The sequence below is a fragment of the Echinicola shivajiensis genome, from assembly GCF_018642165.1.
GTDB classification, from domain to species: domain Bacteria; phylum Bacteroidota; class Bacteroidia; order Cytophagales; family Cyclobacteriaceae; genus Echinicola; species Echinicola shivajiensis.
The window spans coordinates 230,685-346,027 of the sequence record NZ_JAHHZM010000003.1 but is presented as its reverse complement, the minus strand read 5'-3'; the positions used below and the strand labels follow the sequence as shown (position 1 = coordinate 346,027).

The 115,343-nt window shown below is 39.6% G+C and carries 66 protein-coding genes (2 of these 66 cut by a window edge); 16 read left to right on the top strand and 50 right to left on the bottom strand.

Going from position 1 to position 115,343, the window contains the following annotated elements; all coding sequences use genetic code 11:
* The 3 genes from KMW37_RS08055 to proC form a co-directional block, all read right to left on the bottom strand.
* Nucleotides 1-791: the 5' portion of a glutamate-5-semialdehyde dehydrogenase gene (locus tag KMW37_RS08055; protein WP_215224103.1), read on the bottom strand. Its footprint begins 409 nt before the window's first position; only the first 791 of its 1,200 coding nucleotides appear in the window; it begins with the start codon at nt 789-791; its stop codon lies off the left edge, out of view.
* A gap of 83 nt (nt 792-874) precedes the next feature.
* Nucleotides 875-1,654: a glutamate 5-kinase gene (proB, locus tag KMW37_RS08050; RefSeq protein WP_246581396.1), complete on the bottom strand. Its 780-nt coding sequence runs from the start codon at nt 1,652-1,654 to the stop codon at nt 875-877.
* A 1-nt stretch (nt 1,655) separates the two neighbouring features.
* Nucleotides 1,656-2,471: a pyrroline-5-carboxylate reductase gene (gene proC / locus KMW37_RS08045; RefSeq protein ID WP_215224101.1), complete on the bottom strand. Its 816-nt coding sequence runs from the start codon at nt 2,469-2,471 to the stop codon at nt 1,656-1,658.
* Between the two features lie 546 nt (nt 2,472-3,017).
* On the opposite strand from proC, the gene KMW37_RS08040 reads away from it, so the two are divergent.
* The 5 genes from KMW37_RS08040 (at nt 3,018) to KMW37_RS08020 (ending at nt 14,203) form a co-directional block, all read left to right on the top strand.
* The gene (locus KMW37_RS08040) at nt 3,018-5,351 is read left to right on the top strand and encodes a patatin-like phospholipase family protein (protein WP_215224100.1); all 2,334 of its coding nucleotides are present in this window, start codon (nt 3,018-3,020) and stop codon (nt 5,349-5,351) included.
* 256 nt (nt 5,352-5,607) lie between these two features.
* Nucleotides 5,608-8,382, top strand: a complete 2,775-nt coding sequence (locus KMW37_RS08035) for an alpha-L-rhamnosidase (protein ID WP_215224099.1) — start codon at nt 5,608-5,610, stop codon at nt 8,380-8,382.
* 45 nt (nt 8,383-8,427) lie between these two features.
* The gene (locus KMW37_RS08030) at nt 8,428-9,399 is read left to right on the top strand and encodes a tetratricopeptide repeat protein (RefSeq protein ID WP_215224098.1); all 972 of its coding nucleotides are present in this window, start codon (nt 8,428-8,430) and stop codon (nt 9,397-9,399) included.
* A 739-nt stretch (nt 9,400-10,138) separates the two neighbouring features.
* Complete coding sequence (locus tag KMW37_RS08025; protein WP_246581395.1) at nt 10,139-11,689, top strand: arylsulfatase; 1,551 nt, start codon at nt 10,139-10,141, stop codon at nt 11,687-11,689.
* Between the two features lie 990 nt (nt 11,690-12,679).
* Nucleotides 12,680-14,203, top strand: coding sequence for a LamG domain-containing protein (locus KMW37_RS08020; protein WP_215224097.1), 1,524 nt, complete (start codon nt 12,680-12,682; stop codon nt 14,201-14,203).
* A gap of 547 nt (nt 14,204-14,750) precedes the next feature.
* On the opposite strand, the gene KMW37_RS08015 is transcribed toward KMW37_RS08020, so the two are convergent.
* From KMW37_RS08015 to KMW37_RS07970, 10 genes are all read right to left on the bottom strand, one after another.
* Complete coding sequence (locus tag KMW37_RS08015) at nt 14,751-16,271, bottom strand: pyruvate kinase (protein WP_215224096.1); 1,521 nt, start codon at nt 16,269-16,271, stop codon at nt 14,751-14,753.
* Nucleotides 16,272-18,108: 1,837 nt separating this feature from the next.
* Nucleotides 18,109-18,684, bottom strand: coding sequence for a toxin-antitoxin system YwqK family antitoxin (locus KMW37_RS08010; RefSeq protein WP_215224095.1), 576 nt, complete (start codon nt 18,682-18,684; stop codon nt 18,109-18,111).
* Between the two features lie 222 nt (nt 18,685-18,906).
* The gene (locus tag KMW37_RS08005) at nt 18,907-19,602 is read right to left on the bottom strand and encodes a hypothetical protein (RefSeq protein ID WP_215224094.1); all 696 of its coding nucleotides are present in this window, start codon (nt 19,600-19,602) and stop codon (nt 18,907-18,909) included.
* Nucleotides 19,603-19,797: 195 nt separating this feature from the next.
* A complete protein-coding gene (locus KMW37_RS08000; RefSeq protein WP_215224093.1) occupies nt 19,798-20,598 on the bottom strand; it encodes a hypothetical protein in 801 nt (266 codons plus the stop codon).
* A 13-nt stretch (nt 20,599-20,611) separates the two neighbouring features.
* Entirely contained in the window at nt 20,612-20,854 is a 243-nt protein-coding gene (locus KMW37_RS07995; RefSeq protein WP_215224092.1) for a hypothetical protein, read from the bottom strand.
* Nucleotides 20,855-21,043: 189 nt separating this feature from the next.
* On the bottom strand, nt 21,044-21,649 hold the full coding sequence (locus KMW37_RS07990) for a hypothetical protein (protein WP_215224091.1): 606 nt from the start codon (nt 21,647-21,649) through the stop codon (nt 21,044-21,046).
* A 214-nt stretch (nt 21,650-21,863) separates the two neighbouring features.
* On the bottom strand, nt 21,864-23,489 hold the full coding sequence (locus tag KMW37_RS07985; protein WP_215224090.1) for a sulfatase family protein: 1,626 nt from the start codon (nt 23,487-23,489) through the stop codon (nt 21,864-21,866).
* 1,729 nt (nt 23,490-25,218) lie between these two features.
* Nucleotides 25,219-26,895 carry a sodium/sugar symporter gene (locus KMW37_RS07980; RefSeq protein WP_215224089.1) on the bottom strand — a complete coding sequence of 559 codons (1,677 nt, stop codon included), beginning with the start codon at nt 26,893-26,895 and terminating at the stop codon, nt 25,219-25,221.
* Between the two features lie 237 nt (nt 26,896-27,132).
* Nucleotides 27,133-28,863: an amidohydrolase gene (locus KMW37_RS07975; RefSeq protein ID WP_215224088.1), complete on the bottom strand. Its 1,731-nt coding sequence runs from the start codon at nt 28,861-28,863 to the stop codon at nt 27,133-27,135.
* A gap of 183 nt (nt 28,864-29,046) precedes the next feature.
* Nucleotides 29,047-30,693 carry an FAD-dependent oxidoreductase gene (locus tag KMW37_RS07970; RefSeq protein ID WP_215224087.1) on the bottom strand — a complete coding sequence of 549 codons (1,647 nt, stop codon included), beginning with the start codon at nt 30,691-30,693 and terminating at the stop codon, nt 29,047-29,049.
* Nucleotides 30,694-31,133: 440 nt separating this feature from the next.
* Between KMW37_RS07970 and KMW37_RS07965 the strand changes: the two genes are divergently transcribed.
* The gene (locus tag KMW37_RS07965; protein ID WP_246581394.1) at nt 31,134-32,300 is read left to right on the top strand and encodes a TIGR03364 family FAD-dependent oxidoreductase; all 1,167 of its coding nucleotides are present in this window, start codon (nt 31,134-31,136) and stop codon (nt 32,298-32,300) included.
* Between the two features lie 2 nt (nt 32,301-32,302).
* Nucleotides 32,303-32,989 carry a phosphonatase-like hydrolase gene (locus KMW37_RS07960; RefSeq protein ID WP_215224086.1) on the top strand — a complete coding sequence of 229 codons (687 nt, stop codon included), beginning with the start codon at nt 32,303-32,305 and terminating at the stop codon, nt 32,987-32,989.
* Nucleotides 32,990-33,139: 150 nt separating this feature from the next.
* Here the strand turns inward: KMW37_RS07960 and KMW37_RS07955 are convergent, their stop codons facing one another.
* The 4 genes from KMW37_RS07955 to KMW37_RS07940 all read right to left on the bottom strand — a co-directional run bounded on the left by KMW37_RS07955 (nt 33,140) and on the right by KMW37_RS07940 (nt 38,169).
* Nucleotides 33,140-34,189: an alpha-L-fucosidase gene (locus KMW37_RS07955; protein ID WP_215224085.1), complete on the bottom strand. Its 1,050-nt coding sequence runs from the start codon at nt 34,187-34,189 to the stop codon at nt 33,140-33,142.
* 29 nt (nt 34,190-34,218) lie between these two features.
* Nucleotides 34,219-35,286 carry a glycoside hydrolase family protein gene (locus KMW37_RS07950; RefSeq protein ID WP_246581393.1) on the bottom strand — a complete coding sequence of 356 codons (1,068 nt, stop codon included), beginning with the start codon at nt 35,284-35,286 and terminating at the stop codon, nt 34,219-34,221.
* A 62-nt stretch (nt 35,287-35,348) separates the two neighbouring features.
* A complete protein-coding gene (locus KMW37_RS07945; protein WP_215224084.1) occupies nt 35,349-36,755 on the bottom strand; it encodes a sialate O-acetylesterase in 1,407 nt (468 codons plus the stop codon).
* Between the two features lie 160 nt (nt 36,756-36,915).
* A complete protein-coding gene (locus KMW37_RS07940) occupies nt 36,916-38,169 on the bottom strand; it encodes a DUF5690 family protein (protein ID WP_215224083.1) in 1,254 nt (417 codons plus the stop codon).
* 505 nt (nt 38,170-38,674) lie between these two features.
* Here KMW37_RS07940 and KMW37_RS07935 point away from each other — a divergent pair.
* The gene (locus KMW37_RS07935) at nt 38,675-39,595 is read left to right on the top strand and encodes an alkaline phosphatase family protein (RefSeq protein WP_215224082.1); all 921 of its coding nucleotides are present in this window, start codon (nt 38,675-38,677) and stop codon (nt 39,593-39,595) included.
* Between the two features lie 13 nt (nt 39,596-39,608).
* Complete coding sequence (locus KMW37_RS07930; RefSeq protein ID WP_215224081.1) at nt 39,609-40,592, top strand: metallophosphoesterase family protein; 984 nt, start codon at nt 39,609-39,611, stop codon at nt 40,590-40,592.
* A 77-nt stretch (nt 40,593-40,669) separates the two neighbouring features.
* Here the strand turns inward: KMW37_RS07930 and KMW37_RS07925 are convergent, their stop codons facing one another.
* Nucleotides 40,670-41,953 carry a DUF5690 family protein gene (locus KMW37_RS07925; protein WP_215224080.1) on the bottom strand — a complete coding sequence of 428 codons (1,284 nt, stop codon included), beginning with the start codon at nt 41,951-41,953 and terminating at the stop codon, nt 40,670-40,672.
* Nucleotides 41,954-42,188: 235 nt separating this feature from the next.
* Here KMW37_RS07925 and KMW37_RS07920 point away from each other — a divergent pair, with 235 nt between their 5' ends.
* Both KMW37_RS07920 and KMW37_RS07915 read left to right on the top strand, forming a co-directional pair.
* Nucleotides 42,189-42,773 (top strand): helix-turn-helix domain-containing protein, encoded by a 585-nt coding sequence (locus KMW37_RS07920; protein ID WP_215224079.1) that lies wholly within the window; start codon nt 42,189-42,191, stop codon nt 42,771-42,773.
* Nucleotides 42,774-42,783: 10 nt separating this feature from the next.
* A complete protein-coding gene (locus KMW37_RS07915; protein ID WP_215224078.1) occupies nt 42,784-43,857 on the top strand; it encodes a zinc-binding dehydrogenase in 1,074 nt (357 codons plus the stop codon).
* 28 nt (nt 43,858-43,885) lie between these two features.
* On the opposite strand, the gene KMW37_RS07910 is transcribed toward KMW37_RS07915, so the two are convergent.
* On the bottom strand, nt 43,886-45,862 hold the full coding sequence (locus KMW37_RS07910; RefSeq protein WP_215224077.1) for an SGNH/GDSL hydrolase family protein: 1,977 nt from the start codon (nt 45,860-45,862) through the stop codon (nt 43,886-43,888).
* A gap of 608 nt (nt 45,863-46,470) precedes the next feature.
* Between KMW37_RS07910 and KMW37_RS07905 the strand changes: the two genes are divergently transcribed.
* Nucleotides 46,471-49,107: a glycoside hydrolase family 2 protein gene (locus KMW37_RS07905; protein ID WP_215224076.1), complete on the top strand. Its 2,637-nt coding sequence runs from the start codon at nt 46,471-46,473 to the stop codon at nt 49,105-49,107.
* A 267-nt stretch (nt 49,108-49,374) separates the two neighbouring features.
* Here the strand turns inward: KMW37_RS07905 and KMW37_RS07900 are convergent, their stop codons facing one another.
* The 19 genes from KMW37_RS07900 to KMW37_RS07815 form a co-directional block, all read right to left on the bottom strand.
* The gene (locus KMW37_RS07900; RefSeq protein ID WP_215224075.1) at nt 49,375-50,661 is read right to left on the bottom strand and encodes an alpha/beta fold hydrolase; all 1,287 of its coding nucleotides are present in this window, start codon (nt 50,659-50,661) and stop codon (nt 49,375-49,377) included.
* 196 nt (nt 50,662-50,857) lie between these two features.
* Entirely contained in the window at nt 50,858-52,906 is a 2,049-nt protein-coding gene (locus KMW37_RS07895) for an alpha-galactosidase (protein ID WP_215224074.1), read from the bottom strand.
* Between the two features lie 66 nt (nt 52,907-52,972).
* The gene (locus KMW37_RS07890; protein ID WP_215224073.1) at nt 52,973-55,837 is read right to left on the bottom strand and encodes a hypothetical protein; all 2,865 of its coding nucleotides are present in this window, start codon (nt 55,835-55,837) and stop codon (nt 52,973-52,975) included.
* Between the two features lie 20 nt (nt 55,838-55,857).
* Nucleotides 55,858-58,281 (bottom strand): hypothetical protein, encoded by a 2,424-nt coding sequence (locus KMW37_RS07885; RefSeq protein ID WP_215224072.1) that lies wholly within the window; start codon nt 58,279-58,281, stop codon nt 55,858-55,860.
* An 87-nt stretch (nt 58,282-58,368) separates the two neighbouring features.
* Nucleotides 58,369-60,135, bottom strand: a complete 1,767-nt coding sequence (locus KMW37_RS07880) for a RagB/SusD family nutrient uptake outer membrane protein (RefSeq protein WP_215224071.1) — start codon at nt 60,133-60,135, stop codon at nt 58,369-58,371.
* Between the two features lie 19 nt (nt 60,136-60,154).
* Entirely contained in the window at nt 60,155-63,634 is a 3,480-nt protein-coding gene (locus KMW37_RS07875; RefSeq protein ID WP_215224070.1) for a SusC/RagA family TonB-linked outer membrane protein, read from the bottom strand.
* Between the two features lie 115 nt (nt 63,635-63,749).
* Entirely contained in the window at nt 63,750-64,784 is a 1,035-nt protein-coding gene (locus KMW37_RS07870; RefSeq protein ID WP_215224069.1) for a FecR family protein, read from the bottom strand.
* A gap of 443 nt (nt 64,785-65,227) precedes the next feature.
* A complete protein-coding gene (locus KMW37_RS07865) occupies nt 65,228-65,845 on the bottom strand; it encodes an RNA polymerase sigma factor (RefSeq protein ID WP_215224068.1) in 618 nt (205 codons plus the stop codon).
* Nucleotides 65,846-66,377: 532 nt separating this feature from the next.
* Nucleotides 66,378-67,910, bottom strand: a complete 1,533-nt coding sequence (locus KMW37_RS07860; protein ID WP_215224067.1) for a RagB/SusD family nutrient uptake outer membrane protein — start codon at nt 67,908-67,910, stop codon at nt 66,378-66,380.
* A gap of 11 nt (nt 67,911-67,921) precedes the next feature.
* Complete coding sequence (locus KMW37_RS07855; RefSeq protein WP_215224066.1) at nt 67,922-71,284, bottom strand: SusC/RagA family TonB-linked outer membrane protein; 3,363 nt, start codon at nt 71,282-71,284, stop codon at nt 67,922-67,924.
* Nucleotides 71,285-71,444: 160 nt separating this feature from the next.
* On the bottom strand, nt 71,445-72,482 hold the full coding sequence (locus KMW37_RS07850; protein ID WP_215224065.1) for a FecR family protein: 1,038 nt from the start codon (nt 72,480-72,482) through the stop codon (nt 71,445-71,447).
* 421 nt (nt 72,483-72,903) lie between these two features.
* A complete protein-coding gene (locus KMW37_RS07845) occupies nt 72,904-73,515 on the bottom strand; it encodes an RNA polymerase sigma factor (protein ID WP_215224064.1) in 612 nt (203 codons plus the stop codon).
* 363 nt (nt 73,516-73,878) lie between these two features.
* Nucleotides 73,879-76,119 (bottom strand): alpha-L-fucosidase, encoded by a 2,241-nt coding sequence (locus tag KMW37_RS07840; RefSeq protein WP_215224063.1) that lies wholly within the window; start codon nt 76,117-76,119, stop codon nt 73,879-73,881.
* Nucleotides 76,120-76,800: 681 nt separating this feature from the next.
* A complete protein-coding gene (locus KMW37_RS07835; RefSeq protein ID WP_215224062.1) occupies nt 76,801-77,661 on the bottom strand; it encodes a glycoside hydrolase family 16 protein in 861 nt (286 codons plus the stop codon).
* A gap of 120 nt (nt 77,662-77,781) precedes the next feature.
* Entirely contained in the window at nt 77,782-79,761 is a 1,980-nt protein-coding gene (locus KMW37_RS07830) for a RagB/SusD family nutrient uptake outer membrane protein (protein WP_215224061.1), read from the bottom strand.
* Nucleotides 79,762-79,774: 13 nt separating this feature from the next.
* Nucleotides 79,775-80,152, bottom strand: a complete 378-nt coding sequence (locus tag KMW37_RS22410) for a hypothetical protein (protein ID WP_246581392.1) — start codon at nt 80,150-80,152, stop codon at nt 79,775-79,777.
* Nucleotides 80,153-80,191: 39 nt separating this feature from the next.
* On the bottom strand, nt 80,192-83,269 hold the full coding sequence (locus tag KMW37_RS07825) for a TonB-dependent receptor (RefSeq protein WP_246581391.1): 3,078 nt from the start codon (nt 83,267-83,269) through the stop codon (nt 80,192-80,194).
* Between the two features lie 129 nt (nt 83,270-83,398).
* Entirely contained in the window at nt 83,399-84,427 is a 1,029-nt protein-coding gene (locus KMW37_RS07820; RefSeq protein WP_215224060.1) for a FecR family protein, read from the bottom strand.
* Between the two features lie 134 nt (nt 84,428-84,561).
* Entirely contained in the window at nt 84,562-85,161 is a 600-nt protein-coding gene (locus tag KMW37_RS07815; RefSeq protein ID WP_215224059.1) for an RNA polymerase sigma factor, read from the bottom strand.
* A gap of 974 nt (nt 85,162-86,135) precedes the next feature.
* On the opposite strand from KMW37_RS07815, the gene KMW37_RS07810 reads away from it, so the two are divergent.
* From KMW37_RS07810 to KMW37_RS07800, 3 genes are read left to right on the top strand one after another with little or no spacing between them, the layout of a single operon-like run.
* Nucleotides 86,136-89,375 carry a glycoside hydrolase family 2 TIM barrel-domain containing protein gene (locus tag KMW37_RS07810; protein ID WP_215224058.1) on the top strand — a complete coding sequence of 1,080 codons (3,240 nt, stop codon included), beginning with the start codon at nt 86,136-86,138 and terminating at the stop codon, nt 89,373-89,375.
* A gap of 18 nt (nt 89,376-89,393) precedes the next feature.
* The gene (locus tag KMW37_RS07805; protein WP_215224057.1) at nt 89,394-90,923 is read left to right on the top strand and encodes a sulfatase family protein; all 1,530 of its coding nucleotides are present in this window, start codon (nt 89,394-89,396) and stop codon (nt 90,921-90,923) included.
* A gap of 27 nt (nt 90,924-90,950) precedes the next feature.
* Nucleotides 90,951-91,829 carry an AraC family transcriptional regulator gene (locus KMW37_RS07800; protein WP_215224056.1) on the top strand — a complete coding sequence of 293 codons (879 nt, stop codon included), beginning with the start codon at nt 90,951-90,953 and terminating at the stop codon, nt 91,827-91,829.
* A 9-nt stretch (nt 91,830-91,838) separates the two neighbouring features.
* On the opposite strand, the gene tamL is transcribed toward KMW37_RS07800, so the two are convergent.
* The 8 genes from tamL to KMW37_RS07760 form a co-directional block, all read right to left on the bottom strand.
* A complete protein-coding gene (gene tamL, locus KMW37_RS07795) occupies nt 91,839-94,103 on the bottom strand; it encodes a translocation and assembly module lipoprotein TamL (RefSeq protein WP_215224055.1) in 2,265 nt (754 codons plus the stop codon).
* Nucleotides 94,100-98,407 carry a translocation/assembly module TamB domain-containing protein gene (locus KMW37_RS07790; protein WP_215224054.1) on the bottom strand — a complete coding sequence of 1,436 codons (4,308 nt, stop codon included), beginning with the start codon at nt 98,405-98,407 and terminating at the stop codon, nt 94,100-94,102. The genes tamL and KMW37_RS07790 overlap by 4 nt, the downstream gene beginning before the upstream one ends.
* A gap of 104 nt (nt 98,408-98,511) precedes the next feature.
* Nucleotides 98,512-99,378, bottom strand: coding sequence for a hypothetical protein (locus tag KMW37_RS07785; protein ID WP_215224053.1), 867 nt, complete (start codon nt 99,376-99,378; stop codon nt 98,512-98,514).
* A gap of 97 nt (nt 99,379-99,475) precedes the next feature.
* Complete coding sequence (locus tag KMW37_RS07780) at nt 99,476-100,474, bottom strand: substrate-binding periplasmic protein (RefSeq protein WP_215224052.1); 999 nt, start codon at nt 100,472-100,474, stop codon at nt 99,476-99,478.
* A gap of 22 nt (nt 100,475-100,496) precedes the next feature.
* The gene (locus KMW37_RS07775) at nt 100,497-100,997 is read right to left on the bottom strand and encodes a hypothetical protein (protein ID WP_215224051.1); all 501 of its coding nucleotides are present in this window, start codon (nt 100,995-100,997) and stop codon (nt 100,497-100,499) included.
* A gap of 442 nt (nt 100,998-101,439) precedes the next feature.
* Nucleotides 101,440-103,059, bottom strand: coding sequence for a sulfatase family protein (locus KMW37_RS07770; protein ID WP_215224050.1), 1,620 nt, complete (start codon nt 103,057-103,059; stop codon nt 101,440-101,442).
* Between the two features lie 393 nt (nt 103,060-103,452).
* Nucleotides 103,453-104,367: an endonuclease/exonuclease/phosphatase family protein gene (locus tag KMW37_RS07765; RefSeq protein ID WP_215224049.1), complete on the bottom strand. Its 915-nt coding sequence runs from the start codon at nt 104,365-104,367 to the stop codon at nt 103,453-103,455.
* Nucleotides 104,368-104,383: 16 nt separating this feature from the next.
* Nucleotides 104,384-105,319 carry an alkaline phosphatase family protein gene (locus KMW37_RS07760; protein ID WP_215224048.1) on the bottom strand — a complete coding sequence of 312 codons (936 nt, stop codon included), beginning with the start codon at nt 105,317-105,319 and terminating at the stop codon, nt 104,384-104,386.
* A 621-nt stretch (nt 105,320-105,940) separates the two neighbouring features.
* Between KMW37_RS07760 and KMW37_RS07755 the strand changes: the two genes are divergently transcribed.
* Nucleotides 105,941-107,485, top strand: a complete 1,545-nt coding sequence (locus KMW37_RS07755) for a cellulase family glycosylhydrolase (protein WP_246581408.1) — start codon at nt 105,941-105,943, stop codon at nt 107,483-107,485.
* A gap of 130 nt (nt 107,486-107,615) precedes the next feature.
* On the opposite strand, the gene KMW37_RS07750 is transcribed toward KMW37_RS07755, so the two are convergent.
* The 4 genes from KMW37_RS07750 to KMW37_RS07735 all read right to left on the bottom strand — a co-directional run.
* Nucleotides 107,616-109,889 (bottom strand): glycoside hydrolase family 20 protein, encoded by a 2,274-nt coding sequence (locus tag KMW37_RS07750; RefSeq protein WP_215224046.1) that lies wholly within the window; start codon nt 109,887-109,889, stop codon nt 107,616-107,618.
* Nucleotides 109,890-110,075: 186 nt separating this feature from the next.
* Nucleotides 110,076-110,966: a metallophosphoesterase family protein gene (locus KMW37_RS07745; RefSeq protein WP_215224045.1), complete on the bottom strand. Its 891-nt coding sequence runs from the start codon at nt 110,964-110,966 to the stop codon at nt 110,076-110,078.
* Nucleotides 110,967-110,977: 11 nt separating this feature from the next.
* Nucleotides 110,978-112,771, bottom strand: coding sequence for a RagB/SusD family nutrient uptake outer membrane protein (locus KMW37_RS07740; RefSeq protein ID WP_215224044.1), 1,794 nt, complete (start codon nt 112,769-112,771; stop codon nt 110,978-110,980).
* A 13-nt stretch (nt 112,772-112,784) separates the two neighbouring features.
* Nucleotides 112,785-115,343, bottom strand: the 3' portion of a protein-coding gene (locus KMW37_RS07735; RefSeq protein ID WP_215224043.1) for a TonB-dependent receptor. 921 nt of this gene lie beyond the right edge of the window; only the last 2,559 of its 3,480 coding nucleotides appear in the window; its start codon lies beyond the right edge, outside the window; its stop codon occupies nt 112,785-112,787.

The following is a 115,343-nucleotide window of genomic DNA, read 5'->3' as shown; positions in this document are numbered from 1 at the left end:
TCTGCTAATGACTTCCCTAGGTCCTTAAGCTTGGACTCAAAATCAGGCAGCTTCTCGTCCACCAAAATTTTATCCAAGGCATTACAACCGGAAATTTTATTGGTTTTGGCATTGATGATCACTTTTTTGGCCTGCTCCCAGTCCGCATCATCAGCGACATAGGCAAAGTTATTTCCCCTACCACTCACCAAAACGGCACATTGAGCATGCTCTTTTACAAAGGCAATCAATCGTTCACCTCCTCGAGGAACAATCAAATCCAGCTTTTCAGATGGATTCCTTAGGAATTCCTGCGTCTGCTCCCTATTCAAGGTAAACAGCTCAATCCAACTTTTTTCCAGCCCATTTTCCTCTAAGGCTTCATGCCAGCATTCCACCAATGCCATGTTGGAATGAACGGCCTCTTTACCACCTTTAAGCAAAATTTTACTGTTGGCTTTAAAGGCCAGCACAGCTGCTTCAATGGTCACATCTGGACGGGATTCATAAATGATCATGATAGTACCAAATGGAGCGGTTTGATTGACTATTTCCAAGCCATTATCCAATTTCCTTTTGGAAATCACCTTTCCTACAGGATCTTCCTGCTCCATCACTTCTTTGACCGCCTGAATCATACCATCTACTTTGGCATCATTCACTACGAGCCGATCAAAAAGGGCCTGATCATCTCTTTGAAAAGCATCCAGATCCGCCTTATTGGCAGCAATTATTTTCTCGCGGTTTTTGTCAATGATCTTGATCATGGACGCCAACACACTATTCTTTTTTTCTGCGCTTAATATCTTCATTTTTTTATTCTTTTCTTAGTTCAAGGATTCCAATTTTAGCATTTCACCTCCAAAGCACCATTCTTTGGAAATGAGTAAATTTGTTAATCATCTGAAACCTTGGTACCCACTTCCTTGCCATCTACAATATCAATTATCATATTTTCGGTATTACCGTTGGCAATATAAGTAGGTATGTTTTTTCGGGCAGCCGCTTTCGCCACATTTAGTTTGGACTTCATTCCTCCTCTTCCTTCTGCCTCTCCTTTGGTTGATTCCTGAATGAAATGTTCTACTTTTTCATCCGTACCAACATGGGCAATTCTATGCGTATCATCATCATCTGGATGACCATTATAAAGCCCATCAGTGTCTGTAAGCAGGATTAACATGTCTGCATGTATAAGTTCCGCTACAAGACTGGCCAATTCATCATTATCCGTAAATGTGGACATGGATAGGGATACTGCATCATCCTCATTGGCAATAGGTATAATACCTTCAGAAAGCAATCCTTCATAGCAGTTAATCATATTTTCTCTATGCTTGCCCGGATCAAAATCTCTCTTCGTAGCCAAAACCTGAGCACATCTCATGCCGTAGTCTTGGAAAATATTATAGTAATGGCGCATCATCCTGGGTTGCCCCACGGCTGAAAACACCTGTCTTCGGATGATTTTGTCGGTGATGTCCACCTTGTTTCCCAAGACTTCCTTTCCTGCGATCACAGAACCTGAAGAAACGAGCACGGACATGATTCCTCTCTCATACAAAGTAGCAATCTGATCCACCAATTTCTTTAGGACCGTATTGACAATACGGTTATCCTTATTGGTCATCACATTGGTACCTACTTTAATTACTATTCTTTTTGGTTCTTCCATCTTAGGCATTTTTATATTCCTCACCCAATTCTACCGCACGGTTAAACGCAGCATAGGCAGCTTCCTTGATTAATTCTTTAACATTATTATCTTCCATCGAATCCAATGCAGCACGAGTAGTCCCGCCCTTGGATGCAACCCTATCCATCCAGGATTCAGGATCCATATCTGATGAAGCAAATAATTCAACAGCACCGGCAAATGTTTGTTCTACCAATACACGAGAATCATATTTTGAAAAGCCCATTTTCCATGCTGCTTCCAACATAGACTGCATAAAATAGAAGATATAAGCAGGACCACTACCAGAAATACCTGTAGAAGCATCTATATCTGCCTCTGTATCCAAGTGTACAGATCTACCGGTCGTATCCAAAAGGTTTTCGATAGTGGACAGTTCCAAACGGGAAACTTCGTCAGAAGCAGTAAAGGAAGTTAGTCCCATTCCAACCTGAGCAGGTAAATTAGGCATGGCGCGAACCACTTTTTTTCTACCAAGGCCTTCTTGGATAGCCTCAATAGAAACACCAGCCATCAAGGAAATGAAAATCTGTCCTTCAGCAGTAAAGGACTTCATGTCTTCCATCAAGGCTGCCGCATGATAAGGTTTAACAGCAATAAAAATCACATCCGCCAGAGGAACGCAATCTCCAAGCTTTTCAAAAACCGCAAAGTGGCTGCGCTTTCTTAACTCTTCCGTTTTTTCTTTGGCACTGTCAAGGATCATTAGATCCCTATCTTTTAAAAATTTTGATTTGGCAATAGCCTCGGCGTAAGTCAATCCCATATTGCCTCCACCGATTACAAGAACTTTCATAATTTTATTAGAAAGGTTATTTAAATTTTGTACAGGGACTATCCCTGTCAATCTTTACAAGCACCTATGCCACAATCATCGTGCGGGGATGCCACTTTTCATAAAAACTTTATTTTATCAATTTTTTTCTTTCGGAATCAAGCCGTTTGGCACAGTTATTATCACCAATATAGACTATTTTAACAGTTTATCGTCTCAATAAACAATAATTTGGTGTTTTTTACCTGTAAAAAAACATACTGAAAATTAGTCAGTCTTTTTTCCCCACTGAAAAATAGTCACTTTCGTAATAGGACATTTTGTCATAAAATAAAAAACACAGGAAAATTTTCTGAAACCTAAACCTATTTATATTATATGAAATTTTATTTTGTTTATCAGCCATACAAAACACATTCCTTAAAATTAAAGAAGATAAAATTGTATTAAAAACATATTTAACCCGAAGTTTCATATATTCATAATCAAAACCATATTATTTAACAGCGTCAATCCATCAGCGCTATAAAAATTTAGTATTCGCCATAACATTGATCTATGGATCAAATGAAAAATCGTTTTTTAATTCTTTGCTTTATCCTTATCAACCTGACGGGGAAATATGTTCTTGCCCAAGATAAACCCCAAGAAAGCTCTCCCAAAATCGGATTGGTGCTTAGTGGCGGTGGGGCAAAGGGAATAGCACATGTAGGGGTCTTAAAAGCCATGGAAAAAGCTGGCATTCGCCCCGATTATATAACAGGCACGAGTATGGGTGCGGTTATTGGCGGGCTGTATGCCATTGGGTACAATGCCGATGAGCTGGAAACCATCATCAACGCTGTAGACTGGAACTTGGTTATCTCCAATAGGGTAAGCTTTGACAATATTTCCTTCGAGGAAAAAGAATATTATAACCGTTATTTGCTGGAACTCCCCATAGAAGACAAGAAAATCACGGTTCCTTCTGGCATGATTGAAGGACAAATGCTATCTGAAACCCTTCACTTCTACACCTGGCCAGCCAATCAATATGAAAATTTCGATGAATTCCCCATTCCCTTTCGCTGCATTGCTACCGACCTGAGAAATGGACAAGGCATAGTATTCAAATCGGGTTACCTCGCAGATGCCATAAGAAGTAGCATAGCTATTCCTACAGCTTTTACCCCATTTGACTTGGACAGCACTATAGTGGTAGATGGTGGGGTAGTCAATAATTTCCCTGTCGACGAAGTCAAAAAAATGGGTGCGGATATAGTTATTGGGGTAAATGTCGGAGATGAAGATTTTATCTCTCCAGAAAAGTTGGGCTCCTTTTCCAGCATCCTTATGCAGATAGCCATGTCCACTTCCAACAGCAAACTACAGGAAAACATAAAAGAATGCGATGTGTATATCAAACCAGACCTAAAAGGAAACAGCACTGCCAGCTTTTCAAATTATATGGAAATAATGGAACTGGGAAAAATAGCTGGAGAGGAAAATTTCCAAAAGCTGAAACAGTTGGCTGACAGCCTAAATATAAATCGCAGCACGCCTGGCATTGGCCTAAAAGTTAAACCAATTATTATCTCGGACATTCATGTAGAGGGAAACAGACTTTTCTCTGACCAATTGATCATTTCCAAACTGAACATCGATCCCTTTGACACTGTCTCCAGACCACAGTTAAGAGAAGGTATTCGAAGGGTTTTCGGTATGAATGGCTTTAAAAAGGTAGACTATAGATTGGAGGCCATAAACGAGGACCATTTTAAGCTGTTGATCAAAACCCAAGAAAAAACAGAAGCCGTAATTTCCAGTGCATTCCATTATGACAACCTGTTTTCCGCGGGCTTCCTGCTTAACCTTACGGTAAGGGATTTATTCGGCAGTCAAACTAGAACGGTAGGAATTGCTGACATCTCTGAAAACCCAAAATTCCGTCTAGACCATTACAAATACCTTGGAAAGAACAAAAGGTACGCCCTCAATATCCGATATGATTACTTACTCCAACAGATTCCAGAATATGAAGATGGAAAAAGCACTGATATAAACATTAATAGAAACACCCGTCTCTATGCCAATTTGCTTTCTACCCATTCCCTAAAGAACAGTATTGCCTTTGGGATGTTTTATGAAAAAACTCGGTCAAAATCCAAATTCAATATCACTGCTCCTTCTGATGTAAGGTCCGGTAATTTTTCATATTATGGCGTCAGATTTCTGTACAATAAAAACTCACTTAATAATAGAAACTACCCTACCACAGGAACAGAAACTGTATTGGAAACCAAATTCAATTTATTCAACCATTATAAAATAAAGCTCGAAAGTGGAGTCGACACCTTGACGATTGAATCAGATGGAGAAATAGTCGAAATTCCAAAATCACTTTTAGATCAAGTGATTGATGGACTAACCCCCTCCAGTCATCTTAGGCTATATTTTAGCCATACCAGGTATTCCCCCCTAAGCACAAAGCTTCAGCTTATCACCAGTTTTGCCACGGGAATAACTGTATCCAATGAAGCTGAGCAAAAATCATTTAATGAGTTCAAAGTGGGAGGATTTCAAAAAGTAGAATTCAATGACACCCGTGCCTGGGGATATAATTATGCGGAAGTGAACAGCCCTAACTTTATCACCTTAGGTGTATCACCTCAGTACACTCCGGTAAAAAACCTATATATAAGGGCCGGTGCTTCTCTCATTGGGATACATGAATACCTGCCTCTGAATGAAGTTAAAATCAACAATGTCTTTCACGAAGAATTCCTCTTTGGCTATGGTCTAGATGCCTCTTTAAATTCATTTTTAGGACCTATTACCGTTGGGCTAAGCAGCAATGCCAATGACAACAAACTACGGGTATTCTTTTCACTAGGCTATTCCTTTAATTATTCAGACAGGTAAAGCCATTATCGATTTAATAGTTTAGTATAATTTGGCAAAACCACCTTAGAAGGGCAACAATAAACAGATTAAAAAAACACGATTCAGTCTTATTTAAAATCCGAAATGTTTCCCCCACAGTACAGGACAGTATTCAGGTTTTCAGATAATAATTTCAAGATTGATCATAAAAACACCCAAATTGAAAGCATTGAATATTAGGCTTTTTCCAAAAGGGTATAGTGTCAAATTAAAAAACCAAAATAACCAACACAATATGAACACCGCTTTTCTCCGGGTATTGCTAGGAACCTTCCTATTTCTTTTTGTATTTCAGGCATTTGCTCAAAAGATCAAAATAGAAAAATTGCTTGTCGAAAACAGGGTCTCTCCCATTGGGATAGACAATCCAAAGCCCAAGTTCACCTGGATAATTTCCAGCTCCTCCAAGGATATTTCTCAAAGCAGCTACGAGGTTCAGGTCAGTGCTTCGGAAAAGAACTTCAAAGCCAATATCATTTGGGAAAGTGGGCTAATCGACTCAGAACAGTCTGTAAAAGTCCCTTATGAAGGCCCTGAGCTTTCCTCCTCCAAATCTTATTATTACCGTGTAAAGGTAGGAACCAATCAGGGCAAATCGGCCTGGTCAGAAATTACCTCCTGGAAAATGGGCCTACTGAAGGAATCTGACTGGAAAGCAGAATGGATCATCCCAGGCTACGAGGAGCCTGAGGGATTAAAACCAAGCCCCCTCTTCAGAAAAGAAATTCAGGTAGACAAAAAGATTGCCTCTGCCACAGCCTATATCACAGCTCATGGTTTATATGAGGCACATATCAATGGTCAGCGTATTGGTGATGCCTACTTCACCCCTGGCTGGACCAGCTATAACAAAAGACTGCAGTACCAAACTTATGACATTACTGACCAACTTAAGATAGGCACCAATGCAATCGGCGCCATGCTAGGTTCAGGTTGGTACAGAGGCACCTTGGCCTGGGGCGACAATAAGAATATTTACGGGAGTGATATTGCTCTATTGATGCAAATTGAGGTTCAGTACACTGATGGAAGCAGCCAGACTTTCGGCACGGACGGGAGCTGGAAGTCCGGCACAGGAGCCATTCAAAGCAGCAGTATTTATGATGGGGAAAGCATTGATGCCAACAAAACCCAAAAAGGATGGAACAATATAGGATTTGATGACCAAGCTTGGCCCAATGCAAAAACAGCCGACTACGGATATACTAACCTGATCGCCACTTATAACGAACCAATCCGAAAGCAGGAAATCATTGAGCCTATCAAGTTAATCACTACACCCAAAGGAGAAAAGGTTTTGGATTTTGGGCAAAACTTGGTAGGCTTTGTAGAAGTTGATATAGAAGGGAAAAAAGGCCAAAAAATCACCTTGCAACATGCTGAGGTACTGGATAAGGAAGGAAACTTTTACACCACCAACCTCAGGGCTGCAGATCAGGAAAACAACTATATTCTCAGTGGAGAAGGCCAAGAGCATTTTGAGCCCCACTTCAGCTGGCAGGGCTTCCGTTACGTGAAAATCACAGGTATTGAAGGGGAAATACATCCAGAAAATTTCACCGCTGTGGTCCTTTATTCTGACATGGACAAAACCGGATCTTTTGAAACTTCCAATGACAACCTCAACAAGCTACAGCACAATATCCAGTGGGGCCAAAAAGGCAATTTCCTGGATGTGCCGACCGATTGCCCCCAGCGGGACGAAAGGCTGGGCTGGACAGGAGATGCACAGGTTTTCTTCAGAACAGCAGCCTATAATATGCAAGTGGACAATTTCTTCAGTAAGTGGATGCAGGACCTTTCAGCCGACCAACGTCCTGACGGTGCTGTTCCCCATGTCATCCCCAATGTATTGAATGAACATGATGCTGGCTCTGCTGGCTGGGCAGATGTATCCACTATTATTCCTTGGGAAATGTATTTGCTTTATGGAAATAAAACCGTTTTGGAAAAACAGTATCCAAGCATGAAAGCATGGGTGGAATATATACATGCCAACAGTAAAAATATGCTTTGGAATACCGGCTCGCATTTTGGTGATTGGCTATTTTATAGACCAGATGATGACAATGATGGCAGATCAGCATTGACCGACAAACACCTGATTGCCCAGTGTTTCTTTGCCCATTCCACCCAACTGCTGATCAATACAGCCAAGGTCTTGGGCAAGCAGGAAGATGCGCAAAACTACTCCCAACTATTGGAGCAAATCAAAGCGGCATTCCTGAAGGAATTTGTTACGCCAAATGGCCGAATGGTTTCCAGTTCCCAAACTGCTTATGTGCTCGCCCTTCAATTTGATATGCTACCGGAAGCTCTTAGGCCACAGGCAGCAGAAAGGTTGGCCGACAATATCAAAAGCTATAATTACCACCTGACCACTGGATTTTTGGGCACCCCATACCTTTGCCATGTACTGAGTAGATTTGGTTACCAAGACCTGGCCTTTACCCTATTGATGCAGCCAAGCTATCCTTCCTGGCTCTATCCTGTTTCCCAAGGTGCCACCACCATTTGGGAACGTTGGGATGGACAAAAGCCAGATGGGACTTTCCAAACCCCGGGTATGAACTCCTTCAACCATTATGCTTATGGTGCTATTGGAGACTGGATGTACAGGACTTTGGCGGGTATCAACTCCAGCGAAACACCGGGTGAGACAGGTTATAAAACCATTATCATCAAGCCACATTGGGACAATAATATCCTTTCTGAAAAAGTAAAAGAGAAAGTCCTACAGCCACTGGATGAGGTTATGGCTGAACTGGAAACCTATTATGGCACTATTGGCAGTCACTGGAAAAAGGAGGCTGGAAAAGTTTCCTTGAAGCTAAACATCCCAGCCAATACCACTGCCAAAGTTTATCTTCCGGCAAGTTCCCTAGATAAGATAACCGAGGAAGGAGAAGCTCTTGAAAAGATAAAATCCATCCATAGCATCAAGCAAGAAAATGGTCAAGTGGTATTGAAAATTGGCTCGGGAACTTATCAGTTTACCATTGCGGAATAACAAATAAAAGCACTTCAGGTTCAAAGCTTTGGCAGGTTCAGCTTCATGAATTATATTCGCCACCCAATTGAGCTGATCAAGATAAAAATTGATCAGCTCAATTTATTGTTAACCAGTAATATAGCCAAAGCTATGAACACCTCCCTATTGATCAAAGAAAAGGCAATCAGGCCCTTGCCTCTTACCTTTTTACTTTTGCTGTGTTTTCAGCTAAATGTCTTGGCCCAAAAAAGCGATAGTACCGAAAATCTGGAGGAGCCACTTTTCAAACCCTTTATAGAACGTTATATCCTGGATGAGCTCAAAACACTCAGGGAAAGCCAGGCTGACCTAAAAAAGGAAACCATAGAGAAAATCACTGCTGCTGAGCTGAACAGTGCTGACCGTGCCATGCAATACACCACGGATACCACCAATAATATTTTCTATATCATCACCATCGCTGCTTCCATCTTGGTGGTCATAGGCTGGCGTTCCCTGAGTGATATCAAAAGAAGGGTGGAACAAATCACCGAGGACAAGATTAACAAGGCAACTACGGATTATGAAAAGCGATTGACCGAACTGGAAAGTGATCTTAAAGTGCGTACCTCTGAACTGATGAAAACCCAGGAAAAGCTGGCGGTCACCAACCAAATTCAAAGTATCTGGAGAAGGGCATCTATCGAGGACAAAATTGAAGAAAAGATCCATTTATACGATCAGATCCTGGAATTAGCACCGGACAATGTGGAAGCCTTGACCTATAAGGCAGACGGGCTCTTGGACATTGGGGAAATCAGATGGGCCAATTCCCTCTCCAACCAGGCTATTGAAATTGACCCTGAATACTACCTTGCTTATTGGCAACGCGCCTGTTCTAATGCCAAATTGGGCAATAAAAACGAGGCCTTAAAAGACTTGGAAATGTCTATAGAGCTTTCCGACCTGACCAAAACCGAATTGATCAACGAGCCTATGTTTGAAGAGATCAAGGAGAGCAATAAATTCAATAAGATTTTGAGTAGGTTAAAGTAATGAACCTGACCAAATGGCTGCATACCATCCCAAGTTGGCCAAGGGTATAGCAGTAACTGGTGAGCATTCTGAAAGGTCTGGGCGGCTAATACTAGGAGCTATAGAGGCATCTTGACCCTGTCCTGATTGCCTAATGGCAGTCAGGACGGGGTTATAAATATTTCACCCTTTCAGGGGGTAATTATATTGTGTTATCAAGATCAAACAAAAGATTTAACATTAGTACAGGATTAAAAACCTCCTATCTACTGATATTGTATTGAAGGAAAAATCATCATAAGCTGAAATCTGTTCGCTGCTCCAAAGAGGCATAACATTATTAATCCGGTCTGGCAGGACCGGTAAAACTATATCATTGATACCCTGCTTTAGCCGAATTAAGTGTTAGGAAGAGATAAACTTCCCCGCTAAAGCCCATCAAACTCTGAACAGAATTACCCATTCCAATTTGCTTAAAAAAACCAACTTGATCAGTCCATAACAGGAGGAAATAAACAATGTAAATATTTTACGATTACTTATTGAAACCTTCAATATTTATTTATTTTTACTAATAAATCCCGATAAATTCTTACTTTTCCTTTCTTTAGAAGGAATCCTTTAAGATCTATCCAAACCACTCATCACTGGCAATTGCGGTCTATGGGTATGAGAAAGCCGTTGATTTGAAGTTGGAAGGAGAAGAAGGGAGAAACACCTAATTCTAAGAAAATACAAACACCATTTATAATTGAATTCAATGAAATATCACTATTTGATGGCGCTTATAAGCCTTGCAGGTACTGGATTGTTCAGCAGCTGTCAGTCCTCCGCAACGAGCGAGGAAGCTAAAAACGAAAAGCCCAATATCATCTATATCCTGGCGGATGACCTGGGCTATGCCGAGTTGGGCAGCTATGAGCAGGAACTGATAGAAACACCGAACTTAGATGCCTTGGCAGCCAGCGGTATGCGCTTCACGGACCATTATTCCGGCGCTCCTGTTTGTGCCCCTTCCAGATTTGTTTTATTGACCGGGAAGCATTTGGGACATGCCTTTATCCGTGGAAATGACGAGTGGGATTCCAGAGGGGATGTTTGGGATTATGAAAAAGCCATCAATGATCCCAACTTGGAAGGCCAAAGACCATTTCCAAAAGAAGAAACCACCATTGGTGAAGTTCTACAAGGTGTGGGATACACCACGGGCATCGTGGGCAAATGGGGACTGGGCGCCCCAATGACCGAAGGCATTCCGAATAATCGGGGATTTGATTTCTTTTATGGCTATAACTGCCAAAGACAAGCCCATAACCTTTACCCTAGACATCTTTGGAAAAACAAGGAAAAAGTCTGGTTGGACAATGAAATCGTAGCCCCGGGCACTAAGATACCCGAGGGAGCAGATCCTTATGAATTGGCCAGCTATGATAAATTTTTCCAACAGGACTATGCTCCTGAATTGATGCAAAAGGAAGTGCTAGGCTTTATAGAGGAAAACAAGGACCAACCATTTTTCCTATATTATGCCTCTCCCCTTACCCATGCTCCATTGCAGGTACCACAGGAATACGTGGACAAGTATGTCAAGAAATTCGGGGATGAGGAGCCTTATTTGGGCAACAAGGGATATTTCCCTACCCGCTACCCAAAAGCCACCTATGCGGCCATGGTCACTTACCTGGATGCACAGGTAGGTGAAATCGTGGCCAAGCTCAAGGAAACAGGGCAATATGAAAACACCTTAATCATCTTTACTTCCGATAATGGGCCAACCTATAATGGGGGTACCAATTCCCCCTTCTTCGACAGCGCCAAACCTTTCAAAAGCGAATATGGCTGGGGCAAGGGCTTTGTGCATGAGGGTGGTATCCGTGTTCCTATGATTGCCTCTTGGGAAGGAAAAATCAAAGCAGGTAGCACAACAGACCTGGTTTCTGCATTCTGGGATGTAATGCCTACTCTGGCAGAGGTGGCCGGTACCAAAGCCCCAGAAAACATCGATGGTATCAGCTTTTTACCAGAATTGTTGGGTGAGTCTGACCAAAAGGAACATGAATTCCTTTACTGGGAATTCCCTTCATACCAAGGCCAGCAAGCGGTAAGGATGGGCAAATGGAAAGGCATCCGCAAGGATATATTTAAGGGCAATATGGACATTGAATTATATGACTTGGAAAAGGATCCCCAGGAGCAAAATAACATTTCCAAGGAGTTCCCGAAAATCACTTCCAAAATCGCTGCGATCATGCAGCAGGCACACACTCCTGCTGCAACCGAAAAATTCCAATTCAAGGAGTTGGGGGATTGATTAAGGACAGGATAATAGATTGTTAACCACAGATAAATGCAGATGGAAATATCCGTCTTCAAGAATTTAAAATCAGTACTAAGTGGTAGGGAGATTGAAATCGGGAGTCAGCAGACTCCCGATTTTTTTTTCCAAGTCACCGTTGCGCTATAGACATGGAACAGCAAGAGTGGCTAATGGTATATTGACCAATGACCTAAAATCCATTTGCCGCCTACCCCGGAGGGGTAAAACATACGTAATCGTCATATCACATAAAATCCCCGCGACCCTGAAGGGGTCGAACAGGGGCGTAAAAACAGCCTACCTTTTAGCATAAAGTTTGGAGATTTATGGTGTGGCAGAAATTTATCTGGACAGATCGAAATAAGGAGTCAGGAGACTCCTACTTAATTAATTGTTCCAAGTCACCGCTACGTTAAAGACTTGGAACAGCAGGATTAAATTTAAAGCAGTACTAGGAGGCTAATGATATATTGCCTCATAAACTACGATAGATTTACTACTTACCCCGGAGGGGTAAAACATACGTAATCGTCATATCACATAAAATCCCCGCGACCCCGAAGAGGGTCGAACAGGGGCGTAAAAGTGAACCTGCCTTTTAGTGTGGCAGAAATTTATATGGAGAGATCGAAATAAGGAGTCTGGAGACTCCAACTTATTAATTGTTCCAAGTCACCACTGCGCTAAAGACTTGGGACAACGAGGCAATGACTGTGCAAGATCCTCTGCATAAGCATTGCTCTTAGGACAAGGTCGATAATTATCCTGAGTGATCAATTAAAGAGCAGCCAATTCTAAAGATTCACTTTTTGCTAAAACTTTTTAGGGATGCATTTATTTAATTATGCAACTGATATACAAATCCCTTTTGCTCATCCCTGATAGCACTGAATCCGCTCCTATTAACGAATGATTTTTTGTACCTTTTTTACCTGTTACGTGTAAATTTTGTCTGTTTCCATTTTTTATTAACCTTTTTAACCCATGAAAAAATTAACCAAAAACCTTCTTATCCTTACAGGGTGGATTATAACCCTATTAACATTTTCCTGTGACATTCAGGAAAAAGACGCACTCGAACAACAACTGGTTAAATTCAGCTTTGAAGCTCCTAATTTATCCGCCCCAAATGAAAGGAGGCAACCAAATATGGAACAAGTAGCCGCGGTGATTGTGAGCATTAAAGATGCCAATGATAAAACTGTTGTGACCGCTAAAAAACTATCGCTTTTTAACTTCAACGGCAGTTATATCAGTGAACCCTTGATGCTAAAACCGGGAAATTACTTCCTCTATGAGTTTATGGTACTGGGACGGAACAATAAAGTAAAATATGCCAGCCCAATGGAAGGCTCAGCCAAATCCTACCTGGTGATGCAACCCCTAGAGATCGCCATCAAGGTGGATAAAAACACCGTGGAGCAGATCATTCCCGAGGTACTTTCCATAACTGATGCCACACCCGAGGACTTTGGTTATGCCTCCTTCAGTTTTGATCCCATCGACACTTTCGAATTTCCAATTGCAGTTTTTGTTCAGGGGAATGACAAGGAGGACCCGGTACCTGCTACTGCCCAAATTTCCATCTATGATAGGAGTCAGAAATTTTCCTATTCTACAGAATTGATAGCCGAAACGAATTGGCTAAACCTTCCCGAGCACTATAATAACTATAGTCTAAAGATTCAAAAAACCGGATTCCAAGACTTTCTACAAACCTTTAAAAGTTCAGCACTTCAAGATGATTATGATAAACACAATCCACTCATCATTATCCTTAAACCCGAAGAAGACCAGTTGGTTTTCTGGAACAAACTGGGAAGTGATGAAGAAGTCCTGAACAGTGAAGTAGGCCCCAATCTGGAACTATTTTACGATGAGAATATCCTCATCAACCGGGAATATGTCCCAGGGGTTGAAGGAAATGCAGTCACCATGACCTCCTATGATTTTGACACTCCCATCTTTCTCTCTGTACCTAACCTCGTGCTCAATAACCTTCCATCAATCATTGACCCTGAACGGGGAACCATTGAATGCTATTATTTCCAAACAGGAATTGCTAGCTTCGATTCTGGGGATAGTAACCATATATTTGATGGAAGATTAGGCCTTGGCTCCGGCATGGGATTTGAAAATTGGGGCACAGGTGACCAGCCTGATGATGGTGATATCAATTATGCATATTCTCAATTGGAATTTTACTTGGAATTTGGCGGAAATCGGGTGGCCATTAGCGTTCCAAATTTTGATTATAATCCTGATAATAGAGACAAATGGATTCACTTGGTAGTCGTTTGGGACAGATCGGGCATTGATGGTTCCGGGGAAACCATCCAATTATATATTAATGGAGAAAAAGCAGCCGCCACAAGCGAAGCAGGATGGGGCACTAAAGTAGGCGAACAAGCAGATATTGCAGGTGGCACAAGTGATTGGTGGGATCGCAAGAAACCATTTTATATCGATGAGCTGAAAATATATAATTATGCCAAAACGGATTTTTAATCTTTGATAACTGATAAACGGAGGCAATATTTAAAGGCCATAGGAATTCTAGCACTTGTCTTTTAAATCAAAAATCTTATCATTCTGACGATAGAGCTTGTCCCGAGGATATCGGGAAAGAATCTCTTTCCACATCATTACCGGAAGAGATCCTTCCTTAGTCAGGATGACAAGTTATGTGACTGCCTCCCTTCCTAAGCGCTCTCCGAGCCCTCTCTGGTTAAATTCAAAACAGTACTAGTTCACTAATGGTATATTGACCAATAACCTATAACCAATTTGCTACTTACCCCGGAGGGGTAAAACATACGTAAACCTGATGCCTCAAAAATCCACGCGACCCCGAAGGGAGTCGAACAATCTCATAAAACGGAACCTGCCTTTTGGCTAATAGATCGAAACGGGCAGTCTGGAGACTCCAACTTATAATCGTTCCAAATCACCGCTGCGCTAAAGACTTGGAACAGCAAGAGATATCGACAGAATAACAGCCTATCTTCCTCTGAGTCCTCCGATCCCCCTATGGTTAAATAAAAAACAATCAGCCCTAATCCCCTTTGCTCTGCTTTTTAACAAATTGAGTTGCGACATTCAAGGCCCGCATGGCATTCTTTTTCTTACGGGTATGGCCTTCCATTCTGGATAGGATATCCTTTAATACCCGGATAGCATGAAGGATATTGGGGCCCTTGTTCAACATGACGCACTCCGCCTGTACAGACAGGGTCACATCACTGATCTCTGCCCTGGTGGGAATGCCTGTCTTGGCCAGGTTCTCCAGCACTTGCGTGGCCCAGATCACTGGAATATGCGCCGCCTCACACAACCACAAGATTTCATTTTGCACCTCCGAAATCCTTTCAAAGCCTATTTCCACGGCCAGGTCGCCACGGGCGATCATCACCCCGATTTCATCCCGTTCCATGCCCTTGATCAAGATTTCAGGGAGATGTTCAAAAGCCTCCCTGTTTTCTATTTTAAAGACAATCCCCAAATGTTCAGATTGGTATTTTTCAAGTTCTCGATAAAGAATTTCAACATCCTTAGCCGTCCGAACAAAGGAATACCCTAAGATGTCCGCATATTGGCAAACAAAGGGTAGATCGGCTTCATCCTTTTTGGTCAGGGCCGGCAAATTCAGTTGGGTTTGGGGCAGGTTGATCCCTTTATGGGAGCCAATTTTTGACTTATGGCATTCGGTCAATTCCAGCTTCAGATGATGCTCCTTTTTATCCACCACAATGCCTTTGACCATCCCATCATCAAATAAAATGCTGTCCCCAATTTTTGCATCATCCACTACCTCATTGAGCAGCACTCTAATTACTTTTTCTTCCTTATCCTGCTTTTTATCGGGTTTTGACCCTTTATGGAAATCTTCTTTTTTTGCCAGTATGATTTGCTCGCCCACCTGAACAGGCATGCTCTTTTTACTTTTGCCTTTCTTGGAAATATATTCAATCTTGGCAGTGCGGAGTTTGGGGCCGGACAGGTCCATATAGATATTGATCTTGCGACCGGTTTCCTTTTCTGCGGCCCTGATATTGGCAATCATCTTCTTCCACATTTCCTTATTGCCATGGCTCAGATTGATCCTGGCGATCTCCATCCCACTCAAGATCATGTCCTTGATCAAGTCCTTATCCTCAACGGATTCATCCGGCAGGGTGACCATGATTTTGGTAAAATGCTCCTTCTTGGTCTCATTGAACAGACTGTTGGCATGCAGGCGGATAAGCTCAAAACTCTTTGTATAGCCGATGCTGTCTAAATCATATTTTAAATGAAATGGAGTATTCAGGATCAGGTGCAGGTTCTTGACCACATTGAAGAGGTTGCTATACACATAACCTTCCGCTGATCTCAAGGAAGAAACCCCTAGGTCTGACAAAGGGCCATGGTATTTCCTCAAATCCTTATTGCGCAGGATCAGGTAACGCATCAGGTTTTTGGCACTGAGCTGATAATAGGGATGTACTTTTTGGGTATAGTTATCGATAAAAGTTTCGCTGCCAATGATCTCAGCAAGAATTTCCGAAAGTTCCTTTACTAATACCTTAGTGTCCATTTTTGACAAATTTTCATTTTAAATTTGATGACGGTATTCTAAAGTTTAAATGTGTGCCATATTCACCATAATTCGCCTTTTATGACATTTTAGCTATCATCTACTATGTTACTTTTTTGCTTCAGGTCAAAAAAGTAACCAAAACCTGTCCGCCTAAGGAGGAAACCCCGCCGCTGTACATCTATTTAGCTAAAATTGAAGTCCTCCCTCATGCAGACAAACTCCTCCTGATTATCTGCCAATCACTTTTGCGAGCAGCAACACGTCAAACATGCCTGCATCTTTTTCCAACCCTCTTCTTAAATTTCTTAACGCTCAATACCTGCAAGGCGGTCAAATCAATTCAATGGTATGGCCTCTGATAAATTTCACAATTAGCTAAATGACAGCCTCAGCTTCTAAACTAATTTAAGGAGAATTATGGGGATAAAGGCGGATTAAGGGGAATATAAAATAGGGCTATTCAGCGCTTTGCAGGTAGAATTAGATTTTCATATGCTTAAGTTATTTTTCTTGTCCTTTTATTCAGGTATATATAGACTTTTAAAGGTTATCATGAATGCTTCGCATTTCTCCCGAAAGCTTTCGGGACAAGCTATTGATGAAAAGGACCAAAAATCTAGGCCTTTGAAATATCCCTCCTTCGGCGGGCAAGCTCTTCAAATTGATAGATTTCGATTTCAATGGTACTACTTTTACCCAATTTAATTTTGAAAAATTGCTATTGGTTAAAAATGAGTGGATCTTGCTCGTCCACTTCGCAAGCTAACCCATTTTCTTAACACCCTCCGAAATTGTTCAAAACCGGATATTCCAAGGGCCTCCTTTAAGGATCAATAATAATATATAGACCTTACTCTATTAGTTGCAATATTCCGAAGTGCCAAATAAAATGGCTTGGTTATATGGTACTTTTCAGATATTCTTTTCTTTATGATTTTGCTTTTCCCTACCGCTAATGCAGAAGGCTGTTAATCGTAGATATCTAAAGGTTAGTACGAGGGGTTGAACGAAATTTAGCCTGGACCTATCCAAAGGGACACCCAAATAACACCCTTTGAAAAATACCACAGTTTCTTAGAATTTAGCCAAAAGTAAACGTATCCTATACTAGGGGTATACTAGGCATGGGAGCATCCATAGGGGGACGAGCGTGAAGAAAACAGTCAGGGACTGTTTTTAGCGAGTGGCCAGCTTGCAGGTCAGCCCCACCCTATTCCTCCCCCAAAACCACCAAATAAGGAAATTAACTGGACTCTCTCTTTTAATTTCGACTGTAATAATTCCCACTCCCAAGTTTATATTCGTTCAACATTACAGGAATTACAAATTCCAAGGATGCGAAGGTGTATCCAAAGCTCCACTTGATCTATACTACCCGAGTAAGTGGAGCAAATCACCAAATCCCTATTCACTGCTGACTGCTCATCAGAAGAAAAACTTTATTTGACTGAATTTGGCAGAACTCTATTATTGTGGACTGGGTCTCGGCTCTCTAGCCTTTTTCTAGCAGCTACCTTGGGGTTTCCTTGGGGATACGTTACCTACAGGTAAATTATTTCTTAGAAATATGCAAAACTAAAGCAATCAGTCCCAACCAAATAAAATTTGGACGTTCCCTAGACGTTCCCACGATGTCTCCTCGATGTTCCTACGATATCTCCTCGATGTACTATGCTTGAATAGTAACTGCAGGCTAATGTTTTAGGTTTAAAACTGGGATATTAAACAAGTCCAACAGCAACGGTGACCTATAACCGTAAATGGACCATCCCAATAACCGGGAGAAACACGGCTTGATTGTTTAATTTTCAGAAACTTCTCTTAAGTGATGGTGCTATTCTATTACCTTCCCATCAATGGAATACCTTACTCCTTTGTATCCATCTCCATTTGGAGTGACAAGCTTATAAAGTTCTCCTGTTCTGTAATAGGCTCTCAGAGTATCAATCAATATTCCGTTTTGGAAAGTCCCTTCTATTCTAAGCTTCCCATTACGATAGTAATCCATTACTTTTCCATTGGCAAGGTTGTCGGGACTACAAAGAAAATACTTAGGTGGTATGTTGGGGGTATTTCCAATCGATTTACTGGGCTTTATCCAAACTATACTTTGCAGTTGAGACAGGTTGAAGGTATCTCGAACTGTTTCTTGTGTACTGATAGATATATTAATTGGTGCTTCTGAAACAGCTCGGCAAACCAATGTATAATTACCTGTTTTGGGAAGTGTAACAGAAGGCCTTCCTACATAATTTTTTCCATCATTATTAGTAGAATCTACTATCCTCCAAAATACTCCGCTTTTCACAGGTTCTTCCGTACATGGATCAATAAATACAGGACTATAAACAATTTGTCCAAATGTCATTTGGGACCATATTAGTCCCAAGGTAAAGAATAGTATTTTCATTTTTTTGAGCATTAAAGTTAAAAGTAAACTGAATGGATAACAGTGGGTAGCATGGCGGTATCTCACCTATATCTGAAAATAGTTCAGGCTTACTGGAATTACAAATTCCAAGGATAGGAAGGTGTAGCCATAAACTTACCCGGTGGGGGATATTTGACTTAACATTAAAGAAGTTTCACTAGCTACCTAATCATTATTCCGCTCTCCATACCCCTATCACCTTCAAACGGCCTGGGGCATGGCAGTTTTTAATTGTTCATTTAAGCTGCTAATATAGGCTTTCCTTTTTACCAGCTCACCAAGACTGGCCTCAAAGGTTTGGATATCCTTCAATTTAGGAAAGGCTAATTTCCCCTTGGCGATGGAAGCGCTTATCAGGACATTGAAGAAATTGTAGAGCAAAATCAGCTTTTGCAAATAATCAGTCTTCACCCGCTTAAAGCCTATTTTCCGAGCAGTTCTTTCATTAATGATATAGCTTGTCCCACGGATAAGCCTCTCATCCGCCTGCTGTTTTTCATTTTCTGCTATCAAGTGCAATAGCCCCTCCAGATATTGTTGGATAATCAATCGCTGCCGCGCTTTGCCATTCAGCTTCCGATCGATCACAAAAACATAATCGAATAAAGTGCCACCATGAACTTTCACCAGCCCATTCTTTTCTGGCTCTGAAAGAAAAAGCCAGGAATGGTAGCGCAGCTTTCCGCTTTCCCTTAAGGAAGGCACATCAAAAAAGGGAGCTATGATGGACAAGACAATCGAAAAAACCAAAATCCCAATAAGGTAAATCCCCGTAGACCATGAAACCAAAAAGGCCATCAACACCAACAGCAAGGCCCCAAAACCAATCAAAAACTGAATTTGAATTTGCTGTCCCCGAGACTTGCTATAATACCTATGTTCCAAATTCCCGCGCACTTTATATTTCGCTATAAATATAAGCTATCTTGTTCAGGGGTATTACTTGATCCCATATTTAGATTCATAGCCTAGGTGTAGATTGCATCTACACCTAAATATCTTCTTTATCCCTATCTAACATCTTAACCTAAGCTGGCCATTTGCAATGGCCTATATCCATGACTAGCAGTTTATCACAAGAAGTGTGCAGTTTTATTTATTCATTTGTTCTGAACTTGGAATGTTCACAATTCCACAGCCTTCAATTAACCATTGATTATCTACTTTCTTTACTTTTACAGTAACTTTATACTCTTCCCAGTCAATTCCGCTAAAAATTAAAAAATTAGAATTTGGTTTAATCATATCAAGTTGAAAACCCTTGTCAGGAAAATCATTTCCATCTAAAATTGGGTCGAAGCCTAAACCATAATCCGGTTCCTTTTCATATGCTTGGTTGATTATTTGAGTTAAGTTTGATTTAAAACTATTTGTCGAAAGGTTGTTAGAGTTTACCCATTCTATAATCCCTAGCGCCTCATTCATTTTCATTATGTTTTTTACATAGCCGTTAATAAACTCATCTGCCAATTTAGATTTTGGATTGTCTATTTGGTCTTCATATTCAATTATTGCCCATTCTCTTTTGGTCATAGCATTGATTAAAGTAGAATCATTTGATTCTGAAATCAAGAAACCATTCTCTACTTTGAATTTAGAGTGGGGCACTTTATTATATAATGCTGTAATATTTTCCGTAATTAAATCACATCTCGGACAGCCAGTAATTGTTCCGTCATTAAAATAGCCAATTAATCCTCCATTTGCATAAAACAGAAATCGTAAATTTCTTTCTTGAGTTTCTTTATTGGTTATTGCCTTTGTTGGATGGATACTATCATTCAAAATAGTATCTCCTTTTAGACTTGCACTCTCATTGTTAGATTTATTCTTTTGAGCACAACTAGCCCAAAAAAGAGCGATACTTAAAAATAATATTCTGAAAGTGTTCATTTTTTGGGGGAGCTTACATGCAACAAGAAATATCCAATTTATCTGAAAAGTCCTTATCATATACTGTAAAGTCTTCTATTACATTTATCCTTTTATCGGTATCTAAAGTGTTTTTGATAAAATTAACGATATCAAAAAAATCGGATGTACCTCGATTTGCTATTTCAAATTCATCGTTGGAGTAAGAAATAATATTTGAGTATTGCGAAGACGCTATCTCATTATTAATTCTTGTATTTTCATCTAAAGTAGGCATAATAATTTCTAATTTTCATCATTTGCTACAGTGTTACTCTTACCTTGCACACGACGGTTTCCATATGGCTTGTGGCGGTTTCGAAGCACTATTCTGTCCACCGAAACCAAAGCTGGCTACGGAGCGAAAGCCTTGCTGGCAGCCGTTCACCCGCCATAAGCTATATGCTTAGTTATTGGGCACTGTTTTTTATTCTTTTTTGTCATAGTTGGCAGGAAATTTCTCCTTGCCGTAAATCCATAAAAACTTGTCAATCTCTTTTAAGTTATGTCTGGTAAGGTTATAATGGTCGGCAAAGTCCTCAATGATTTGCTTGAATTTATTAAAGTCCTTTAAGTCGGATTGTCTAAAGTTTGAGAACTTATCTTTCCTTTTGTAAGCCATTAAAACCTTGTCAACGAAACTGTCATAAATGGCGTATTTATCTCTATTGTGCCAATTACAATATTTAGTTGCAAAAGAATAGAAGTTAATTTCCCTGTTGTTCTTTTTTGTTCTGATGTCATGTCCTTTGGCAATTCGATGAACAATGTCAGGGTCCCCCGATTGTAATCCTTGGTCAATGTCTTGTTGCTGAATATGCTTTGCCATTTTGAAAGTCCCAAGAATGTTAGTGCTGTACAGATCATTAATAACGCTCAATTTCAAGAGGATGTCCTCTAATTTTTTGTTGTTGGGGAATGCTTTAAACAGATTGATTATGGCTTGGTCAGCAGGATAATATCTCTCGTCATTATTGAACTGGTCAATGTACTTGTCGAGTAGGTCATTTGTCGGTGTTTGAAGTTCCGTCATTCTTTGTTTTTTCAAATAGTGCCAACCCTGTATATCTATAAACCAAAGGTGTAACAAGCCTCAGTCATTTGTTGGCTTGGTGCACCTTTGGTGAGTTTTATTTTAAAATATCCTTTGGACATACCCTCCAAAACTAAAGAATGCCTAAAACAAAAAAAACACCCCACCTAGGGTATTTTTAACTTATTACTAAATAATATTCACTAGCAGCATATCAATTATTCCGCTTATTTACCACTTCCAAATATTCTTTTAAATAGCGCTGGTCATTTTCGTCGCTGTCCCCATAGCCATTTCTTAGCTCAGTCAGCTTCTTATGCATCATTTCTTGTACCTCCGCATAGGCGGGATCATCATAGATATTGTGCATCTCCTCGGGGTCCTTTTCCAGGTCATACATTTCCCATTCGTCGATATCATAGTAGAAATGCATCAACTTATACCTTTTGGTAGCCACCCCATAATGTCGCTTCACCATATGCACGGAAGGATATTCATAATAGGTATAGTAAATCGCATCCCGCCAGTCTTTCTGCTCACCGCTGACCAAATGCCTGAAGGACTCACCCTGCATATCCGCAGGAACCTCCACCCCAGCATAGTCCAAAAAGGTAGGGGCAAAATCCAGGTTCTGCACCAGTTCGTTGATCTCCGTTCCTGCTTTGATTTCCTTAGGATATTTCACCAATAGCGGGGTCCTAAAGGACTGCTCATACATAAAGCGCTTATCAAACCAGCCATGCTCGCCCAGGTAAAATCCTTGGTCGGAAGTATAGACCACAATGGTATTTTCCGCCAAGCCATTTTCCTCCAGATAGTCCAGCACCTCCCCTACGCCATCATCCACGGACTGAATGGTCCTCAGGTAATCCTTGATATAGCGGTTGAACTTCCAGATGGCCACCTCATCTTCCTTGTCCTTGCCAAAATCAATGCCTTCGCCCTTATTATAGGCCTTTTTGAAGGCTTCGTTTTTGGGATCATAAGCGGCATTCCAAGCGGCCAGTTGCTCGGGGTTAAACCTGGCCAGCTCTCGATGGAAGCCCGTGCTGTCCCCATTGGGATCCACCACCATTTTAAAATCATGGCCCCACATGGCATGTCCATCGACTTCCATTTCTTGGGTTTTGGCCGCCGTGCCCCGACCGTTATAATTGGTCTTCTGGTCGAAATAATTGGCCGGTGGATCAAAGGTCTTATCATCAAAAAGCGTCAGGTATTCCGGTGCCGGCTTCCAGTTCCTATGCGGTGCCTTTTGGTGGAACATCAGCATAAAGGGCTTCTCCTGATCCCGGTCGTTTTTCAGCCAGTTCAGGGCCGCATCGGTGGTTATATCGGTCACATAGCCCTCAAACCTTTTTCGCTCCCCATCCACGATAAAATCGGGATTATAATAATGGCCTTGGCCGGGCAAGACCATGGAATAGTTGAATCCCTGTGGCAGGCCTGCCAGGTGGATCTTGCCGATCAGGGCGGTCTCATAACCATTGGTCTGAAGCTGCTTGGCAAAATTGTCCTGCCCCCAGTCAAAGGGCTGCACATTGTCCACCTTGCCATTGATAAAGCTGTGCTTTCCGGTAAGGATCACCGCACGGCTGGGCGCACAGATGGAATTGGTCACATAGGCCCGGTTGAAAATGGCCCCTTCCTGGGCGATCCGATCGATATTGGGGGTTTCATTGAGGCCATGTCCATAGGCACTGATGGCCTGATAGGCATGGTCATCGGCCATGATAAAGATGATATTGGGCTGTTTGGCTTCGGAATCTTCCTCAGCCTTTTGGCAGGAAGCTAGGAAGCTTATTAAAAGTAAGGAAAGGAGAAGGTTTGTTGGTTTCATAAAGGTTGGGGGTATTGTTAAAGTATTAAAATGCTTTTACCGAATATACATAATTCGCTGCGCTTGGCTTAATTCAAATTTATTTAGTTTAAAAAAGTCTTATAGTTATGGTGTTTTATAAGTTTTAATGGGGTTTTCTGTTCTTTTCCATTGATGAAAAGAACCAAAAATCTAGGCCTGTGGAACTTCCTTCAAATTGGTCATTTTCGTTTTCGACCTAGCTACTCTTTCCCAATTTAATTTTGAAAAATTGCTCCAGGCTAAAAATGAGTGGATCTTGCTCGTCCACTTCGCAAACTAACTCATTTTCTTAACACCTTCCGCAATTTTTTCAAAACCGGATGTTTCAAGGGCCGAATAAACGGATTTATAATTATACTTCAACAGCATAATGTCTTGACTTTGCTGCAGAGAAAAGTTTTTCGCAACACCCCCAATCACATGGGGACTGACAGCAACTCTTTTCTAAGCTTGGGTATTAGCGGAAAAGGCTGAACAAAACTGAATGGCCAGGGCGGCTAATACAGGATTTTCATAGAGAGCTTTTCCCCGGGCCAAATTGCCTAAAGTCAATATAGCCCAGGTTAAAAAGATTACCCCCCTTTTGGGAGGATACTGATTTTTATAATCATAGCTAGCCCAATCTGTGTTTAATTTATACAAGCATCCTATACATCAAATAAAGGAAAACAGCTTAGCAAGAAATCGCAATTATTAATGGATTATTGCATCCTGCCCTGAAGGGGCAATACATTATTAACCCGGCCCTGCCTTCTATAAAATCTTTAACTATCTGAGTTCTATCCTTGGCAGGGCCAGGGGAAAGGCAAAACCACCCTCCCAGCTTTAGCAGCCTTGACTAAAAAGAGATGTAAGAACTTTCCGCTAAAGCCCAAGCATCTTAAGTTGACAACAACTCAAACTTACCTTGGGTATTAGCGGAAAAGGCTGAACAAAACTGAATGGCCAGGGCAGTTAATACTTTTCCCCAGGTCAATTGCCTAAAGTCAATATAACCCAGTTTTAAAAGATTACACCCTTTGGGGTGATACTAATACCCTTATCTAAACAAATTCAATAGAGATATTCTCAAAACTTAATAGGAAACATAAAAGTAGATAGCTTGAGAAGGAATTTTAATCGCTGACGAATAATTGTTCCCTGCCCCAAAGGAGTAGCATATTGTTAACTCGGTCCTTGCTTGAAAAAATCTTTAATTGTTTAAACGCTATTCTAAACAGCATCGGAAAAAGACAAACCCAAGCTCCCAGCTGCTATTTATCTATTGTTTTCGTATCAGCAATCTTTAATTCGGCCTTTGGTATGATTGGTTTTTACTTTTATTGTGGAAGCCGTTAAAAAAGGAAGTTAGCTCGCGTCGTGGAACAGCAAGATCCACTTCCTTTTAGGCTGTAACAATACAATAAAAATTAAATTGGTATGCACGATCGGTACAATATCATCCCTCCAAATCCAATTTAAAAGTCATATCAATAGCCTAGATTTCCTACCTCCCGGTAGGCGAGGTTTGTTACTTTTTCATCAAGAGTTTGTCCCGAAAGCTTTCGGGAGAAATGCGTAGCATTCATGATGACATATAAGAATAAACACAACCTGAATAAAAAGTAAGACAGAAGAACAGCATAGGCAGAACAACCAAATCCCCTCTTTAAACCAAAAAAGGCAGCTGATCAATCAGCTGCCCTTCCTTTTAACTCTTTAAACACCCTTACCAGAACATGGCATACAGCATAACCAAAATCAAGATGATAGCAAAGCTACAGATATTGAAGATGGGCTCTGTTTTGAACAGGTTCTTGGTAATGATAATGGCTTTTGGATGGGTCGCACCATTGGTTTCCAAATGGCTAAACACGACCATAAAGATCATGGTCAAGATCCAAGTATAGAACATCTGGTCCATAAATGGCAGGTTCAGGAAGAGAGCACTTTCCGACCAGCCATTAGGCGCCACCTTGAAATAGAAGGCCAATGGAATGGAAATCAACACACCCCAAATAGCGGCTTTGTTGGTGGTTTTCTTCCAGAATAATCCCAGCATAAACACGGCCAAAATCCCAGGGCTGACTATACCGGTATACTCCTGGATATATTGGAATACCTGTCCTAAGCTCTTCAACTGGGGCGCCAAAATCACGGCAATCACCAAGGCAATGGATGCAGAAAGACGACCTACATTTACCAGTTTTTGTTCGGAGGCTTTTTTACCAAAATAAGGCTTAAAGATATCCATAGTAAAGATGGTTGCGGTAGAATTCAGCATAGAAGCCAAAGAAGAAACAATGGCTGCTGCCAATGCGGCCAGCACCAAGCCTTTTAATCCGGTTGGCACAAACTGCTTGATCAACCATGGTGCCGCATTATCATTGATAATAGCACCTGTCTCACTGATAAAAGAACCGTCCGTGTGCATGGCTCCTACAGCACCCTCAGGGCTACTGTTCAATACAAAGGCCACGATGCCCGGGATAACGACAATCAAAGGAATCAATAGCTTCAAGAAAGCCGCCAAGACAATTCCTTTTTGGGATTCCTTAAGGCTCTTCGCCGCCAAGGTTCTCTGGATAATATACTGGTTAAAACCCCAGTAATACAGGTTGGCTACCCAAAGCCCTCCTACCAATACAGCAAGTCCTGGCAGATCCCACCAAGCATCTTTCCCGTTCGGTGTGATGATCTCCCCTTTCTCAAGGATCATGGAGAATTTCTCTGGCACCTTCTCATAAATGGTCACCAGGCCATCGATGATTCCACCACCTTCGGTCACATGGGAAAGAGCGATGATGGTCGTGATAAATCCACCTGCAACGAGCAATACTACCTGCACCACATCTGTCCAGGCTACAGCTGAAAGCCCTCCATAAAGGGAATAGGCAGCAGCAAATAAGGCCAATCCAAAAATACAGTAGGTAAAAATAGAACCGGAACCATCACCGATAATGGTATCCAATGCTGTAGCACCTAGGTAGAGTACCGACGTAAGGTTGACAAATACAAATAGACAGATCCAGAAGACTGCTAAAATACTTTTTAGGGTGGTACTATATCGCACCTCCACAAACTCCGGAATGGTATAGAGTTTTTTCTCAATAAATACCGGCAGAAAATACTTCCCTACAATCAATAAGGTCAGCGCTGCCATCCACTCATAAGAGGCAATGGCCAGTCCCACGGCAAAGCCAGAACCGGACATCCCGATAAACTGTTCGGCCGAAATATTGGCTGCAATCAATGAGGCACCAATTGCCCACCAAGGCAGTGATTTACTGGCAAGAAAATAGTCCTCTGAAGTTCCTCCTTTTCCTCTGGAGACCCACAGACCAATACCGATAATGATCAGTCCATAAGTGATAAAGATTATTTTGTCCCAAATGGCAAATTCCATAAAATAGTTATTGTTGAATTGATGTTAGTTAAAATCGACTACAAAGAAGGGTATTAAAATTTGATTTTAATATTAAAAATCGGTTTTAAAATGTCACAATTCATTCAAAAGTCATCCAAATCAGGCTTTAAACACAGCTATGACCAAAGGTCTATATTATTTTAAGGACATGAAATCATTCTTTCTGGGCTTCAAAGTCTGCACCAACTTTTTACCAATTTAAACCTTTTAAAAGCCCTATTGCATTTTGTAAACTGAATTCCCTTCCTTTATGGTTTCCAAAACCTGGATATTCATAATTTCTTCAGGATTGACCTTTAAAGGGTTTTTGTCGAGTATTACCAGGTCAGCCAATTTACCAGGCTCCAAGGTGCCCTTACTGTCTTCCTCAAAATATTGATAGGCTGCCCATTCAGTAATTGATTTTAAGGCTAAATAGGGACTTATTCTCTGGTCCGCTCCCATCACTTCACCTGACCTACTGGTCCTGTTGACAGCAGTATGTAAGATCATTATGGAGCTGGGCAATGCTACTGGGGCATCGTGATGTTCAGTAAAGCGCATGCCCCTTTCCAAGGCCGATTGTGCGGGGGAAATACGATATGCTCTTTCCTTACCAAGGGTTTCATCCCTATGCCAGTCCCCCCAATAAAAAGTATGCATCCCAAAAAAGGAAGGGAAAATCCCCAATACTTTCATGGAATCTAATTGATCTTCCCTTACCGTCTGGGCATGAATCATTATGGTTCTTCTGTCATCATTACCATATTTATCAGCTGCCTTTCTTACGGTACGGATATATTGATCTCCCGCCGCATCTCCATTGCAGTGAGCTAGTATTTGCCAGTTGTTTGAAAAGGCTGAATCTATAAGGGCCATCACATCTTTGTCGTCTCTAATGGCTGGATATCCTCTATAGTCTTTTGACTGTCCCGGAGGTGGAACAATATAGGGTTTGGTAAGCCAGGCTGTTTTACCCTGGGGTGATCCATCCAAAGATAATTTGACTCCAGCAATCCTGAAATGGTTTTTGTATTCAGGGCTGTCACCATTAGCTCTCATATAATCCATTTGGGATTGAATATCTGGGTAAGCGGCCACATCTATAGGCAATTCATTCCGCTCAGCCAATTGTTTCCAAGTTTCGCAGTTATCACTGGTTGCCCTTCCTTCTTGGGCCGTGGTATAACCAAATTTGGTATAGGCTTCCAATCCGGCCAGGGCTATGCTTTCATTTGCCTTGGGGTCCAAGGTCCCCATAAATTTAAAAAGGGGAATAAAAAATGCCATTTCCTCCAATACCCCATTAGGGATATCCGTTCCCTCTTCCCTTCTTATATGTCCCCCTGGAGGATCCTTTACCCCTTGGGAATAATTTATCACTTCCAAAGCTTTGTGGTTCATAGAAGCCAAATGTCCAGATTGATGAATAATCAATACTGGAAACTCTTCGGACACCTTGTCAAGGTCATCCGCTGTGGGATGTCTTCTTTCTTTCAGTTGGGAATCATCATAACCAAAACCTATAATGGCATGATATTTAGCAACTGTTTCTTGATTCTCCGCTTCCCAGTCCTTCAATAAGGCAATTAATTCATCAATACTATTACCAGTGCCATCAGGAGCAGGAAGTAAATTGGCAGAAACTGCTTGAAATCCGGCATTCCAGACATGTCCATGGCCGTCTATAAATCCCGGCACCAAGGTTTTACCCTCCAAGTTGATTTCAGCGCTATTAGGATAGTCATTTATAGCCTCGGACATTGGTCCTGTAAAGACAATTTTCCCATCCTTTTCCACAAGCGCCTCCACATAATTAGGTGCCTCGCCAGCCATGGTGATGATGTCCCCACCATGATAAATGGTTTCATTGCTTTGGTCTGTTGATTCCTCTTGGGATTGCTTACTGTTGCAACTGAAAAGAAAGGCAGCTGACAATATGAACAATAACAAATTGGGCTTTATCATAACTTGGAATTTGGTTCAATTAAAATTACTTCGATCGAATTCCAATCTCAAAATGAAACCTTTAGCCTTTGCTTAAAATTATATAATTGGGCAAACAAAACATTAGGACAATTACAGTATTCAAATAAAACTGGCTTTTTCTGATCTACTTTAATTTGGAAAAAGGAAACAATCCATGAATTGTTAATCCAAATTCAGCACCATTCCCTCTTTCAAAAGCTTTTCCTCCAACTCCTTATAATCCACTGATTGAACGGAAGACTCAGCCTCGATGGCCAAAACAGCAGTAGCAGCAGCAGACTGGCCCAAGATCATAAAAACAGGCTCCATCCTTACCGATCCAAAAGCCGAATGAGTGGAAGAAATACAAACCGGAACCAAAAGGTTTTTACATTCTTCCTCCTTGGGCAAAATAGACCCAAATGATATGGAATAAGGTTGCTTGGGATGCACGCCGATATCGCCCTCATTTTGCACATATCCCTCCTTGGTAAGGTATCGTTGTACATTATGGGAATCAATGCTATAAGAGCCCATGCCTATGGATTCCTTGACTTCCTTTTTACCCATCACCTCTAATTCTGTCATCACTTCCTGCCCCAGCATCCTTCTGGCCTCCCTGATATAAAGCTGATGTGGCCAATTCCCATTATCCCTAAATTCATCCTTGGCCAGTCCCCAGTGCTGCATGTTTTCCCTTACCTTCTCAGGAACTCTTGGATCATTGGAAACAAAATAAAGCAGCCCCTTTTGGTAGCGTTCATGGGCAGCTATAATTTCCCTGCGCTCTTTATAGGAAGCCTCAGGATAGGCATAGTTTTGCCCAATAAAATCGGAGCTGAAAGGACCATGGTTATTGGTATCGGTTTTCCTGTTGGGAATAGCATCAAACTTATTGAACCATTCATCCCAACCTGTTTCAAAGACCCTGGCCAAAAGCTCGTAATTGGCCTGATCATAATCTTCCGGCTTTGGAAAAGGGACACGGTTATCAGGATGGTTGCTCATGCAAAGTCGAAAACAATAGGCCTGAATCTTTTTATCGCCCTGACCATTTTCACCGTTTTCAGTGGCTTGAATATATGGCAAAAGGCCAGAACTGGGATCTCCCTTTACCAAATAGGGATCTACAGGACTTTTGAAATGGTGACCATGGTGAAATACTCCTTTTTGGATTCCATTCCAACTTTCCCCATACTGCTCATTGGATTCCCGGCCAATATGATAGGAGACTTTTGATGCTGCCATCAAATCACCCTCATAAGTGGCATCAATAAATACTTCTGCTTCAAAGCTCTTTCCAGAGAGCATGCTGATTTTTTGGATTTCCCCTCCTTCCATTTGCACCCCATTTTCCCTGTCCAACCATTCATCCCGAAATACCTGAATATCATTTTCAGCAATGAAATCCTCAAAAATCTGCTCAGCCACATGAGGTTCAAAAATCCACATGGTCCGGTCTTCCCCGTCAATAGCAGGGGTGCCCTGCCCCTTATTTCCGTATTCTTCAGATTTTTGCCACCTCCAAGCGTTATCTTCTTGATAGTGTAGATAAACCCTATGATAAAATCCCCTGGCCAAGCCACCAATGGTTTCCTTTTTGCCAGTATCCGTAAAGCCCAGCCCACCAGAAGAAAGACCTCCCAGGTGCTTGTCCGGAGAGACCAATAATACAGATTTGCCCGATTTGGCTACTTCCACAGCAGCTATCACTGCAGAAGAAGTCCCCCCGTAAATGACCACATCTGTCTTATATACTTCCTTTTGTATAAAGGGATATCCTGAGAAACTTATAAAAAAAGCAAATAATAAAAGTAGGGAGGTTTTCATGGGTTATCATTAATTAATCGGAGATAAAAACTAGTTAATCAATCATTTAAGCATTGAAGATATCAAATGCGTTCAAAATACAGTCAGCTATTTCCAATTAATTAATAAAAGTTCCAAAAAAGGTTTCATCCTTCTAATAACCTTAGTATCCAGTCTTTGACTAATTTTTCATATAAAGAAAATACGGACTTCATCCTAGGAAAATATTTTTGACAGGATTCAAATAAGGAAAATTTAGGGATACACCCAATAATCAATTCATTAATTCAATGTTTCAGCTATATTAATTTTCATTAATATTGACCAAAACTTTTCCTTTGAGTAAACTTTTTGATAATATTATCGCCATATTTGTATTTAAAATTTCCTATCAAGAAAAAACATACTTAAACAAATAAGCAAGCTTTAAAAATTTCCAATCCAGAATTACAACATTAGCCATGAACAAAAGCCCAATTTTTGACATCATTATTATTGGAGGAGGCGTACTGGGAGCTTTTCACGCCTACCATGCCATTGAAAAGGGATATAAGGTAGCACTTTTAGAAAAGGACAAGGCCCCTCAAAGTGCCACTACTCAAAACTTTGGACAGGTGGTACCATCTGGAATGAACACCAAATGGCAACAATATGGGCGGGAAAGTTTGGCGATCTACAAAGATATCCAAGCCAAATTCGACATTTCCGTAAGAAATAACGGCACAGTCTACCTTGCTTCAAATGACGAAGAGACCCAGCTAATCGAAGAGCTGCACAGCATCAACCAAAGCAATGACTATTCATCTTCCCTCCTGACCAAAGAAGCATGTCTACAAAAATATCCTGGATTGAGAAGTGACTATGTAAAATCCGGCTTGTTTTTCCCGCAAGAAGTGACAGTGGAACCTACACAGATGATCCACCAATTATTGGAGTACCTTATTCAGGAAAAAGGACTTCAGGTCTTTACCAATGAAACAGTCATGGCCTGTGAAAATACGGGCGATAAGGTCAAGGTGGAAACAGCAAAAGGAATTTCCTTTGAGGCAAGCAAAGTGATAATCTGTAATGGCAAGGACTTCAAGGCTCTTTACCCTTCTTTATTTGCCAATAGTGACCTGGAAGTTTCAAAACTTCAGATGATGCGCACCAAGCCACAAGAAAAAGGATATATTTTGCCGGGTTCGATTTTAACAGGCCTTTCTATCCGTCGCTATGAAGCATTCTATGAATGTCCTTCATTTGCTGCGATCAAGGCCAAGGAATCCAGCGATTCTCTGGAGAAGAAATGGGGCGTGCATATCCTCTTCAAACAGGCAACGGATGGATCTGTTATTTTGGGAGACTCCCATCAATATGCAGACGCTAGGGACATTGATGACCTTGGATATGACTTGGACATGGAAATTGATGATTTTATGATCCAAGAGGCCAAGAAAATCATTGATTTACCTAATTATGATATTGCACAGCGCTGGTACGGCATGTATTCCCAATGTAAGACCAAAGACCTATTCCAAGAGACCATAGATGACCATATCCATATCATTACAGGAATCGGCGGCAAGGGAATGACAGGAAGCGCAGGCTTCTCCAAAGAAAATATTTCGAAAATTCTAAATCTTTAAAAATGAGCAAAATTGAATTGGCCGTATTTGATATGGCAGGAACCACCATAGATGAGGATAATGTAGTTTACAAAACCGTCCAAAAGGTCATCAATGATAAGGGCTTTGATGTTTCCTTGGAACAGGTATTGGAGTATGGGGCTGGTAAAGAAAAGCTGCAGGCCATTAAGGATGTCTTGACCGCTTGCACTGAAGCCAAAAACATTACTGAGATCGCAGAAAGCGCTTTTGCCAATTTCAAAACAGCACTTAAGCAAGCCTACGAAGAATTGGATGTCAAAACCTTTGCCGGAGTGAAGGAATTAATGGAAAGCCTAAGAGCTGAGAAAATCTTTGTGGTGCTCAACACGGGTTATGACAAAAAAACCGCCACTTCCCTATTAGCGAAATTGGACTGGAAAGTTGGTGAAGACATGGACGGGTTGGTTACTGCGGATGATGTAATCAACGGCAGACCTCATCCAGACATGATCCAAAAAGCCATGGATATCTGTGGGATTAAAGACAGCTCAAAAGTATTGAAAGCGGGCGATTCTACCATTGATATTGAAGAAGGAAAAAATGCTAACTGTGGGCTAACCATTGGTGTATTGAGTGGAGCACAGACAGAAGCACAATTGAAGGTCGCCCAACCTGATTATATACTGAATAGCCTGGCTGAACTCAAAGGAGTGTTATTGCCTGCTTAATTGGTCATCATTGAGCCAAGCAAAAAGAGCCAAAGCGGAAATTATCCACTTTGGCTCTTTTTGTTTTGTATCAACTGTTCTTATCCAAAACAGAAATGCTTGGCATTTATGAATTCTATTTAAGCAGTTCCATCCTTGAATAAAACTAATTTACAGTTTCAACCTTTCCTTGAGTTCGGTCAAAACCTGAACATCCTGCTCGCGGATTACTCCCTCCCTGTTTGGTGGACAGTTGAGGATAAGGATATTGTCATTGGCTGTAGCTCTATTGTAAAGCTTCTCTAAATCGTCAACCGATTTCCATACGGTATCCTGGGTATTATAAAACCACCTTTGGCTCATGCATACCGTAGATTCCCAAGGCATATAATATTCCTTTCCTTCATGGGTGAAGACCTTGGGATCATCTTCTGCAGGCAGAAATGGATCTCCTAGCCTAAAATCACTTGGGAAGTATCTTATAGGGTAGCCCTTTTCCTGCTCCTCAGGTTTTACGGGATGATGGTCTGGATTGTCCGGTAATCCTATAGACCAGTTCACGCCTACTTGGCAATTAGGTTCCCTTGCCTTAATAGTTTGGTACAAATCATTTATCGGCCAACGGTGATTTTCCTTTAACCAACCTCCATCAAACCAGAATTCTACCAACTCAGTATGTTTTTCGGTAATGTCTATCAGCTCATCCATCTGAGCAATCATATACTGATTATAGGCACTGTCCAAAGTTTCATCCTTCACGTCCCCATTCAGATTTCTATCCCATAATGAATAGTATAAGCCCAATCCAATATCATATTTCTTGCATGCTTTGGCCACTGCCTCCACCACATCGGTGGTATTGGGAGAAGCGGCCACATCATATTCCGTATACTTGCTATCCCAAAGACAAAAGCCGTCATGGTGTTTGGTAATGAGGATGACATATTTCATTCCAGCCTCCTTGGCGGTACGTACCCACTGTTCTGCATCAATGGCAGTAGGCTGATAGGACGCAACTGGTTTGGAACCATCTGTCCACTCCATATCATGGAAAGTGTTGATCCCAAAATGGATAAACATTCCATATTTCCTATTGATCTGTGCCAACTGTTCAGGGCTAGGTTCAGTTGAGGGGCTTGGTAAAGTTTCCTTCGTCTGTTTGGAGGGAGAACAAGCAGCCAGTAGAAGCAGCAATACGATTGAATAAATTCGATAAGGCATTATTTTCATTTCTCTTAATCAAGCTTCGACTATCGATTTACTGGAATGGTGACGATAAATGATTCATTTCCCTTTTTACAAGCCACCCCTATCATCACTACATCATCATCTTGAGTATAAACAAAAGGTCTTTCCATTCTATCTGGTTTGATCAAACTTCCATCCTTCATCTTGATCACCTTTGGCATCAACTCAAATTCTTCCGCTTTTTCCCAATGGATCCCATCTGATGAATTCACCAAGCCTATAAAGCCGTGGGCATGAAAGGTTCCAAAGTATTTGTCCCGCTTCTTATCATACCAAAGGGACATATCCTCTGTATCCAGATAATCTATAACCGGTTCAGATTGGATCTCAAAAGGCCCTATAGGGCTATCGCCAATGGCCATGGCCTGGTTTCGGATAAACCTGGTTTCATTGGGCTTGTCCCCTTTTATGATCAAATAATATTTACCATCCTTTCCCTTATCAATGGCGGGGTTGACAGTCAATGTACTAATAGGCCCTGAAGGCTCTATCAAGGGCTTATCGAAGCGCTTCCACTCTCCATTAAGCGATTCTGCTACCGCTACACCAGTCCTTTGGTTTGGTCGAAGAAGTTTCCAGTTAGGATGAGAATATCCCGTTTGACTGGTTTCCATCAATTCCTCCTCTGTATAGTCCTGTCTTTCTCCCAAATTGGTAGAAATATAGTAGAGGTAATATTTACCATCAAAATACTTGATCTTTGGATTGTGGGCAGTGATGGCATCCCAATGCCCCTTTCCCCTTCCTTCCAGCACAGTCTCTTTATAGGTCCAAGGGCCACTTGGATTGGGCGAAACAGCATGGGCAATTTCTGAATACAACAACCAACCTGTGAAATTGGTAGCCTTTGGCCATCTACTGTAAAATAGGTGGTAAAGGCCATCCTCACCTTTTAGGATGGAACCTCCCCAATTGAAATAATCTTCAGTAAGAAAGATATTGTCTTCGCTTACTGCCTGTAGGTGATCCTGAATATGTAGTTTTTCTTTAGAATCTTGGGCAGCCCCCTTTTGGAGCCCAATTAAGCCTATTAAAACTATAAGCAGGGCGGTTTTCTGAAAATGTGTCAAATCAATAATATTTACTAGAAGTTAAATGAAGGGATTCAGATCATTCCTGGTTTAATAAGAAATCACTCAACTTCCCATGCGTCTGTTCTAAATGCCGCAGCAGGCAAGCCATTTTTACCAAACAAATTAGGCAAGGCAATATCAGAGAAGGCAAACCGCACTGCTACCGGTTTTTTCACTTCTTTTGAGGAAAGCTCCACCATATCACCTTTGATCTTGGCTTTTGCAGGATAAAATTGACGGTCTTCACCAGCAATATAGAATTCCTTGAGCTCCTTTCCATCAGCCTGTAATTCACCCCCAGTATGCTCAAAAGTAACCAAGGCTTTGTTTTTCCTAATTTCCATGGATTTGAAAGTAGGTCCCGAAGGATCTATATCACTTACCCCATAGGTTTTGGCGAGGGCCCATAAGGCCAGCCTTCTGCCTACTTCCTGTTTGTTTCCTGGATGGATATTTTTTAGGTTACCAATATCATTGGTGACTACCATACCAGTATGATCAAGTACATCCATGGTCTTCAGCTGTGCATCCCTTACTATGGCAGCCTCTATATCCTCGCTATCGTTGTTCTCATAATCAAAAGGAGCAATCTGCACATAATAAAACGGCAGGTTAGGATTCCCCCATTCTCTTCTCCATGACTCAATCAGCATGGGGAATGTTTTATAATAATAATCTGCATTTTGACGATTGGACTCACCTTGATACCATAAATAACCTGCAAGGGTAAATGGAGCCAAAGGATGGATCATGGCATTATAAGCAAATCCAGGGCTCCTATCATACCAACTGTTTTCTGCTATTTTCAAAGATGCTTCCTTCAAGAATTTAGGATCCTTGACCGTTTCCCCTGGAGTCCATATCTCAACAGGAGTTCCTCCCCAACTACTGTTGATCAGTCCTATAGGTATTTCCATTTTTTGATTCAGTTCTCTCCCGAAAAAATAGCCCACTGCACTAAAATCCCTCATGGTTTCAGGTGTACAAACAGACCATTGCCCTGGGGTATTTTCCTGAAGGGTACTTGCTCCATGTCTTGGCACTGTAAAAAAGCGGATATTCGGATAATTGGCTGCTTTTACCTCCTCCTCTGCATTGTCAAATCCATTATTGGCACTCCATTGCATATTAGACTGTCCAGAACACAGCCAGACCTCCCCTATAAGAATATTTTCCAATATGATTTCCTGATGTCCCTTAATGCTAATGATATAAGGACCTCCATAAGATGGTGTGGGCAATTCCAAAGACCACTTTCCCTGATGAGCAACCGTTTCAACAGGCTTATTATCCCAAGAGCCGGTCACAACAATCTTTTCGGTAGTCTGGGTGCTCCAGCCCCAGATCATGGCCTTTGAGTTTTGCTGCAGGACCATATTGTCAGACAAAATGGAAGGAAGCCAGATTTCACATTTTGCGGAAAAGCCAACTAATAAGAATACTAATCCAAGTATATATTTTTTCATTTCATTTATGGTTATTGGGTATAAAAACAAATGGTATTATCCCACTAAAATATATCCTTAAATTTCAATTTCTATAAAATTCGCCATTAAATTATTAAAAAACTAGGCAAATGCCCTAAAAAGTCAAATAACACCACCTTAGCTTAATTCAGTCAAAATACTATACCTTAAGCTCCCTAAACTGGGTATCCATTTTAAAAAGCCTTGACACATTTTTGTCTTTACTCATCGCATTTTGCCTATTATAAATTCTCTTAAAATAAATCATGGCCAGTAACAATAGTATGCTCCCAATAATAGAGACTGCATAACTGAAATAAACCAACACCAAATGCCAGTCCATATTCCCCATAAAAAACTCTTTATACAACAACAGGGATACACTGCCCAAATAACCTATGGAATCACAGATATAGATAAAAAAACCAGCATTGGCGCGGAACCTAAATACAGCCAGCATTCTGTCAAAAAACACCGTCTGAATAGGCGTATAGGCCATAAATAAAAATATGCCCAAGAACACCATCCAATAAAAAGGAGACAAGAAATTCACTTGGTACAAATAAGTTGAGATCCCTCCCCCTATCAATCCACAGGCAACCAAACTGGCCGTGGCCCAGAAACCAAGCCTGTTATCTTTTATCAAAGAAAGCAGACCTATTAAGGCCAATACCGTCACTCCCGAAATCAATTCTGTGACCGACAATACGCTTTTCTCCCAATCTGGATCAATTTCATTCCATATTTCCACGGAAAAATTATCCCTAAAATCCCTCATGGTCAACAAAAGGGCATATATCAAAACCATCCCCACTAAGCCGATACTAAAAAAAGAAAATGTCTTTCTCTTTCTCTTCCGATTCATAGGAATCCTTTCTGTCCTTAAAGCCACATCCTCTGCAGTGGGCGCTGGAATAACAGAAAGCATCCAAACAAATACCAGAAAAAAGGGCAAGAACAAGCCCCCCATGGTAAATGGCATCCAAAATTCAGAAATGTATGGAAACCACTCTAGGACCTGCAAATAAATTGTTTTCAATAGCCCTGAGCCTATGATCACACTTATACTTAATCCGAAAATCAATACCTCTGTAAATTTCCTCCCCTCAAGAAAGCTAAAAACTATCCCCCAGACCATTCCCAGCGGGAGACCATTAAGGAACAAAAACACGAAATTGTAAGGGTGGGGAATGAGACCAAATCCAAGCAATGCAAATTCGGCAAACAACACCAATCCCATGATCAATTTTATTCGCTGGGAAGGTCTCATTTCGGATATTACTTTGATACCAGTAAACTTTGAAACCATGTATCCCAAAACCTGTACAATAATCAATACAGTTTTATAATCCAAGCCCCACAAATATAGATCATCATAAGTACCCGTGATAAATGGCTTTCTATAAGCGTACATGCTAAAATAGGCTCCAAAGGACGCCACCACACACCATACAATGAATATTAGCCTATGTTTTGTAAGTAAAATTTTCTGAATCCAGTTAAGCATTTATCAAGCTATTAATTTGGGGAATTATAAAGATTCTAATCCCGAAGAACAAGAATATCTCAAAGACTCAAGCCACCATTAATCAAATTAAATAGCTTTCAAAGACTTGATATTTCCGTAAATAAATGAAAATAAATCATTCTTAAAAAGAACTATCCTCAATTTTTCCTTAAAAGAAATTACTATCAATATTCACTTTCCTAAAAAACCATCATTAAAATACATTAACGGCTTATTACACATGTTTATTTTCAAACTAAACCAAACTAATATTCAACATATTAAAGATTAAATAATAATAGGCTAAACATAAAATATTTTTCTTATTCAGAAATTTTAATACCTTTAGATGTTATTTATTTTTCCTTTTAAGAAAATTTACAAACTATCTAAACCTCAAACATATATTCTTATGGCAAAAAACTCCTTACCTTTTCTTTTGTTATGTTTCATTTTGATTTCCAACATTGGCTGCTCCAGCGAAACACCTAGAGCCAAGCATGTCATTCTCATTGGGCTGGATGGTTTTAGCTTAGAAGGATATAAAACCGCAAAGCATCCGAATATAGATGCACTTTTCGAAGATGGGGTCATTTCAACCAATACCAGAACGGTAATGCCTTCTGTCACCATGCCCAATTGGACAAGTCACCTAACAGGAGCTGGACCGGAGCAACACGGTGTATTTGGCAATGGTTGGGAAAAAGAAAAACACCCTTTGGATCCACAGGAAATGGACACAGAAGGCTACTACCCTTCCATATTTAAAGTAGCCAAAGACAATGTCCCCAATATTAAAACAGCTTTCTATTTTAACTGGAAGAGTCTAATCAAGCCCTTCAATGCAAAATACCTGGACGAAGTTAAGTTTGAGGAAGATGACCGATATGACAAAAACTATCAAGCAGCACTTGATTTTCAGACCGCAAACAAAGACAATCCAACCTTGACTTTTTTGTACTCGGTTCATGTAGACCATGCTGGACACAACCATAAATGGATGTCCCCGGAGTACATCACGGCAATTGAAGAAGTTGATAAAAAAATCGGAGAATTTGTTGAAAAATTAAAAGCTGAAGGCCTTTATGATGACACCCATTTCTTGCTTTTCACAGACCATGGAGGCATAGGAAATGGACATGGCGGAACAACTATCCAAGAAATGGAAGTACCATGGATGATAAAAGGGCCCGGCATCCAAAAAGGAAAGACACTAACATCGCCAAACTCAAATGCCAACACAGCAGCTGTAGTGGCCAGATTATTTGGCATCAACCAAACTCCCGAGTCATGGATTGGAAAGGTTCCTTCAGGAATATTCATGGAGAAATAAGACTATAAAGAAGATGGATAGAAAAGAATTCATAAAAATTGGGGCCTTAGGAACACTGACAATGTCTTTCAGCCCTTTGGCTTTCTCTGCTGAGAGAAAAGACAAGAAGATTCGCTTTGGGATCATTACTGATCTTCACTTTGACATCATGCATGATGGACAAGAAAGAATCTCAGCCTTTATCAACAAAATGAATGAAGATCAACCTGATTTCATCATTCAATTGGGAGACTTTTGCGTTCCTAAACCAGAAAACAAGTCCCTAATGGACACTTGGAACAAGTTCAAAGGAGATAAGCACCATGTAATAGGAAATCATGATACCGATGGAGGTTTTAATAGGGACCAGGTAGTAGAATTTTGGGATGCAGAAGCAAAATACTATTCCTTTGACAAAAACGGATACCACTTTGTGGTTTTGGATGGCAATGAGCATAATGAAAGTCCAAACCGTCCAAAAGGATATGCTCGGTACATTTCACCCGAACAGCTAGATTGGCTTGAAAAAGACCTGAACCAATCCTCTTTACCCACCATTGTTTTTTGCCACCAAGGACTGGACAATGAAATGGCTGGGATAGAAAATGGAATGCCCGTAAGGTACACTTTGGAAAAAGCCAATAAAAAGGCCGGCTTCCAAAAGGTCATTCTAGTCCTTTCGGGTCACCACCATCAGGATTACTACAACCATATCAATGATATCCATTATGTACAAATCAATAGCGCAAGCTATTACTGGTTGGGCGACAAGTATAAGACAATAAGATATTCCAAAGAGGTAGATGAAACCAACCCTTGGATTAAATACACTGCTCCCTATAAAGACCCTCTTTGGGCCATGGTAGAAATTTCACAGAAAGGAAAAATTAGCGTGGAAGGAAGGAAAACCGACTGGGTAGGCCCAAGTCCCAAGGAAATGAAAATACCAGAAACTGAAGGCATCTATCCAGTTGTATCAAAAATTTCCAACAGGGATTTAAAAATTCAAAAAAAATAGCACTCATCAAAAACCAGATGATATTAAGTTAAGCTGCACTTATTTCCCTTGCCAAGCATTCCCCATTCTCCCCGAGATTACATCCGCATCAATCTCCTTATTCTTACTTTTGCTCTATCACTTTGGACCATCATCAGGGACATCAGCACCAAAAAAGCCATGAGCATTCCCCCTATTAAATTCAATTTTGTAAAAAAATGTACCCAGGAATAATTGAAGCCAAAAGTTTCCTTAAAAATCATAATCCCCACACTTGCCAAATACCCAAAAGCATCAGCTATATAAAACAAATAACCTACAGTACCTTTATACCTCAAGACCGCTATAAACCTTTCAAACACCAAGCAATGGAATAATATATATGGCAGATATACGCTAAAACCCGAACTGATCATCCAAAAAACAGGGCCTATCAAGTTTCCTTTAAAAAGCAAAGTAGACAGAATCATAAGGACAGCACTAATAAAGGTAGCCAGCATCCCCAACATAAAGGCCTTTTGGTTACTTAGCACAAGAATCCCCAATGCGGAAATAATCAGGACCACCACGGCAATAGGAATTTCCGTTAAAGTCATTAAAGACGGCTGTCCTGACATTCCCAGATCTCCCCAAAACTCAACGATAAAATTATCCCTAAAATCCCTCACCACCGTAAGTAAAACATATATCAGTACCAATCCTAGAAATGAAAACCCGTGTTTTTTAAGAAAGTCTTTCCTTTCCGCACTACCCATGGAAACTCGCTCTGTACGCAACAATTTGTCTGTATTATCCGGCCCTTTAGAAACACTCAAAAAATACACAGCCAAAACAAACAAAGGAAAAAACACCAATCCGGTTATAAAAGGCATCATTAGCTCACTTACCTTAAATTCCTGCATCAGCCAAATCCCAGTCGACTTCACAAAACCAGTGGAAAAAATAAAGGTAGCACTCAGCCCAGCGACCAACAATTCAGAATTTTTTCTTCCCTCCAAATAAACCAATACCAATCCAAATATCATCCCCAATGGCAAGCCATTAAAAAACAAGGCAATCGGTTTTATATTAGCAGGCAAATAAGCAAATGCCAATAACATGGCCAGCCCAAAGCCTACCAAACCCACCAAAACCTTAAATCGATCCTTTCCAGCAACCTCTGAAACCACCCTTATTCCTATGAACTTTGATAACATATAACCAATTACCTGGCTAATGATCAAAATGGTCTTATAATGAAAGCCTCCAATAATATCAAAATCTTCGAATTGTCCGGCCAAAAATGACTTCCTAACCGCATACATTCCCGTATAGGCCATAAAAGCGGTGCTAATAAGCAAAAAATCCGTTTTGGTAATTGATACTTTATTTAGATTGGTCATATATTTTTTTTCCTTTAATTAAAATCAAGCTAAATCTTTAGAGAAACTTGATTTATTCAAAGGTAAACCCATAACTAAATCCTATATCAATTAAATGTATTATCAATGAGTTAATATTTCATTAACGGAAATTAATTTTCATATAAAGAAAAATTTACCAACCTTGCAACCATTAATAATTTTCATATTAGGAAAAACAGCCGTACTTTCACATAGTTAAAACAATCATAACACTATGGATAATTCAGATTACTTAACCACTTGGATTGGCTCTAAAATCAAAGAAATAAGAAAATCCCAAAACCTTAAATTGGGAGAACTCGCAGATAAGACCGGAATTAGTATAGCAATGCTATCTAAAATAGAAAATGGCCGCGTCTTCCCTACACTGCCCTCACTTATTCAAGTGCTAAATACCTTGAACGTTGATTTAAATGAGTTTTTTGCCGACCTAAAAGGCGATAAGGAATTCCCAGGATACATTATCAAAAAAAGAACCGACTATCAATCCATTAAAAAGGAAGAAGAATCCATAGGATTTGATTACCAACTTATTCTAAACCACAAAATAGAACGGTCATCCATGGAAATATCACTCTTGACCATCAAGCCTGATGCCAAGAGAAGTCATGTTTCTACAGAAGGATTTGAATACCTATACGTCATCAAAGGAAATCTAATTTATGAATTGGGAGATAAGCACTTTAATTTAGAAGAAGGTGACTCCTTATTCTTTAATGGCAATATTCCTCATGTACCTGTAAACAAGACTAACACAGAGGCCATCATTTTGGTCATTTATTTTATTGAACTTAGATAAAAATCAAATAATGAAACAAGAAGCTGTAGCAAAAGTATTTATTAAAGCTGAATCGCCCTTTTCCAAATCTATTATCTCCCTACCTAAGTTATCTAAAGGGGAGGTATTGGTAAAAACAAGCTATGCTACCATTTGCGCTAGTGATTTACACACTTTTTATGGAAGGAGGCATTCTTGCAGTCACAGCATCTTGGGCCACGAAATTATTGGAGTAATAGAAAATATTGCCGACGAAGGTGTATTGGACTTTTACGGGAGTCCCTTAAAAATTGGGGATAAAATCACCTGGTCAGTTTATGCGCATGATCCTGAATCCCAAACATCCAAAAAGGGATATCCCCAAAAATCCGAGGGACTTTATAAGTACGGGCATGAACAGATCAGCGAAAAATACCAACTTAATGGAGGATTTTCCAGCCATTGCCACCTTCGTAAAGGAACCTCTATATTCAAACTGCCTGCAGAACTAACAGGCAGGGAAGCGGCTCCAATCAACTGTACCCATGCCACAATTGCAGGAGCTATGCGTCTAGCTGGAAAATTGGAGGGGAAAAATGTACTGATAAATGGGGTGGGCATGCTCGGCCTTTCTGCCTCCGCAATGGCCAAAGAATTGGGAGCGTCCAATGTTTGGGTCCAAGATATCAATAGTGATAAAACCAAACAAGCCAAATCATTTGGAGCGGATGAGGCATTTACCTTTGGAGCAAATGAATTGAAGGAGTTTGCCAAGGATCATGGAAATATCGATGTAGTCATTGAAACTTCCGGTGTACCAGAAGCCATTGAACATTGTATTAAACTATTGGGCATTGGTGGCACCATCGTTTTGGTGGGATCCGTATTTTCCCAAAGGGACCTAGCTATCAATGCAGAATATCTGGTCAGAAACTTATTGACCATTAGAGGGCTTCACAACTACATCCCTGAAGATCTAGCCAGTGCAATTACCTTTATGGAAAAAAACCATACCAAATACCCATTCAATGAATTAGTTGGTATAGAATATCCTCTCGATGAATTGGAAGAGGCCTTTGAAACAGGAAATAAAGGCAGCTATTACAGGGTAGGCGTCAAACCCTAATCCCCATAATAGCAGAAATACTTAAGCATTATTGATTGATAAAGAAATACCTGATCCGAACGGCATTACCAGTGCTGTTTGGATTTTTTTGATCCAATACCTTGAGCTCCAATCGATGACCACCGTCCTCAAGATCAGCCCCCAACACATAATACCATGGCAAATGTAATCCACTGCTCCAGCGGGTAAATAAGTCCTGAGACTTCCATTCTCCGCCATCGATCCGATAGCTTATCATTCCTGCATCAGGCCCTGCTGCCACAGCAATTCCCACTGCATTTCCTTCAAAATTGATTTTTAATTTACTGCCAGGCCCCTCGTTTAGCAACATCGGCGCTTTCACATAATTTGCTCTTGTCCCCTTCCCATCATTTGGCTCCCAAGAGGGACTGTATACCCATGTCTTAGTATTTTTAAAACTCTCAGCTTCCAATAATTTTCCATTATCAAACGCACCCTCATCCAGTTTTTCAGGCAGGGGATGTGCTTCAAATTTATCATCTGGATCCAAATGACCAGAATATGCAGCGTCCAACATATCGATCATTGACTGTGCGTATATTTGCTGACCAAATGGAGAAGGGTGTAGATTTTTAAAATCATCCTCCCAGGTGAATTCCTCATAGGCAATCCTCATCGTCACCTCCTTGGCTAAATTCAATGAAGGCAAATCATAATGTTCTGCCACACTTTCATGGTTTTTGATCACCTCAGGAACTCCACCATTATTATATGTTTCGATTTTATCTGGGTCTACAAAATGAAACAGCACTATATCTGCCGAAGGATTCGTTTTCCGAACATGCCTTACGATACCTTCCATGCCTCTGATTTGTTCTGAATTGCTTCTACCATTGGACTCATCGTTCACAGCAGCCTCTTCAAAAAGCAAATCCACTGGTCCTTTGGACAAAATATCCCTCTCCAATCTAAACGCCCCAGGAACCGTCCCCATGGAAGGGATTCCTGCAGCAATAAATTCAAAATCCGTTTCAGGGAATCTTTCCTGAATATAGTTCATGACACTATCCCTCCAACCATGATTATAGGTAATGGAGCCTCCAAGAAAAGCCACTCTGCCTTTCTTGGTCTTCTCGAATTTTATTTGGGAATTCTTCAGTCCCTTTCTTAAATCATAAAAATCGGAGGAAGAAAGCTTGAGTCCCTTCGCCGCATAATACTTGACAAAATCTGCCACCAAACGGGGAGACTCTATTGGGAAGTGATGGCCATAAAGATCTTGCTCACCTTCTGTACAGGGAACCAAGGTAGCCGGGCCACCCAGCTTAGTATACCGATCTACCAAAACAAAAGTGTTTTCTTCTGGAGGAACCACTTGGTCCTCTAGTCCAATCATATGGAGTATGGGTACTTTATTTTCTGCCAGCCCTTCCAAACCATCAATGGGATTGTCATTATAATCCTGCGCCGCCTTCTCATCAGTAAAACCATAAATAGACTTTAACCTTTCCCAATCTTCTTCACTCCCCTTTCCTTTACCTTGCCCACCTGGCCAACTTTTAAAATCACAAACAGGTGCTTCAGCATATATACAGGCAACCTTATCCGGATTTTTCTTTGCCCAATTATACACAAACAGGCCTCCCCTGCTCACTCCTGAAAGTGCTGGCTTAGGATTGAAGCCCTTTTTGTTTACCAACCATTGATAAAGCTGATCCCAAATCTCAACTGCATGAGGACTCCCATACAAAAAATCTGTATCTATATAAACCACATGAAATCCCTCTTCCAACAACAAAAGGTCCTGCTCAGTATGCCAATCTGGGAACCTAGCTCTCCATAACCAGGGCTTTCCTTCCAAACTTGACTTAGGTGAAATGATTCTTATACTTCGACCATCCAGTTCCAGGTTTACCCTTTCAAAGCCATTCCAATTTACGGTATCCTTAGGAACCACTTGTTGCGCAAATCCATTCGTTGGAACCAAGGCTTTCAATACCAACACCAAGAGGAAAAGCCCAACAAGACGTAATTTATTAATCATATTGCTCATTTAAGAATTAAGTGGATTTTGGTTGATCAATTAGATAAAATCAATTCTTTACCCCCCTACTAGAATAGCCCAATTGGATCTAAAGAAAATAAAATGACAAAAAAGGGGATTACTGACCTATAGCTCAGAAACATATTCAAATAACCCTTCTTAATCATGGTTTGTAGGGAGAAAGAAATGATTACGTATCATGGCAAAATAATGAATTGACCATGTTTTAATATCCAAATGCTGCTTTTTAACCTTACTCATTATGATGATAAAAATTAAAACCTGCTTTTTTCAACACATTTAAGAATTATTTCTTTCAAACATCTAAAATAGAAAAAAATCAACGATCAGGATTGTTCAAAATAACAAAAAACCGATACTATTTTCACTTTTATCCATTGAAAATAAGCTTGTCTTTTCAGGCAAAAGACCTTCAGTTAATTTCAATACCTATTTTCACCCATCTACATCAAATCCATGAATCTTAGGTTAAAAACAAAACCATGTTTTCAAAACCAGTCAGCTATATAAAATTTATTCATTATCTTTAATAGTGTTTTATTAAATTTTATCAAAACATATATTTAAATAACAACCTATTCAAACCTATGAAAACGTCCTATCTGTATTTAAAAATCTGGCTACTCAGCATTTGCTGCATCCAGCTTGCCACAGCACAAAACATCTATGAGCTCAAAAGTGAATGGTATTGCAAGCCCATTAGTGATACCAAAGTTGATGGTGTAGAAATATCCAATACTGCCTATAAATTAAAACAATGGATACCTGCAACTGTTCCCGGGACCGTTTTGACGACCCTATTGAACAATGAAAAAGTACCCGATCCATTTTATGGGATGAACAATGAAAAGATAAAGGACATCTATGATACCGGTAGGGAATACTATACCTATTGGTTTGTGAAAGACTTTACAGAAACAGCCAAAGAAGGTGAACAAGTATGGTTGAACTTCAGAGGGATCAATTATAGTGCAGAGGTTTATCTAAATGGAGAAAAGGTCAACAAGGAGCCTTTCAAGGGCATGTACCTCCGAAAACAATTCAATATCACCGAACTTTTAGCCAAAGATGGAAAAAACCGTTTGGCGGTATTGGTGCATCCAGCTGATCACGTGGGCAACCCCAATGGCGGTCAAGGTGGCGACGGTACCATTGCCAAAGGAGTAGCTCTTCAATATACTGCTGGATGGGACTGGATCCAGCCTGTTCGCGACCGTAACACCGGAATATGGGACAAGGTATTTATAGAAAAAACCAAATCGGTCAACCTGAAAAACCCGCACATCGTCACCTTGGTAGAAGGCCAGCGTTTCCCAGGAGAGCCACAAGAACCCGCTACCATTAAGGTTTCTGCCGAATTGGAAAACACGCAAGATGGCCCTGTAAACGGGACCTTGCAATATATTTTAAATGGAAAGACGATTAGCCAATCAGTAAAACTTGGCGCCAATGAAACCAAGGAAGTCGTCTTGCCGGACTTTAGTTTTGAGAATCCAAAATTATGGTGGCCAAGTGGATATGGAGAGCAGAACCTTTATGATCTGGACCTTAATTTCACTATCGATGGAAATATTTCAGACAGTGAAAAAATCAATTTTGGTATAAGAGAGATACAAACCGAATGGAACAGTCATACCCGAAGTAAGCAAATTTCGGTAAACGGACAGAAAATATTCATTAAGGGAGGAAACTGGATTATCTCCGATGCCATGTTAAGATTCTCCAAAGAACGCTATGATGCTGAAATCAGGTTCCATAGAGACATGAACCTTAACTTGATCCGTATTTGGGGTGGAGCATTACCAGAAAGACCGGAATTCTATGAAGCTTGTGACAAATACGGTTTATTGGTGATCCAGGATTTCTGGATTTCGGGTGACTGTAATGGTCGATGGTTGGATCCGAAGAAAAAGGATGACCAATGGACCAGAAGACAATATCCAGATGATCACAACTTGTTTATTGAATCTGCTGAGGATGTGGTAAAGCTTCTGAGAAACCACCCTTCATTGGCCATGTGGTGCGGGGGCAATGAGATCACCCCTCCAGCAGACATCATGCATGCCATTAAAAATGAGATTTTGCCCAAATATGATGGTACCCGTTGGTTTATAGACTACTCCAACTCTGATGAAATGTCCTATAATTTCAAAGGAGGAAATGGAGATGGCCCTTATGGTATTCAGGATATTTCCACCTTCTGGGCTGAACGCACCTGGCCATTTAATTCTGAAGTAGGTTCTGTGGGAACAGGAGATGCTGTTTCCTTGAGAAGGTTTCTTCCTGAGGAAAACCATGTAGTCCCTGTAGAGATGGAAGGCACTGAAAAGATCAAAGATGAGGTTTGGACTTACCACAAATATATCGACTACAGCAAGTCCCTTGAACCTTATGGTACGCCTAAGGACATGGAGGAATTTGCTGAAAAGGCCCAACTGGTCAACTACAATCAATACCGCGGATTGATGGAAGGATTCTCAGCACATATGTGGGACTGGTATACTGGAGTGATCATTTGGAAAACCCAAAACCCTTGGACAGCATTAAGGGGACAAATGTATGATTATTACCTTGATCCTAATGCCTGCCTTTATGGATTACGAAACGGGAGTGAAGCTGTTCATGGCATGTATGATCCTGTAAAAGGCAATATTATGATTGCCAATAATACCTTTGAGCAGCAACATGATATTATGCTACGTGTGACGGCTTATGATATGGAAGGGAATAGCAAACAATTGACACAAGTGTTCACTTATATCGAACCAAGCAGCATCCGTTTAATCATGTCCCTAAAGAAGAGGATTGATGAAATGAGTGCTGAGGAGGGCATGTTCCTTTCTGTACAATTGCTTAATATAAATCAAGAATTAATCTCTGACAATTTCTACTGGTTGCCTGACGCAAAGGGCAATTATTCAGGTTTACAAAATATAGAAGAAGCCAAAATAACAGCTACTGCTAAAAAAATATCTGAATCAGCAATTAGCTTGACGCTTCACAATGATGCTGATAATACCGTTTCCTTCTTTAACCGTATCTCACTGATTGATGCTAAAACCAAAGAAAGGCTTTTACCTACCTTCTTTAGTGATAATTATATATCCATCATTCCATATGGTGAAAAAACCATCACCTTAGACTACGACCAATTGAAAATCACAGACGCTTTGATTGAAATCAGCGGCTGGAATGGCCCCAAACAAACCATCAAAATAGAATAGTTGCTTTCTATAAATAATCACCCAACAAAAATCCCGGTCTTTATAAAAGGTCGGGATTTTTTAATTTTACACTTTATGATTATCCGTTTTCACACCAGTAACCTTATTTCTCACGGATTCCACAGATTTTCACTGATTTAATTCCTCGTTTCAGTAAGATCTGGTCCATTTTTCAGGGAATGTTTTGAAGGGTGAACTTTACTGGTGCAATAGCGGATATACAGATTACACTTTAAGGGAATTCAAGGAAATCATTGAATTTTTCTCTTATTCATTAAAGAATTCCAATACCGTCTCATTAAATATATCAGGGATATCTATGGGTGCCTGATGCCCAGCTTTTTTGAAAATCTTTAATTTTGAATTCGGTAGATTATCAGCTATCAATTGAGTATGCTCAAACTTCACAATATCCTTTTGACCGGCCATTACCAAAACTGGTAAATCTATTTCATTCAAATATTTTGCATCCAAATTAGGTTCCTCCATTAAAAGCTTTGTTAATCGTAAATTAATATCTGTCTTTGAAACTCCTTGAGATTCCATTTCTTTGATTTTTCTCTGGAGAATTCTATTTACCTTTTTATCTATAGAAGAATCATCATTATAAAGCACTGCGGCCATAATCGCCAACTTTTCTACCCGCTCAGGATACTGGTGGGCTAAAATTAGCCCTGTATTTCCACCATCACTCCATCCCAAAATATAGGATCGATCAATATTTAATTCCTCCAATAGTTCATTAACATCCTCAGCAAATAACTCATAACTAAGTTTCTCCTCATTACACCCTGACTGGCCATGACATCTGGTATCAAGAACAATCACTTTAAATTCCCTTGCTAGGGCATTTACCTGTTGGGAAAAAGAAGAAATGGATTCATTGTTACCGTGCAAGAGCACCAGAGGCTTGCCCTCTCCATATATTTCATAATAAATATTTATACCATTTATTGCCTTAAAACTTCCTACTTCAGAGTTTTCACCCAATTCAAAACTCTTAAAATTACTATTATCAATTAAAAAAGATTGGTCTCCCGAGAAGACCCTTTCCGTATCAATCTTTGTCTGTGTTTCCTTTGGTTTATTAGACAGGAACCAAGGATACAATTCTCTATCCTCAAATCCGGAATTACTTAAAAGGTTCTGCCCTTCTCCCTTTTTGGAATCAATAAGCAATTCCAAATCATCAAAATAAATTTCACACTTACCGGAATACATAAAGCCTACAGCAAGCACTTTACTGTTCTTATTAATTTTCCCATTTAAGGTAAAAGTTGTCCATTCATTAGGCTTGAAAAACTTATCCATAGCTCTTAGGTCCAAAACCGGCTCTCCTATGATTTCCGTTCCAGATGAATTAAAAGTAACTGGAACCACCCCTGAATTTTGACTGATTTTTTCAACAAAGACCTTCCCTGACAATGTAAATTTACTACCTGTAAACTCTTCAACATTCACATTTTGATAAAAAAGGGAAGTGGTTTTTTGGGCGAATACCTGACTATTAAAAAGAATGAAGAAAAATAAAACTAATAATCTGTAAAAACTCATTACACTTGATTTTAGATTAAAAACTAATTGATTCGTCTAAGTAACCGAAAAGTTTTGATTTAATAAAATCACAAATTAATTCAATTCTCAAATCACCTAACCTATCAAAAAAGACTGCCCTGCAATTCCTTGCAGGGCAGTCCAAAAAATTCAAATTGGCACTCTATAAAAAAGCCAGTCTTCCATTTAGGTGCTTTTAATCCAAAAGCTCAAGTTCCATAATTTTCACTTCTCCAGGCTTTAGTTTTACGCTTAACCTATCGCCCAAACTATAGGTGACATTGTTTTCATTCATGTCCCCAATCACCATATTTAAACCGTATTTATGAGAATCTTCCATCATAACCAAATCTGGACTAAGATCTATGGCATAATCAACTGCTTCATTTTTATTTGGATTATGAATGGAAATATAACCGCCCTTTCCGTTCCAGCCAGTATATCCATAAGCTTCCCTCTTCTTTGGATCTCCACCGTGCATAGCCACAGACTCAAAATATGGAAAGGCATGATGCGCCCATTTCAAACCATCCGCCAGTACATCCCAATCCGCTTCAGATAATTGCTGCGTTTTCAAGTATAATTCCACAAAACCGGTACCCCTGGAAAGATTCATCAATAAATATTGCATAAAGCCTTCCTCACTTTCTCCAGTTTTGACCTTTTTAGGCTCATGGTTAAAAATGGAATTCATAGGAAACTGGGTATGTTCCTTTTTCCAAATATCATGATAGACACCATCCCTATACACCAATTCTTCAGTCCTTGAACTTCCACCAGCAGCATCCCCAGCATTGATCATCCAAACCGCGTCAATATACATCAACCACCAAGGACTCAAATAGGCTCCATTTGAAATCACTATATAGACCTCGGGATTAATTTCATGCTGCTTTTCAAATATCTTCATCAATCGCTCTGTTCCTGCAGCCAAATAATAGGTTTTCAATTCATCATATTTGGGATCGTTGAGGAGAGAATCTGAGGCACTCAATCCTGCTGTTCCAAGCTGAGGCATTTCCGGCACACCATACCCAGCTCCATTCAATTCGAATTCCCTAATATTCAAATGGCCAAAAACTCCATCCAGTTTAAAATAGGAAACACCACTTTCTGTCAACTCCAACATTCGTTTTTCCAATAGCCCCATATACTTTGGCCCCGCCATGCTCATCCAGTTTCCGAGCAACTCAAAGTCCTGCTCTCCAAGTTTCTTGGCCGCCTTTTGTGCACCAAAGAGACATCCCGGACTCAACCATAAACCAAGTTGGGAAGAGGCCTGGCCAACCTGACTAAAACTATATTTAAAATCCTGGTCAAACTTGCTGTTCACTTTCCAAACCTTCTCTGACCAATCAGCTTGTACATCCTGCCATCCATCATCAATGACATAAGCGCTTAAAGCTGGCACTCCCCTTTCTACCACTAGCTCTTGATTGACTTTAGCTACACTTCTTGCAAACTTCTCCTTGTCCACTCCACTCCCAAAATCAAACCAGCTATTATATTGAACCTGAAGTCTCAAAGGCCTAATTCTTTTCTCACTGATATACTTTTGAAAAGTCCTCTCAATATTCTCCAATTTATCCCCTAGCCCAATCACTGATGGAAACGTATGGTAAGATTCCCCAGCTTTTAGGCTTTTACCAATCAGGTACCCACAATAAGCCTTGCCATCTTCCACATAATTATAACTCGCGGGAAACTCAATACCCAAAAAATAAGGCGCTTCAGCACCATATAATGGCTGGCCCAATCCTGGCTTCCATTGAGCCGGTCCTTGGGCAGTGATTAGCTTTTTCTGATAGGGCTGAACTACACCACCATCTATGAGCTCCAAATCTACTCTTTCTATGGTAACGGGATTTTGAGACTTGATCTTTAAACTTTTATTGGTATAGAAATCATTCTCATTTAGGGTATAGTTCAATTCAACCTCTAGACCATTTTCCTTATCCTCCAGGAGAAAGGAAAGTTGATCATCTTCCTTGTTCAACACTTTTTTTACCTTAAAATCATCAGAAGTAATGACCCTGTCAGTGCCCTCAACATCAGTTCCTGCTGAAATCCTCAGTTGGAATTCATAAAGTGTATTGACTGGTATCTTTTCTCCCGACTTTTTGTTTTGAAGTGAAAAGGTTTTTAACCTGCCATTTTCCACTTTGATAGTTCTGGAAATACTATTATTAGAAACGCTATAGACTTTTTCATTTGCCTGAGAACAATGAAAAAATACAATTGCCATAAATAAACATAGTATAAACCTTACTTTGCTCATCTTATCCCTCATAATTTGACTATTATTTTATGACTAATTAATTACAAACCATTGCTGCCCATTGGCAGGAATATTCACAGGAAGGGAAATATGATAATCACGATCCAATTCAATAATTGAAGTCCTTCCATTACTATCCGTTAATTCCGCATCTCCCTTTAAACCCGTATAATATAAATCCACCTTAATTTCTTTTACAACTGGAACATTCAAGGGATTATATAGCATGATCAAGCCTTTCTCTTTACCCAAGGGGTTTACATGCATGAGCCCATCATAATCTCTTCCGTCCGGTCTTCGAATATGTACCACATCTGCATCCAATACCTCTCTATGCTCTTTATAGAAATCAACCCATTTCTTTACAGTTTCCTTTGTTTTTGGACTGTCATATAACTGAGGTCCACGATAACATGCCTGTACCCCTGCACCAAACAAATTGGCCAGCCTTTGCTCATAATGAGGCAAATGGTCCTTTAATGGTTCTATGGTGGCAGCTTTTCCTCCTCCATGATATTCCACCAATGGGACAAACATCCACCCCATACTTGGAGTCTTTTCCCAGGTGCCATCATATATATTTTGCCTTTCTATAATTTCCTGCTGTGCCCTAGGCAGTGACCAATTGGTCTCCCGATATCCCATACCTGTTTTATTACTTCCTGACATGAAATAGTGATCTGGCACATTGAGAAAAATTCCTTTACTTTTTGCCCACTTATAAAAGGTACTGATCTGCTCATACTGATTCCACTGCGAATCGGCCAATCCCTTATGACCTGGGTGGTCATGACTGGCACAGACATCACCTGGATAGCTTCCATCATGTTCCAAAATATCCTGCCCCGTCCTTTCATAAAAATCATATAACTTATCGAAATAGTTGATACCCCATTCACTTTCCAAGCATGGAGAATTCCCGAATCTTGGCCTCTTTCCTTGCGGCATCACCACGTCATTTTCCTCATCAATACTCCTACTAGCCAACAAGGAATATCCACCCAAAGCGATTCCTTTTGAATGGGCATAGTCTGCAAGTTCCTTCATTCTGCTCATGTTTTCCGGACTATCATTTTCTATTTGAAAACCAGACCCAAAAGTCATGATGACCAATTCAAAGCCCACTTCTGCACATTGGTCAATGGCCTTTTTCACGGATTCATTATCCGCATTTCTCACATGCATCATAATGGGATTTTCTGTAACCCAAGGTGCCTGTGAACGATACATCCTTTTGATGGCCAAACCTTTTCTATCCCTGTCCCAACTGTCATGCAATAGCTCCCATGTTCTAAAGCTATTTAGTTTTTCTCCCGGCCTTAGGGTTTTCATAGGGCCTAATTTTGGATAAGCCTCCAGTAATACCGGTGTTTTCAAATTATAATTAACCTGTGTTTTATAAAGAGGATCCTCATTCCATGCAATACTGCTCAAATACAAATTATCATTTGACATGCCACCAAACCTATAATCTGTTTCTACAGTAATATTGGGTTTCATCCATTCAACCTTAGGATCACCAGCACTTTCCGCCTCTACCAGCGCCAATATTTCACTCTTAAAACTATCCAATACAACGGTTTCATCGGACTTATTCAGCACCTCTATCCATTTAGAAAGTAATGGCATCCCGTCGTACATTTCATAATGGACAAGCACCTTAATGTCTTTTAAGAAAGTCAGTTTTTCTGCCAGTTCTTCTTGTCCCTCCTGACTCAGCTCTCCTAATATGAGCACTTGTTCCACATGCCCCCTTCCTCTTGGGCCTGGATGATTAAAATCTGACAAACCTCCTTTGGGATCCATCTTACCGACTCTAAGTTCCGATATTTTTATAGATTCAGTTTTGAGACTTTCTAGGCTTTGGAAGTTTTCCCCTGTATAAGAATAAGAAAAAGATAATCCAGTTGGAATTTGTTCAGCTCTTAAATAAACAGTCTTCCCTGGGTCATATCCTTTTAATTTTCGTTCTTGTTTTCCATCATAAATCCCAAAACTTTGATCTCCTGGACGAATATTAAACTTAAATATATTTCCTGCTTCACCAATTAAAGCCATGCCAATTCCCCAGCTAGCTGACTGGTCTGTACCTGGATCTACCTTTACGATCCACACCCTTGCTTCATTGGGACTTTTTAGGTCGGCTGAAACACTTTGGTTGGCCAAGGCCATTATTTCACCAGCTTTGCCCTCATTAATAAAGGAATTTCTTTCATCTCCCGGAGAAGCATATACTTCCCAATGGTCCGCTAGGGATTGAAACTCATCATTGAACAGCACCTTTCTGCCTTCGTCTCTATTTCCTTCAGCCAGCAAATGATCAATAAGCTTATCATCACCAGAATAAACAAAGCTTATTTTCTTACCAGGTGCTGGCCAAGGCATGTCCTTAGGCATCCAATCCATTCGCTTTTGCCATTCAAACCTTGCTTCGGTAGCACCTATTTTATACCCCTCAAGTTTCAATGCTCTTGGATCCACCTTCATATCATCAATCCACTCATCCAAAAGATAGTTATGGATAGGCTGCCCGGTCATGCCCCCAACGGGCAATTGAAGCCCATTAATCTCCACCATCGCTTCTGGCCTTATGGAGCGCAATAAGTTCTCCCCTGTCATAAGGTTTTCAAGTCCTATGGTCGCCCCACCTTTTTGGACATCAAAAACCCTACTCACCAAGCCATTGCTCAGCACCAAATCACCTTTGCTCGTTTGATAAACTTGAGTGGTCTGATCAATGGATTCCACCAACCAATCTTTTTCAACTTGTGCCTTTTTATATAGGGGTAATTCTTCTGTTTGTTGCCCCATAACAGGAATAATAATTAGCCCAAATAAAGCCATTAATCCCAACCCCAATAAATGCTCAATTCTTAATTGAGGAACTCCTATTTGCATTTCTCTAAATATTTAATTTTTTATTTTCCTTTAATGACCGCGGCTTTACCCTTCAATATCAGCTCCACCTTGATTTCATCCCCATTTGCCGCATTCATGTCCAAAATCATTTCATGTTTTCCATTGGACACCTCCAACTTTGTCGGATCAAGTTTAATTTCTTTGATTTTATTCCAATGCTTATCATATAAAACCGCATGGTCTCCGCCTTCATAGGCCAGCATATTCCCACCTCTCAAATCAGCCGAAACCTCAAGCTTTGAAAAGTTGTCTATCTCCATTTTTATTTTAGAAGGGCCTTGACCTTTTTCTGAACTGATAATGAATTTAAGGGGCTGTGGTTCAAATGAATTGGTAAATTCCAAAGAATGGAACACAGGTTCTCCGGGTTGTTTCTCCTTTTGGGTCAAGCGGTGAATATCTGCAAACACCTCCGATAACGCCCATTGGTTATCCCCGACTTTTTCTAAACTATATTCATTGTCAATATTCTTGAGCCCTTCTTTTTGTTTGTTATTAAAAGCTCCAGCTAGCCTTGCTTCTTCCCAAATCGAAATCTTATTCAAAATCTCACTTGATTTACCATTTTCCTTAATGGCCTGAAATGAAGTGGATAAACCAAACCCAGCGTCAAATCCTGCTGCCCGAGCCAACAGCCATTCAGCATCCATAATACTGGTTCCTGATGAAAGCGAGAACCACCCCAGCATATTGGGCATTAAGTTCCTGTCAAAATAATCCTGGTTCATCAAACGGTATTGGGTCTGGCTTTCCCTAAAACCTGCATACCAAGGTTCTCCCCAGTTCATCCTGGTGAAAATATGCCAGAAATAATGACCTGGATTACTGGCGTCATTAATGATTTCCCCCCTTAACTCAGGCTTAAGATGCTGATACCATTTATTGACAAATAGTTGGCGGGAATACTGCCCCATACCGCTGGCCCAGTTCCCTTCCAAGCCATCAAAAGAAATTTGTTTAATGCCTGTAGTATTACAAAAATCAGCGATCCGGATAGCCATTTCATCTGACAGCTCGGCATTGCCCAAGAATGTTTTGTAGCCATGGTCCATCAATTTGGACACTTTGCTTCCTTCCTTATGCCCTGAAGCCTTCGTCCCAAAAGCGCCACGCTCGCAATCCAAAAGTTCCCATGGTTTTTCTGTTGAAACGCTTTTATAACGAATCAGTTCATCACCAATTTGAACAGCATGAAGATTGTTGTTCTTCATTTGATTAAAAAAATCAGGGCTTTCTACAGGAATATTTTTTGTGGACTCATCTATATTCCCAACCAATACTGACAAGCCTACTTTTGCCAATCTCCCATCTGGCACAGGGCTTACATAAGGGTCATTTGTTGTAATAAAATTGGATAGTGTGTGCACACCCAAATGAATCCCATCTTTTTCAGCTCTTTCCACCAATACTTTCATACTTTCCCAGTTATCTGGAAAAGACTTTTCATGTAGCTTAAAATGTCCCCAGTTTTCAAAAGGGCCTCCATGGTACAAATACTTAAGGCCTGCTTGCTTTGTCAAGTCCAATGCCTCCTCAATATTTCCTTCCCCAAAAGACATGATTAAATAAGAGGAAGTCGCCTCAGGATTGGTCTTGATCCATTCCCCATTGATTTTTGGATGAGGCAAGCCCTCTTCTTGCTCTATTTCTCCAATAATGTTCAATGCCTTATCCGGCTGGCTTCCAAAAAGAGCTATTTTAGACCCTATAACCCCTTCATCATCATAAGCTGGTACTTGGTATTTTTCATGTCCCCAAACAGGAATCACCTTGGCCTCCCCCCTATATCTGGCATAGGCCTGAAGCTTACTGCCATAATCCATCTTTCGGGCAGTCTGTCCCCTGTAGAGTACTTTTATACTGTCAGACACATCCACCAAATCATTGGAGGCAAAAATATCGTAAGCAGGCTCAGTGTCATCTTCATTAGTGGGATAACCTCCCAATGTTCTAATATTCAAGGCTTGAATGCCAAGTGCATAATCATCACCTTGAACCACCCCAACAGTTTCACCAATCCGCTTGGACAAATTGGTTTTATAAGGTCCCCAAACAACATAATCCACAGATTTATCACCAGATATCTCCTTTAATTCAAAATTGACATAACTGCCTTTTTCTTCAAACAAAATATTTGCATTTACTCCAAGCTCATCAAAGCCAAGCTGTATCAGGCCTGCTTCCTTATCAATCTCGGCAGATTGCGGCATATATTCCTGCCCATTTATGCCCAAGCTTAATACGGGTGATTTTTCTGCCCCGCTTAAATATTCCGTATCAGAATTTGGCTTCCTGAGTGACACCAATTCACCTTTATCATTGAGTTCAATTAAGAGTCCCTCAGACTCAATAATGACGTTTTTTTCAGAGCAGGCATAAATAAAGAGCAGCATCAACCAAGATACTTTGAAGAAGGTTTTCATGTATTGGGTGTTTATGGATTGAAAAAAAATAAAAACTCATGCAGCATTGAAAAAAACATCAATGCCACATGAGTGCTTTTGTTTTATTTATAGGGTTGGATCAAAGGTGCCACCTTCCCAACCTTGATTTTGCTCCAAATTTGGGTTTCTATCAAGATGATTCAACTGTATAGGAAAGAAATAATACTTTTCTGGCATGCTCATTTCCTTAGGGCCAGTAGTAATTAATTCCACCACTTCATAATTAAAATCACCAGGCAATAGGGTATTATTATTGGCTGCTGCAACATCTTCAGGTGTAACCTGATCATAAGTTCTGCCATTGACTTCCAAAGCCATCACACCATATTTGTGCATCCCATCCAATCTATCCAGCATTCTGTGCCTTCTTAGATCCCAAAAACGCTGACCTTCGAAGGCCATCTCGATGTACTTTTCATGAAGAATCGCTTCTCTGATTTCTTCTCTCGACATGGCTGGAGACAAGCCATACATACCATCGTTTCCAGCTTCTATACCTGCCCTTGCGCGGATATCCTTTAGTACTTGGATAGCCTCATTGGGATGGCCTGTTTCATTGGCCGCCTCGGCGAAGTTGAACAATATTTCTGCATACCTCATTTCAGGCCAGTCCACATCATTGATATTCACCAATTCAGGAGGAAGCTCTTCCATGATACCTTTCCTACAATATAGGCCAGTTCTGTAAGAAGATTCTCCTTGGATAATATAACCAAAGGCATCCACCGACAAGGCGATATTAGTCATAGTATATTGCCTTCTGTCCGTTTTGCCACTCAAAGGATAATGTGCGCCATTCCAAACAATCGTAGCTTCAAACCTAGGATCTCTGTTTTCCCAGAAATTTTGGACATCATAAGTATACGCTGAGCTTGGGTCTCCTGGCATTTTCCCATCTTTCATTGGGAAGGACTCGGCAAGCGCCCAAATTGGTTGATCACCACCTGTGGCATTTTTGGATTCGGAAAGCGGTCTTACTGCATCTTCCCTTCTGCCATTGGTCTTGATAGGATCCACATAAACCACGGAAAATATATTTTCCTTATGATCAGAAGTTTCAAATACATCGGTATAATTATCTAACAATCCATAACCATTGGCATCCAAAAACTCCTTTGCAGATAAATTGGCCTGATAGGCATCTTGCCAATGGCTATTATCATAAGGATTGGACGGGTTAAATTGTGGAGAAGCTTTGTACAATAATACCTTGCCTTTGAAGGACCTAGCTGTGGCTTGATCAATTCTTCCAAAATCATCCCCTGAATATTTTACTGGAAGATTACTAATGGCTTCATCAAGATCTTTGATGATAAAATCAAAACATTCAGCTGTACTGTTTCTCGTAACTTCCAAATCATCAATCAATTGCTGCGGCACGGTAATAATCGGAACACCACCATGGTAGTACACCATTTTAAAATAAAGGTAAGCACGAATAAATTTAGCTTGTGCAATTAGCTCTCCTTGATCTTCTGCGGGAATTCCTCCCTCAGGAAGTTCCTGGAGCATGATATTTACACGTCTTACAATATCATAAGGCCAAAACTTCATGGTTCCGTTGTTTTCGGTAATCCAGTCAGGGGCTATGATTCCACCACTTTCATCAGCCCTGTTTCCTTCATTCAAAGGCCAGCCTCCAAAGGCGCTACCATACAAGGCCGATAAGTACGCATTTACCGTTTGTACATCATCAAACGTCCCCTGACCTGGATAATTACTCAGATCGTCCACTTCATCCAACACATTATCACAGGAAGATAATACTAGGCCTAAGCTTAGCATCAAAGCAAATGCTTTATATATCCAGATGTTATATTTTCTATTTGTCATGATTTTCTGATTTCAGGTTTTAAAACTGTACAGTAAGACCACCAGTGAAAGTTTTCATCAGCGGATAAGAGTCCAAAGTGGCCTGTTCAGGATCATGTTCTTTAAGATCTGTGATCACGAACAAATTGGTGGCATTTCCATAAAGTTGTACTTTATTAATTCCAAGTTTACTGAACCATTTTTGCGGCAAGGCATAACCCAAATTGAGGTTCTTTAGCCTCAAATAGGCACCATTTCTCATCCAGAAAGTAGACGGGCCACCACCATACTCTGGTTGCATCCACACCCCTGCGACTCTTGGATATTTGGCATCTGTGTTTTCAGGAGTCCAGTATTCATCCTGAGACCAAAGTTCAAAATAGGGTCTATCACCCACTTGGAAAACTCCGCCCCCGTTCCTGGTGCTGATCATTCTGTCATAAGCTCCTACTCCTTGGAAGTGTACATTTAGGGAAAATCCTTTCCATTCACCTCTAAAACCCAAACCATAATTTATCCTTGGCTTGGCATTATCACTTAAAATAGTTTGATCGTTTCCATCAATTTTTCCATCTGCGCCTTCGCTGTAATTGGCTCCTCTGATATCTTCAAACAGTATGGTTCCCAAAACTGGCTCTCTACCGAATTGGGTAAACCCTTCTGGTAAGGCATCCAACTGTTCCTGCGTTCTGATGATTCCTTTGGAAATATAACCGCTGATTCTATCGTCTGGATGGCCTATACTGCTCCTCCAATTGCCTTCATAAGTTCCATCCGTAAAGGATTCTGGTTCATCTAAGATATCCCATTGGTCCCTGGCATAGCCCATATTACCATAGATACTGTACTCCAGCTCTCCAATACGGTTTCTCCAATCCAAATTGATTTCAAGACCCTTCCAGGACCTTTCCGCATAATTTACAGCTGGCAAGCTGGCGCCATAAGTGGTTGGAGTGGTTCCCAGCCTAGTTCCCAAAATATCACTTTCTGTTTTTCCCCAAACATCAAAATCACCTACCAATCTGTTATTGAACAAGCCAAATTCAAGTCCCGCATTCCACATAGAGATAGTTGACCAAGTAATATCCGGATTTGGAACAGCCCCGGGTACAAGACCATCATAAAGAGAACTGCCAAACACATAACCACCCGTCTTTTGGTAAACTTGTCCCCATCTCCAAGCTCCTATTCCACTATCACTACCGGTAGTACCATAAGAAGCGCGGAGTTTCAAATCATCAAAAATGGAAAGGTCTTTCATAAATTCTTCCTCACTCAATCTCCAGGCCAAGGACCCTGATGGAAAAAAGCCCCATCTTTTTCCCGGTGCAAACTTATAGTTTCCATCATACCTGAATGAAAATTCAGCGATGTACTTCTGTGCAAACTTGTAATTGGCCCTACCTATCCAGGAAGCCCTTGCAAATTCACCTTCCGAACCAGAAAACCAACGTCTCTCTGTATCTGAAGAAGTATTATAAATTTGATCTATGGTAGTTGAAAGTAAATCCTCAGCTCTTCCATTGATATATTTACTTTTTGACCCAGCTTGCTCATAAACTGCCAGTGCACTTATATCATGATTCCCAAAGCTACGCTGATAATTCAGGAACCAGTTAAACTGATAGGCATTGGAAAGGGTAATATTTTCCTGGATATTTTCATATCCGGAACTCAGGTTATGGCTGCCCATTTGGTTAAAATTGACTGGGCCAGGAATAAACTTATTAGTTGCACTTGCTGATTGGAAAATATAATACTTATTGTGCACCACAAAAGACTTCATATTCCTATCATAGGCATTGATATTCCCCTGAACACTGGTACTCAAACCCTCTACAAAATCACCTAAGTCCAAGTCCAGTTTTAAGATTCCGTCCAATGTACGATAACGGGTATCTCTATAACCACCTTCATTCAACATCAACTGTGGTGGATGCCAACCGCCTGAAGTTTTAACCGGAATATCGTTGGGATTATTGGTGGGATTTCCCGCCTCATCCACATAAAAAGGATATAACCTGGTCCAGTTAAATGTGGCTCTATAAAAATCGCCTACATTAAAATCTTCTGCACCATCATAAGGCCAGTACCATCTGTTATAATCCCTTTGATTACCACTGATATTCAGGCTCATCTTTAATCGTTCCGTAATTTTAGCTGAAATATCAGAACGAAAATTATATCGATCATAGCCCAGGTTTTTATAGGACCCTTCTTCTGTGTGGTAGCCCATCATTACATAATAGTTCACCTCTTCTGAACCACCTCTAACACTTAAGTTATGTTCTTGAACAGTAGGCGTCTGCCATATCAAATCATTAATACTATATGACTTATCAGAAAAATAATTCATCACCTCCTCACCATACGGTTCGGGAAGGCCTTTGGAAATGGCTACATTATTATTAAACCTCAATTCATCCTGAGCTGAATAATCCTGAATTGGACGGGTAGATTTTGATGATGAATAGTTCCCTTTATATTCAAATACTGGCTTTTGGTTGCTACCTCCTTTGGTGGTCACCAACACGACTCCATTACCTGCACTCGACCCATATATGGCGGCACTGGCCGCATCTTTCAAAAAGCTGATGTTTTCAACTTCATTGGGATTCAATGCGTCAAATTCAGCTTTACTACGAATCACGCCATTAATCACATAAAGCGGCTCATCATCACTTCCCCTGATACGGATAGATGAACTCGCTCCTGCAAGGCCCGATGTTCCCACCACTTGTACACCTGGCGCCCTACCTGCAATACCATTGGATAGGTTGGCCAAGGGAACATCCACAATATCATCAGTCTTAACGGAGGCAATGGAACCCGTTAAATTGACTTTCTTCTGGGTACCATAGCCTACCACGACTACCTCTTCTAATCCTGTTGCAGATTCTACTAAGGCCACATCTATTTGGGTCCTGTTGCCTACATTTGCCCGCATGTTTTCAAAGCCGATATAGCTAAACTCCAAAATGGCAGCACTGTTTTCCACATCAATGGTATATTTACCATCCAAATCAGTCACAGTGCCTTTATTGGTACCTACTACTTGCACATTTACTCCTGGAAGAGTCTCCCCAGTATCCGCAGAAGTTACCACTCCACTAACTGAAATGGCAAAGGCACTTTTGGTAGATGTGATTTCCTTCACTGGTTTCGGTTTGATATTGATAAACCTGTCCACCTGCCTAAAGGCTAATGGCTGCTGCCTAGAGGCTTCTTGCAATAATTGATAAACTGAAACCTTCTTTTCTGGAGAGATTATTACACTTTCCAGGTCAATTTCATTTTTGTAATAGCTAAAGGAAAAATCAGTTTCCCGCTCAATTAATTTAATGATTTGTCTGAGCGTATTGGTGTTTTTTTCTAGTGTAATAAAAACTTCTTCTATGGATTTATCTTCTTGACCACTCGCAAATGCTGCTTGATTTCCAAATAAAAGGATTTGAACAAGCAAAGTGCCCAAAACCAATTTAATCCATCCACAATGTTTAAGTAAAATTATTTTTTTCATTAATTTTGCATTTAGAATTAACAAATAGTTTTGATAGCGACCATTTCCACGGGGAGGCTATCAGCAATTTTGGGGTTGGCAATACATTTGTATTGCCGATTTTTTTCATAGGCTTTTAGTTTATAGTGATTTCTATATTTTTTCCATCAATCGTGTAATTGAATGCTTTTCCATATTGCATGCTATTCAGCACACTTTCCAAATAGGCATTCTTAAATTTTCCCGTAAATTTCCAGTCACTTGGAGGCGTTCCTTTAACAATAAAATCAACATCATACCAGCGTTGACATTCCTTTAATGCAGACATAAAGTCGATATCATTGAATAGCAATATGCCATCCTTCCAAGAAGCCCAGTTAACCGCATCATCTTTAAATTCGCTTATGCCATTTGTGGAAGAATCCCATTTCACCCCATTTCCGGGCGTCAGAATTCCCTTGTAATTTCCTGTCATATCATATTGATAATTCACTTTACCCTCTGTCAAAAACAGGCTTGGAATACTATCCTCAGCATAATTCCGCAAATTGAATTCTGTTCCTACTACCGTGGTTTTTAATTGCCCCGTATGGACCACAAAAGGCTTCTTCGCATTTTTAGCAACGTCAAAATAAGCCTCCCCCTCAAGATGTACTTCCCTTAAGGAATCAGTAAAACCATTGATATAGGAAAGCTTGCTATTGGCATTAAGCCAAACAATTGTTCCATCTGACAAGGTGATTTTTGATTTTTGCCCCCTACCATTTTCTTTGACCGTAAGGGTTCTATTGACCTCTTGATTTTCTACCGCTTTATTTAGGTTATAGTAAACAGGTATGGCCATTAGTAATACCAGGACCACTGCTGCTGCAATAGAAAGGTTGGTATAATTTCTTGTCCTTCGGAAGTGTAACGTCTTCTTTTCAGTAGCCTCTTCACGGTTATACTTCCCCAAAAAATCTTTCTTCTCTTGTATTTTTCTAAATACCCTATCAGCATTCGAAACATTCTCTTGGATATAGGTGTGTTTCCATAGCAGTTTCACCTGCTCAAAAGTTCGGGCATTCTCCTCACTTTCACTTAACCATCTATGAAGCTCCAACAGTTCTTGTTCGTTGGCCTCATTGGAAAGTGCTTTTCCTATAATATCAAAAATCTCTTTGTTATTCATTTTTCAAAACAATCAATAATCCGGTATTTGGGGATAAAGACACAATTACCTTTCAACACCCTACCTCAGACCATAGATTTTTTTAGAAAAATTTAAAAATTTTATTTTTCCTGCTATCAATCAGCAAAATCTCCAATTTAAAAATCCGTATTTAACTGTTCAGCAGTATTTTACCAATGAGACTATTTCATAAATATGATTATCCACTTTCACTCCAGCTAACTTATTTCTTACAGCCTCTGCATCCATGGCGGAGATACCACGGATCTTAGTGACTGTCAAGCAAGATTAAATTACCATCTCTAAGAGATCCTTGTTTATTAAGGAATATTTAGAAGGCTAATATCTACTGGCACAACTGCTGATAAACCGATAAAAAAATTAAATGACCAAAAATTCTCTTAATTATCAACAATATGGAATAACAAATCAAATTGGTTTAATCACGATAAGACCAACAATAAAAAACCTACCAAGGATTTTACAATATTCGGTATGGAGCTACTATTATATGTAGAGACGGATAATTCCATCCTCAGTTTTTTCAATGCCGTAGAAATATGTTTTTCAACCATTTTCTCTGATATGCCTAAAATCGTCGCCACGTGCTTATATTTCATTCCCCTTTCCTTCACTAACAAAAACACCAGCCTGCATTTTTCTGGTAGATTATCAATGGCGTTTCTGATTTTAAATAACTCTTCCTCGCTTAACAAATTATCCTCAGGGGTTTTTAAATTTACACAAACCTCAATATCGATATCATTTAAATAAAGGGGGTTCTCTTTTTTATTTCTGAGATAATTAAGTGATAATCTCTTCGCACATATGAAAAGATAAGCTTTGATTTCTCTTATTTTTATCAAACTGCTCCTTTTCACCCAAAGCTTTACAAATAGTTCACTCACCACTTCTTCAGCTACAAAATTATTTTTTACATAATAAAGGCTAGTCTGAAATAATTGTGGAAAAAAAATATCATAAAACTCACGAAAGGATTTTTCACAATCCTCTTGGGAAATTAAATAAATAAGGTGACTAAGATCTTTAGAGCCTTTCATATCAACATTATGAAAACTTTAGGTACAAGCAACCATAAAGTTACACAATAATACAAGATTTCAAAATAAAATATATACACAACGAAATAAAACACAATTATTAACTTACGTTTTAACACACGACTAATTAGCTCAACCCCATAAAACTTTCATGAATAGAGGGAATTCACCCACAGGCATGAAAGTTATAATAGAAGCGAGCATCACTTGTTTAAAAGAGAAATTTGATGGAACTTATATTATTAGAAATCGAATACCGAATAAAAGACTTGTATTACTTTAAAACATTAGCGTCCAATTAAAAAAAGGTCGTCTTTTTTTTGGTGGACATATACCCCGTACATAAAACTGACATCAGACGCTAAGCACCCACAGCTGTTGCCATAGAGCACGTAGAAAAAATTTTTCTCTCAAGAAATACTTTAGCCAAACCTGATATCCTGGGATAATTATGGGGCATAAAAACGAGACTTTCAGAAAAAAAAAGCCCCCGATTGACAATCGGGGGCTTGGTTTATAGGTTAAATAGGTATTAATACCCTGGATTCTGCTCCAATAACGGATTCTGATCAATTTCACTTTGAGGAATAGGCCACAAATACTGCTTTTGAGCAAATACTCGATTAACACCATCAGGAGTAGATTCCGTCACAGAGCCTGGCACAAGCTGGTCAGGGACTACTTCATGAGCAATATTCCATCTCTTTATATCGAAAAACCTCAAACCTTCACCTGCTAGCTCTACCCTTCTCTCATGTCTAATCTGCTCTCTTAAGCTGGCTTTGTCGAAGTTATTTTCGAGGGCTGGCATGTCTATTCCAGGTCTTTGCCTTACAAGGTTGATAGCATCAATGATTTCTTGACTAGGTCCATTAGCCTCATTCATAGCTTCTGCATACATTAGCAAGACATCTGCATACCTGATCAACACAATGTCCTGATCAGCATTGGTCGCACCTGATGGTGGGGCCTGATCCAAAAACAAGCCTTTCTGCCAAAGATGATCGGTCGGCTTTTCCCCTGATTCCAATGGAATATTATAGTAAGGTCTATTTTCACCGACATGAACCACTGTCAATTCCATTCGCGGATCCCTATTGATATAAGGGTTTGCTGGATCGTACAGCGGTGATTCATCTATACGCTTACCATCCAAACATTCAAATTCATCTACCAAATCCATCAATGGAGCACAAGATCCCCAATCACCATACATCCTGTCAAACTCATGACGCATAGTAGGTGCTTGAAAAACAATAGAGAACATAATCTCTGGATTGCCCGCCTGATCGGTACCATCAAAAATACCTGCCCAATCACTGCTTATCGAGAACAATCCTGAATTCATGATATCCTTACCTACCTGAGCTGCTTCACTCCATCTCTCATTGTATAAAAGCACCCTCATTTTCAAGCCTCTTGCAGAACCTTTCACGGCTCTACCTTCATAAGCCACATCTTCCAATTTATCGATTGCATAATCCAAATCACTTAGAATATACTCTACTGTCTCTTCCTTGGAACTTCTAGGTAGTAAAGCATCATTCAGATCAATATCTTCAGGAACGATGATCACACCTCCAAACATCTGTACCAAAGTAGCATAATGCCAAGCCCTGATAAATCGAACCTCTGCGATAAATTGTTCCTTTACTGCTTGATCAAATTCGGGAACTCTATCCACATTTTTCAAGAAATCATTACAAGCAGCAATACCTTGGTAAGGAATGGTATAATATTTTCTTACCACCCCACCTGTGGTGGATGTAATATCACCTGACTGCGGAACATTAAATGCATCTGGCCAACTGGCATTGCCATAACCATCATCACTCAATCCATCAATTTGGGTTCTGAGTCCCCCAAAACCAATGGTCCAATGGCTGGTTACCAAGGTTTGATAAACCCCTGCCAAGGCATTCTCAGCGTCACTTTGATTTCTCCAAAACGTTTCTGTAGACACTGCTGATAACGGATTCTTTTCAAGAAAATCACTACATGAATTCAACCCTAACATGCCCACCAAGGCAAAGCCACTTATTATATTTTTAATATTCACTTTCATCTCCTAGTAATTTAAAAGTTCACAGTTAAACCTAATGAATGGATTTTGTTTTGAGGATAATTGGCCATGGTGCCAATATTACTTACCCTCTCTGGATCAAAACCATCCAGCTTACTGAATGTCAATATGTTGTCACCTGCATAATAGACCCTCAAATTACTTAGGCCTACTCTCTCCAAAAGATCTTTTGGCAATGTATACCCGATCTGTATGTTTTGAAGTCTCAAATAAGACACATCCTTTAAATAATAAGTAGATTTTGAATTAAATATCTGGGAATGATCTTCCCCAGCATATATTCGAGGCATTTCATTGCTAGGGTTTTCAGGCGTCCAACGATTTCTCCAATCAACAGTTGGAGGCGTTCCTTTATAAAAAGGTGAAGCTCCTTGAAAGTTCAAGAACTTCTTGCCTCCCTGAGAACCATAAAACCTTGCTGCAAAATCAAAGTTCTTATATTCCAAACTAAAGTTGAAGTTATAGGTAAACTTAGGGAAAGATCCGGAAATATGGACCCTATCGTCTTGGTCAATAACCCCATCTCCATTTTGGTCCTTGTATTTCAAATCACCTGGTTGCGGTTCTGGAGATTGGGTAGCAGAATTTTCAATTTCATCTTCTGTTTGGAAAATACCATCCCATTCCCACATGAACCAGTCATTATAGGGATATCCTTCTTCATTGATCGTTACATCACCAATTTCTCTTTCACCAAACTTCACCAATTCATTTTTAAAGGTCTGCACATTACCGCCTACCGTATAGAACACCTCTCCTATAATGTTTCTATAATTAACTGCCACTTCAAAACCAGTGTTTTTTAGTGTACCATCATTGATAATAGGAGCATTTAGCCCCAAGTAGGCCGGTATTTGCGCCCTTCTCAAAATATCATCGGTTACCTTGTTAAACCAATCAAAGTTCATCGTCAACTTATCGTTGAACAATCCCATATCAAATCCAATATTGGTTACAGAGGTGGTTTCCCATCTGATATCCTTATTGACCAATGATGACGGCGAGACTGCTGTTACGACATTTCCATTAAATGGATAAACCCCATACATAAATTCGTTATTAGGACCTATACTAAGTACACTTTGATATGGATAATACCCAATATCCTGGTTACCTAAAACTCCATGAGAACCTCTAAGCTTAAGATCAGACATCCAATCAACATCCTGCAAGAACCCTTCTTGACTCAGTCTCCATCCCAAGGAGAAAGATGGAAAATACCCCCATTTGTTCCCTTCTGCAAACCTGGATGAACCATCCGCCCTTAAATTAGCTTCCAACAAATATTTATCATTGAAAGCATAGTTTAAACGACCAAACCAAGATAGCATAGACCATTCTTCCGAGTTACCTGAGGTATATTGAGTTGCAGCCGGTCCAGCATCAATCTCTTGAGCGGTATTGGTGAAATAGGATTTTCTACCCAAGCCCAACGTTTCATACTTATAGGACTCCATTTGGTATCCTCCTAGTACTCTTACACTATGGTCCCCAAAAACCTTATCATAGGTAAGGTGTGAATAAAGCACTGGGTATAGATCATTGAAGGCACTGATATCCAGCGAATTGGTATTCTCAATTTTCGACAATTTGCCTGAATGGTAATTATAGGCTTCAAATTGCCCATCAAAAGTCTTGGTCTTCGAATTGTTTATATTCAAACCACCTTTCACACGCCAGTTAAGACCATCCATAATTTTCACATCCATATAGGCATTAGTCTGAAGCTGTAGGCCTTTCTTCCTCGCGAGTTTTTCACGGGACATGGCATATGGGTTGGTCTGAAAACGGTTACCATTTACTTCCTTTTCATAAGCATTCCTTGCATATCTTCCATCGGGAAGTGTGGGAGCATAAGTAGGACCAGAGGATAAAATCATGCTATACATATCATCTGGGACATTATCGGTCACATCATAACCAAAACTCGTATTGACACCTATTTTAATTCTCTCAGTCGCTTGGGAAGCGATGTTCAAACGTAGATTATACTTATCATATTCAAAAGGCTCAATAGTACCTGGCTGGTCTATATAACCCAGCCCAATATTATAGGTAGTTTTTTCATTTCCTCCATTCAAACTAAGATGGTGATTTTGCACATAAGCAGGGTTCACCATAAAGTCAAGCCAGTTGAAATTAGGATAGGCAGACTCGTCGTTGGAGTTTTTATACGCATTGATTTCATCACTCGTATAGATGGGAGATGCACCGGAAGAATTCATGGCAGCTTCATTATAAAGCTCCATATATTCAGCGGAATTATATATTAAATCTGGTAAGGTAGTTGGCGTATGACGACCAATATTCACATCATAAGTAAGGGACATCTTGCCTTCCTTACCTTGTTTGGTGGTCACCAAAATCACACCGTTTGCTGCTCTGGACCCATAAATAGCTGCAGATGCCGCATCTTTCAACAAGGTTACTGTTTCAATATCATTTGGGTTGATTCCTGATAAGCTGCCAGGAATACCATCTATCACTACTAATGGGCTTACACCAGCACCACTGAAAGTACCAAATCCCCTCACCAACAAAGAAACATTTCCGCCACTCGGCGCGCCAGAATTTTGCACCACTTGCAATCCTGGAAGCACACCTTGCAACATGGAAGAAGGATTCGCTATTTTTCTTTTGTTTAACAATTCATCCCCCACTGAGGCAACTGAACCTGTTAGGTTTGCTTTTTTCTGGGTACCATACCCCACGACAACTACCTCATCCAATTGTGCAGTATCCTCCTTAAGGACAATACTCAATATCGATTGGTTTCCGACCTCTATTTGTTGGCTAACGAAACCAACAAATGAAACTATCACAACTGATCCTTCAGGTACATCCAGTTGAAAATGTCCATCCAAATCGGCAGCCGTTCCTATAGTGGTACCTTTAACCTGGATGGTTGCCCCCGGAATAGGATCGCCAGCTTCATCTAAAATTGTTCCTGAAATTTTTTTGTTTTCAGCCGGCATTACCGGTATTACATTTTTCTCCACCTTCTTGACATCTATTCCATTATTTACCTGACGAAATGAAACAGAGGCTTGTCCAGCCATTTGTCGTAAAAACCCTTCCAAGGAGTCTGATTTTCTCTCAAAATGTAATTTTTGATTGCGGTCGATGTCTTTTTTATCAAATGCAAATTGGAAATCCGTATTGGTTTCCACGAATTCGATAAATTTATTAATGCTAAGGGTTCTATTTGGGACTGTTAATTGGACTTCATCGATGCTCTTATATTGGGCACTCACCTCAGAGGCCATGACCAAATTTAAAAACATCAATTGAACTACAAACCCATAAATGAAGTATTTGGACAACATATAAATTGTCTTTTGTAGTTTTAATTTCATAATTTTAAAGCGTTAGATTATTAATAATTTAATACAGTCTGATGGGTAGCAAGTGCTTTCCATTCCCCAATGCAGCACATAGTTATTCATCAGACTTTTTTCTACCGGATAGACCGGTGCTTTATTTTAGGAACTGTTATCATAAGGGTTTATCATTTGATTAAAATTTGATGGTTATACTTTTGCCTTTTATTTCATATTCAAATTTTTCTATATAGGAGATTCTTAAGAGTACTTGTTCTAAACTTGCATTATCAAAATTGATCGAAATATCCCATTTCCGAGCAGGCCTACCTTCAACTTCAAAATCCACTGCATACCAACTTTCCAATGATTCAATTACTTCATCAAAATCTGATTGGTTAAATGCAAGAACACCTTCCTTCCAGTCCATCACATTGACCTTATCAAATCCCTCGATAATCGTGCTTTGGGTATCATTAGAGTAGGAAAGCAATTCTCCTGGAACCAATAAATCCTTGGATTTATCATCCAGGTTCTCTACTTCTACTTTTCCTGTAAGCAAAGCCACTTTCACATCCTCGTGGTAGTTATTGATATTAAATGAAGTTCCCAGTGCTGTGGTCACCAAATTTGAAGAAGTCACCCTAAAGGGCTTTTCAGGATTATGTTCCACTTCAAAAAATGCTTCTCCTTTTAAGGATAATGCGCGCTCCTCATTAGTGAATTGTGCTGGATAGCTTAATTTACTATCACTATTCAACCACACCATGGAACCATCAGGCAAGCGAAAATTGAGGCGCTCACCTTTCTTGGTCACTTTTTCCACCATAGCGATCACCGGCAGATCTGCCTCTTCCTGTGGAATAAACCAACTGAAAATAAAAGAAAAAGTCAGTACCAAGAAAATAATGGCTGCCACCCTATAACCTTGTTGGGATTTGAACCATATTGAGATACCTGAACCCTCGGAACCTGAGCCAAAAGTACCACTAGCCACCGCTGAAGTGGATTCCGCACTCAACACATGTTGAAGCACCTCATCTTTGATCGCCGGATCCGCTGATTTCTTTTCAAAATTTATCCCTAATACAATCTCCCTGGCCATTTTTAAATCCTCCACTTGTGTAGGGTTAGCCTTCATCCAATTGGACCAATACAAATCCAATTCCGGATCAGGTTGTTTTACCCATCGAACAAACTCAGGATTAGATAAAATTTCGGTTAATTGACGCATTTAAATAATTTTCTGTCCTATATCTGTATAAGACAGAAATGTTCAAAATGACATCTATTTTTTCGTGATTTTTTATAAAAAAAATAAACACATAATAGAACAGGCCCTTAAACACCTATTTAAGCTGTTTTTTATAAAAAAAAATTCACCTATTAACGATAAAATTGAGTCACTTGAGGTTCATTGTTATTTATATCCTCAATTGTGCCCGTTAAGATTAAAAACGAATCGAAAAAATAGTTTTAATTAAAATATCAACCACTTCGGTCTTCAGACCTCAGGTCAATCTGGTGTTAGACAGTTTTACGACCACTTCAACAATGGATTCTTGGTTACTTACATCATAGTGGATATACATATCTAGTTTCATCTCTTTTTAGAGGAAACCATAGAGAAAGAAGTACATTTCAACAAACATCCCTTATCCAAGTGAACCCTTTAAAAACTCCAGGGCATTATAAAGAAGATTTCGGGCAGATTTAATATTGGTAAAACCCATGATCTCTTTTATTTCCTGATAGGAAAGCCCCTCATAATAAAAATAATAAATGATCTCCCTTTTACGTGGAGACAAGCGTTGAATGGACAGGTTTAATTTCTCCACCATCTCCTGACTGATCTGTTTATCAATGATCAATTGCTCAGGAGAAAATTCGACGGAAAAAGAATAGTCATTTTTTAGATCCAACAATTTATAAAAACCTGTTTTCTGTTCCTTTAGTACCCTTCTTTTCAAAGACTTAAAAAGATAAAACTTAATATTGTTGGTATCTCCCAATTTTGAACGGCTCTTTCTTATTTCAATAAACAAGTCCTGAACGGCATCCTTGACCATATTTTCGTTTCTGCAGAATAGACTTCCAAATTCAAATAAGGAATCAAAAAAACGTTCATAAATAAAAATAAATGCAGATTCGTTGCCTGATTTGAATGCCGCCCAAATAGCCGAATCATCCATCTGTTGATAATCTTTATTCAACAAATGGACAGTGGTTACGCCTTTTTCTTCTACTACATTCAACTTCTCATTCATTCTTTCTAAGCTGGGTTTATTTCATTTTTCATTTCACTGAAATAAATCTATTCTTTTTGAAGTCTTCGAAGACAAATAGAAAATGAAACTATTGTTAATTATAAGGCTGAAACTAAACAAAAAAAAAAGCAAAAAAAATAAGTTCCAAAATTTTATAACTTTCTATTCCTAAGAAATAGTAACCATTACATTATTTTATTTCAATGCAAATAACACATCATGGTTAAATCATAATAATAACTTTTTTTAATCCTAAAAATAAAATTCACATACCTAAAAAAAAATTTCATCACTATCATATTGAAAATGAACTTACCAAAAAAAAAACAACTGTCCTGCAATATCTTGCAGGACAGTTAAAAACTATTCAACCAATATTCCCAGTTCTGCGATAGCGGCATGTCCCTTATCCCCAGCAATCCTGCTAGCCTCTACCTTAACATACCGGGCGGTTATTTTCTTCTCAAAATCATGTCGCCTTTTCGATGGATCATTGATCAAATTGCCAAATACAAATTCACTGACCAAACCCCATGATTTCCCATTATTTGAGACATAAAATTTCCCTTCCTCTATCATACCACCCTTATCGCTCAGTGGCGGTGTATAAGTAAAACCTGAAATATTAACTTCTTCTCCCAAGTCCAAAGCCAAATATTGCCCAGATGACCTATCCTGATTGGTTTTCCAATAGGTCTCAATATTCTCATCAAAAGCTTTTATACCCTCAAATCCTTGTGCTACACTACTTGAACTAATCACTTGCCAATTTGCTTTGCCTAGTCCAAAGAGTTCCTCTGACACAGGCCCTTTATCCTCTTTTCCATAAGCAATTGCCTTAATTGTACCATGGTCAAATTCAAAAGGACCATTATAGATTGGGGATTCTCTATTAGGTTCCGCCCCATCCAATGTATAATGAATAGATAAATCCTGATTCAAACTTCCTGCAATATCCTGATCATAAGTTTTCCAGGTAAAAGATCCAGCTGCTGCACTTATACTTACTTGTCCGGATAAACTTCTGTTAATGGCCAATTGTGGCGGTCTGGTGTTATATAAATATGCAGAAACTTCAGCTATCGCTGGAATATACCTGGCATCTAAAACCCGTACCCTTAACTTTTCTGTACTTACTTCTGGAAAACGTAAGATTCTTTTATAACCAATATTTTTACCATTGGCAATTTCCTTCCAAGCACCATCTAACCATGCATCCAAAGCAAAGGCTGCCACCCTTTCTCCGTGAGTACTGATTGCCTCTTGTATTACGAATCTATTCAAGGTAATGACCTTGTCTAATTCAATTTCAACCCCTTTTTCTTGATTGGGCAACAATATGAAGGATTTTGGATCATTATCCAATAAAGCTCGCTCACCATCTGCTCCTTCCAATAGATCAGTACTATAGGTTTCCTTTATTCTCTTACCTACCTCCTTTAATACAGCCACATCCCTATCTGGAAACAGACCATCAGTATTCGGAGGAATATTCAATAAGAAAATAGAATTCCCACCAACAGATCGCTCGTAAATATCAAACACATCATCAGCACTTCTCACGCCTTGCTCATCATCATTCCTATAAAACCAGCCTTCTCTTATCGAAGTATTGGTCTCTGCTGGCTGATAATGCAGGTAATTCGCATTATATAATTTTTCTAAACTGGCCACCTCTTCACCGGTAATATCCTCGAAGCGGTTCATTTCATTAGGATTTTCCTGATAAGGAATGACATTCCATTCAGCCTCTCTGGTCTTGCCGGACTCATTTCCGCACCACCTGATATCTTGACGGCCAAAGATCACCGCATGGGGAGCCATTTCTCTGATCAATTCTTTCCATGCTGCATAATCATAAGTCTGCCCACCTTTTCTTTTTGGATGGGCCCCATCAAACCAAACTTCATCAATTCTCCCATATTCTGTCAACAACTCAAATAGTTGGTTAAGAAAATACTCATTATAATCATCCACCTTAAATTCAAAGGTAGTCTTATTCTCAAAGGGCCTACCTTCAACCGGTCTAGGAATTACGCGGGTAGTTTTTTCAGATAGATTTCCATAAAGCCCTTCTTCATTCTCTATTTGAAATAAATCTGCAGGAGAAAGATAAACGCCCAATTTCAAACCATATTTTTCACATGAGGCAGAAAGGTCCTTGAGCACATCTCCTTTTCCTTCCTGGAATCCTGTGGACATGATACCATGTTCTGTGTACCTTGACTGCCATATTACAAAACCATCATGGTGCTTTACCGTCAAGATCACCTTGGTCATTCCTGCCGCTTTCATCGCCTCACACCACTGATCCGTATCCAGGTTTTCCAATTCAAAAATACTTGGATCCTCAAATCCAGATCCCCATTCCATGCCCGAAAAGGTATTAGGACCAAAATGGACAAAAGCAATAAACTCATCCTTTAAGGCTTCATACTGGTTGGCTGTAGGAACCACATGGGCTGCCTTGATCCGGATACTGTCTTTGGTATCATCAGCATCAATAGCTATCGTTGAAGCTGGAGGCATATAATTCCCCTCGATTTTACTGTTACAGGCAATTGTCATCGCACAAAGCAAGCCTGTTATTAATTGTATTTTCATGGAAAATTTAATTTCTAATTTAAATTGGTAGGTATTCAATTAAACTAATTAAACCTAAAGTGTTTAGAATTCACTAAATTATTATATTTATAATTTTTCTCCAAAGGAAAATATATTTCTCATAAAGAAATTAAAGAGTAAGGATATTCTTACCCATATTGCATATAAGTTTTACCCCACATCTCTTGCTTTATACTCAAAATGAAATCTATACTTATTCTGACCTAGTTGAGAACTTCAGCCCATCCATTTCCAAAGGAACAAAGTTAAACATCCAGTTTGGGTCAGGTGTAGCCCTTGGGATTTTACCAATATCTTATCCCAGCCATTTTTTTAGGTAGATCATACCTGGATCTCTGGTCCATTAAAATTCTTCATTTGTCCAGGAGATATCTCCTGATCTTCCTAACTGCCCCAGCATTCTTGCTTGTTCGGTTTCCAACCAAGCTTTTCCCATCTTTAGTAGTTTAGTAATAATCGTTTTAAAAAGATAGATCAATGACTTTATGAGTTTTCTTATTGTTTATTCTTAAAATACTTATAAATCATTATGTATAATTTAATACCAGCATATAGCAGCCCAGCAATTAATAGAAACCCTAAAATTTGCCATACAAATAAATAAGATCCAGACATCAATTTTTCCATACTTAGTTTAATTCAGTTTTACTCAATACACTGCTATTCAGACTGCTCCCACACTTTCACATAGTCAATGATCATTTCGTACGGAAAATCCTCTGTAGAAATGACTAGGCCAGGCCAGAAATACTTGCCTGATTGGCCTTTATCAGCACAAGAATGATTTAGAATAATATAAAAATCTGTTTCAAAAGGCCACATTTCAGCATTATCTCCTCCTTTTTTATGTGTCATGGTTTTTTCTCCATTAACATAAAACTCAATCTTTTCTGGTGATTTGATGATTCCATAGGTATTAAAGCCTTCCAGATCAATATGGGTAGTTAGAGAAGGAGCAGGCTCTAATTTCACACCTTCGGATTCAGATTGGTGGATGACCTGATACACTTTAGAATCATTGTTCAAATGTTCCATTACATCAATTTCTCCTCCATTTGGCCACCCAGAATAGATAGGAGTTTGTGGCATCATCCAAATGGCAGGCCAAGCTCCTTTTCCTGTCCTGCTGAATTTGGCCTTTACCTCCAGTTTTCCATAAGTAAAACTGAATTTATCTTTGGTTTGAATGGCTCCTGTTTCTGGCAAATCAGTTTCCTCATTCCACCTAGCCTTAATATGCAGCTTGCCATCCTTAACTTCTGCCAATTCCTTTTCATTGGGAAGCACATACATATTCCATGGGGAAGACCAAGTCTGTGTCTGATAGCTAGCCCAATTATCACCATTATACTCCTCCCCCTCAAATTCATCTTCAAAAATCAATTCCCATTTCACCTCTTCATCATCCGGTGCAGGGTCATCGATAATCCCCTTATTCCCCTTGCTGCATGAATAAAAAACCATGGAACAAAGAATCATGGAAATTCCAGAAATTTTAATTCTATAAAGTAGTTTTTGCATTTTGGTTTATTGGTAATGTTCTAAAAATATACAGTCAAAAAAATCTTTTAAATTAAACATAAAAAAGATGTCACAAGAAAGGCTTACACCCCTCCTGTGACCTCTTTGGAAATCAACTAATTACTCAATTGCAGCAGAATTAGCCTGTAAAGGCCATCCTGGGTTTTGATATATTACTGAGTTTTCTGGGGATCCAGAACCATCAGGTGTAGTGATAATAAAATGCTGGATCGCAATAGGCTCCAAGTAATGTGCATAAGCCCACTTATAGCCGTCCTGAACAAAATTTGATGAAGACAAATTGATTCTATATGGTCTCAAATACTCACTTTCATTAGGATTGGAAACATTTGGCGTTCCTGAAGTACCTGCTGGAATTAATGTACTGGTACCATCTTCATTTTCATACCATTCTTCCATTGGGCCAAACAATTTGAACCCTTCCACGATATATGGATCAGTTTTCAATTGATCCAAAGCTCTCCAACGCTTCAAATCAAACATCCTCATTCCTTCAGCTATCAATTCAGACCTTCTTTCTCTCCTTATATTATACAGTATCGGATCGGTAAGCATCACACCAGCAGAATAAGAAGCAAGGTCATTCTCTGCCTCCACTGACATATCTGTAGCTCCTACCGTAACCATATAATCTGGATTCACACCAGCTCTATTTCTAATGGCTCTCCAATAGCTATCCGCTTTACCATTGATCGCACCATCCCTGATATAGGATGCTTCGATATAATTAAGATATGCTTCCGCTGCTCTGAAGACAATAGAACCGGTTTCACCAACATTTCCTGTGGCTTGGTCATTTCTATAGCTCATACCCTTTTTAAGGCCATAACCTGTCACATATCGGGACTCTCTAATATCCAGGATATTTGGTTCCCCTATCAATAAAGGAGATCCATCAGAACCTGTTGCGTCATTGATTCTCAACTCTCCTGGAGTTTTCATAAACAATTGCAAACGGTTATCTCTATCTACTTTTACATCAGAAATAAAATCATCTCCCTGATAACCAGACCCAGCCGCATAAATCGGCAATCCATTGGACATCAAGAAATTATCTACAAATCCTCTGGTAAATCCAGTGTTACCTCCGTTTTGGTTCACATAAGCATTTACATTATGGTTCAATCCCAGCGTAGGATCATAAGCTCTCCAAAACAATACTTCTGAATAGCCAAATAAATCTTGAGAACCGAACATGGCAAAATAAGGATTGCCTGAAGAATCATAACCATCATCCTTCATATTCACGGTTAACTCTACTTGATCTGCCACTTCTTCAGCAGCCTCCATTGCCTCAGTTAGGAAGAAATTAATTTCTTCATCGATATTCAATGAATATCCTTCTCCTGGCCAGCCGGAACCACCAGGAACATGGGCTGTACCTTTATGGTAAGTCAACCAAGATCCTTCATGCAAAGCTACCCTGGACTTGAACAATAAAGCAGCTTTTCTGGAAAGCCTATTGGTCCCTCCCGGAGGATTTTCGGACAATAACATGATCGCTGAATCCAAATCTGATAGGATAAATCTGGCTACCTCATTTCTTGGTTCCCTTACAGAAGCTTCAATCAACATTCCCTTGTCATCAGGAAGGGACGTCTTTAGTATAGGGAAATCACCATAAGTCTGTACCTTTTCAAAATACTCGTAAGCCCTTAGAAAATATCCTTCTCCTACATAATGGTCTACATTGGTGCTATTACCAGATATTTCACCAGCTTTCCATTTTGGCACCACATTTTCAAGGAAATAATTCATATTTCGAATAGAACCAAAGTTCCAAGCACCACCGGACTGGGGTACTCTTTTTTCTCCCGGCATCCAGATATTGCTGGCATCAGTTGCGGCCTGGTTATCGGTATGGTTATCAAATCCAAAAGTCCCTACATTCCAGCCTGAGTGGGTAGGAAAACTATAAGCATTGATAGTATATGCTGCTAAATCTGCTTCTCCGTTAAGGAAGGCATCAGGGGTAACCACTGATAAAGGCTCACGATCTAGAAAATCATTACATGCTCCCAAAAGTGCTGATCCAACAACAATCAGGAATAGTCTTAATCCAAATTTATTCTTAATCATATTGAAATTGCGTTTAGAAGTTGATATTCAGACCACAAGAGTAAACTGTTGCAAATGGGTAGGTCTTACCATCATTCCATCCACTCAACCCTACTGTTTCTGGGTCAAAGATTTTGGACATCTTAGTGAAGGTCAACAAGTTTTCACCTGACACATAGAACCTGGCTCTGCCCATCCCCACTTTAGAAAGTATGGCCTGAGGCAAAGAATAACCAATCTGAAGGTTCTTCAGACGTAGGTAAGCTGCATTTTGCAAATACCTGGTCTGGGTCTGGTTGTTTTGTCCTCTGTCAAAAGCCAATCTTGGGAAATAAGAATCCAAATTAACCTCAGCAGCTCCTGCTTGAACCATAGGAGAATTCTCATCACGGAAGAAGTCCATATGCTCCATAAATCCTGCAGACTGCCATAAGTTCTGTCCACCAGCACCCTAGAAATAAGGTCCATTAGGCATCCAGTCTCTTTTAGCAACACCTTGGAAGAAAATTCTGAAATCAAAATTCTTGTATTGGCCAGAAATATCCATTCCATACCTGAATCTTGGAGTACTATTACCAATAATACTTCTATCCCCTGGATCACTTAGCGTATTATTCCCTCCATTGATGGTGCCGTCTCCATTGATATCTGCATACATGATATCACCCGCTTGCCAGTTATTGCCCATTTGATTTTGGCTGACATTTTCTAGGTAAGCATCCATCTCGGCATCGGTTTTAGCAATACCTACTGTGGTATAACCCCAAATTTGACCGCTCTTTCTTCCACTGTACCACTGGGAAAGGTTTTGGGTGTCATTTGGATACTTGGTAACTTTTTGTTGATCGTCAGAAAGTACACCTCTTACATTATAGGAAAGATCACCAATTTTGTCTCTCCAGTTAATTTCCAATTCAAAACCATAAGACTTCAAATCGGCATTATTTACCCTTGGCACTCCTGTACCTAGGATTACAGGCAATTCCTCCGCAGGACCTACCATATCAAGGGTATACCTATTATAATAGTCCAAATTCAACAATAGTCGGTTATCCAAAACCCCTACATCAATACCCACATTATAACTTTTCACTCTTTCCCAAGTCATAGACTGACTGATAATACCTGGGGCAGAGGCAGTATTTGGTCTGGCTCCATTGATCAACCAACCACCATTATTTACAGAGAATGGCTGCGTCAAATAAAATGGATACCAGCTATCTGTATTTTGGTTACCCAATTCACCGTAAGAACCTCTAAGTTTCAACATCTGAACCTGTTCGATATTCCAGAATCCTTCCCTGGCAATATTCCAGCCCATGGAGGCAGAGTTGAACAGGTTCCAACGCTTATCATTAATAAACCTGGAAGAACCATCATACCGGGAATTGAATTCAAACAGGTATTTCTCTTTATAGTTATAGTTTATCCTTCCAAAGAAACCGGCAGTTGCCCAATGATTATACTCACCTGAATTGGTGAAATTATCAGTGGCTGTATTAATGGAAATTACACTTGGCGTGATCAAACCGGTTCTGGCCGCCTGTACAGTTCTGTATTTGTTCAATTCAGAGTTAAAACCTGCCATTACTTTGAACTGATGTCCTCCATCTAAATCAAAGGCATAATCTGAATAAATATTGGAATTGAAATAATTGTCCTTACGGTTGTACTCAGAAACTGCTGTATGTCCTGCAGAGGCCCAGTAAACAGGAATGGCAAAAGGTTCTCCTTGTACATCATAAGAATAAGCAGGCAAGTAATTTCCAGCATTATTCTGATTGATGATCCTATAATTTCCACTGGCATATATATTCCAGTTCTTTATAGGGGTATATTTTACCTGCCCCTGGATATAGTAAAAATCCTTGTAGTTATCTTGGGTACCACCTTGGATCATTTGATTGATTTCACTAGGCTGAGAGAAATAACCATTTGGATCTTTTAAAGGAACTGTAGGCCATCTTCTTGCCACATTATGATAAAAAAGATCATTCAAATGCGTGGCTTTGGTATAATACTCCCTTACAAATCTTGAGTTGTAATTAAAGCTTACTTTCTCATTGATTTTGATATTGAATTTACCTGCCAATGAATACCTGTTAAAACGATCTCCTCCATACTGGGTCAAACCTCCTTGGTCCAAATAGTTGGCAGAAAGGAAATAAGTAGCATTCTCATTACCACCATTCACACTTAAATTATGGTCTTGAGAGAAAGACTGCGATTTATACTGTTCCTTAAACCAATCCGTATTGCCATGGGATCCACTATAATATTGCCAACGATCGCCATTGGTATTAGGAACAGTGGCATAATCGATTTCCCCATTTTGATATTGGACGATTCTTTCCATTACCTCATCATTAAACACGGGAGCTCTACCTGCATTGATGGCTGCTTCATTATAATAATTGGCAAAGGTGAAAGAATCCATCATTTCTGGTAGGCCCATTGGCTTGGACACCCTGAAGTTATTGTTATAGCTTACTTTTACTTTACCCTGCTTACCGCTTTTTGTAGTGATCAAAATCACCCCAAAAGCAGCCCTGGAACCATAAACGGAAGCCGCTGCAGCATCTTTCAACACCGTAATATTTTCAATATCCTGAGGGTTCAAGGCATTAAGGTTTCCGTCCATTCCATCGATCAATACCAATGGAGAAGAACTTGAACCCGCTCCAATGGTACCGTTACCACGGATATTAAAGCTGAGGTTCTGGTTCAATTCACCACCAAGGCCTGAAGTTTGGAAATTCAAACCAGGGATTACACCTTGAAGCATTTGACCTACACTTTGAACAGGTCTTGACTCCAACACCTTAGAATCCACAGTGGTTACGGCACCGGTAAGGTTGGCTTTTTTCTGCTCACCAAAACCAACAACAACCACCTCTTCAAGGCTTTTGGTATCCTCCATTAACCTAACATTAAGAGTCGTTTGCCCATCAACTGACACAACTTCTGTTACATATCCAATAAATGAGAAACTCAACGAGCTATTTTCCTGTACGTTAAGGGTATAATTACCATCTATATCAGTAACAGTACCTTTGCTGGTTCCTTGCTCAAGGACTGTCACTCCAGGAATTGGGCTGCCAACTTCATCTACAACTTGACCCTTTACCGTAATTTCCTTGACCACTGTTAGCTGGCTGAGAACATTGTCCCTTGCCACTACACTAATGTTTCCATTCACCTGCTTGAAAGAAAGCTGATGGCTTTTTGAAAGGTTCAATAATACCTCTTCCAAAGACATATTCTGGATATTAATATTTACTGGCAAAGCATTCCTTACTAGCTTTTCCTTATAACTAAATTCAAAATCAGTTAAGCTACTGATTTGTTTGAAAGTCTCTTCTAGTGAAGTCTGATTTAAATTAAGACTTAGATGTACTTTGGTTAAATCCAATGATTCCTGAGCCTTGGAGGGTGCTGCGTGGATGAAATTCAGGAAAAATAATTGGACTACGAACCCGTACAGATAGAATTTTCCTACCATACGTAACGCATGTAATGTTTTTTTCATAAATTAGAATGTTTTTTGTAATTGGAATTGCATTAAACGCCAGCAAATAGTGTAGCCTGAGAAACTTTCTATTTGCCAACAAGGGCCAATGTTCATCATTGGCTTTTTTTGGTCATAGGCGATTGTTTTTTATTGAAAGATTAAAGTGACATTTTTATTTTCGATTTTGTAGCTCAATTGAAGAGAATGGGACATGCTCTCCAGAACATTTTCTAATGTGGCCTTTCTATACTTTCCACTAAAGCTGAATTCATTTTTAGGAGCATTGTGAACCTCAATTTTCACCCCGTACCACCTTTCCAACAACTCAACCGATTCGGACAATGAAGCCTTGTCAAAACTAAGCGTACCCTTCACCCATAACGGATAATATTCAAGGTCAAACCTGCCTTTTTGGGGAAATTCGTCCCCCTGATAAACCACCTGTTCTCCGGGCAACAGCAATAACTTTTCTTCAGGATTGTTAATTGGATAAACTTTCACTTTACCCTCAGTCAGCTGCACGCCAATATCTTTTATGTCAAAAGCCCTTACATTAAAGGCCGTTCCTACGGCCTCAGTAACCACCTTCCCACTCATGACCTTAAATGGAATTTCTTTGTTTTTTGCCACCTCAAAGAATGCTTCCCCCTGTAAAGAAAGATCCCTATTATTAATTCCGAAGTCTTTATCATATTTGATCTGACTTCCAGAATTCAAAAAGGCTATTGTTCCATCAGGAAGAAAGACCTTGCTTTTTTGCCCCACCTTTGAATCTCTTACGGTCCACTTCTCCACAATCACCTCCTCAATTGGCTCCTCAAAAAAACTTTTCAATTCATTATCCCAAACCAGCAAACTACTGATCACCAAAACCAGCATGCCCACTAGCAAAGTCGGGGTGCTTACAAGTTTGCGTCGACCATAACTTCTTTTTACCGGACTTATTTGAGAGGATATCCCCCTAAACAAATCATCCTCTTTAAGTTTGGACCAATCTCTATTTGGAGCCTCAAGCTCTTCCATGACCATTTTGGCTTTAAAGAGCATATCCAAACTTGTAGGGTAGTTATCTTTAAACCAGATATAGAATTCCCCATCCATATCTGCTCCAGAGCGCACCCACCCCTTAAAAGGGAGATAACCAAGAAAATCTTCTATGTTCTCAAAGGATTTCATTTCTTTTCGTCTTTCAATATTATAGAGTAATAAAAATTGCTTAATCTCACCTAAACGGTAATAAAAAATTAATTTTTACAGTTTTTAAAAAACTTAAGGAGGTTTTTTAAAGTATTTAAATCAAAAAATAGATTTTAATGAAATATCGATAAAATCCAAAAGACAAGGATTTTAGCAAATCGGGAAATCTTGATATTTTCTTTCAGGGTTTTTAATCCCTTAAAAATTAAATTATAGATATACGGAATCTGAACACCCATAATATCCGATATAGATTCATAAGACAGTTCTTCTATATACCTCAGATAAATCGCCTCTTTTTGCCTACTTGGCAATTTCTCCAATGCGGAAATAGTTTTACCACCTTCAAAATCCGAAATATTAGTTTCTTCTAATACCCCTTGCATATAATGATGGAAATCCAACATATTGTTGGGATCATCGATAGACTCGCAAAATTGTTCCTCATTAATCTTTTTAATGATCAAACGTCTATAAGAACTAAAAATATAATGGCTCAAAGATCTGGAAATAACTATTCTACTCCTTGAAGACCATATTGAAATAAAAACTTCTTGAATAGCATCATCGATTATGGAGGTATCTTTAGTAAACCGATGCCCATATACATACAACTTTTTTGAATGAGCTCTGTAAATAAACTCAAAGGCCTTATTATCTCCATCTACTACCTTGGCCCACAACTTTTGATCGCTTAAACTTCCATAATCCATATCAGTAGATTTTTAGCACATAGTCCTCTTTTTTTTCCTAAAATATATCCGGTAGAAATAGTTGTTTTACGCTTAAGGTATTGCCCTCACATTTCTATATCTCAAATGTTAATTATTTGGATTCCACACATCATAATTTCCTATCATGAAAATGAAATCTCCAACAAGCCCATCAACCCTAAAATAGTTGAGGAAAGAGCCTAGCTAAACCTGGCCTAAAAGATTTATTTTTGAAGAAATATTAAATAAATCATCTTTAAATAAAATAATTTATTCTGACATTAATAAATAATAAAATAAATAATTTACTCAGCCTTATTCTTTCTCTTATTTTTTAACTAAACTATTCTTTCTTATACATTTTTTCCTTAAAAGAAAATTATTCAAACTCCAGATGAGGCAAAACAGATTACAGAAAACGTACAAAGTCGATTTAGCATAATTTTATCATGAAGATTTACCAAGATCATTTCGCTAAAATACAGTGAAGAAAAAAATTTCATTTCCTTATACATACAACCGATAAATCTTTCAATATCTACAGTAAATAAGAAATAAATTCTAAAGAAAATTGTCAGTTACAAGACTATATTTCAACTTTTATTGGGATTCAAAGACATTAAGAAAAAGCGAAAATCAGAACTATATCTCCTATTAATTTGGCGACCAAGTAATTCTGAAAATAAGCACTGATCTTCCCTAACAATTCATATATCGAAACTATTCGAAACCAATTAATAATGGATTATTTAACTGCTATTATCAACTCCAAACTACCCCAGCCCTATTAGGCCAAATAAAAAATCATTGATTCAGTAAAAAAAATAAAGCAATCAATCTACCTCATCCATCAGACAAAAGACCTTAACAATGGACTAAATCACGATATCATCCTCTCAAACCTTACAGCCTTTTAATCTTAAATAAAACAATTTATTTTTGTTTCGACCATGTTTTACTGATTACGAATAATTATGCGGCTTCTTAAAAACCTTACAATATCACTGTGCATTTTAACAGTTTCCTTCTCAGCCTTGGCTCAAAATATTGATCTTTCAGGGCAATGGAATGTAAAACTCATCGATTCAAACAATTCCTCCGAATACTTTCGTATTGATTCTAAAATCGAAGGTCAAATAGAACTTCCAGGATCACTAGCTGAAAATGGCTACGGTCTGAAAACAACCGGGTCTGACTTTGGAGTACTTACCCCTGAATTCAAATATATAGGGGAAGCCGAATACTCAAGAGAAATCCTAATTCCGAATTCTTGGAAAGACAAAGAAATAGAACTTCTATTGGAAAGGGTCCTATGGGAATCCAAGGTATTTATAGATGGCCAGGAAATGGGGACTGCTGATGCTTTGGGCACTCCGCATTATCACCAGCTTGGAAAGCTGAGTCCTGGCAAACACACATTGACAGTAAGGGTCAATAATGATATGATTCATAATATTGGAGATAAGGGCCATGCCTATGGAGAATATACCCAAAGCATTTGGAATGGAATCGTAGGAAAAATAGAACTAAGGGCTCATGACCTTACTCACATCAAGCAGATCAAAACATTTCCCAACACTTCCAAAGATCATTTAGACCTCAATATTCTTGTAAATGCTGAACGAGCAGGAAAAGCCAAATTCGAAATCAGCATAAGCCAAATCGATAATAAGGAAACTGTTTTCCAAAGCAAGTTCAGCCAAAAACTAACACTAGGAATCCAAGAAGTCAACATTCCACTAAGCCTTGATGGAGCTCTAAAAAAATGGAACGAATTTGACCCTACCGTGTACAAACTTCAAGTAAAGTTGAAAAGCAAAAAGTCTGAAGACCTTGCAGAAACAGAATTTGGATTCGTGAACTACAGCCATGATGGCACCCATGTTTTGGTCAACGGGGAACCTGTTTTCCTAAGGGGAAACCTTGACTGTGTGCATTTCCCTCTTACCGGTTATAGTTCTGCAAAAGTAGAAGACTGGGAAAGGATTTTTAAAATCTACAAAGACTATGGACTCAACCATGTGCGCTTCCATTCTTGGTGTCCACCTGAAGCAGCATTCAAAGCAGCCAACAGGATAGGTATTTATATGCAAGCTGAGGCTTCCATCTGGATCGACTGGTGGATGAGTGTGGATAATACCGAACGTGGCAGGCCGGAAATGAATACAAAAGGATTCCCGCAAGGATTAGGAAAAGATCCTGAAAGGGACCAGTTTGTCATCCAAGAAATGAATAGAGTGGTGGATGAATATGGTAACCATCCTTCTTTCTCCATGTTCTGTATAGGTAATGAACTGGGCAATTCAGACTTTGACATTATGAAAGAATGGGTTGCGGACCTTAAGGAAAAAGACCCAAGACACCTGTATGCAGTTTCCACGGCCAGGACGATCACAGAAGTAGATCAGTACAGTGCCACCCATTATATCAAAGGTGTTGGAAGAACAAGAGGACTAAATGGAGCTCACACCGATTGGGATTTTGAGGACACCTATAGCCAAATGGATATTCCGATCATTGCCCATGAAATCGGCCAGTGGCCTGTCTATCCTTCCTGGACAGAAATAGACAAATACACGGGTGTGCTCAAGGCAAGAAACTTCATGGAATTCAAAGCTATGGCCGAGAAAAATGGTATAGCTCACCAAGCAGAAGACTTCAAAATGGCTTCAGGAGCCCTGAACCAAATCATGTACAAATATGAAACTGAATCTTTCCTAAGAACAAAAAGCTGTGCGGGGGTGCAATTATTAAGCATGCAGGATTATCAGGGTCAGGGAGAAGCACTGATAGGCTGGCTGGATGCCCATTGGGTAAGCAAGGGGATCACCACTCCTGAAGAATTCAGGGAGCATTTCAACGAAACAGTTCCACTCCTTAGGATGAAGAAATTCATATGGAATAATGGGGAAACCTTTAAAGCAAAGGCACAACTCTCCCATTTCGGTCAGTTTGCAATCCCTAAAGGAAATATACTAGTCAATATCAGCAATGCATCGGGAGAATCTATCTATCAGGAAAATTGGCCTATTAACAATATCAAAAGAGGCACGCTCAATGATATAGGTGAAATAGAGTTATCCTTAAAGCATATACAGACAGCGCAAAAATTAAATATAGCGCTTGGCCTAGCTGGAACAGCATTCAAAAATTCCTGGGATATTTGGGTATACCCTTCAAAACTGCCTGATTACCAAGAAGACAAAATCATCATTACCGACCAATTGGACAGCACGGCCTTTGCTGCTTTGGATGCTGGCAGGAAGGTGCTTTTATTGGCCAATCAACTGGGAACGGAAGAAAACAGTATCGACCTGAGTTTTTATCCATTGTACTGGTCATTGACTTTCTTCCCTGGTCAAGGCAAAACCAATCTAGGCATGTTGATCCAAGACCAGCATCCTGCCCTGAAACATTTCCCTACTGATTACCATTCCAACTGGCAGTGGGAAAGCATCAGCAAAGGTGCCAAAGGCTTTATCCTGAACGAAACGCCAAAATCATTTCAACCAATGGTCCAAGTGGTGGATGATTTTCACAGGAATAATAAAGAAGGCGCTATATTTGAGTTTGCGGTTGGAAAAGGGAAGCTATTGGTGAGTGGTTTTGATATCAGAAATCAAGAATTGCCAGTGGCCAAGCAATTACGTTACAGTTTAATAGAATATATGAATTCTGTAGATTTTGCACCATCCACCCAAGTTGATAAGCCATTTTTGTCCGCTCTTTTCCCTAAAATCCCCATAGCAAAAGAAGATCAGACAGACGGCCAATACAATAATATTATTCTAAGAGTAAATGCAGGGGAAAAAGCTAAACAGAAAAACACTTCCCTACCTTGGAACTCCAACAGTGATCAGGTCATTAAGATCGGAGAGAATATAGGCTATAAAGTCAAAGCGGATGGTATATGGAAGGATGACAGGGGCAGCGCTTGGCATGGAAAAGAAATCACTTTGGAAATAAAAGTTCCTGACGGCATCCTTGGAAGCTTTTACGTCCTTTTTGATGATTGGAACAAACAAGGGAGAGAAGGACTATTAACCTTCGAAGGAAGAAAAGTTCGATTAGGAAAACACCATGAAGATGGAGGTAAATGGATAAAATTCCACGTAATGCGCGAGGACAGCAATGATGGAAAAATCATCCTTAATGCCAAAGTAACAAATGGCGGAAACTTAATGATAAGAGAAATAGTATTAGACCAAGAATAAATTCAAAATACCAAAATCATGAAAAAAACCACCCGATTTAAATACCTATGCACATTTTTTTCCATACTGGTGCTGGTCTTCATATTAAGTTCCTGCAATAAAACTGGTTCGGAAAAGACAGCAGCAAAAGCCCAGCCCAATATCATCCTCATCGTAACGGATGACCAAGGGTATGCAGACCTAAGCGCCTATGATCATGTTTCCAAATATTGCGAAACCCCCAATATGGATAGGATCGCCAATAATGGTGTACTCTTCTATAATGCCTATGTGACCGCCCCAGTTTGCAGCCCTTCTAGAGCCGCAATTTACACTGGCCAATACCAGGAAAAATGGGATCCTAAAATGGGCTGGAGCTCTGGACTTCCCAATAATGTCACGACCATTGCTGAGGCTCTCCAAAAAGCAGGATATGCCACTGGAAAAATAGGCAAAAGTGATTTTGGCACCAATTACCATAATGCCCAAGTAAGGGAATTCCCACTGCATCATGGCTATGAATCTTTCGTTGGATTCAGTGCCCATGCACACGACTATTTCCTATTGGACGAAAAAACAGAAAGAAGCACCCCCGACCCCTACGGGACAAGTGAATCTTTGGGTAGAATCTTCGTGGATAGCACCAAGACCAGCTTCGAAGACACTTATACTACCGAACTTTTTACGGACAAGGCCATTGAATTTATTAATAAAAATCAAGATGGACCGTTTTTCCTGGACCTTTCCTATAATGCCGTTCATCACCTTATTCACGAAGTTCCGGATGAATATTTAGAAAAATGGGATGTGAAAAAAGTGGCCAATTATGACAGCAGTTATGGTAAGTACAAAGAATATTACTGGGATTATACGCAGGTAGGAAAAATTTCTGATGAAGAAATGAGAAAATACTTCCTTGCCAACCTCAACTGTCTGGATGATAATATTGGTCGTCTTTTGGATGCTTTAGAAGCATCTGGAAATATGGAAAACACCATGATCCTTTTGGTCTCTGATAATGGCGGTGAGCCTTTGGCCGGTGCCAACAACCTGCCTCTCTCTGGAAGTAAATATACCATGCATGAAGGGGGGATTCGCGTGCCTATGGTCCTTTCATGGCCAAAAGAACTACCCAAAGAAACAGACTACAATCACAGGGTATCCACTTTGGATATTTTCCCAACCTTTCTGGAAGCCGCTGGAATCGACGTTCTCCAAGATGCGCAACTTGATGGAAGTAGTTTGATTAAGCCGATTAAAGCGAATAAAGCGACCAAGTCTGCGGGAGAGCCTTTGTTCTTTCAATTTGGAAACCAGTGGGCTGTCATAGATCATGACTATAAATTGGTTTTTGCCAATGATTACAACCCTGAAAACAGGCCTATCACCAGCCAAATTATGCTAGGTTCTAACCCTGGAAAAGTGGCCCTTTACAATTTGCAAGCTGACCCAGGTGAAAGACAAAATCTTATCGAACAGGATAGTCTTAAGGCCAGAGAAATGCAATCTCTTCGGAATGCATGGCTAAAGGGCATGAAAGGGAAATATGGAAATTATAAGAAGGATTAGGTATATTAATATCAAAACCCGAGAAATATGACCAAAAAAAGAGAAGGATTTAAGGGCCAAAGAGCCCTAGTGCTTCCCAATGATATTCGTACATTTTGCAAGGAAGACCCCATATTGTCTTCCTTGTATCTTACGGATATCGGTTATTACCCACGGGCACAACACCACTTTAGGAAACGACCAAAGGGAGCGAATGAAAATATCTTGATCTATTGTATCGAAGGTAAAGGAACTGTCATCATCAATAATGAGCGCTTCCAGATCAACCCGCACGACTACCTGATCATCCCTGAAGATATCCCCAACTCCTTTGCTGCGGACGAGGATCTGCCCTGGAGTATTTACTGGATTCACTATAAAGGTACTGCTGCTGAAGAATTCAATAATTTACTCATCCAGAAAAAAGGGAGTTTTGTGCAACACTCACCTTATGTGGATGCTCGAACAAAGCTTTTCCATCAAATCATCAACATATTGGAATCCGGCTATAGCAAAGAAAATCTAATCAATGTAATGCCACTATTACAACAAATATTTTTCTCATTGATTTACCCTAAAAAACTATTATTAGAAGAAGCCTCCCCCCGACAAGAAGAGGTTGAAAAAGCCATTGAATTTATGAAGGAGAATGTTGAAACCCTTCTGACATTAGAAGAAATGGCCAATCAAACCAATTTATCAATTTCACATTTTTCCTATACTTTCAAACAAAAGACCGGTTATACCCCAATCAATTATTTCAACCATCTTAAAATCCAAAAGGCCTGCCAGTACTTGCAGTTTACTGACTGGACACTGAAAAGGATCTCATCACAGTTGGGGTTTGAGGATGCCTACTATTTTTCTAGGTTATTCAAAAAGCATATGGGCTACTCCCCCAATTTCTACCGAAAAAGCTACCTTTAATTCGCTAAATTAGAACGGGTAACCAAATCCAATAACCGGCCCATGCAGGGGCAGTTTGTTTTGCCATAGCCATTTATAACCATCAATAAATATCGGTGCATACAATACGGCACCATAATCGGCTCTTAGCAATAAAAATTTTAGATCAATCCGCAAACCTATCCCAGAAGTAAGATAGCTTTCTTGAAAAACATTGTCCCAATTGATTCCAGAAAAAGGACGGTTTGGATCTTCCTCCAACAACCAAATATTTCCTGCATCAGACCAGACTGCTCCATTCAGTTTTGTGAAAATTTTAAACCTGTACTCTAGATTCCATTCCAGCTTAAAATCACCAACTTGATTGACCTCAGCTTCATCCAATTCTATATAGCGACCAGGCCCAATAGTTCTAGCATTAAAAGGCCTTAGACTATTGGTACCCCCAATAAAAAATTCTTTGATATAAGGCATTTGATCACTATTTCCATAGGATAACCCTATGCCTGCTATATTTCTAAACACCAAATGGCTATAAGCCCCCAGTCTCAAATAGGTTCTGAAATCATACCTAAACCTGGCAAACTGGGAATACTTGACACCTAAAAATTTTCTATTGCCGTTTTCTCGAATAGAATAAGTGGAATTGATCAAATTGAGTACATTACCGGCTAATTCCACATTGCCCTCAAAATAGGTCCCTACCCTTTTATCTACCGTTGAGCTATTGTCATACCTGAAGGTATAGGCCGAGCCTAAAATAAACTGATTTATCAAGCTAGACCGTAAAGCAGGATCATTGTTTACCAAGGTATCGAACCTCTCCGAACTCCTAATTATATCAGAATAGGTGACTTTAAGCAATTCAAGTTTATGGTTGATTTTTGGACTGCTTTTCCAAGTATAACCATAACTGGCGTTCCATCCGGCCAATGTGAAATAATCCCTTCTATTGTTGTATTCGAAGTCCAATGTCACAAATTGTCGGGGCAATAAGTCATAGCGTTTGACAAACTTAAAAAGAGGATGTAACAATGGGGCATCAATACTCGAAGAGATGTGAAACCCTGAGGACCTAGAGACCCTTTCCTTATACAAACCAATTGGAAAATCATAATAGGCATCTGCTTCCAAACTCAGGTTCTCCGCACCGCCAAAAAGGTTTAGCTGATTAAAATTCACATTAACTGCTGGCCCAATATAGCCCGTTGTTTTATAATTCCCTTTAAGGCTAAACCCAAAAAGAGATGCATCCATTGGTTGCATGGAAACCTTTGTCCCCAGGGTAAGGGAATCCTTGTCGAGGACTTCATAAGTAATAGTTGGGTTATTAAAAACCCCCAAAGAAGCCAAATCCCTAACTGCATGCTGTGTCTTTTTTGCAGAAAAGTTTTGCCCCTCCTCCAATTGAACAATTCCCTTTATCAGCGATTTTTTGATTTTACCATTGCTCCAATAATAAAATCTATCATCTGAGCTCATGGCGGTATCAATCTGTATGGTCACATCCCCCATACGTTGCTTTTGGTAATGAGACTTGGGCAAGTTTTCATCTATACTGACCCTTACATCAATTTGTTTATATCCAACTGTGGTATCTGCCATTATTTTGATATCCTCTCTGCCCAAAAAGTAATACCCATTATCCTGAAGATAACTCCGCAAACCAATTTTCTCCTTTTTAATTTTGTCCAAGTCAAATTCCTCCCCAACGCTTAGGACAGACTTCGGTTGATATTTCAAAAAAGTCCTTAAAAGTTCCAATTCTAATGTATCCTTTACATAGGAAACATTTCTGTAGGTATAGGCCTTGGGTATGGTGATTTTATAGGTAACATAGGCCTTGTTATGCTTTTTATTATACCTTAGATCATAAGTACCCATTGTACCAAAATGACCAAAATTCTCATAATCCTCAATAGCTTTTTGGGTTTTCAATTCTGGATTTACCTTACTGATCGTTACGGGCTCCTCCCCAAAATTATCCCTCATCCATTTGGCCACTCCTTTTTGTTTTTCATTATAGAAAAAATTATAAGCCCAAAGCCTAGTGGGTATAAAAGTTATGGTTGGTAAACCAAAAAAAGCGCCATTGGGCAGGTCCCACAAATCCCAATAAACTTTAACAAGCTTCTTTTCATCATCCTTTACCTTCCAATCCTCCTTATATTCTTTCTTGATGATTTTAATCCTCGATCCAGTATATAGTACTTCTCCCTCAGAGAGCGACTTAGTCCTGGAACAGGCTGTCAAAAGCAAAAGCACCAAAACGATATGGCTCAACCTCTGCTTCATTGATCAAAAGCTTTATTGAACTTTTTAAACAAATTTGGATAGCGTTTTTGAAAACTCACACCCATAGAAGATTCATTCACCAATCCATCAATAGCCCCTCTATATACATCTTCTCTGGCCGCTCTGATACTGATATCTGGTTTTTCGCTCAAAATATAATTTAACTGAATATTCCCCAAAGGATTAAACCTATTAGCATTTTCTGGATCATCCGCTCCAAAACCAATATCACCTCCAAGCGTGATTTTCAATTTTTCGTTGAATATACCTTTTGAAAAGGAATAACCGATTTTACTAGTATTGGTATGCTCATCTTCACTATCTATATAAAAGGACAAATCTGCATTCTTAATATTTTTTCTGGTCAATTCATTCAATGTGGAAACTAGAGATTCCATATAGGAAGAGCTGCCACCACTAAAATCAGATTCAAGGTTCCCGAATAATAAAAGGTTAATGGCATAGCTTTTCCTAGTCTCAACTGGCAGATTGCCCAGGTAATTCCCTAAATCAGGATCACTGCTTTCCAGATCAAACTGAATATCAAAATCATCCATTGTCCTATTTTCAACCGAGGCCAAGACTGTGACCGGTATCCTTGTATTATTTTTACTTTCGTCAATAATGTCCTTATTCACGATAATCCTAAAAATCTCCGATCCATGAAAAGTAAAATAAGGTACACTGTAGTCTCCCAACCATTTGACAGAAGCATCGATCACATTTAGATTAAGGTCAGATACCATTGGAGCATCATAAAACACACTTCCTCCTGAACTGAAAATCTCTCCTGTAATCGCAGGCATCTGCCCTTCTCCTTTCCTAAGATACAATTCCCCTTCCGCATCCAACTGGGCATAATCTTGGGAAGTAACATTGATCAGTAAATACAGATTGGTTTTACCTATTACTACATCCACATTCCAGTCAATGGTATTTTTTGCCTTTGGCTTTGAAACCTTTTTCTTTTCCTCTGCAACAACCTCATCAAATGACATGAAAATCACTTCATCCCCCTTACTTTCCAGCTCCACAGCCCCCTCATAGGTATAATGAACATTTCCTCCCGGTAAAGTTCTTAAGCTCCCGCTTATGGCCAATTGCTTATATGGACCGGAGATTTTCAGATCACTGTTAAGCTTCAACTTGCCCTTCAATTCACCTTCTTGATGCTGGTCTACAATATTGAAATTATTTCCACTTAATTTCAGGTCAAAAAATGAATTTAGACCAAGTCCCAATTTTCCGTCCAAGCTAAGTGTATTCCCTTCCCGGTCCATCAATGCAAAACTATCAAACATCAATTCATTCCGATCCAATAAAATAGAATCACGTTTCAAGCCTGCATAAAAACCGAAGGGAAAATAATTGAATTCTAAGTCATCAAGAATAAAATATCCTTTGGCAGATTGATTCTCACCACCTATTTCTTTATGAATTTGGCCATTTAAATACCCAGACAATTCTAACTCATTTTTTAAGTCTGGAAACAAACTTGAGATTAAAGCAAAGTCAAACTGTTCAACCCTTAAATCATACTTTTTTATATCCTTGTTAGAAACATTCTCCGCATCGACGAAAACTTTCCCAAAGTCCGACTGGTAGTCCATGGCCATTTTCACCTCCTCCAGCGTGGAAAAGCCATTAAGCCTAAGTTCCCCTAAATCCAATGAATCATATTGCAATTCTTCTCCCGAAATTGTAAAGTCTAACCTATCATTTGAAGAAGTATAATTTACCTTTGCATTTAAAATCCCTTCCAATATTAATTCGGGAAAAAAAGAGGAAAACAGGGGAGCCAATTTTAAAGCAGAAATTTCGAAATCTAAGTCCTCACCCAAAGAATGATAGGCTATTTTCTGATCTTGATTGATGATGGACAAATTACTGTTTTTCCCTTCCCCTGTCAAAAAGTAAATCCCTTCATTAATCTCAGGAATCCATTTTTGACTGCCCAACTGAATGCCAACTGTGTCTTGGAACCTAAGTAAAACACCTTCTGGGTGATTAGCCAATTCAAGTCCAAGCGATGCGCGATCATTTAACCCAGGAAGGGATGTTCCCAAATTAACCCTATAAAAATCTGGCTCCTCATGGCTAATCTTGGCCACCACACTGTCTAATCTGATCGCCTGGGCATCTATACTATTGATCAACAAATTCCCATCAAAATTCTGATCTTCAAGGTTCACTTGAGCATTTAAACCTTCAATATTGAAGTCATTATAACCCAATAAAGTTGAAGATACCGATCCAGAACTATACCCGTCTTGACTTTGCAAATCCAAGTTCTCAATCAATAAACTGGTACCTGAAAATCCTGTCAAATGCCTTATAAAAATAGAGTCCAGCGCGGATGAAAATGAAAATTTAAAATCTGGAAGGGGCTGCTCCCATCTACTGGAGTCACTCCACCAGCTGACCAATTCCTCTGTGCCCAAAAACTTGATTCTTTCTTTCCCATTGACCAGAAAAGAAAAGTCTATACCCCCATATTTCTCTTTTTGGAATATAAGTTCTGACTCTGACATATAAAATGTATCCAAAGCAGCTGGCTGAAAAGTCAAACTATCCATGGACAGGCCCATCCCCATCGCCTCAGCCCTATTGCTAAATTCCCCTTGAAACTTAGAATAATACCTTCCTGCCAATTGCTGGGGTTCACTAAAAAGTGGAATCTCCCCAGAAATAAAGCCCCCATAATTAAAATTACTGAAGTCCAATGGCAAACCTTTTGTTTCCATGAACAATTCCAATTTATCCTGGCCATATCCCAGGTTCAAACTTGAGAGATTATTTCCATATGAGATTTTAAGCCACGGGCTTTCAAAACCATAATTTTCAATATTTAGGGTATCACTTTCCCAGTTTAATACTAGATCAGTTACTTCACTATTTTTGATTTCTATATTCCCAAGCAATTGAAATCCCCCAGAATAAACTTGTGTGGACATTAGGGTCAGCAGCTTTTCCAAACTTATGGGACCGCTGTTCATACCTAACTTAATCAGGAAACTCCCATCATCTATTTCATTAAACTGGGTTTGCACATTAATCAGGTGTTGGTCAAGTCCAATATCCCCAGTTACAATATATTTAGGATTAGCTCCTTGAATTTTGAGGTCAGTACTGATATTTATATTTTTCTGCCCATCAGGAATTTCAAACCCTCCTATTTCACTGAGATCATACAAAGAAGTGAAAAAATTGAACTGGTCTATGCTCACCCTTTGAGTGTCTGCAAAATACTCCCCAGAAAGTTTCAAATTGGTCTTTTCTGAAATGGAAATAAATAATCCATCTAATATTGCCTGTTCTTTGCTATAGCCCATCTTTCCTTCAAACTTAATCATCGTCTCTCCAGCTAAGGGAAGTGAGGCTTCGGGAAGAAAAAATTGAATCCAAGAAACTGCCACTTGTGATTCTCCTAAAGTAACTATTGCATGTGGCCTATTTAAACTAGAGTAACCAAATTCATCCACCTGAAGAGAAAGTCCTGGCAACTCAAATTTCAGATCAGCCAGTTTCCCCTCACGCTGATTGTTTACATAGAAATCATTCAATGAAAGTGCTACGTCCAGACTGTCTTGATAAGTTAGGTTTAACTGGGATAATTTGGCTGCCCAAAGATCCATCCCCTTAAAATCTTCCATGGAAATAGTCAAATCACTCAGCGTATAGGTCTGTTCTTTATAAAAACACTCTATGGTCCCCTCCTCTATTCCCAAATGATCAATATCAAATAACCCTTCTCCCCCAAAGCTGTGATCACCATTTTCAGTAGTATCACTGGTTGGATTATTAAAGGACAAAAATAGCTTGGAGCCTCTATTCAATAGCGTATCAGCCTTAAACTCACCATCAAACTCAAAGCCTGAAAGTAAAAGTTCAGGGATTAGCCAATTTATGCTGTCTTGTCTATCTAAATAAATAAACTCAACATTTTGCAACTGTAAATTTTGGATCAAAAAAGGTATTATACTGGACGGCTCATCATCTTTCTCAATTGATGGGCTGGAATATATCATGCGAGCCCCTTTTACAAAAAAATCATTCCCTTTAAAATTCCCTTTGCTAAGTTCTTTCCATTCCCAATCAAACTTCAATTCATTGATTTCCAAATCTAAGTCAGATCCTCCGACTTTTAAGCCTTGAATTTCTATTGAAGATGGATAGTCAAAATCAAAAGCACTATAGCTGACCCCATTTTTTTCCAAAAAAGATAAAAACCAAAAATAGCCTAAGGATAAAATGATTAACATTGCCCCTAAAACCATCAATATGATCTTTGACTTTTTTTCCATGTGAGGAACTTACATTGATTTATGTTTAACAACTAATATTGCCATAACAAAGAAGGCCCTCTGAATCAGAGGACCTTAACAAAATAAAAAATCTTTTTCATTAATTATTTATGCTTACTACCCCAAGGGGTTCTCTTGATCATATAACTTAGAGAATTTGTATAGGAATCAGTATCACTTCCAAATGCATCTCTTGAATCGGAATAAACACTCTCTCCTCTATCATTGAAAATCTTAAGGCCTACTCTGGTATCGTAATCAGCTAGCGTACTTGAGCTTCCTGAAGAAACCACAGTACCCTTGGTCTCATTATTCTTACGGTCTTTCTCCTTCTCTTTCTCTTTGTAGGTAGTGGCCGAACTACCATAGGTCCTGGTTCCTTTGTACTCGATATCAGAGGATCCAAACACAACAAATTCAACCCCCAAGATTTCAGCTAATTCCTTAGGGTTAGCAGCAGTCGCCAAATGATTATAATCAATTCCATGTTTCTGTAAAATGGAATTGGTAATCATAGGATCCTGAACGGTAATCAGGGAAGTGTTTTTTCTGAATGAATTGGCACATTCATTTTGTGCCTGAGCTCTAATTGCATCCACCATTATACCTTCATCATTAGTAATAATTTCAAAGGGAAGTACAGCTAATTTATTCCGTCTTTCTTCCGCACTGACTGTTGGAGTGGCAGTAACAGGCGCTGCTGCAGCCAGCTCATTGACTACTTCCACACGGCCACTTGCAAACTCTATCTTATTGATTTCATCCTTTTTTAGCTCATATTCCAGGTCTTCCCCCGCATATTTAAACTTAATGGCGGTACTGCTCACACTTACCACCTTGCCTTCCAGTTTTTTTCCATCCAATTTTACTATTACATCATGTTTTTCTTCTTGAGCAAGAATCTCCTGATGAAAACCTATGATCCCTATAAACATCATCAGAAGGATAGAAATATTTCTAGTTAAATCCATAATTACCTTTAGTTTGGTTAGTCCTCTCTTTTATATTTTACTAATAAAAAAGCCTTTTTTCCTTTAGACTGAAGGCCTTTCCACCTATTGAAAATCATTAGAAATTGACACGAATTCCTGGATTGCTCGGGTCACTTGAAGATGTAACATCTATCTTGTGCTTATATTTATCAGGTATATCATCCCAGCTATCATACATCTTACCTCCTATATAATATTGTTTAGGAGCTTGTTTTTCATCCTCATCATAGTAAACCATATAGGAAGATTGAGGAGGTAGTACCCCTATGGTTTCTCCCCTCGGAACCAGTTCGGCAACCCCATCATTATTGATATCCATAGCAAGCCAATCCAAACCCAATAATTTATGATAGGACCCATCATGACTCATTTTTCTAATTTCCTTATTGAATTCCTTGATGATTTTTTCGGCTCCAGGGTAATCCTTTCGTAAGGCAAAATATAGAGGTCTAATGATAAATGGGCTTTTACTGACTACCAAGTGTTCTCTGACTTCTTCATTCTGTTGCTTCAAGAGGTATTCCACTAATAAGGCATCGACCAAAATGCAATCGACTTCATCATTTAGAAGCTTTTGAAAATTCTCCTCATCACTGGCACTTTGGACAATTGTCACATCACTTACATTCTCAAAGTCTTTATTATAAGCATAGCCCTTTACCAAACCAATGCTTCTATTTGCCAAACCATTCATGGCCAGAAGGTCTACATCCTGCCCTCGTTTCCCAACCAATACCAACTGGTTTTGCATATAGGCATTTGAAAAAAGCATTGTAGCTTCTCTTTCACCAGTCATCCATAATGCAGCGCTACCGTCAAAGATTTTACCTTCAATGCCTGACATCACATCATCAAATTCCTGAATGGTCACTTCAGTTGGAACACCTATCCTATTCAAAGCCTCCCTTACCAGGTTTAAAGCTACAGCTGAATTTGGATCCGTATCCGTAAATGGTGGCCAAATATCTGAGGCCAGTTTAAGTTCGGTTTCCTGTCCAGAAGCTGGGAGAGAGAAGATTTCTACCATCAAACAAATAGACAGGATGATTTTCGGTAATATGCGGTTGATTAACATTACGCTACATTTTTCTGATTAGTTAAAATTCCAATAATAAACCTAGGCCATTACTTCCTAGTTGGAACTCAAGTTGAGGCGAACTTTTATTATTTGACTGATAACCTGAATTATAATAATTGACGGCTTTATCTGCGTTCTTTTTAAACCACCTATCAAATGGAATAGAAAGCAATGCACAACCAGCTCCGATATAAGCCAAATTCCAATTAGGATCACTTTCTTCGGAACTTGAAAATGAATCTACAACAGGTATAGCTATCAAAACTGATGCGGCTGTTCCCAATAACAGCTTGGCAATATAATTACTTGCAACAGGCTTGACATAGTCCTCCATTGCTGGATCCTCCCTTAAAAGGGTTATTAGCTGGGTAGGTGTCATTTCTATGCCACATCTCTTATAGACTTTCTTTTTAAAACTCCCTTTTTCAAGAATTTCTATAGGTTCAAATACGGTTTGAGCATGGATACAAAATGTTCCCAAAATTGTTAAAAACAACAAAGTGATAATCGGCTTTTTCATACAGAGTCCCATCTATTTTTGTGTTAACTGGAATGATAAAATCAAAAAACTTTTTATTGACTTAGGTTGCTAATCGTTATGCTAGCCACTAAAAATCAACGGCTTAAAATAGATTTTTTACAATAAAAAAAATAGAAAAAACACTATTTTATTCTATAACCAATATTTATTTTAAAATAAATATTATATACATACACAATTATAATTAATTCATTTTGTTCACCAACCAGTATATTTTATTAATTAGCTTTGAATAGAAACTCAATTGCAGGATAAAAATAAGTTTCACCTTAGATATCCACTTCTCTAACTTTGTGAACAGGAAAAAAATGGGCTTCAAACAATAAAGCATACCTAGCTATCTATTAAAAATAGATACTAAGTATGCTTCTTATAAAAACATGGAAAAAATTAATTTCGAAGGAAATCTTATTTTTCGAAATTAGTGTGTTTTATCTCGATAGGACTTAATCTTTTCCACTTCCTGAAAATCACTTTCATTTACCCAGCCAGCATTTAACTTTTCACCCTTCATATACCTGGAATAAAAGTCCGCGCTGTTTAGGTCCGAATACTTATACTGATCAAAGATGTCACCATTGCCAAACATTCTAGGATCTCCTTGTGCTTTTAACTTTTTGAACAAGGCCTTTTTTAGCTTCTCCTTTTCCTTATCAAAATCACCGCCAAGCACCAGATTATTCAAACAATCCGGATCTTCTTTGATATTATAAAGCTCTTCAGCGGGTCGCTTCCCAAAAGACCAGGCCCAATAATCAAATGTGCTTGCATCATAAATTGAATTAAGACAAACTGTCTTGGTAGCCCCACCATCAGTATTTAAATATCCAGTTTCTGGATTTCCCGCAGGCCATCTATCAGGCTTGAAATTTCTAAGGTAAAGCATGTCATCTTGCACGATCCCCCTGATAGGATATCCCTGATCATCAGGTCTACCCACATCATGCCTTTCCTTGCCTATTAAAACATAGTTTCTTTTGGGATCAACCACATTTAAATTATTAGAAGACAAGATATCAGAAAAGCTACTCCCTGTAATTGGCTGCATACCGCTGTCCTTCTCTTTCACTCCTGCTAATTCAAGGAAAGTAGGTGCAAAATCAATAAAACTGATAAAGTCGTCTATTTTTCGCCCAGTAGTTGAAATTCCATTTCCCCATCGGATCGCCAAAGGAAGGTGGTTGCTATACTCGTATTCCTGCCCTTTCACTCTTGGAAAAGGCATTCCATTATCAGCAGTCACCACTATAATGGTATTATCAAGTTCACCTCTTTTCTCCAACTCAGCCATCATCTTTCCCAGTTGCTGGTCAAAATATTCTATCTCAAAGGCATAATCCAACAAATCTGTTTTCACCGAATCCTTTGCCGGCCAAAAATCAAAAACTTGATTATCATTCACATCTGCTACAGACTTACCGCCTTTGGCAATGCCTGATCCATATTCATAACCTCTATGGGGTTCCAATCCACCATACCAAAAGAAAAAGGATTCTTCCTCTCCCTTATCATCTAAAAAGGCTTCAAAATTGGCTGCATAATCCACATTGCTAATATGGGGAGTTGGCGGTGTTGTCTTGATTTGACTGTAATTGTTTACCAATAAATTCCTAACACTACCATCTTCATTTTTGGCACGGCCAGGTGCCCAACCTTTCCCTGTATAACCTACGTGGTAATTGTTTTCATTCAAGACCTCTGCAAAGGTTTTGAACTTGGCAGGAAAATACGGCCAATGATTCGCCCCTTCTTCCAATTGCCAGGAATTTCTCCCTGTAAGAATATTTGATCTGGAAGGCGCACATTTTGCATTGGGTGTATAGGCATTATTGAAAAGAATACCTTCTTCAGCAATCCGGTCAAAATTGGGAGTATTCACCCAATCACAGCCATAGGCCCCCATATGCATATAGGTCACATCATCCATAATGGCAAAAAGTATATTGGGGTTAAGTTCCGCTTTCTCTTGGTCTTTTCTCACTAGACTCCAAAGTCCGATGATTAATAGAAAGAGACCTAAAGATAAAAGTGTTTTTTTCATGTAAATTTGGGGCTTAAGGTCAATTATTTCAAATTCGATTATTAACGGAACAATTTATCATTAAAAACTTCAATCCCCAACAAGCAACTGGAGTAAAATGGTTTTGTTTAAACTTCTTCATAAATACTATCTATATTGAAGAAATACCAATCACTTACAAAATGTGACTGGAAAATCATTTTAATATACATAATCTTTAAAATAGGTCTTTGGCCAAGCATTTAAAAACTCCAATTTCTTCGGTGAATAAATGCTTGCTTTTAGGTTTTTAAAATCAAATTCTGCCAATAAAGAAGTGGGAACATTCGGAAAAACAAAAAAGGTGCACCCAAAAGACTGCACCTTAAAAATATGGTATTGATATATTTCCCTAAATTGAATGCAATTGCTTGCTTATTCAAACTTGAATTCAGCCATTACGGGATAATGATCCGACAAATAATAGGTATCCTCTTGGTTCAAGATCTTTGCATTTACACATTGGCTCGCAAGATAGGGAGATACTAGGATATAATCTATCCGTACAGATTTATCTGACCTTCCCTCTCCTTTTTCCTCTTCAAAGACCTGAGTGGGAAAACTGATCCTCTCATCCCATCCGGAAGTAAACCTTTGGCTAATATCAATCAATGGATAGCCCAATAAACTGCCGATCACACCGTACTCAAGTTCCCCATCAATCAAGTTCCTATTTTTGCCATTCGAGGCATCTGATTCCCGTTCCGCATTTAAGAGTTTAGCTTTATAAATATCTCCATCAAATGGGGAAAGGGAATTGAAATCACCCAATACAATGTACTTTTCCTGATTCTCGTCAAGAGCTGATAGTTTCTCTCTAATGATCTTAGACTCCACCTGTCTTTTCTTATAATCGGAAGGTGAAAAATGAATGACCATGACATCAATATCAGCCACTTTGCAATGCAGGGCTCCATGGTGCATGTTTTCAAGAATTCTTTCCTTAACTTCTATTGGATATTTTGAAGTAATTCCAACTGGATAGCCCGAGGTCTTCAAAATTTCCGCATAATTATGTCCCCATTTTTTGGCATCCTCTAACAACTGTTCATGGGTATATCCACATAATTCTTGAAGCGCAAGGATATCCGGTTTTTGGGTTTTGACCCATTGGACCATCTTTTCTTTCCTTTCAAGGTCTTTGCCCCAATCAAATCCATTCCAAATATTATAAGAAATCACCTTTAAATTATCTGTATGCTCTTGAGCTTGGGCAAGCGCGGAAACAGTTAACTGAAAGACCAAAGCCATCAAAAAGGCTAAACTTGTAATTGCAATTTTTTTCATCATATAAATAATTAAAACCTTACTTCAACAAAGAATGTCCATCCAGTTCATAGGGAGCTGGATCAATATCCAAATAATCTAAAATGGATGCTGCTATATCCAATTGGGTTGGCACCTGATCATAGCCAAATTTCTCCAGGTCTGTCAACTTAAGTTGATCTTCTTGCCCAAGATCCGGTCCATTACCGGGAACTATTTCCTGCCCTACAATATTGTCTCCAGCCACAATCACAAAGATATTCCTTTCCTGAAGGGTAGTTCCTCCATGTCCGGTCTTATAACCTCCATGGTCTGTGCTCATCAGTATCAACCACTCCTCATTTTCACGGTTTGGACGACTATTTATGGCATCCATTAAATCACCTACATAACGGTCAAACTGAACAATCTCTTTGTAATACTCAGGTACACTTTCATAAAATCCATGATTATGCCCTGCAATATCTACATCTCCATAGTACACAGCAGTGGCATCAGCTTTTTCATTTTCAAGATATTTCACAGCAGCCTGATGAATATAGGCATCACCATTATGGGCATATTTTTTGGCTACGCGCAAGTCTACTTGATCCAGAATGAGTCCCACAGGTAACCAAGTATAGAAGGCAGCCGTGTGATACTCTGGGTATTGATTTTTTATAACAGTCAAAAAATCCGGGTGATTGGCCAGCTCATTGTTTTTGAATGAATTATCCACCACTTTGTGCTTGGCCTCTCCCACTCCCGTCAGCAAATTTGACCAACCAGGACCACTTATGGTAATCCCATTATTGATGGCATCATAAGAATAAATGGCCTTTAGTGTCAGTAAGTCAATATTGGGAGTGGGAATACTTCTTAACACTTCCCCCCTAGTTCCATCAGTACCTATAAAAAGGACTTTTTTCTCCTTTTGTCCATAGGCCAAACCATGGATTAATACTAAAAGCAAAAATGCATTAAAAAACTTTTTCATAATTATAAATGGACTAATCTTGAGGTATATATAAAGTTACTTGTCTTATAAAATTCCATCCAAAAAAAGAGGGGCAATCCACTGCATCACCCCTCTCTATAATTTCGAGCCTAAATAAAGTAATTACTATTTATCCCACCAAATACTTATCATAAAGTCTTCAATACCTTTCACCTAATTTACACATTATTATTCTTACTGTTGTATAAATCAACCTTCTTAAAATTACCCCCTCAAATAATTTTATTAGTAATTGATTGGATTAAAAAAAGGAAAGCCTGTTCATTTCCTCTTTTTAAAACCTCCACTCTTCTTCTGATAAGAGGTATTTTCCGCTAGTAAACACCTTGTTAATCGTCCCTGTATCCTGTAGTTTCGTCCCTAAACCCCGCTATCATTTAGCCTGCCATGTTCGTTTATCCCTAAATATGCGTTCAGGCCACTTTTTTTCATTTCACAAAGCTTAAGCACCTAATTTTAGCCTTAGAGTTTAATCATCAGCAAGACTATGCATCCAATTCATGGCTTTGATTAAACTCCCATCGTTTTCTTCAACACTATTCGCACAAGATGAAAATCCATTGCTTAATTCATTACCTCATTTTTAACTCCATTATTTTGATGACCATTTGCTTGGTTGCCACGACTGGATGTAACCATAATCTGAGTTCATCCCGTGCATTGCATCCTACAAGTATTACAATCAACAACGGTCAATTCGTGGATAACCTAGGAAGGCAAGTTATCCTCAACGGCATCAACATGGCCAATAAGTCCCAAAAAGACAATTACATCTTTCAGGCTGGACCGGAAGTCTATCAAAATTTAAAAACCATGGGTTTCAATACTATCCGTTTGATCCTTATTTGGGATGGACTGGAGCCTGAGCCAGGAAAATATGACGAATCATACATTGAGGAAATCGATAAAATGATCAAAAGGGCCGAAGATAATGGGCTCTTTGTAGTACTGGATATGCACCAAGATTTATACAGTTCAAAATATTCAGATGGTGCACCGGCTTGGGCCACTCTGGATGAAGGGGCCCCACATTATACAGGTGATGTTTGGAGCGACTCCTATTTGATCAGCCCGGCTGTACAAATTGCTTTTGACAATTTCTGGGCGAACAAACCAGCTCCAGATGGCATCGGACTTCAAGATCACTATGCCCAAGCATGGAAACTTCTTGCTGAGCGCTACAAAGACAACTCTACCGTGATTGGTTTCGATCTGATGAACGAACCGTTCCCTGGCAGCTCAGCCCAAGAGATTTTGCCTAGACTTATAGAAGCTTATGGGTCCTTTGTTTATAAAGAAACAGGAGAAATATTAGCCCCATCAGAACTTGCAGAAATATGGTATAACACGGATCAAAGAATCAATGCAATCAAGCGATTAAATACAGAGGAAAAATATGCTTCAGTAATCGATGCCATCCAACCAACTGTAAGGGATTTTGAAAGAAACAACCTACAGCCTTTTTATCAAAAGGTAGCCCATGCTATCAGGGAAGTTGACCAAAAGCACATCCTGTTTCTAGAGCACTCCTATTTCAGCAATATGGGAATCAAAAGTACCATCGAAAGAACATTGCTTTCCAATGGAGAACCTGACCCTTTGGTGGCCTATGCCCCGCATGGCTATGATTTGGTAACGGATACTGACCATGTAGCTGATGCTTCCCCGCACAGAATCAACCTTATTTATAAAAGGGTGAAGGAAAAAGGAAATGAATTGAATATGCCTATTTGGCTTGGAGAATGGGGAGCTTATTATGGAGCACAAGAATCAGTTGTTCCAGTAGCACAATACGCCATCAAGCAATTAGAAACACATTTACTATCTCATGCTTATTGGTCTTATGAGCTTGGAGCAGAGAGCTTAGCCTATTTCCAAAATGGACTTATCCGTCCTTACCCCACTAGCGTCAATGGCAATATCCTGAAATACCACTATGATTTCGAAAATAAAACATTCCAAATGGAGTGGCTTGAAAGTGAAACATCAAATGCACCTACGGTCATTTATACGCCTGATATAAAAAACTTAACTGCTGATCAGTTATTTGAAACTCAAATTATCGAAGGCACTGATGCAGGATGGATCATCATTCCTTCTACTGATGTAAATAAAAGGTCCATTAACATCAATTTTATTAATTAGTAAAAGTCCCCTATGAAATTAATGTTCATAGGGGACTTTTACGTCTATCGATAAAATACCTAGATATCTATATTACTTTTCTCAAGTATTCTCACCAAAAACAAATATGCTCAATGATAAAAAATGGGCATTAATTAATCACCAACTCATCCACAAAGATGAAGGCATGGTTGGTGTTTTTGGCGACAACCTTAATGTATCTTGCTTTTTTACCTTCCAAGGAACCTTTAAAATCCTTCATAATCAAACCCTTTTTATCATCAGGCACGTCATTTACGATTTCCAATACTTTAGAGAAATTATCTCCGTCCGATGATATGGATACTTCTACCACACCGGGCATAAAGATTCCCGGACCGATATTCTGCATGAAAGTCACCGATAAACTATTCAAATCCGTCTCCTCACCCATATCCACAATCACATCCAAGTCATTGGTGAATCCCTGCCAGTATCCATCACTATTAGAATTTCCTCCCCTATAACCATCTGTTAAACTTCCTGCATCTCCGGCTGGATAAGCAGTGTTCCAAGGCTTTAGGTATTCCACTGCTTTTCCTATGGCTTTATGATAATCAACCTGCTTTCTTAAAACTGGTTCTACAAGCTCACCATCCTTAAATACTGCTGCATGGATACTTGCACTTCCTTTCACAAAGAACTCTCCTTCGTATAGCTTTGAATTGACAGTTGGTGTGGTTCCATCAGTAGTATAATAGATCGTAGGCTCACTCATCTCACTTTCAAACCTAACCCCTATTTGCTGTAATTCTTTGTCCACATTCAGGAATGGCAATAACTCAGAGGAAGGAGCATAGTCTATTTGCACTCCCATATCTTCCAGTCTTTGAAGCTGCGGTTTCAGACGGGATTTGAAAGAATCCCAATCTTGATTTTCATCTGAAGACCAAGCTCTTTCTGCCAAAGCCAGGGCATCTGGAAAAATCAAAGCATCTGCCAATTCCTCGGTAGGGATAGTTTCTGTCCAGAGACAGGCCTGCATCCCTTTAATTTTATGACTGAGCTCTGCTGGAAATTTAGATCCCAATAATTGTTTATTATAAATATCAAAGAGTTTCGACTTTGGATTGGAGAAATAAAAAGGATCCCCAGGTGCCAATATCACATCATTTCCCTTTTTGACAACCTTATCAGGTACGGAAGCAACCCAAGCTCTCCAGTACATCACGGACACGCTTGGATCAAGGTCACCGGTAATCGCCTCGTCCCAAACGACAACCTGTTTACCATTTTTGATCAAGAAATCACTGACCCTATTGACAAAATATCCCTGCAATTCTTCCACATCTTGCATCCCATTGGCCTTCATAAACTGCTGGCAAGCGACAGACTCCTCCCATTGGCTTTTGTCCACTTCATCTGCGCCGATATGAATATATTGAGAAGTAAAAACATCCATTACCTCTGTAAGGACATTTTCCACAAAAGTGTAAACCTCCTCATTGATTGGACAAAGGGGAGTGGAGAATACCTTGCCCCATCCCGCAGTTCCTCCACAAGAAAGCTCAGGAAACAGCTCAATAGCCGCCATCATATGGCCTGGCATATCGATCTCCGGAACTATTTCCACATGCTTAGACTGGGCATAAGCGACAAATTCCCTAAGCTCTTCCTGTGTGTAATATCCTCCATAAACCGGCTTTTCACCTTGCATTTTGATATGTTTAGGATCCAGCGCAAAACGAGCATCTTCCTTGGATCGATCAATGCAAATTGAGTCATGTTTGTTGAATTCTCGCCAAGCACCCTTCTCTGTTAACGCTGGATACTTTTTGATTTCCATTCTCCACCCTTGGTCATCCGTAAGGTGGAGATGAAGTTTATTTAGCTTATAAAGAGAAAGTAAATCTACATATCGATGGAGGCAATCCATGGAAAAGAAATGCCTGGATACATCTAAATGCATCGCCCGCCATTTGTATTTTGGACTGTCCTGAATACTTAAAGCAGGGAGAAAATATTGGGCTGAGACATTGCCTCTTTCCCCTGTTGCCGGAAGTAGCTGGCGCAATGTAGTCATACCGTAGAAAATACCCTGAGGATGGCCTGCCTCCAGAATGATTTTGTCTGAACGGATCTCTAAACTATAAGATTCAGGGTTTGTGTGCTCCGCTGATTGGCGGATTTCAATACTGTTCGCCCCATTTTTGGCAGCAAGCTCCGAGCCCACAACCTGCTTCATCAAAGATTGAAAATACGTCACTTCCTGCGGAAAAGCTGCTGGATCTTGAACCAAAAGCTGAGTATTTGAACTCAGCTCAAATTGTCCCTCTTCCACTTTCAATTCGTTAGGATATGGGACAATAGAAAAATCAATGGGTTCCGGCTTACTACAGGAAGAAAGGATACAGATTGCGATAAGTGCTTTTACGAAATACTTCAAAATCAAATAGGCTATGTGAAGAAACAAATTTATACAGAAAAATTGCTTCTCAAGCTTTACATTAGGTTTAATGCACTCCCCCCTGTATTACTTGGGAATAAATAAACTTTTCCTTTTGCATTCAGGCAATCAGAGCCAATGTTAACTATCAGCCAGTAGAAAGTATCTTGGCGTTGTAATGGATTTTTACACTAATGGATAATACTCATTCACTACTGTCCCATCTTTATAGAGCTTCAAAATCGCATAGCCTGGAGGAGTTTCCTGATAAAAATATTCCGAAGCTGACCGTTCATTACCAGTTCCCCACCAAAATCCACTCAAGGCTCCATTACAAAAATAGTGTACACCATTATACCAAGCCCTATCCAGTAAGTGCTGGTGGCCACTGAGGCACACTTTCACCTTATCCTTATGCTTATAAAATAACTCCTTTAACTTCCCGTGATCACCATGCTGACCTCCTTCCCAAGTACCTGTAACCGTCAAAATGGGATAATGTGACATTAGCAAAACAGGTGTACCTCTATTGAGGCTTTCCAATTCATTTTCTAGCCAATTCCATTGCTCATCATCTAATGTGATATTTTTATGATTGCCATCTAATACAATGAAGTGCCAACCATTCTTGGAAAAGCTGTAATACCTATGAGGTATTTGGAGTCTCTTGACCACATATTCTAGTCCATACATTTCATCCTCCTCTTTTTTGGGAGTATCCCACCAAGGGTCATGGTTTCCGATACAGCTGTACACATTATACTCCCCTATCTCGCTTATAAAATCATCCCAAACAGCCCACTGTTCAAGTACCCTATCCCTACTTGTTCCATCATAACTTGCATCATGGATACTATCCCCACCATTTAGAAAAAAATCAGGTTGGTGATTTTTCACCTCATTAAGTACTGTCAAAGCCCTATTTGGAATATCATCTTCTGGCCGAATATGTACATCGGTAATATGGGCTATGGTAAGTACAGGTTTTTCCTTTACTTCTTTAGCAATAGCTACAGCAGGTGCAGCAAAAGCTGCAACCGCTGTAGTTGAATTCATTAGAAATTTTCTTCTTTTCATTAAAATGCTGGTTATTTCCAATATTTGTTCTGTTCCAAGTTGGGATTTAATACGATTTGTTGCTGAGGGACAGGTCGATAATAATACTTTGGAGAATCAAAGACCGGAACATTGTCCTTATTTTTAGTGAACTGTATGAAGCCATGATCACCTTCTGACAAATAGAAACTTTGAGGAGATCCACTTTCATCTACCAGATAGTATTTGGACAGGCTTTCCCTGACTTCTTCCGGTAAATCACTGATTGGCTCTTCCATACCTGGTCTTTCAAGAATGGCAATATCCTCTACTCCATCACCCGTAACATCCAGAGCACCTAATTGTGGAATATACATTCCTTCCTGTCCACCATTAAATTCAGCTCCAGCTCCCCATCGCATCAAGTCGGTAAACCTATAACCTTCACAAGCCAACTCAACCCTTCTTTCTCTTCTGATTTCCAAAAGAGCTCCATTTCCTGATACTGCCGGATATCTTTCCGCCAAAACAGGATCAGGATTGGCGTTTGCATCAGACATGCTTAAGATTGGCATCCCAACTCTTTGTCTCAACAGATTAATGGTGCGATCAAGGTCCGATTGGGTGAGATCACCTAATTCAGATTTCGCCTCGGCAAGGTTAAGCAAAACTTCCGCATACCTGAATACAGGCAAATCAGTAAAATTCAGGTTCCAACCTAAACGCTGAGCCTCATCAGGATAGAACTTGATTTGAAGATATCCTCCAAAATTAGGGCTGGTCCTTACTGGCTCCCCTGCCGCAGCAGTTTTGAAACCCGGGAAAACAATAGTTGCCTTCATACGTGGATCCCGATTTTCAAACATTTCCACAAATGACTTTTGATCATAATCATTCACTGAAGTGAAAGGAGTTCCATCTTCCATCAGGTACGCATCCGCCAAACTCTTGCTCAAAGACCACTGCCAGTTAAATACAGTGTGGGAATTATTCCCTACTCCTTGTTTCTGGTCGGAGTCCATCCACCAGATCATTTCAGGATTTCCGGAAAGACTTGGGCTTTTGAAAAGATTAACATAATCTTCGGTATCTCCAGTGCTATGAATAGAGAAACCGCCACTCGCAATTACAGCTTCTGCTGCATCCACTGCCTTTTGCAAAAATTCCTCCTCACTGCCCTGCAACTGAAGTTCTGGATGGTATTTTCTGAATGTACCTTCATACAAGGCAAATCTTGACAATAAAGTTTGAGCAGCAGATTTGGTCACCCTTGTTTTGTCACTTCCGGCCTTAATATGTTCTGCTGCAAACTCAAGGTCAGCCATGATATTATCCACAACTACCTCCCTAGGATCTTGACTTTTATATAGCAACTCCTCATCGGCATCTGTCAAGTCGCGATCATACCATGGCACGTCACTGTATTGCTGGACTTTATCCATATAAAACCAAGCCCTAAAGAAACGTGCAATCCCCTCAAAATGCTTGATCTCGGATTCTTCTCCTTGTACATTATCCAGTCTAGCCAGCATATAATTGATCCGTCTTAGGTTTCCCCAATCTGACCAACCTCCTACGTTTCCAGGATTGACACCTCCTACTAATACCTGGTCAATTTCCGTACTGCCTGTATAGAGTGAAATATTATCAGAACCTAAATCATGATAGCTATATCTCATCTGACTATAAAAACCATTGGTGTAGGTTTCTAAATCCTGTACATTTCTAAAAAACTGATCTGAAGTGATGTCCACATGAGGATCTCTCTGAAGAAAATCATCATTGCAGGAAGTTCCTGCTCCAAGCAAAATCGCCCCAACTGCTATATTTAAAATTTGTCTTTTCATGTTCGAATGGTATTTAGAGTGTAAAATTCAGACCGAAAGAAAAGGTTCTTTGGAAAGGATAAGCGGTAGTGTTACTACCTCCATTTGAACCTATCACCTCTGGATCCAACTTAGCTTTCAGATGCGATACTTCAAATAGGTTTTCAGCAGTAACATACACCCTCAACTTATTGATTTTGGCCCTTTGTAATAGTGACTGAGGAAAGCTATACCCAATGGTTAAATTCTTTACCCGCATATAGGCAGCGTTTTGTAAGTAACGAGTCTGAGGAAGACCAAGCTCTGAGCGATCTTCTGCGATATAAGATTTCACCCTTGGGAAATATCCGTTAGGATTTTCCGGTGTCCAATGATCCAGATTATGGGCCTGAACATTTGTCCAAGGTTGTGCATAAATCCCCCAGAAATAGTGATTGGAAGCTTCAGGATACCAATCCTTTTTGCCTACTCCTTGAAGAAACACTCTTAGATCAAAACCCTTCCAAGATCCATTAAGATCAACGCCGTATTGGTACCGAGGAGTGGTATTGCCAATGATTTCAAAATCTCCATGGTTTTCCAGTGTCCAATCTCCTTTATCAATCATGGCATCTCCATTTAAGTCTTTGAATTTCAAATCACCAACATAGAATACATAGCCTTGATCATCGGAACCCACTGCTCTTTGATCCAGTTGGTCCAACTCAGCTTCTGATTGGAAAAATCCATCATTGGTCAAACCCCATATCTGGCCAATTTTCTGACCTACATAGTAATCCCCCAAATATCCTGTTGGATTATCATAGGATAAGATTTCAGATTGATAGTCGCTTAAGTTAATCCCGATTCCATATCTCAAAGGCGAACCGCCTACCAATGCCTCATCCTGCCAATTGACTCTCAATTCCCAACCTCTGGTCACCAGGTCACCTGCATTGATCTTTGGTTCACTAGCTCCCAAAACGCTTGGAAGTGTTTTACCCTTCACCAGCATATCCTTGGTTTTTCTTGAATATACATCGAAGTTCATCCCCAGCTTGCCTTGTAGAAAGTTGACATCCACACCAAGGTTCTTGCTTTGCACCGTTTCCCAGGTCAAAGAACCAGCCACTAGGCCTGGAGGCGAAACTGTCAATGGTCTTTCACCACCTAAAATCTGACCGATTTGACCTGAGGCCATTGACGGGATATAACCGTAATTACCTACTGATTGATTACCCAAAGAGCCATAAGATGCTCTGAACTTTAAAAAGTCCATATTGATGTTCTCCGCTAAACCTTTCAGGAAGCCCTCTTCTGAAGCTACCCATGCTACTGAAGCTGATGGAAAGAAACCAAATCGGTCATCTTTGGGGAACCTTGATGAGCCATCGTAACGTCCATTGAACTCTACAATATAACGGTCTGCATAGGTATAATTTAGGCGATAGAAAGCCCCTCTTACAGCCCAATCAGTAAAACTTTCATTACCATTCCAATCACCTGTAGCCAAAGAGATACTTGGCAGGCCTGAAGTAATCAGTTCTTTACGGTTCACCCAGAAACCATTATCTACCTTATACTCCTGGTTATAGCCTATTAGTCCTTGTAAATAATGCTTTTCTCCAAATGTCTTTTTAAAATCCCCATAAACATTGTAGATATTGTGCTTCACAGATCCAGCGCTGGATTCTGCAAAACCTGGGTTTGGTCCTTGATATTGAACAGGCATGTCAGGACCAACTTTATATGGAACCGGCACGTCAAACAAATTAGAATTCCTGTTGATCCTCCTAAATGTTGCATCCGCTTTCAGACTGAACAAATCTTTAATCAAACTGATTTCGACATCAAATTTCGTCTGGATGTCATTATTGGAAGAAATATTTCTTCCCCCCTCCTGAAGTCGTCCCAACAATCCTGCACCTGCGCTTGTCCAGCTGCCATCAGGATTCCTAGGCACGTCCAAAGAATTGGTTCTATTGGTATTATGGAAAAATAGCCACTCGTTATAATAAGGCTTGTCATACTCACCATTGGCAAAGGCAGTATTATTACCCACCTTCAACCAATCAGTAATCTTCATATCGGTCTTTGCCCGGAGGTTGAAACGCTCGAACTTATCATTACCATATTTCAACATCCCATCTTGTCTATAATAACCTCCTGAAAAATAGTAGTTCAAGTTTTCATCCATTTTGGACACCGTAAAATTAGCCGTATAACTTGATCCTGAATTTCTATAAATCTCATTTAACCAATCTGTCTGGCCAATATATTGCCATCTTTCTGGATTGTCAGGATTAATTATTACTGATGGAAGTGATGGATCATTGGAACGCTGCAGTGCATACTCACGGCTAGCCTCAGGGTAAAGATTATACAAAGGCCATGCAGCCTCATGCTTATACTTCATTGCTAAATAGGGATCGCTTACAATATCCGGTATATTGCCAAGCGTCTTCACACCATAAAGAATATTTCCGCTAACTTTAAGATTTTCAGTATTGGCAGTTTTGGTCGTTATCAATACTACCCCAAAGGCTGCTCTTGCCCCATAAACTGCTGCTGAAGCTGCATCTTTCAAAACCGAAACAGTTTCAATATCGGCAGG

Excerpts from the sequence above, each read along its gene's own strand:
- proB (WP_246581396.1), bottom strand. The coding sequence starts at position 1,654 with ATGGAAGAACCAAAAAGAATAGTAATTAAAGTAGGTACCAATGTGATG.
- proC (WP_215224101.1), bottom strand. The coding sequence starts at position 2,471 with ATGAAAGTTCTTGTAATCGGTGGAGGCAATATGGGATTGACTTACGCC.
- KMW37_RS08040 (WP_215224100.1), top strand. The coding sequence starts at position 3,018 with ATGAAAAATCGTTTTTTAATTCTTTGCTTTATCCTTATCAACCTGACG.
- KMW37_RS08035 (WP_215224099.1), top strand. The coding sequence starts at position 5,608 with ATGAACACCGCTTTTCTCCGGGTATTGCTAGGAACCTTCCTATTTCTT.
- KMW37_RS08030 (WP_215224098.1), top strand. The coding sequence starts at position 8,428 with ATGAATTATATTCGCCACCCAATTGAGCTGATCAAGATAAAAATTGAT.
- KMW37_RS08025 (WP_246581395.1), top strand. The coding sequence starts at position 10,139 with ATGAAATATCACTATTTGATGGCGCTTATAAGCCTTGCAGGTACTGGA.
- KMW37_RS08020 (WP_215224097.1), top strand. The coding sequence starts at position 12,680 with ATGAAAAAATTAACCAAAAACCTTCTTATCCTTACAGGGTGGATTATA.
- KMW37_RS08015 (WP_215224096.1), bottom strand. The coding sequence starts at position 16,271 with ATGGACACTAAGGTATTAGTAAAGGAACTTTCGGAAATTCTTGCTGAG.
- KMW37_RS08010 (WP_215224095.1), bottom strand. The coding sequence starts at position 18,684 with ATGAAAATACTATTCTTTACCTTGGGACTAATATGGTCCCAAATGACA.
- KMW37_RS08000 (WP_215224093.1), bottom strand. The coding sequence starts at position 20,598 with ATGAACACTTTCAGAATATTATTTTTAAGTATCGCTCTTTTTTGGGCT.
- KMW37_RS07995 (WP_215224092.1), bottom strand. The coding sequence starts at position 20,854 with ATGCCTACTTTAGATGAAAATACAAGAATTAATAATGAGATAGCGTCT.
- KMW37_RS07990 (WP_215224091.1), bottom strand. The coding sequence starts at position 21,649 with ATGACGGAACTTCAAACACCGACAAATGACCTACTCGACAAGTACATT.
- KMW37_RS07985 (WP_215224090.1), bottom strand. The coding sequence starts at position 23,489 with ATGAAACCAACAAACCTTCTCCTTTCCTTACTTTTAATAAGCTTCCTA.
- KMW37_RS07980 (WP_215224089.1), bottom strand. The coding sequence starts at position 26,895 with ATGGAATTTGCCATTTGGGACAAAATAATCTTTATCACTTATGGACTG.
- KMW37_RS07975 (WP_215224088.1), bottom strand. The coding sequence starts at position 28,863 with ATGATAAAGCCCAATTTGTTATTGTTCATATTGTCAGCTGCCTTTCTT.
- KMW37_RS07970 (WP_215224087.1), bottom strand. The coding sequence starts at position 30,693 with ATGAAAACCTCCCTACTTTTATTATTTGCTTTTTTTATAAGTTTCTCA.
- KMW37_RS07965 (WP_246581394.1), top strand. The coding sequence starts at position 31,134 with ATGAACAAAAGCCCAATTTTTGACATCATTATTATTGGAGGAGGCGTA.
- KMW37_RS07960 (WP_215224086.1), top strand. The coding sequence starts at position 32,303 with ATGAGCAAAATTGAATTGGCCGTATTTGATATGGCAGGAACCACCATA.
- KMW37_RS07955 (WP_215224085.1), bottom strand. The coding sequence starts at position 34,189 with ATGCCTTATCGAATTTATTCAATCGTATTGCTGCTTCTACTGGCTGCT.
- KMW37_RS07945 (WP_215224084.1), bottom strand. The coding sequence starts at position 36,755 with ATGAAAAAATATATACTTGGATTAGTATTCTTATTAGTTGGCTTTTCC.
- KMW37_RS07940 (WP_215224083.1), bottom strand. The coding sequence starts at position 38,169 with ATGTACGCTTATAGAAAGCCATTTATCACGGGTACTTATGATGATCTA.
- KMW37_RS07935 (WP_215224082.1), top strand. The coding sequence starts at position 38,675 with ATGGCAAAAAACTCCTTACCTTTTCTTTTGTTATGTTTCATTTTGATT.
- KMW37_RS07930 (WP_215224081.1), top strand. The coding sequence starts at position 39,609 with ATGGATAGAAAAGAATTCATAAAAATTGGGGCCTTAGGAACACTGACA.
- KMW37_RS07925 (WP_215224080.1), bottom strand. The coding sequence starts at position 41,953 with ATGACCAATCTAAATAAAGTATCAATTACCAAAACGGATTTTTTGCTT.
- KMW37_RS07920 (WP_215224079.1), top strand. The coding sequence starts at position 42,189 with ATGGATAATTCAGATTACTTAACCACTTGGATTGGCTCTAAAATCAAA.
- KMW37_RS07915 (WP_215224078.1), top strand. The coding sequence starts at position 42,784 with ATGAAACAAGAAGCTGTAGCAAAAGTATTTATTAAAGCTGAATCGCCC.
- KMW37_RS07910 (WP_215224077.1), bottom strand. The coding sequence starts at position 45,862 with ATGATTAATAAATTACGTCTTGTTGGGCTTTTCCTCTTGGTGTTGGTA.
- KMW37_RS07905 (WP_215224076.1), top strand. The coding sequence starts at position 46,471 with ATGAAAACGTCCTATCTGTATTTAAAAATCTGGCTACTCAGCATTTGC.
- KMW37_RS07900 (WP_215224075.1), bottom strand. The coding sequence starts at position 50,661 with ATGAGTTTTTACAGATTATTAGTTTTATTTTTCTTCATTCTTTTTAAT.
- KMW37_RS07895 (WP_215224074.1), bottom strand. The coding sequence starts at position 52,906 with ATGGCAATTGTATTTTTTCATTGTTCTCAGGCAAATGAAAAAGTCTAT.
- KMW37_RS07890 (WP_215224073.1), bottom strand. The coding sequence starts at position 55,837 with ATGCAAATAGGAGTTCCTCAATTAAGAATTGAGCATTTATTGGGGTTG.
- KMW37_RS07885 (WP_215224072.1), bottom strand. The coding sequence starts at position 58,281 with ATGAAAACCTTCTTCAAAGTATCTTGGTTGATGCTGCTCTTTATTTAT.
- KMW37_RS07880 (WP_215224071.1), bottom strand. The coding sequence starts at position 60,135 with ATGACAAATAGAAAATATAACATCTGGATATATAAAGCATTTGCTTTG.
- KMW37_RS07875 (WP_215224070.1), bottom strand. The coding sequence starts at position 63,634 with ATGAAAAAAATAATTTTACTTAAACATTGTGGATGGATTAAATTGGTT.
- KMW37_RS07870 (WP_215224069.1), bottom strand. The coding sequence starts at position 64,784 with ATGAATAACAAAGAGATTTTTGATATTATAGGAAAAGCACTTTCCAAT.
- KMW37_RS07865 (WP_215224068.1), bottom strand. The coding sequence starts at position 65,845 with ATGAAAGGCTCTAAAGATCTTAGTCACCTTATTTATTTAATTTCCCAA.
- KMW37_RS07860 (WP_215224067.1), bottom strand. The coding sequence starts at position 67,910 with ATGAAAGTGAATATTAAAAATATAATAAGTGGCTTTGCCTTGGTGGGC.
- KMW37_RS07855 (WP_215224066.1), bottom strand. The coding sequence starts at position 71,284 with ATGAAATTAAAACTACAAAAGACAATTTATATGTTGTCCAAATACTTC.
- KMW37_RS07850 (WP_215224065.1), bottom strand. The coding sequence starts at position 72,482 with ATGCGTCAATTAACCGAAATTTTATCTAATCCTGAGTTTGTTCGATGG.
- KMW37_RS07845 (WP_215224064.1), bottom strand. The coding sequence starts at position 73,515 with ATGAATGAGAAGTTGAATGTAGTAGAAGAAAAAGGCGTAACCACTGTC.
- KMW37_RS07840 (WP_215224063.1), bottom strand. The coding sequence starts at position 76,119 with ATGAAAATACAATTAATAACAGGCTTGCTTTGTGCGATGACAATTGCC.
- KMW37_RS07835 (WP_215224062.1), bottom strand. The coding sequence starts at position 77,661 with ATGCAAAAACTACTTTATAGAATTAAAATTTCTGGAATTTCCATGATT.
- KMW37_RS07830 (WP_215224061.1), bottom strand. The coding sequence starts at position 79,761 with ATGATTAAGAATAAATTTGGATTAAGACTATTCCTGATTGTTGTTGGA.
- KMW37_RS22410 (WP_246581392.1), bottom strand. The coding sequence starts at position 80,152 with ATGGAGCATATGGACTTCTTCCGTGATGAGAATTCTCCTATGGTTCAA.
- KMW37_RS07825 (WP_246581391.1), bottom strand. The coding sequence starts at position 83,269 with ATGAAAAAAACATTACATGCGTTACGTATGGTAGGAAAATTCTATCTG.
- KMW37_RS07820 (WP_215224060.1), bottom strand. The coding sequence starts at position 84,427 with ATGAAATCCTTTGAGAACATAGAAGATTTTCTTGGTTATCTCCCTTTT.
- KMW37_RS07815 (WP_215224059.1), bottom strand. The coding sequence starts at position 85,161 with ATGGATTATGGAAGTTTAAGCGATCAAAAGTTGTGGGCCAAGGTAGTA.
- KMW37_RS07810 (WP_215224058.1), top strand. The coding sequence starts at position 86,136 with ATGCGGCTTCTTAAAAACCTTACAATATCACTGTGCATTTTAACAGTT.
- KMW37_RS07805 (WP_215224057.1), top strand. The coding sequence starts at position 89,394 with ATGAAAAAAACCACCCGATTTAAATACCTATGCACATTTTTTTCCATA.
- KMW37_RS07800 (WP_215224056.1), top strand. The coding sequence starts at position 90,951 with ATGACCAAAAAAAGAGAAGGATTTAAGGGCCAAAGAGCCCTAGTGCTT.
- tamL (WP_215224055.1), bottom strand. The coding sequence starts at position 94,103 with ATGAAGCAGAGGTTGAGCCATATCGTTTTGGTGCTTTTGCTTTTGACA.
- KMW37_RS07790 (WP_215224054.1), bottom strand. The coding sequence starts at position 98,407 with ATGGAAAAAAAGTCAAAGATCATATTGATGGTTTTAGGGGCAATGTTA.
- KMW37_RS07785 (WP_215224053.1), bottom strand. The coding sequence starts at position 99,378 with ATGGATTTAACTAGAAATATTTCTATCCTTCTGATGATGTTTATAGGG.
- KMW37_RS07780 (WP_215224052.1), bottom strand. The coding sequence starts at position 100,474 with ATGTTAATCAACCGCATATTACCGAAAATCATCCTGTCTATTTGTTTG.
- KMW37_RS07775 (WP_215224051.1), bottom strand. The coding sequence starts at position 100,997 with ATGAAAAAGCCGATTATCACTTTGTTGTTTTTAACAATTTTGGGAACA.
- KMW37_RS07770 (WP_215224050.1), bottom strand. The coding sequence starts at position 103,059 with ATGAAAAAAACACTTTTATCTTTAGGTCTCTTTCTATTAATCATCGGA.
- KMW37_RS07765 (WP_215224049.1), bottom strand. The coding sequence starts at position 104,367 with ATGATGAAAAAAATTGCAATTACAAGTTTAGCCTTTTTGATGGCTTTG.
- KMW37_RS07760 (WP_215224048.1), bottom strand. The coding sequence starts at position 105,319 with ATGAAAAAGTTTTTTAATGCATTTTTGCTTTTAGTATTAATCCATGGT.
- KMW37_RS07755 (WP_246581408.1), top strand. The coding sequence starts at position 105,941 with ATGACCATTTGCTTGGTTGCCACGACTGGATGTAACCATAATCTGAGT.
- KMW37_RS07745 (WP_215224045.1), bottom strand. The coding sequence starts at position 110,966 with ATGAAAAGAAGAAAATTTCTAATGAATTCAACTACAGCGGTTGCAGCT.
- KMW37_RS07740 (WP_215224044.1), bottom strand. The coding sequence starts at position 112,771 with ATGAAAAGACAAATTTTAAATATAGCAGTTGGGGCGATTTTGCTTGGA.